This is a genomic window from Acinetobacter sp. AS23, from assembly GCF_023612055.1.
Classification (GTDB): domain Bacteria; phylum Pseudomonadota; class Gammaproteobacteria; order Pseudomonadales; family Moraxellaceae; genus Acinetobacter; species Acinetobacter oleivorans.
In genome coordinates, this window is the sequence record NZ_CP082274.1 from 2,249,187 (window position 1) to 2,364,529 (window position 115,343).

A 115,343-nucleotide genomic window follows, 5' to 3' on the forward strand; every position below is an offset into this window, starting at 1 on the left:
GTAAGATCAAGAAGGTATACATTTCTCAGCAAGTATATAATGCACTTGTTAGCGGTAGCTTAGTCATTGCTAAAGATCAAGATCAATACGCTTATTTGCCAAAAGCTTTAGCTGAAAAAATCGATCAAAAAATGCAAGGTTTCATTTTAATGAATAATGCCGAGAAGAATGAACAAGCCACTGATGAAGAAGATCCTTATGCAGCGTATGTTATTCCTGATGATTTAATGTGGTAATACATACAAGGGCCTTTATGATGCAAATCTAAAGGCCTTTTTTGATTTGGGTTAAAAGTATTAATTTAACAAATGTTCAAAATATTAAGAAAAAATACTTAAAGAATAAATTCCTTCACCACTTTATCTATTAATCCCGATATAATAAATCATAATTTTTTAAGTCCTCGCGACATTCTTGAAGATTTCTTCAGGTATCCAAATTTTACGTCATGTACTAATGAATGACGTACAACGTAATCAGTTCTGTGTATTTACACATACTCAAAAGATCGAAAACTAAGTGATATTGATCTGACTGACTTTCTTGTAAATTTAATTGCAAAGATTTAATTAAGTGGCTTTTGTCTTAAAGGTAGTAATTCATGCTGAAGTGGTTTGAAAAACTTGTAGATCCCTACCCAACAAAAGGTCTGGATGAACCTTTACCAACTCGTTTTTTTCCATTTATTTGGCAAGCGACGGAAGGCTTACGCCCTTACTTATTATTACTTATTCTTTTTACAGCAGGTGCTGCAAGCTTTGAAGCCTTACTTTTTTCAAAGATTGGACAACTCGTAGATTGGTTAAGTAAAAGTCATCCTGAAAGTTTTTTAAGTCAACATGCAACTGATCTATTGCTTTTAATTGGTGTTTTATTTGCCAATATCTTCTTCGTAAATATTCAATCTATTATTAAACACCAGATTTTATATAGTACTTTTCCAATGCGTTTGCGTTGGCGGTTTCATAATCTTTTATTGAAACAAAGCTTAGATTTTTTCCATAACGACTTTGCTGGAAGGCTTTCCGCAAAAGTTATGCAAACTGCTCTGGCAATCCGTGAATTCTGGATTATTTTGGGCGACATGTTGGCTTATGTCGCTATTTACTTTATTACGGTTAGCATTGTCCTTGGGGCTATTTCCCCTATTTTGTTAATACCACTTTTAGTTTGGTTAGCTTTATTTCTCTTAAGTGCATGGTTCTTTATTCCTCGTTTAAGTAAAGTTTCGCAGCAACAAGCTGATGCCAGAGCAGTGATGACCGGCCGCATAACTGATGCTTACACCAATATTCAAACTGTTAAGTTGTTTGCTCATGCGGGACGTGAGAGCCAATATGCCAAAGCATCAATGAAAGAGTTTATGACAACAGTCTATGCTCAGATGCGTTTAGGCACTCTTTTTGAAATAAGTATCAACATGCTATCAGCTGTTTTATTTATTGGCGTTATTGGCACTTCCGTTTGGCTATGGACTCAAGGTTTAGCAGCATTAGGTGTCATTGCCGCGACTACTGCCATGATTTTAAAGCTGAATAGTATGGCTGAATTTATGATGTGGCATATGTCCGCGTTATTTGAAAATGTCGGAACCATTCAAGATGGTATGCAAACATTAGGTAAAAAAATCAATATTCAAGACAAAGCCGATGCAAAAACTCTTGAAGTTGCCAAAGGTGAGATTGTTTTCAAAGATGTGAGTTTTGCTTATAACAATAAAAATGTAATTGATCACTTCAATTTACATATTAAAGCAGGCGAAAAGATTGGTATTGTTGGGCGTTCAGGTGCAGGTAAATCAACACTAATCCAACTACTTTTACATTTTTATCATCTTAAAGACGGTGAAATTTTAATTGATGGGCAAAATATTGAAAATGTGACTCAAGATAGTCTTAGAGCAAATATTGCCTTAGTAACCCAAGATACGTCTTTATTACATCGCTCAGTGGCTGAAAATATTAAATATGGCCGTCCAGATGCATCTGATGCCGAGATGGAGAATGCTGTAAATAAAGCAAAAGCAGCCGAATTTATACCTCAATTGGTTGATTTAAAAGGTCGTAATGGATACCACGCCCAAGTCGGTGAACGTGGTGTAAAACTTTCTGGTGGTCAAAGACAACGTATTGCTATCGCACGTGTATTCTTAAAAGATGCACCTATTCTCATTTTAGATGAAGCAACCAGTGCACTAGATTCAGAAGTTGAAGCAGCAATTCAATCCAGTTTAAATGACCTGATGGTTGATAAAACTGTTATTGCAATTGCACACCGATTATCTACTATTGCACAAATGGACCGTTTAATTGTTCTTGATGAAGGTCGAATTGCTGAGCAAGGAACACATGAAGAGTTAATTGCTCAAAATGGAATATATGCACAATTATGGAAACGCCAAACAGGCGGCTTCCTGTTTGAACAAAAAGTTTTACAGGGTCAAGATTAATGCTTTATTTAGAAGATTTGAAAATTGGTGATCGTTTCATTAGCCGTGAATATGAAATCACCTTAGATGAAATCAAAAAATTTGCAAATTCCTATGACCCTCAAACATTTCACACAGATGAAGAGCAAGCTAAGCATGACCCTATTTTTCAGGGGATTGCTGCCAGTGGTTGGCATACGTCAGCCATCACTATGCGTTTATGGACAGAATGCATGCCAATTCATGGCGGCCTCATAGGTTCCGAATCTAGCCTACGATGGCCACGCCCCACCCGACCTGGTGACAGAATTCATGTTGAAGCTGAAATTTCAGCTATCACACCATCCAAAACAAAATTAGATCGTGGTATTGTTAGTTACGTTACGCAAGCCTTAAATCAACACGGGGATGTTTTACTTATTTCAACAACAAAAATTGTTGTCTTTAAAAAAAATGTTTAAAAATGGTTGATATGATTGTCTAACAGTTTTTATAAACTCAGATTATATTTCATGACAAGATGTGTAAGAAATGCATGTGAAAAATTGATGAGAGCAATGGAACGCATATGAAAATTACCTCAGCTCGTCAAGATCAGGGTATTCCGGGTGTCTATGGCTTATTGCTACTAGATGTTGTTTCACGTTGGGGATACAACGACGAAACATTATTTGCTCCATTTCATCTTACCAGCGAGCAACTGGCTGACCCTGACTATCGTATTTCTACACCAGTAGCAAATGAACTAGTAAAACACGCTCTTAATTTAACTGGCGAAACTACGTTGGGTTACCATCTTGGTACTCAAATGCGTATTTCAATTCATGGCTTCATTGGCTATGCAATTATGACAGCCAAAGATATTACTGAAGCAATTGCTCTTGCGGCTCGCTTTATTCAGCTACGCTTACCCTTTTTACAATTATATTTTTCAACTTTTGGGCCTAAAGCAACCTTACAATTACAGTGTGATATTGAACTTGAACCTTTACGTACAGAAATCGTTTTAGGTTTAACCATTGGTATCATGAGCATGGCTAAAGCGATTACTGGTATTGAAGATTTAGCTGGTGATGTAGATTTAGATTTCCCAGAACCAGAAGGTTTTGACAAATATAGAAATAAGCTAAGCAGCACAATTCGCTTTAACCAACCTCATTTAATTTCAAGTTTTGATAAAAAATATTTAGGAATTAAATTGGTTAATGCTGACCCTATCGCAAGTCAAGTTGCTATTAATCAGTGCGAAGCTGAGCTATCCGCTTTAGGTGAACGCCGTCGTTTAGCAATGCGAGTTCGTGATATTTTAAGTAATTCTGAACAACATTATTTAAGCATCGAAAATGTAGCTGAATGTCTACATATGTCTGATCGAACGCTCAAACGTCAATTAGCAGCGGAAGGAACATCATTTTCAACGTTAGTTGATGAAGTACGTTATCGACATGCAACATCTTTACTTTCACGTACAGATTATAGTCTTGAACAAATTGCTGATGAACTTGGCTATTCGGATGTCGCAAATTTTAGCCGTGCTTTTAAACGCTGGAGCGGCCGCAGTCCGAGCAACTGGCGTAAAGACCCATACTTATAATTTTTAAAACTATTGGACACAAGCTTAAGGAGTTACCATGAATCATCCTTCAGAACTGAAGTATGCACGTACACATGAGTGGGTAAAGATTGAGGGTGATCTTGTTATTACAGGGATTACCGATCATGCACAAGATGAACTTGGCGATTTGGTTTACGTTGAAACTCCAGAAGTTGGGAGTAAAGTTACTGCTGGCGAACAAGCTGGTGTGGTTGAATCAGTAAAAACTGCTTCTGATATCCATGCTCCTGTTTCAGGCACTGTAGTAGAAGTAAATACTGACCTTGAAGATGATCCTGATTTTGTAAATGATGATCCATATGGTAAAGGTTGGATTTATAAAATCAAACCAGACAACATTGCAGATGTTGAAAAACTTTTAACAAATGCAGAATATGAAGCTGGCTTATAAAAGATAGCTAAAGCTTTTCATATTTAATAAAAACCAGTTTAGTCTTAAACTGGTTTTTCTTTATCTATTCAAATTCAGTTTTACGAATCGGTGACTTCTATGACAAAGCTTGTTGTATTCTCTGGCGCTGGCATGAGTGCCGAAAGTGGAATTAGCACTTTTCGTGACAGTAATGGTCTATGGGAAAATTACGACATCCAACAAGTTGCCACACCTGAAGCATGGCAAAAGAACCCTGCTCTAGTTCAACGCTTTTACAATGAACGACGTAAAAATATTTTAGAATCTCAACCCAATTCAGCTCATCAATATATTGCAAAGTTACAAGACTATTTTGACGTTCAGGTTATTACTCAAAACATTGATGATTTACATGAACGTGCCGGAAGTTCCAAAGTTTTACATTTGCATGGAAATATTCGTTTAGCAAAGAGTTCTGGCCCAAATGCACAATTTACAACTCAGTTTTATGACATTAACGGTTGGAAATTAGATTTAGAACATGACCTGTGTCCAAATGGTTATCCCCTTCGTCCACATGTTGTTTGGTTTGGTGAAGCTGTACCTGCTTATGAAGAAGCAATTAGAGTCGTGCAAAGTGCAGATATTTTTATTGTAATCGGCTCCACATTAAGCGTATATCCGGTTGCGGGTTTAGTGCATGAAATTGCAGCTCAATGTAAAGCTTACTATATAGATCCCCAAGCAGATCATGGACGTGTTCCTCAACAATACGAATTATTAAAGATGTCAGCGACTCAAGGAATGCATGAACTTTTTGAAAATTTAACCAATTAATTGCTATTTTTAAGGACTAAATAAATTTAATTTGAATAAAAATTACTATTTTTTAGATAAAATTTTTTAACATTGTTCTAATTTTGCTCAATAAAACTTTATCACTTAATCCCGTTGTAACTAAATTTAGAGTTATTTTTTTAAAAATATTTTTATTCTTCACAAAATCTTTAAAAAATAAATATTAAAAAATTATAAGTTAATGATTAATATTATAATTTTTCTATTAAAAAACCCACTTATTTTAACTTACACAAAGATACAAAAGTACAATATAAAAATAACAGAGCAAAAAAAATCTTTTGTGGTTGAATCTCAACCTCTTGAATGCCGTACAAGAAAACAGCGACCTGGATTAGGTTACAATCACGGATTATGGATATAAGGACACACATCCATCATGAGTTATTTTGATCCCACCCTCATCATGTTTATGGTGTACATCGTAGCAATGGTACTTATTGGCTTATTCGCCTACCGTGCTACAAGCGACTTCTCAGATTATATTCTCGGTGGTCGTAGTTTAGGCAGTTTCGTTACTGCGTTATCCGCAGGCGCATCAGACATGAGTGGTTGGCTACTCATGGGTTTACCAGGAGCAATTTATCTTTCTGGTCTATCTGAAGCGTGGATTGCAATTGGTCTTATTATCGGTGCTTGGCTTAACTGGCTACTGGTTGCTGGTCGATTACGCGTTCATACTGAAATTCAAAACAATGCATTAACTTTGCCAGATTATTTTACAAGCCGTTTTGATGACCAGAAAAAAGTACTTCGTATTTTCTCTGCCGTTATCATCTTGGTTTTCTTCGCTATTTACTGTGCTTCAGGCATGGTAGCGGGTGCCCGTTTATTTGAAAATCTATTCGGCATGTCTTACAACACAGCTATTTGGCTCAGTGCTATTGCAACCATCAGTTATGTTTGTATCGGTGGATTCTTAGCAATTAGCTGGACTGATACATTCCAAGCTGGATTGATGATTTTTGCCCTGATTTTGACACCAATCGTGACTTACCTTGCGATCGGGGACACAACTCATTTTGTTACTCTCATTGAAACTGCACGCCCGCATGCATTTAATCTCATCTCAGATTTTGGTGTGGTAGCAGTTTTATCCTCCATGGCATGGGGTCTTGGTTACTTTGGTCAACCACATATCCTTGTACGTTTCATGGCAGCTGACTCAGTAAAATCTATTCCTGCTGCTCGTCGTATTGGCATGACTTGGATGATCTTGTGTTTAGGTGGGGCTGTCGGTGCTGGTTTCTTCGGTATTGCTTATTTCGAGCAACATCCTGAATTAGCAGCAGTTGTAAGTAAGAACCCTGAAACTGTATTTATGGAATTGACTAAAATTTTATTCAATCCATGGATTGTGGGTATCATTTTGGCTGCAATTTTAGCTGCTGTTATGAGCACGCTAAGCTGTCAACTTTTAGTATGTTCAAGTGCTTTAACTGAAGATTTATACAAAGGTTTCCTTCGTAAAAATGCATCTCAAAAAGAACTTGTATGGGTTGGCCGTGTCATGGTTCTTGTTATTGCTGTTCTTGCAATTATTCTTGCAGGCAACCCTGATAGCAAGGTTCTTGGTCTTGTTGCTTATGCATGGGCTGGCTTCGGCGCAGCGTTTGGTCCGCTTATCATCTTGTCATTGTTCTGGAAACGTATGAATTTACAAGGTGCATTAGCTGGTATGATCGTTGGTGCAGTTGTGGTTATTGGTTGGAAAAATCTTTTCGCAAGCACAGGTGTTTACGAAATCATTCCGGGCTTTATCCTTGCATTTATCAGCATCATTGTAGTGAGTCTTTTAACTAAAGCGCCAAATACGACTGTAACTGGACGCTTTGAAGAAGCAGATAAACTCTACAAAGAAAGCGTATAAATCATTGAAATAAATAAAGGGGCTTTAGCCCCTTTATTTATTTTTGGTTTTAATTTTAATTTTTGAAGTATCTTTCACTACCTGCATTACTGGATAACTGCGAGTTTCTTTCACGCCCGGTAACTGCCATAGCACCTGACCCGCAATACGTCTAAATTCTTCCATACTGCCACTTCGTAATTTAATTAAAAAATCAAATCCTCCACTCACCATATGACATTCAACAATTTCCGGATAGTGAACCACGGCATCAATAAACTCATCTAAAACATTAGGTGTGGTTTTATCTAGTAATACTTCAACAAACACCAAAAAATTTGCATTTAATTTGACTGGATTTAATTTTGCTTCATAACCCAAAATGAAATCATCTTTTGTCAGCTTTTGAACTCGGGCCATCACAGCAGTTGGAGATAAATTCACAAGTTCGGCTAATTTACTGTTAGAAATACGCCCATCTGTTTGAAGAATATCCAAAATTTTTAAATCAGTGCGATCAAGGCTTAGTATCGGGCCATTCATCTGAATTTTCCTCTAAAAAATGGGCTAAATATAGTGAGTTATTCGGTGTTTCTTCTGTAATGATAAATTATCTAAACCTCTCTATTCAAGATCTTTGTACGAGAGTCGGTTGGCGGAAACAGATATGAACACAATGGATACTTTTCATCAAATGGATAAATCTCACCAAGGCTATATCACCGAATTCAACGATAAAAGTGAGTTTGAACAACGCATCAATACAGCTTGGAGACGTGCTGAACCAGAAGCTGTAGAAGAGCTATTACAAGCTGCTGCGGTATCTGATGATTTAGATCATAAAATTTATGACCTTGCTTTTAATCTTGCTAATAATTTACGTGAACGTAAAACCTCTTCGGGTAAAGCAGGTATTGTTCAAGGGTTATTACAAGAATTCTCTCTTTCTTCACAAGAAGGCGTGGCACTCATGTGTCTTGCTGAAGCTTTGCTTCGTATTCCAGACTCAGCAACACGTGATTTGCTTATTCGAGATAAGATCAATCAAGGTAACTGGAAAGAACACGTTGGCCAAAGCAGCTTAATGTTTGTAAATGCTGCGGCATGGGGCCTCATGTTAACTGGTAAGCTTATGGAAACTCCAAAGCAAACTAGTCTTTCAAGTGTACTTACTGGCCTTTTGGCACGCAGTGGGCGTGGCATTATTCGCAAAGCTGTTGACGTTGCAATGCGTATGATGGGTGAGCAGTTTGTAACTGGTGAAACCATTGAAGAAGCTGTAGACCATGCGAAAGTACTCGAAGACAAAGGTTTTCGCTATTCGTACGACATGTTGGGTGAAGCAGCATTAACCGAACATGATGCTGAACGTTACTTTAACGATTATACGCAAGCCATTCATGCAATTGGTAAAGCATCGAATGGTAAAGGCGTTTATGATGGCCCGGGTATTTCAATCAAGCTTTCTGCTTTACACCCTCGCTATCAACGTGCACAAATTGAACGTGTTCATCAAGAACTCTACGGCAAAGTATTTGAACTCGCTCTTTTAGCTAAAAATTACAATATTGGTTTAAATATTGATGCAGAAGAATCAGAACGTTTAGAAATTTCGCTTGAGTTACTTGAACGTCTTTGTTTCGAGCCAGAACTTGCAAACTGGAAAGGCATTGGCTTCGTTATTCAGGCTTATCAAAAACGCTGCTTCTTCGTGGTTGATTATATTATCGACCTTGCTAAACGCAGCCAAAAACGTCTCATGATCCGCCTTGTGAAAGGTGCGTATTGGGATAGCGAAATTAAGAAAGCGCAAATCGAAGGTATGGATGACTACCCTGTCTTCACGCGTAAAGTACATACAGATTTATCTTATATCGCTTGTGCTAAAAAATTACTTGCTGCGCCAGAGTTCATCTATCCTCAATTTGCAACTCATAATGCTCAAACATTGGCAACGATCTATCAGTTAGCTGATCCAAGCAAATATTATGCGGGTCAATATGAATTCCAATGCTTACATGGCATGGGTGAACCGCTTTATGAACAAGTTGTTGGTCCACGCGAGCAAAATAAATTAGGCGTGCCATGCCGTATTTATGCTCCTGTTGGTAACCATGAAACATTGTTAGCTTATTTAGTTCGTCGTTTACTTGAAAATGGCGCGAATACTTCATTCGTTAACCGTATTGCCGATAAAACACTTAAAGTTGAAGATCTTATCCAGTCTCCAATTTACGACATTCGTCATGCTGCTAAGCTTGAAGGTTCAGTTGGTTTAAAACACCCATCAATTCCATTACCTTTAGATATGTACGGATCACTCCGTAAAAACTCTAAAGGCTATGATTTAGCAAATGATGCTCCACTTGAAGCTTTAGATAGCACAGCTCAACAGCTCCGTAATCGTATTTGGCAAAGTCATCCATTATTGGCAAATAACGATTCATTAGAGCAAGGTCATTCTGTTGCAATTACAAACCCAGCACAAAATGATGAAATTGTTGGGCATGTGCAAGAAGCTGATCTTAAGCATGTTGAAATTGCATTGAATGCGGCTGAACAAACTCAATCTGAATGGTCAAATACGTCTAAAGAACAACGTGCTCAATATTTAAAACGTGCAGCAGACCTCATGGAAAGCCGCATTCAAGAATTGATGGTTTTGCTTTGCCGTGAAAGCGGTAAAACCTATGCCAATGCAATCGCAGAAGTTCGTGAAGCTGTAGATTTCTTACGTTACTACGCAACTCAAGTCGAGAATCTTCCTACAAATACAGTGATTGAACCTTTAGGTACAGTACTTTGTATTAGCCCATGGAACTTCCCTCTTGCAATTTTCTCTGGTCAAATTGCTGCCGCATTAATGAGTGGTAACTGCGTTATTGCTAAACCTGCTGAACAAACGCCATTAATCGCAGCTCAAGCCGTTCAGATTTTATGGGAAGCAGGTATTCCACATGGTGCTGTACAGCTACTTCCTGGCCGTGGTGAAACAGTGGGTGCTCAGCTTAGCCAAGATAGTCGTATCGATGGCATCATGTTTACTGGCTCGACTGAAGTTGCCAAAATTTTACAGAAAACTGTTGCGAAACGTTTATCTGATAATGGTCAATCTATTCCTCTCATTGCAGAGACTGGCGGTCAAAATGCAATGATTGTGGATTCATCAGCATTAACTGAACAAGTCGTACTTGATGTTGTAAGTTCTGCTTTTGATAGCGCGGGTCAACGTTGCTCGGCTTTACGTATTTTATGTGTGCAAGAAGACAGTGCTGCAAGCGTTATTAAAATGCTTAAAGGTGCAATGCAACAGTTGATCGTAGGTAACCCTGCAATTTTAAAAACTGACATTGGTCCTGTTATTGATGACGAAGCAAAGCAGACGATTGACCAGCACATCCAGAAAATGAAGTCTAAAGGCTACCCTGTACATCAGTTGATGTTCGGTGCAACAAGCCAGAATGAATTAGATAAAGGAACTTTTGTTGTACCAACGGCAATTGAGTTACCTAATCTTGATGATTTGCAACGTGAAGTGTTTGGTCCAGTTTTACACATCATTACCTATAAGTATGGTGAACTCGAACAACTCATCTCGCGTATTAATGCCAAAGGTTATGGTTTAACAATGGGTCTACATACCCGTATTGATGAAACCATTCAGACTGTTATTCAACATGCTGAAGTTGGTAACCTCTATATCAACCGTAATATTGTCGGTGCAGTTGTTGGTGTGCAACCATTCGGTGGTGAAGGTCTATCTGGTACAGGTCCAAAAGCTGGTGGTCCACTTTATATGTACCGCTTAATGCAGCACTGTTCAAACAAAGTATTGGCAACACCATTTGCCATGAAGAATGAGCAAACTGCTTTTGAAGGCTTTAACCGTGAGGTTTATCAGAGCTTACAAAATTGGGCGAAACAGCATTTACCGCAAGCAAATCGTGAGATTGAACCATTTGGTGTGGGTAAATTCTATGAGTTACAAGGCCCTACTGGGGAAAGTAACCAATATATTATTTTGCCGCGCCATCGTGTGCTTTCAATTGCAGACACTGAACAAAATCAATTGCATCAGTTGCTCGCAATTTTTGCAGTGGGTAGCCAAGCAGCAGTAATGCCAAATAGTCCATTATTGGCAAAATACAAACAAACTTTGCCAAAAGATGTACTTGCAGCAATTACTACGGTTAAAAATATTACATCAGATGATTTTGATGCAATTTTACATCATGGTAACCGTGAAGAAATCTTCTCATTACAGCAAGAAGTTGCTAAACGTTCTGGTGCAATTGTTGGTATTACGCACGTTGAGCCAAATGAAAATATTCCACTTGAACGTTTAGTGATTGAGCGTGCGATTAGTGTGAATACAGCTGCAGCTGGTGGTAACGCAAGCTTAATGACAATGACTGATTAATCCATCATTTTTCTAAAAAAGCCCAAATCTCAGTATTTGGGCTTTTTTATTTAATAAAGTAATCTATTCTTAAATATATAAATTTTATCAAATTGAGATTTTCATAATGGTCTTTTTAGAACCAGAACAATATCAACAAAGATGCGCTCAACTTTTTAATGCGTATAAAAAAGATATTTCCACACTTCTATCCTTTGCCAAAATTGAGCACATTGGTTCATCTGCAATACCTAATGCAATTTCAAAAGGTGATCTAGATATTTATGTTGAAGTTAAACCTGATCAATTTGAATTCGCAATAGCTCAGTTAAAAACACTTAATTTTATAGAGAAGCAAAATACACTAAGGACAGATGAGCTTTGTATGCTCGAATCACTCAATAACGATGATGTGGCATTTCAAATTGTAGTAACGGATTCAGTATTCACATTTTTCTTAACATTTAGAAATAAGCTTATGGATTCTCCAGCTCTAGTCAACGAATATAACCAATTAAAATTAGAGTGTAGCCATTTAGACCATGATCAATATAGAACAATAAAAGCAGATTTTATTAATCGCGTTTTGAAACATCCTTAATTTTAACGTTAGTCTTGCTTATTGATATCTAGCTAAAATTGGCTCCTGTAACCCCGTTTTTTTTGATACCATTCACTATTTGATTCTGTCTAAATTTTCTTTGTCTATGACCTCTTCTTATCATCAACAACTTCAAACTAAAATTGACCGCATTACTGCCCAATTTTCTGAATTTACTCCACCTACATTAGAAGTGTTTGAGTCACCTGAACAACATTTCCGTATGCGTGCTGAGTTTCGTATCTGGCATACAGAAAATGATATGTTCTATGCCATGTTTGAACGTAACGATGATGACAAGCAAAAAACAGTTGTGCGCATTGATGAGTTTCCTATTGCAGACCAAAGCATTAATAATTTAATGCCAAAACTTTTGGAAGAACTCAAAGCGGAACCCAAGCTTTCTAGCCGTATATTTGAAGCTGATTTCCTCGCTACACTTAGCGGCGAAATGTTAGTTACCTTAATTTACCATCGTAAACTAGATCAAGAGTGGGAACAGGCAGCTAAAGAGCTTGCTGAGAAGTTAGACATTAAAATTATGGGTCGCAGCCGTGGCCAGAAAATTATTATTGGCGATGATTTCGTCGTTGAAGAATTCGAACTTTTAAACCGTTCATTTAAATACAAACAAATTGAAAGTAGCTTTACTCAGCCAAATGCACAGGTTTGCAAAAAAATGCTGCAATGGGCATGTGATGCAGCAGAAGGGTCGAAAAAACACTTATTAGAGCTGTACTGTGGTAATGGTAACTTTACTCTTCCGCTTTCTTTAAAGTTTGAACGCGTTTTGGCAACAGAACTTGCAAAATCCTCTGTTTATGCTGCTCAATGGAATATTGAACAAAATCAGATTGATAATATTCAAGTAGCCCGTCTTTCAGCTGAAGAATTTACCCAAGCCTATCAAGGTGAGCGCGAATTCCGCCGTCTACAAGAAGCAAATATTGATATTCAAAGTTATGATTTTGATACCGTATTTGTTGATCCCCCACGTGCAGGAATTGATGATGAAACTTTGAAATTATTACAGGGTTTTGAACGTATTATTTATATTTCATGTAACCCAGATACACTGTATGAGAACTTAAAAATATTAGGTTTAACTCACCGTATTACTAAGTTTGCATTGTTCGATCAATTCCCTTATACGCATCATGTTGAGTCAGGTGTATTACTTGAGAAGATTTAAACAAAATCTTTCATTGTAAAGTTTAAAATAAGGAGGTTTTGTACCTCCTTATTTTTTAACACTTTATTAGCTAAGTATTTAAATTTTCAAAAAATATCAAGTCATCTATTCGTCATAATTTCGTTTAACTCGAGCATTCCTATCGAAAATTCTTGAGTTCAATTGGTGGATTTATCACTTATAGAGACTTGTATTTTATTTTAAATTGGCTATATTTCGAGCTATGTTAGGTTGTATATGAAGGCTCTATGAGTTTTTGGCAAAAGCTGTTCTTAGCAGATCAACAGCATAACGAGCATAAAAACCAAACTGCTTGTGTTGAAAATGACTGCTCATGTAAAACAAATGAACAACTTCTAAGTGCACTTGCACTAGCAACAGATGAAGATGTCATTAAGGGAATAAAAAAAGTTCTTATTTCCCGTGGTTATAGCCGAAAAGAGTTAAATGAACTCACTCAAAAACCATCTATTCACTAATAAAAAAGCCAGTCTTGTACTGGCTTTTTTATATTTCACTTTATTTGGCAATCTGTCTGATCAACCGAACCAACTATTGGCCCCATTTCAAATAATTGATCATTACGCTTGTTTTTTTGAATATATAAACTAGAAATAGAACCATCGAGATATAAAGCCTGCTCTACCTTAAGGTTTCTTTGAAAGAACTGAGCAAATCTATAGAAACTCAAGCTATTTTTCGATATTACAAAGTAGAGCTTATTATTTCGAATACCAACACCATTACGAATTTTATTCGACTGAGAGTCTGGTAAAAAAAGGGAGTTGATCTTCCCATCAATAACTAACATTGGGCCAGATTGTGTCGCATATTCAACGTTGAAATCGCGTCGACTATATTGCTGCGTTGTTAAAATAAAGGCCTGATTTTTATTCCAACCTAGTACACCATTCGGCTGTAAAAAGAAATTTCCCCATCCTTTATTTTCATTTAATGGCTGAATTACTTTAGCTTGCTCAACATACAGCCCTACTGGAGAAAATCCCGGATGAAACATCCCTGCATTCATTGCAAAAGAAAGACGCTCACATTGCTTTAAATTTTTCTGAATATTATTAAAGCTTTTGTAATACTGTTGATTAGTGGAATTCTTAAGAAAAAGACGTAACTGTTTTAAATTGCTAATTGCAATCACATCATATTGATCGCCTTCCGCCATTTTAACTTGCTGATGTTCTATGGCATAGACAGACTGAATCAAAAGACCATATATCATTAAGCACCACACCAACCATTTCATTTAGTACCACCAAGCATGACATTTTTCCTTCATATGAAATCTTTAAATTATATACAATAAAGACAAATAGATTGGGTATGAGCCAAACTCATTCATTCGACGTAATCAATACACTTACATTGCTGATATTGGTTATAATGGTTGGCAGCTTTTCAATAAAAGCCATTTACACTTTATTGGATCAGCGTAAGCATGCAGCAATCGAATAAACGCTACCCTCTAGGGGCTCATCTCATCGTAAAGCATCTCGGCTATAGCCATCATGGTATATATGCTGGGAGAGGTCGAGTTATCCATTATTCTGGCTTAGCGCATTTCATCAAAAAGCGTCCGATTGAGATCACATCAATAGATGCATTCTCGCATGGCAAAAAAATTCACGTTCGCTCTTATGACACGCCACGCTATAAAGGAAAAGCAGTCGTGCGTCGGATGCGTTCACGTATGCATGAAAACCACTATCATCTCATTATTAACAACTGCGAACATTTATGTAGTTGGGCCATTACTGGAATTGAAAGTAGTACTCAAGTTGAACGTATGATGCACCGATTAACGACGATTGGCTATGTAAGCTCAATCATGAGCTATATGAATGGTATGATGCTCACTGTTGCAACAACATGTTTTGCTCTTGTTCTTTATATTAAAAAGAAATTGCGTGATCAAGCAAAAATGAAGGTTCCTACTTACCAATTTCTCAGAGAAAAATCTGAAAAAAGGAATATTGATCCTTCAGTCCCTTTGGTATTTATAGATCCAGATAAAAAAGAACCAATCTAAATAAAAAAGCCCTCAAAGATGAGGGCTTTTTAGAAAACTTATAACTTATTTTTTAGCTGCATTAGCAACAGTTGCTTCAGTTGTAATGTTTACAGTGATTTTATCACCAACATTCGGCACATAGTTTCCTAGACCAAAATCAGAGCGCTTGAATGAAGTTGTAGCATTGAAACCAATCGCTGGAACTTTTGCCATTGGGTGTTCGCCTTGCTTATTTAAAACAGCATCAAGTACAACAGGCTTAGTTACACCTTTAACAGTTAAGTCACCAGTAATTTTAAAGTGTTTTTTGTCTTTTGTTTCAACTCTAGTACTTTTAAAAGTAATGTTTGGATATTTAGCCGCATTAAACCATGCTTCTTCTTGGAACTCTTTATCCAAAGCAGGAACGTTTGTATTTACGCTGCTTAAAGGAATAGTAACATTAACAGATGAGTTTGCTGGTTTAGCATTATCAACTTTAATTACACCTTGGATGTCCGAGAAGTTAGCGCTTGGAGTAGAAAAACCAAAGTGATTCCAAGAGAAAACAGTAGCTGTATGTGTTGGATCAATTTTGTAGTCGACTGGTGCAGCTAAAGTAACTGAACTAGCTAATGCTACTGCCAAACCGAAGCTTAATGTTTTAAGATGCATTTTTCGTATCCTTTATTGATATAGTCGTTAGTGTATACATCAAGTAATTTAATTCACTATTCTTTATAAAACGATATGTTTCATCCATGCAACAATAAAAGCGTTACAGTTATTATTTAAAAACAATATTATAAACTATAGGTACTATCGTACCGTGTCTGGACTCTTAAATTAATTCGTTTTTACTTCGATTTTTGATTAATAATAAGGTAAAACATGGCTAACACTGCTCAAGCACAAAGTACTTCCACTCCATATCGAGTAACTCTGACCGATCCTTCAGGTCACCAATGGTTTGCTGATGAACCAACTGATAAAGGTGGGCAAGATACTGCACCAAACCCAGTTCAAATCTTACTGTCTGCTTTAGGTGCTTGCACTACCATCACATTAGAGATGTATGCGAATCTTAAAGGTATTAAGATTGATCATGTTCAAGTGGACTTAGCATTAAACCCGAATGGTGAACCAGAGAAAGGCCAAAATAATATTGAACGCAAAATCACACTCAAAGGTGAATTCACGGAAGATCAACACAAGCGCTTATTAAAAGTTGCTGAAAACTGCCCTATCCATAAATTACTGACGTCTCAAATCAATATTCAAACCGAACTTAATATTTAAGCTTTCAAATATAAAAAAGCGCTCCTCATGGAGCGCTTTTTACACTACTTTAATATTTAAGCAGTTAATTCTTTTACCGCTGCAACAACAGCTTCAGTTGTAATACCAAAGAATTGGAACAAGTCTTTTGCTGGTGCAGATTCACCATAAGTTGTCATACCAATTACTTTGCCATCAAGACCAACAAACTTCCACCAGTAGTCAACATGAGCTGCTTCAACTGCAACACGTGCACGGATATGAGCTGGTAATACAGCTTCACGATATGCAGCGTCTTGTTTCATAAACTCTTCTGCACATGGCATAGAAACTACACGCACACCGTCAAGTTGAGCATAAGCTTCCATTGCTAAAGAAATTTCAGAACCAGTGGCAATAATGATTGCTTTCAATTCGCCTTTTTCTTGAGCAAGAACATAACCACCTTTTGCAACATTCTGAATTTGTTCTTCAGAACGTGCTTGGAATGGTAAGTTTTGACGAGAGAAAATAAGTGCTGTAGGGCCATCTTTACGCTCTAAAGCAGATTTCCACGCAGTAGCAGTTTCTACAGTATCAGCAGGACGCCATGTATTTAGATTCGGTGTACCACGTAAAGAAGCAATTTGTTCGATTGGTTGGTGAGTTGGACCATCTTCACCTAGACCAATTGAGTCGTGTGTATAAACATGAATTACGCGTTGTTTCATCAATGCAGACATACGTACTGCATTACGCGCATATTCCATAAACATTAAGAATGTTGCAACGTAAGGAACAAAACCACCATGCAATGCAACGCCATTCGCAATTGCAGTCATACCGAACTCACGTACGCCATAATATACGTAGTTACCAGCTGGGTTTTCTTGAATGCCTTGGCAACCTTTCCAAAGCGTTAAGTTAGAACCAGCTAAGTCAGCAGAACCACCTAGTAATTCAGGCAATAAAGGACCAAATGCTTGTAACGTGTTTTGGCTCGCTTTACGTGTTGCGATGGTTTCGCCTTTCGCATTTGTTTCACGAATGAATGCATCTGCTTGCGCTGCAAATTCTGCTGGTAAGTCACCACTAATACGACGAAGTAACTCAGCTGCTTCAGTTGGATATTTTGCTTGATATTGTGCAAATACCGCATTCCAAGCTGCTTCAGATTCAGTACCTTTTGCTTTCGCATCCCATGCAGCATATACATCAGCAGGAATAACGAATGCTTCTTCTTTCCAGCCTAATGCTTCACGAGTTAAAGTAATCTCATCTTTACCTAATGGCGCACCGTGACAATCTTCTTTACCTTGCTTATTTGGCGAACCTAAACCAATAATCGTTTTACACATAATGATTGTTGGTTTTTGAGTTTCAGCTTTTGCTTCGATTGTTGCTTGACGAATCGCATCAGCATCATGCCCATCAACACGAAGAACTTGCCAACCATAGGCTTTAAAACGCTCTTCTGTATCATCGCTGAACCAGCCTTCTACTTCACCATCAATTGAAATGCCATTGTCATCATAATAAGCAATCAATTTACCAAGCTGTAAAGTACCTGCTAAAGAACATACTTCGTGAGAAATACCTTCCATTAAACAGCCATCGCCCAAGAAACAATAAGTAAAGTGATCAACTACTTTTAAATCATCTTTATTGAACTGAGCAGCTAAAGTCTTTTCTGCCAATGCAAAACCAACAGCGTTTGCAATACCTTGGCCTAAAGGACCAGTCGTAGTTTCGATACCTGGTGCATAACCATATTCAGGGTGACCAGGAGTTTTTGAATGTAATTGACGGAACTGTTTTAAATCTTCAATTGAAAGATCATAACCTGTTAAATGAAGCAAAGCATATTGCAACATTGAACCATGGCCGTTTGATAAAACGAAACGGTCGCGGTTTGCCCATTGTGGGTTAGTTGGGTTGTGATTTAAAAACTCGCGCCAGACGACGTCAGCAATATCTGCCATCCCCATTGGAGCACCAGGATGCCCTGAGTTTGCCTGTTGCACAGCATCCATTGCCAATACACGAATTGCATTTGCAATACGACGTTCGTTTAAAGGGGTCGTCATAAGATCAGAATCCAATTTTAATAGATTGATGAAAAGAAGAAGATGAATAACAATTCAATGCCGCTATATTGTCTTAAAAAAAAGGCTGAGGGTAAACCCCAACATAGTATATTTCTTTATTTTTAACCGTTTCTTGGTTACACAAAAATCATTTGGACCTTTAAGTTATACAAAACAGTACTCATTTTCTTAAATACTGCTCCCCTATACGAACAGGCACTTCTATTAGACTTTGATATATAGATAAAATATTTTGAAATTTCTATCTAGGTCGATCATGTTTCTTTTCTTTAAAATCCCACTTAGAAGACATAATCTTTTTGTTAATTCATATGTCTAAAAAGTACTCTAATAACTTGTTATTAAAATACCAATACTTTAAATAAACATTCTTTATATCAATTTTACTAATACACTTATCAATTAAAACACAGTATAAATGAAACAAATTCATGCTTTTTGGTCAGTATGAACTGGTCCTTAAGCTCAAGTCGATGTAACATATTATGTCTTTTGAAATAACCAAGATAGGACTTTCATGCGCGAGTACGCTGTTTTTACCTCGGAATCTGTAAGCGAAGGTCATCCCGATAAAATGGCCGACCAAATTAGCGACGCTATTTTGGATGCAATCTTAAAAGAAGACCCATACGCACGTGTTGCATGTGAAACACTGGTAAAAACAGGCGCTGTTGTACTTGCTGGTGAAGTAACAACGACTGCTAATATTGATGTTGAAGCTGTTGTTCGTAATACTGTTAACGGTATTGGATACCACCACTCTGATCTTGGCTTTGATGGATCAACATGTGCTGTAATCAATATGATTGGTAAACAATCACCAGAGATTGCACAAGGTGTAGATCGCCAAAAACCTGAAGACCAAGGTGCCGGTGACCAAGGTTTAATGTTCGGTTATGCAAGCCGTGAAACAGATGTTTTAATGCCTGCTCCGATTTCTTATGCTCACCGTTTAATGGAACGTCAGGCTGAACTTCGTCGCTCAGGCACACTTCCATGGTTACGCCCAGATGCAAAAAGCCAAGTTACTTTTGCATATGAAAATGGCAAGCCTGTACGTCTAGATGCAGTTGTTTTGTCTACTCAACATGATCCTGAAATTACTCAAAGCCAGCTTAAAGAAGCTGTTATTGAAGAAATTATCAAGCCGATCATTCCTGCGGAAATGTTCCACGCTGCGACTAAATTCCACATTAATCCAACAGGTATGTTCGTTATTGGCGGCCCTGTAGGCGATTGTGGCTTAACAGGTCGTAAAATTATTGTTGATACATACGGTGGTATGGCTCGTCACGGCGGTGGCGCTTTCTCTGGTAAAGATCCATCTAAAGTTGACCGTTCTGCTGCATATGCAGGCCGTTATGTTGCAAAAAATATTGTAGCAGCTGGTCTTGCTGATAAATGTGAAATTCAGGTGAGTTACGCAATTGGTGTAGCAGAACCTACTTCAATTTCAATTAATACATTTGGTACAGCAAAAATTTCTGATGAGTTGATTATTCAACTTGTACGTGATCATTTCGATTTAAGACCGTTTGGTATTACTCGTATGCTGGATCTTATTCAGCCAATGTATAAACAAACTGCGGCTTATGGCCACTTTGGTCGCGAAGGATCAGATACTGCATTTACATGGGAAAAAACTGATAAAGTTGAAGCTCTTAAAGATGCTGCTGGCCTTTAATATAAAGTCATAAAAAAGCCCGCCAATGAGCGGGCTTTTTTTACAGTTCAAATTTCATAATATGTAGGGTTTATTCTTCTAGCAACCATCCTTGATGCCATATCATTTGTAGCTCTGATCAAAATTTATTGTCTTGTGGTTTTATCATCCTGATTTAATACATCAAGTAATGTTGACTGCGTCGGAGTATCTTGATGATTCTGGACATAAATATGGACAACTTTAAATACAACGACAACCGCTAGACAAGCCATCACACAAAACATCCACAAACCATACGGGCTTCGAATATGTTGCGAACCACAATATGGACATGATTTATCAGTTGATGCCACAACTTTGTCGCAACACGCACAATGGTATTGATATAGCATAGGTAACCCTCCTTCCCTCATTTCAACCGTTGTTTTTTTAATAGGTTTGCTGCATTTTTAATTTATACATCCTTTATATTTATCCTATGTGAAATGAAAAGATAATTCAATCTGAATGAACAATTGAGTCAATTAAAAAATATTATTAAAATACAGATAGATAAGTTAAATATTATTTTTTTGGCACTATTTTTCTTATTTTGATATTTTGCCAAATTTGCTAAAATAAGCGAATAATCTCACATTTTAGGCAAATGCATGTCTCATACACAGCTGATTAATAAAGGTGGCTTTCGCGAAAGAGCAAACCGAAGTCGAGGTTATCAACAATCTGAAAACAAGCAAACCGCTCTATCTTCAAATAAATATCAACCACAGCCAAAACCACAAGAAGAAACTAAATTAGAAATAGACGATAGTGATTCATCTACTTCGGTTTCTCAGAATCAATAATAATTTTAGAAATAAAAAAAGCTTAAACCCATGAGGTTTAAGCTTTTTCATAACATAATCACTTATTAATCTTTATTTTTATGCTCAATTGTTTTGTGGTTTGGCGTAACATCTCGCGCTTCGCCATCAATGACGTTTGAATCATGGTATTGGCCTTGACCAACACCTTGCTGATTCTGCATATCTTGCATTTGACGCATTAAATCAGCAAATGGATTTTGTCCCGAAGCATTACCGCCCATACCACCCATCATTTTATTCATCATGGCTTGTTGGCGTTTTGCAAGAGTTCTCATCGCTATGTTACGGAATGCGGTTTGAACGCCAGGAATCAAAATTAATACAGCCAAAACATCAGATACAAGACCTGGCAACATTAATAAGAAACCTGCAAAAGCGTAAGCAAGTTTTTTAGTTACAGTTGGGTCACTACCTAGCTGGCCTGTCATCTGCATTTGCTGTAATTGAGGCATAATACCAGCAGTACTTCTGCGAATAAGCCCCAAACCAATAAAAAAAGCAATAATGAACCAAAAGAACACGTACCATCCACTGATGAACTGTGCTACGCCAATCCATACGGCAATTTCAACAATCGCGCCCAGAACTACAATAAGAAGTAAATTCATGTAAAACTTTATCTATCTCAAAAAGAAAATTCATTGCAGTTTTATTTGACCTAACCCTATCTAAGTTTCATATAAGGATTAAGCATTTCTCTTAACTCTGATTGTTTTGTCTAATTTCTAAAAATTAACAATACCATCGGATCAATAAGAGTCTGCAATACTGGAGTACATTTGATTTTAACTCGATAAAAACAAACATGCTTTCTTATTAATGAGTGCTGTATCAGGTTTATCAAGTGCCACTTCAATCAGATTTTAAATTTTTTACTTTATTTGAGCGAAAAACTCTTCGGAAAAGGACGTATTTAGTCAATGAAGGTCTTATTTACTTAGCAAAGTTATGAGTATTCCTTTATTTCCGCTATACATATAGAGAACTTTAAAAGTTCCACAGACATGTAAACTTCCCTAAAGAGCTTACATTTTACCTATCTAAAGTCAGTTCTATTCAAGTTAAATTAATTAATAACACTTCACAAATTAAACTTAGTCAGAACTATGTATAAAAAAGTCCTTGTCGTTGCAATAGCTACTCTTTTTTTATCTGCCTGCTCTTCTAACACGGTAAAACAACATCAAATACATTCTATTTCTGCCAATAAAAATTCAGAAGAAATTAAATCTCTGTTTGATCAGGCACAGACCACGGGAGTTTTAGTGATTAAGCGTAGGCAGACCGAAGAAATTTATGGCAATGATATTAAAAGAGCATCAACAGAATATGTTCCCGCCTCTACCTTTAAAATGCTAAATGCTTTAATTGGACTTGAACATCATAAAGCAACGACAACTGAAGTATTTAAATGGGACGGGCAAAAGCGTTTATTTCCTGATTGGGAAAAGGACATGACTTTAGGCGATGCAATGAAAGCTTCTGCTATTCCAGTTTATCAAGAACTAGCGCGAAGAATTGGACTTGATCTTATGTCTAAAGAGGTAAAACGTATTGGTTTCGGTAATGCAGACATTGGTTCAAAAGTAGATAATTTTTGGCTTGTCGGCCCACTTAAAATTACTCCTGAGCAAGAAACCCAATTTGCTTATGAATTAGCTAATAAAACTCTTCCATTTAGTAAAAATGTACAAGAACAAGTCCAATCAATGGTGTTCATAGAAGAAAAAAATGGACGTAAAATTTATGCTAAAAGTGGTTGGGGATGGGATGTTGAACCACAAGTTGGCTGGTTAACTGGCTGGGTCGTTCAACCGCAAGGAGAAATTGTGGCATTCTCACTCAATTTAGAAATGAAAAAAGGAATTCCTAGTTCTATTCGAAAAGAAATTGCTTATAAAGGATTAGAACAACTCGGTGTTTTATAATTTAGGTTCTATAGCCCTGTTTTTATTTCATCATAAACTGGGCTATTTTCTTAAACTTGAGATTGAGCTTTATGATTTACCCATCAACTGGCTGCTGTGGTGTATTTAAATTTAACTGATAAAAAGCAGCATCCAACCATTGTCCAAACTTAAACCCGACTTGTTTAAAAGTACCTGCATGGATAAAGCCCATTTTTTCATGTAAACCAATGCTTGCCTGATTGGTCGCATCAATACAGCCTATCAATACATGTAGCTCAGCCTCTTGAGCACGCTTAATCAACTCTTGCATTAAAATTTTGCTTAGCCCACAACCACGATGCTCATGATGAATATAAATACTATGTTCAACAGTATATTTATAGGCAGGAAAAGCCCTGAAAGTTCCCCAGCTCGCAAAACCTAATAACTTGTTTGTTTCATCAATAATACCAATCACTGGAAAACCATTTTCTCGTTTCACTGAAAACCAGTTTTTCATCGATTCTTCAGAGCGCGGTAAATAGTCATATAGAGCGGTTGAATTGATAATTGCCTCATTCAGAATATCTAATATGGCCCCAGAATATTCTGTTTCATTACAATCAATTAAACGAAAATTAGAATTGAGGGAATAAGTCATAAAGATTCCTTAACGGCAGAAACAAGTTGATTAGAGACGACTAAAATATAGCGAGCGACTTGAGATGAATTATTGCTGTATATGACGGGCTGGTTGAGTTGCATTGCCAAGCAATCCCCTGTGCTTAAAGCATAAGAAGAATCACCTAATTGAATATCAATTTCTCCTTCAACTACCCAGAGTTGCTGTTGTACCACCTTGGAGGTTTCACTAATTTCATACGTAATTCGTGACTGAGGTGGGAATTCGATTTCAACGATTTGAAATGGAGATTTCCAATTTGGTGGTGAAATCTGACGGCGAATATAACCTGTTTCGGGATCTTTCCATTCTGATTGTTGAGTACGCCGAATTAGGGGTTGAGGTGATTGATTGTTTTGTGGGACATCAAATAGCTGAGTCAAAGGCACACCTAAACCATTTGCCAGCTTTTCAAGGACAACAGCTGTAGGACTCGCCTCACCTCGTTCAATTAACGAAATTGCAGAACGACTTACCTGACATCGAGTTGCAAGAATATCTAAGGTATATCCACGGGCTAAACGCAATTCACGGACTTGCTGCGCAATGCGTATATTAATATCTTCCATCTGCCGACAGACTTTAATTCCAAAATTATAGATAAGTATTCCATTAAAATAGAATTACATCAAATGATTTTAGAAAATATAATTTGGTTCAATAAAAACCGAAAAGTAACCATTCATCACAGCATTCTTTAAATTACTCATGCATAACCGTTTTGGCTATGTAACAATACTCACTGAACTATTTATATAAGTCTTCACATGGCATTGATTATTGGTATTGACCCAGGCTCACGCTTAACAGGTTATGGAATCATTGAAAAAGATGGTAGTAAACTACGTTTTGTTGATGCTGGTACAATCCGAACTGAAACTCAAGAAATGCCAGAACGCTTAAAACGCATTTTTGCTGGCGTTGAGCGAATTGTGAAATTTCATGGTCCAACTGAAGCTGCGGTTGAGCAGGTCTTTATGGCTCAAAACCCAGACTCTGCTTTAAAACTGGGACAAGCTCGTGGTGCTGCCATAGCCGCATTAGTTAATTTAGATTTACAAGTTGCAGAATATACTGCCCGTCAAATTAAACAGTCTGTCGTTGGTTATGGTGCAGCAGACAAAGAACAAGTACAAATGATGGTCATGCGGTTACTTAACTTGACGATTAAACCTCAATCCGATGCAGCTGATGCTCTTGCTGCCGCTATTTGCCATGCTCATGCATCGGGAAGTATGAGTAAACTTTCTGTCCTTAATGCCTTAGGTGGTATGGCGCGTGGACGAAGCCGCTCTAGTAGTCGTAGACGTTAAAACTTTCTTAGTTCACTACTTGAGTAATTGCTTCATTCATTTGATAAGCCTGTAAACCACGCATACCTTGTTTTGCAAGTTCATCACCTGCTTGAGCATGAAGGGTAACAATCTCATGTAATGCAATTGCTTTATGGAACTGAGCTTTTAGACTTGCAATCATTCCAGCTAACACATCACCCATTCCACCAGTTCCCATACCGGCATTACCTTCGGTACAAATATACAAGTTATCCTCTAAAATTAAGCTACCCGCTCCTTTAAGTACCCACTGACCCGCATATTTATGTTGCAAAGCATAAATTGCAGCAATTCGGTCATTTTCAATTTTCGCTGTAGAGGAACCAAGTAAGGTAGCAGCTTCTCCCGGATGAGGCGTCGCATAAACATGTGGACCCAATTTTTCAGGCTGCTTGGCAAGAAACCATAAAGCATCTGCATCTAAAACAGTTTCTAGGTGTGTAATTTGATTTAACAAATTAAACCATTGCTGATAAATTTGCTTTGCCCAATCGTCACGGCCTAGCCCCATTCCAAAACATACTGCATCAACTTGAGATAAAATCTCTCTAATATTTTCTTCATCTAAAGCATTAATATCACGGAGCATAATATTAGGTGCCCGCGACAAAATAGCTTGATGATGGTTGCGATGACAAATCACAGTCACTTTACCTGCCCCCGCATGAAAAGCAGCTTCAGCGGCCATAATAACAGCGCCACCCATTTGCTCATGCCCACCAATCACCAAGACATGACCATAGCTCCCTTTATGACCAAAAGCCAAACGTTTAGGAAGCTTAATATTTGTAGATGTCAAATAAGCTAATGGTTTCAGCTCTACATCTATTGGAATTAAATTAACTAAATGAACTTGCCCCACATATTCTTTACCTTGACCTGTAAATAATCCTGCCTTAAGACCTAAAACAGTAAAGGTATGATCAGCTCGTATTGCAAAAGGTAAAGCACAGCCTGTATTTGCGTGCAAACCACTTGGTATATCAATCGAAACTTTTAAACCAGATTGTTCATTAAATTGTTGAATAGCTTGTTGCCAATTAGTATTTAATTCACGATTTAAGCCTATGCCAAATAGAGCATCAATATGGCAATCGAATGTTCTTTTAATATCAAAATCTGAATGAATTTGAACTTTTTTTTCTATAGCAAATTGTGCTGCACAATGTAAATCGTTTGATTCACCCAATTGAGCCGCAAATATTTCAACGTGAAATCCAGCTTGCTTTAGATAACCTGCTATAAAGTAGCCATCACCTGCGTTATTGCCTTGCCCGCACCAAACAGCAATATTATTAATACTGCGATCTTTAAAAAGCTTGATGAACTGCTGAGCGATTGACCAAGCTGCTTGTTGCATTAAACCTAATGAGGAGTTTTGTGCAGCAAACCAACGCTGCTCCCATGCTCGAATATCATCGCTATGATAAACTACCGCCTGCATATTATTATCCTCTTGCATTTTGGTTTATGACATCTTCCGACACATCACGCATTGCAGTACAACAACTTGATCCTCATGAATTAAAAGCATGGATCAAAGCTCAAGCCTTAGACTTGGGTTTTGCTGATTGTGTCATTGCAAAACCAGATGCTCAAGAGCAAATGCCACGTTTTTTAGAATATCTAGAACGTGGTTATCATGCAGACATGACCTATTTAGAAGAAAATCTAGAAAAACGAGCCGACCCTACATTATTAGTTCCGGGCACAAGAAGTATTATTTGTGTTCGTATGAACTATCTTGTGGAATCTCCAAAACCTCGATATGTACCTTTCGAACCCAACTCTGCGATTATCGCCCGTTATGCACGTGGCCGTGATTACCATAAAGTCATGCGTGGCAGATTGAAAACTTTAGCAACACGAATTCGTGAGAAAGTCGGCGATTTTGAATCTCGCCCTTTTGCAGATTCCGCTCCTATTTTTGAGAAATCATTAGCTGAAAGTGCAGGAATGGGTTGGACAGGTAAGCATACTTTGCTCATTCATAAAAAGTCGGGTTCTTTTTTTGTATTAGGTGAGCTATTTACGTCACTCGATTTACCTTTCGACGAACCTGCAACAGCACATTGTGGTTCTTGTAGCGCTTGTATTGATATTTGCCCGACGCAAGCAATTGTCGAGCCTTATATGCTAGATGCAAGACGATGTATTGCTTACTTAACTATCGAATACAAAGGAATTATTGCTGAAGAATTACGTGCGGGTATTGGTAATCGAATTTTTGGTTGTGACGACTGCCAATTAATTTGTCCATGGAATAGTTTTGCCAAAACTGCGTCCATTAGAGATTTCAATCCTAGAAATGGATTAGACAATATTAGTCTACTGGATATCTGGCAGTGGGATGAAGCCACTTTTTTAGCCAATACAGAAGGTAGCCCTATCCGCCGGACAGGTTATCAATCATTTAAACGTAATATTGCTATCGGATTAGGAAATGCTCCTTATTCAAAAGAAATTGTAGATCAGCTACACAAAGGCAAAAATTTACATGACGAAATCGTCAATGTGCATATTGATTGGGCAATTGAACAGCAACTTAATCAACTTCAGCTATCAAATTAAAAAAATGATGTTTTTTGCCCTATAGCTTTAATACGAATTCTGTATGATTATGTGTAGTGAATTAATGCCATCATCATGGATATGACAATGACTCTACGTAATGATTGGAATCGTGAAGAAATCCAAGCTTTATATGAACAACCTTTTTTGGATTTAGTTTTCAAGGCTCAGCAAGTACATCGTGAGCACTTCACTGCCAATTCGATTCAGGTCAGTACCCTTTTATCTATTAAAACGGGTAAATGTCCTGAAGATTGCAAATACTGCTCACAATCCGCACATTACGAATCAAAATTAGAAGCAGAAAAACGTATCGCTGTAGAAAAAGTGATTAGCGAAGCAAAAGCTGCAAAAGATTCAGGTTCGTCTCGTTTTTGTATGGGTGCTGCTTGGCGTAACCCACATGAGCGCGATATGCCTTATGTATTAGAAATGGTACGTGAAGTAAAAGCTTTAGGTTTAGAGACATGCATGACTTTAGGCATGCTTAACCAATCTCAAGCAGAACGTCTACAAGTTGCTGGTTTAGATTATTACAATCACAACCTAGATACATCTCGTGAGTACTACTCTCACATCATTAGCACACGTACTTTTGATGATCGTTTAAATACCCTAGATTATGTTCGCCAAGCTGGTATGAAAGTTTGTAGTGGCGGTATTGTAGGTCTAGGTGAAAGCCGTGATGACCGTGTTGGTTTATTGCATGAACTAGCTACCTTGCCAATTCATCCTGAATCAGTACCAATTAATATGCTTGTTCCAATTGAAGGAACACCTTTAGCAGATGTTGAAAAGCTTGATGTAATTGAGTGGATCCGTACTATTGCCGTTGCACGTATTATTATGCCGCATAGCTATATTCGTTTATCTGCTGGTCGTGAGTCATTAAGTGATTCAGATCAAGCATTAGCATTTATGGCAGGTGCAAACTCATTATTCTCTGGTGATAAATTACTCACCACACCAAATGCTGGTGAAGGTAAAGACCAAGCGTTGTTTAATAAACTAGGCTTAACCGCAGAAAAACCAAAACCTACAGTTGCTGACTTATCAGTAAATGCAATGAGTGCATAACTTAATGCAGTAGAACAAAAAGCCCTGATTTTTCAGGGCTTTTTTATTTATACAGAAGTAACTAAAATTCCGTAAGTGGCATTAAGAAATGTCCCTACCCGAATAATGTCTTTTCCTGCTGCATGCGTTACAGACAGCTCTTGGCTCAATACATCAAAATTAAAAGAATCAAAAACATCTTGATGGTGTAAGAGCCAAGTCACTGTATCTGCTATCTTATCATCCGCAATATAAGTTAAGGCCTTAAAGTCTTTACTCATAAATAACTCTTAAAAATAAATTTTATGAATTTTATATGAGTTCACTCTACCTTAAAAGAAAATCTAAGCTGCTTTAGGATTCACTAAAGAGCGACCTGACAATAAGCTTGTTAAAGCTTGCGGTGAAAATTCCAAAGAAAGTACATGATTCTTGAGATTAACAGAATGCTTACTAATCAATGGAAGTAAACCATCTTCTGTTTCAAAGACGTATTCATCTGCAATATTTAAGATACCCTCAAGATTAGTTGTACTTGAAGCAAGATCATGACTAAAGATGTCATAAATCGTCTGTAGGTTAAACGTTGTCTGCTGCTCCGTTGGGTGCTTAATCAGATAATCCTTTAAAAATAAAACTAGTTTATGAGCAAAGAAAAAGTAATTTGGTTTATAGCTATACTTCATACTATTCATGGAACGGAACTCCAGATTATCTTTTATTGAATTACAACTAAAACAGTAGGAATTGAATCTTAAAAAATTCTTAAAAAATAAATTTATTCACAAGATAAATTAAAAAATAATTTATTATTAAAAAACATATAGTTATACAAATAAAATAAACATTTACTCTCAGAAATATTTTAAAGTTGGATTAATTTAATAAAATACAAATACTTAAATATTACGAGTTTTTTAATTTTATTTTAAAAATGAATCATAAAGTATTTTACCAACTGATAAAAAATATATTTCAAAAAAATTTATTTATAAAAACAAATGATCAAAATATATATAAATATAATGTTCTTCTTGTTTTTTGATTGAAAAGTGATATATTTCTTTCGCCTTACTTAAGCAGAATAAACTTGCTGAAAAGTAATGGATTTTATTTTAAAAGGCTATTCTGGGGATTTTATGAAAAAGTTTATTTTTATAGCAGCGGTTTCTCTCTTAAATATAACAAATGCACAAGCAGCAGATGGCACAATTACTATTAATGGTCTTGTCACGGATAATACTTGTACTATTGATACTGGAGATAAAAATCTAACAATTAATTTACCTACAGTTTCATCTCAAACTTTAAAAAATACAGGTGATGTGGCTGGTCGTACCCCATTTCAAATTAATTTAACGAACTGTGCCTCTGCTGGTAAAGTAGCCACTTATTTTGAACCGGGCGCTACCGTTGACTTTAATACTGGTCGTTTATTAAACCAAGCAACCTCGGGTGCGGCAACAAACGTGAATATCCAGTTGCTAGGCAGTAATAATGCTGTAATCCCAGTACTTGCTACAAGCACGAATAGCACGCAGACCAACTCGCAATGGGTAAATGTTTCAGCAGGTGGTGATGCTGACCTTAACTATTATGCTGAATATTATGCTACAGGTGCTTCTACTGCTGGTACGGTAACGTCGCAAGTCAAATACACGATTATTTATCAATAAAATTAAAACTGAAGCTTCTATTTCTAAATAGAAGCTATCTCCTATCTATTATTCATTATTGAGAATATGGCTCATGCTTTTTCGTGGTCGTAAGTTTTTTTGGGGATTAGTTTGCCTACAGGTAGCACTGACTACCACAGGTCATACTGAAATTGTTTTGCATGGAACTCGTGTCGTTTATCCTTCAAATGCACGTGAGATCACATTACAACTAAGCAATAACGGCACAGCTCCGTCTCTTGTTCAAGCTTGGATTGATGATGGAAATGCAAAATCAACTCCCGATGAAGCAAATGTGCCTTTCATTATTACTCCCCCGATTTCACGAGTAGAAGCAACTAAGGGCCAAACTTTAAGAATTACAGCTCTACCTAATTCGTCTCAATTAAGTCAGCAACAAGAATCAATTTTCTGGCTTAATGTTTTAGATATACCTCCTAAACCCGAAGGCAAAACTCAACAAGACCAAAGTACCCCAATTTCTAATAATTTTTTACAGCTCGCTGTTCGTTCGCGAATTAAATTCTTTTATCGTCCTATAGATCTAAAAGAAAATATTGAACAGCTAAGTGAAAAAGTTCAATGGAAAATAAATGATCAATATCTAGTAGTGAAGAATCCAACCCCCTTTTTCCTCACTATCACTTCCATTTTACAAGGAACTGAAGGCCATAAAGCAGACTTGTTACAACAAGGTTTAATGGTTACCCCTTTTTCTGAAGATAAAATAAAACTAAAGAATAAAAATGTAGCAGATATGAGCTTTGTATATATCAATGATTACGGCGGAAGAGTTGAGCATCCAATAAAGTTCTAACCTTACTATATTACTTAAAAAAACCTAAATACCTATCATGAATAGGCTCTAAAACTATGTCTAAATGGTTTATACCTTATATATGTTTAAAAAGCCCTTTTACTTGTTATGTGGCCTCAAGTATTGCGTTATTTATGCCTTTGGCAGCATATGCACAAAATAATGTTGATGTTTCAAGTTTCTCAAAAGCAGAATTTGATAGCAATTTTTTAGTAGGTAATGCACAAAAAATTGATATTGGTCGTTTCAAATATGGAAACCCCGTCTTAGCTGGCGAATATAGCTTAGATGTCTATATTAATGGTCAATGGTTGGGTAAACGACGCATGCGCTTTAATGCCAGCTCTCCTAACGTAAATGCCGAAACCTGTTTTACAGAAGCTATGTTACTAGAATATGGCGTAAAAGCTGATGTGCTTAGCCAACATTCTCATACATCCTCTCTTTCTTGTGATGCACTAGGTCATTGGATAGATAATGCTTTTTATTTATTTGATAGCTCTCGTTTAAGAATTGATATCTCTATCCCCCAAGTCACATTAGAAAAAAATGCACAGGGCTATATCGATCCACATCTTTGGGATCGAGGTATTAATGCAGCTTTTTTGACATATAACGCGACTGCTTATCAAATAGTTAACGAACAACATGAAAGTACATATGCTTTTATAGGGACTAATCTTGGAGCAAATTTAGCGAGTTGGCAATTTCGCCATAATGGACAATGGAAATGGCAAGACCATACTGATTTTCAATCTGATAATTCTTCTTATACTTCAACAAATACATATATACAAAAAGCATTTCCGAAAATTCATGGTGTTGTGACTTTAGGTGATTATTTTACTAATAGTGATTTTATCGATTCTTTACCATATCGCGGTGTAAATATTTCAAGTGATGACCGAATGCTTCCAAACAGTATGCTCGGTTATGCTCCCAGAGTGAGAGGTTATGCAAAAACCAATGCGAAAGTCGAGGTTAGGCAACAAGGCAACTTAATTTATCAAACAACAGTACCGCCCGGAAACTTTGAAATTAATGATCTTTACCCAACAGGATTTGGGGGGGAGCTACAAGTTTCGGTAATTGAATCTAATGGCGTAATTCAGAAATTCGCTATTCCCTATGCTTCTGTCGTCGAAATGCTACGCCCGCAAATGAGTCGATACTCTTTCACATTAGGACAGTTTCGAGATTCAAATCTAGGTCTAAATCCTTGGCTAATACAAGGTAAATATCAACGGGGAATTAATAATTACCTAACAACTTACACCGCACTTCAAGCAACGCAACAATATCTCTCACTCTTACTAGGTACGGCTTTTTCAACACCTATTGGAGCGATTTCTTTTAATGCTACCCAGTCAAAAACTGAGTTTGATCATCAACCTACAATGACTGGGCAAAGTTATCGCTTAAGCTACAGCAAGTTATTTTCACCAACAGATACTAATTTAACATTAGCGACTTATCGCTATTCAACTGAAAACTACCTCAAATTGCGTGATGCAATTTTAATTCAAGATTTACAAAAGCAAAATATTGATAGCTTTTCCGTAGGCAAACAAAAAAGTGAATTTCAGATTACTTTAAATCAGGTACTTCCAAAGCAATGGGGAAATTTTTACTTAGTCGGTTCATGGATAAATTATTGGAATCAACCCAAGACCAATAAACAGTTCCAATTAGGTTATAGCAATCAATTTAAAGATTTAACTTATAGTTTATCTGCAATGAGCAGCGAGATTGAAGAAGACGGCGCTCACACAGGACAAGATACCCAGTACCTTGCTTCTTTCTCTTTTCCTTTAGATTTTAAGAAAAATTCTCTGACTTTTAATAGTGTTATTGGTGATGACAGTCAGATTTTGAGCTTCAGTGGCTTTACAGGAAATCGCTTAAACTACGGCGCATCAATTTCTAATCAGGACCATGATCAAACCAACCTAAATATTAATGGTACCTATAAAACCAACTATACAACACTTGGTGCTTCATTCAGTCATGCAGATTCATACCAACAAGAAATGCTTAGCTTTAGTGGCAATGTGGTTGCACATTCTCAAGGAATTTTGTTTGGGCCAGATCAAGCCCAAACCATGGTGTTGGTCTATGCGCCGGATGCTACTGGAGCACAAGTCGATAATACACCTGGGCTAAGTATTAACAAAAATGGATATGCCGTTATTCCCTATGTTACGCCTTACCGTATGAATGACATTAGTCTTGACCCACAAGGCATGTCTACCCAAGTTGAACTTGCTGAAAGTAGTTTACGGATTGCGCCCTATGCAGGCTCAATCACTAAAGTCCAATTCTCAACAAAAAAAGGTAATGCACTTTTTATTAGTACAACAACATTAGATGGTTCACATCTACCTTTTGCCGCACAGGTATATAACCAGAATAACGAAGTAATAGGCATTGTCGCACAAGGCAGTCGCATTTATTTACGAACACCCTTAACCCATGATCGTTTATATGTGAAATGGGGAAATACGAGTACTGAAAAATGCGAAATTGAATACGATATAGCGGATCAAATAAAGCATAACAACCAACCAATTATTATGACAAAGGCAGTCTGTAAATGAATAATATTTTAAAAAAAATTGGATTTTTGGCAGTGAGTCTATTTGCTTATAGCCATACAAATGCAAATTGCAATTTAAGTAAAGGATTTACTACCGTCGATATTCCAATGACGATAGGTAAAATCGTGGTAAAACCAAACGATCCAATAGGAACGATCTTACAAAAGAATACTTTTACAATATCTCCTAATAATTCTACTGCAACTTGTAATCGTGCGAGTGATCAAATTATTGCAGCTCTCCCCTTAAATTATCCAATTAGCCCAATAGGCAATAATGTTTATGCCACCAATATTCCAGGTATTGGTATTCGACTTTATCGCGAAGCTGCCGATGCTTCAGATTTTTCAGGATATTATCCTTATAGACGTACATTAACACCTAATCAAACCTATACACTTTCCCCAGGGTATTTTGTTATGGAAGTTATTAAAACAGCCATGACAACTGGTTCTGGCGCACTAGTTGCAGGCCGTTATAGTACCTATTACGTATCAGGGCAACAGAACCGCCCATTTTTAACCACTACTGTATTAAGTAATGCCCCTATTCTTATTGCGTCTTCATCTTGTGAAATTCAAAATGGTGTAGATTCACCAGTTCAACTTCCAACCGTGATGAAATCAGGCTTTAGAGCGATTGGGTCAACCCAAGGAGAACAGAATTTTAATCTATCGATCTTATGTAATGGTGGCGAAAACAACTCTGGTATCGCTACGAGCAATACGATCAGCTTAAGTTTTGATTATAATTCTGATACCTCCAATAATCAGGTGATTAACAACAGTGCTGCGAATGCAATAAAAGCTAACGGCGTCGGTGTTGAACTGTTATGGAATATGAATGGGGCAAATAAGCCGATTCAAAAAGCAACCAAACTCAATATAGGTAGCGTGAGCTCCAACCAAACTGTTGAATATGATATTCCTTTAACTGCCCGTTATTATCAGACCGCCACTAATGTGACCGCAGGTGAGGTTAAAGCTACAGCGACGGTGACGATTCAATATGATTAACTATTCTCTATAAAATTACTAAAAACAAATAAGCTTAACGCTACCGAGGGAACACAAAGGCTATTTTTTAAAACTTTGTAGTTCTATTAAAAAATCACATAAAAAAATGCTCATAAGCAAAAATAGCAAATGAGCATTAGTGATAACCACTTAACCTGAAATACAAATTGTGGGAAATAGATCACAATTTGCATGACTATAATTTCAAAAAATAGCTTAAAGATCAAGTCTTTTTTTTAACAAAGATTCTAATAGCCAACATAACATATTGTTTTAAATAAATTAAAAAAATAAATTTAATTCATGAGCACTATTTTATAGTGTTTCTAAAGAATTATCATTCTATTAATTAATAAAAACTTAATTTTAAGAAAAATTAAAATTCACTCATCAAGCCAAATAAAACAAAAATTCTTTTATTTTCATAATTTTATATCAAAAACCATAAAAATTAAAATTTTACTGAATTACATAATTTATAATAAAAAAAACATAAAAAAATTTAGAATTCCCCTTCAATTGCAAATAATATCTTTAGACTTTTTATCAGAACGTAACATGCTCATTTTTTGGAAAATATTATGTATCTTATTACTAAGTCTAGGCGCTACAAGTATAGGTTTTGCGATTAGTAACATCGATTTTTTTCTTTTTTTTATAGGTTTCCTTTTATTAATCTGCTTTATCTTAGCTTTAAAGCAAGCACGTGAAGATGCTGGTTTCTTTCCCGATGATTAAAATACTATGAATTTCTAGGATATAGCATCAATAGTAAAATCATGATTGAATGCACCATAGAGTCTATAGGGATGGTTGTAATCAAAATATGTCAAAAAGTTCTTCAGATGCTGGAATTTTTTTGTGGATGACTTATCAGACTATGCAAAAGATGGGCTTAGATGCAGCATCTATTTTTGCAAGTGTAAATTTACCCAATCAGCCTCCCGATAAAAATATTCGTAGAGATAATTCGACTCAACAAAGGTTTTGGACAGCGGCTGAAGAAATAAGTGAAGACCCTGATATTGGCTTGCATGTAGGTAGTCAAATGCCACCATTCAGGGGATTAGTAATTGAATATCTATTTTTGAGTAGCTCAACTTTTGGAGAAGGTTTACAGCGTACCCTAAGATATCAAGCCATACTTACAGATGTATTTGACCTAGAATTAACAATTAAGGAAGATCAAGCAATACTGTCTGGTTTTAAGCATCCCGTAAGACATTATCTTGAATGTGCCATAGGTATTTTTCTTAATTTTTTTAAATATATTACAAATAAAGAGTTTAGACCTACTCAAATTATCTTGCCCCATCAAGAAGGGGCATCAGCAGAAATATATGAGGAAATATGGAATTGCTCCGTGATTTTAGGGCAAATGGAAGGTTCTATTATTTTTCCTAGCGTACTTTTAAATAAAGCTTCACCAGCTGCTGAACCAGAATTATTAAGAATTCATGAAACGCTTGCAGAACAACAGTTACTGACTTTAGAAAAGCATCAACTCGTTTATGCTATTGAGCGTTTGCTTAGCAATGGATTACTTGAATCTGGGCATTTTGATCAAAAATTTATTGCTGAACAATTAAATCGTACCCCTCGTACCCTTCGAGCAGATTTACAAGCAATTAATATAAATTATGAGAAAATTTTAAATCAGCATCGGGAAAACTAGCCAGACGTTTACTTGCTCACACACAAGAAACCATTGATCAAATAGTTTATCTAACTGGTTTTTCTGAACCCTCTGCTTTTACGCGAGCTTTTAAACGTTGGACTGGTGAGACTCCTAGTGCTTATCGCCAGCGTAAACAAAATAGTTAAATTGATTCTAATGACACTTATCTAGCTGCCTGCTAAGTCAAAGGGATAAAACATTCTTCTTTTACAATCATTTTAAATTGTAATTAAGAAGTTCCCAATATGCTTGGTTTTCCTGTAGGTGTTTTTGTTGCTAATGGTCTTGAATGGTACTTTCATAAAGTCTGGTTACACGAATATCCAAGTCAGTATCGTAATAGCCCATTTTTCACTCACATCGCTCATCCTAAACGCGCTCGCTTAAATGGTTTTCAAGATGACGGTTATGCTGAATCAATGTTTAAAAATGCTGAAATTTATAATGAAAAAACAGCATTAATTGGATTAGCTGGAGCTGCTACAATTTTTTTGCCTGTCGCTCCATTTTTTACAGCTGGGCTCTATTATGGTTTATGGAATTATTGGCGTGTACATTCAAAAGCACATTTAGATTCAGAATATGCAAAAAAACGTATTCCTTGGCACTATGATCATCACATGACAAGTAATCAAAATGCTAATTGGTGCGTTACTAAACCTTGGTTTGACTATATTATGGGAACTAGAGTCACTACCGAAGTGTCTCAAACCGAGACCAATCCACTTGGTATTAAATTACCAAAGTTTTTAGAAAAACCAATTAATTTTACTGCTAGACGTATACTCACCAAATCCTATGCCAAAATTGATTTAAATTCTGTTCAGGATCAATCTAATTTACGCAACGGAATAGAAGTCAGTTTAACCTAAATATATCAAAATAAAAAAGCTGCGGACTCCAGCAGCTTTTTATATAAATCGATAGTTAACAGCTTAAACTTTAAAGGGTTCGAAGCAGCTCACAAGAAAATCCATTACTACTCTTATTGCTGGACTATGCCGTAAATCTTCATGTGTAACTAACCAAATTTCAGCACTCATCGGATGGTCATCTTGTAATCGAACTAAATTGCTAAGAGCACCTAAAAAATCTGGTAAGACCGCTAACCCCACTTCTCCACATGCAGCTCTCCACTGTAACTCAGGATGGTTGGTCACCATAATGGGTTCTTTATGATTTAATCTTTCTTTTAATTTTTGCTGTTTTTGACCATGTACTCCCCCTACTTCTACACTAATCCATTCATAATTTTCAGGAGCCGTTGAAGCCAAATAATTTGGACCGGCATATATTCCAAAGGGTATTTCCCCTACTTTACGAGCTACTAAATTTTCATCTTTAGGACGGCCAAATCTTACCGCAATATCAGCCTCACTATGCTGTAAAGAAACATAATGGACATCACCGAGCACGCGCAATTTTAATTGAGGATAATGACGATAAAATCTGCCTAGATGAGGCATGATGAGATGTGCCGCAGTTAAAGGGGGCATACTAACAGAAACACTTCCCATCACTTCTTGCTGACCAGCCTGAGTTAAACGTTCAATAGAAAAAGTTTCTTCCATCATACGAGCAACCACTTGCGCAAGACGTTCACCATCAGGAGTTAGGATGTAAGTACGTGGTCTACGATCAACTAATTTAAGTTTTAAGTTTTGTTCTAGCTGGGCAATTCTTCTAGATACAGTTGCATGATCTACTCCCAATTTTCGGGCAGCCGCTGACAGTGACTTTTCTTCTGTAAAAACTGAAAAGTAATGTAAATTTTCCCAATCAATCATTGTGCAAATTTTCACATTAGAAGTGTATTAATATGGAATTGTACACCTTTATGTAATTGCCGAGAATAAAACCTTTCTTGATGGGAGCCTGTCCATGAACAGAACGGTGGCTTATGCCTATGCTGGTGTTGTCTTAACAATGTTTTTTTGGGGATCAGCATTTAATGCAATGTCTTATATCATTCAACATATGCCTCCGCTATCTGCTGCATCTGAACGGTTTTCAATTGCAAGCCTAGGCTTACTTCTGATCTTTTCAATAACAGGCCAATTAAGATGGGCAGCTTTAAGCCAGAATTTAGTTATCTACCTTGTGATTGGGGTAATTGGAATTGCAGGATTCAACATAGGCTGTTTTTACGGCTTAAAAACGACATCTGCCGTGAACGGTGCTTTAATTATGGCAACTACACCGTTAATGACTCTATTAATGACAATCATGCTAGATGGTGAAAAACTTACCACTAGTAAATTTTTAGGCGTTTTATTCGGTTTAAGTGGCGTGTTACTTGTGATTAGTCAGGGCCATATAACAACTTTACTTCACCTCAAAATAGACATTGGAGATCTATTTATATTATTGGGTGCATTTGGATTTTGTTTCGCAAATGTACTATCTCGTCGTTATGTAAAAAATGCTACTCCGCTAGAAACAACGACTTTTTCTATGATGTTTGGAGCAATAACACTTGGTTTGTTGAGTGTGATATTTGAAAATCCTCTTTCAGCCATTGCATCTGCACCCCTAAATGCACATTTAGCCATGGGATATGTGGTTATCTGCTCTACCATGATTGCTTATTTATTCTGGTTTAATGGCATACAAAAGTTAGGTGCTGGTCGCGCTTCGGTATTTTTTAACTTTGTACCAGTGTTCAGTATGATAATTGCTTTGCTTGCTGGGCAAACCCTTAATATCTGGCAGTTGGTAGGAACAGGTTTGGTGATGCTTGGTGTAATGAGTAGCGGAGGTTTTTTAAAAATTAAAAGTACTCCACTTATGGCAAAACATTGTACAAAATAAGAAATATGCTGCTACATTAAAATTCTATTATTAATATGTAACAGCATTTTCAAATATAAAATACAAAATCACCTCCCGACAATCTCTTTAAGTTCCTATATTTTCGAAAATATTTTTTACATTTTTGAAGTTTTATACAAAAGCTCATCTTAATTATTCCGTTGTAACAAATACTGTATGTTTCTTTAAAACTTAATAAAAAATTGCCATATATAGTTTTAAAACAACCAAAGGAGATATTAAAATGAAGCTGGATTTTACAACTATTGAAAAGCAAGCCAAATTGCTACAAGAAGAACAAGAAAAGATCGAGCAACGAGATCATGAATTTCAAGTTGCTTTAGATAAACACCGGGAATCCCTAAAGAGTTTATTTAAAGATCTTTTCTCTGACCGAGAAGTTAAGACAGAAAATGGAGGCCACTTTTGTGTAAATTTTGGTGATTTCAAAATTTCTTTGTTGATTGAAACTGCTAAATTTGAAAATGGTGTTCCTGTAAAATTAAATTCGGTAAATCCTGTTATTATTAAATGCAAGAAAGATAAGCCCATTGCAAAAGCCCAGTTTACTGATGCAACACAATATCTAGATAACCATTTAGAAACTCCAAATTATCAATATTATTTTAAGCAAGAAGATAAAACCCAACTCGTGCAATTTTCTGAACTTCCTACTTATTTCCAAATCGTTTTAGATGCAAACGCATAAAGTTGAGCCCTCTGTAGAGGGCTTTTTATATATTATTTTTCAATTATTTAACTTTTTAAAAAATAAAATTAATCAAATATATTTTCTATTTATCTATGAATTATTTAAGCCACATTTAGCTTTTACAGCCTCAAAAACTGTTTGATTATTTTTCAAATTACTTGTATATACATGTTTGTATTTGTTTGTACAAATACTGACTTAATAAAAATAGAGTGGACTCTTAAAGGACAAGGAGAGTGTAATGGACTCATCGGCTGAGAAACCCAATAGTAGTTTTATTGAAAACCGAAGTATTGACTTTATTCCAGAAAATGAAAGACATGGCGGAGTATTTGCTCAATTCACCCTCTGGTTTGGTGCTAATTTACAAATCACAGCCATTGTGACGGGTGCGCTAGCAGTTGTATTAGGTGGGGATGTTTTTTGGTCCATTATTGGTTTATTCGTGGGACAATGTTTTGGTGCTGCCGTTATGGCGCTACATGCCGCCCAAGGTCCTAAACTTGGCCTTCCTCAAATGATTTCAAGCCGTGTGCAATTTGGGGTATATGGTGCTTGTATTCCAATCATACTTGTTTGCCTCATGTATATTGGCTTTACCGCAACTGGAGAGGTATTAGCTGGTAAAGCAATTGCACATCTAGCACATGTCAGCAATACAACTGGTATCTTAATTTACGCATGTTTAATCATTATATTTGCAACGATTGGATATCGTTTAATTCATTTGGTAGGCAAAGTAGCCAGTATTATTGGTTTAATCGCTTTTGTGATTATCTTGACTCAAATTTTAGCACTTTCTGATTTATCAGAACTCTTAGCAGTACGTCATTTCAGTTGGTCTTCATTTTTGTTAGCAGTTTCACTTTCTGCTTCTTGGCAAATTTCTTTTGGGCCTTATGTTGCAGACTACTCCCGTTATCTTCCAACTAAAACGTCTTCATCTCGTGTATTTTGGGCCGTTGGTTTAGGTTCTCTATTGGGTTCACAAATTTCCATGAGCCTAGGTGTTTTGATTGCTCAAGTCGCAAACGGCAATTTTGTCGGAAATGAAGTTCAATATGTTGTGGGTATGAACCCAATTGCCGTCGTCGTGATCTTTTTATATTTTAGTATCGCTTTTGGCAAAGTTACTCTGACCACCTTAAATGCTTACGGTAGTTTTATGTGCATTGCTACGGTTTGGAATAGTTTCAAATCGACAAATCAAATCTCAAAAATAACAAGATTACTCATTGTCCTTGCTATGGTTGTGATTTCGACTTTCATTGCTATTATAGGTGAACATACTTTTTTAAGTGCTTTTAAAGCATTTATTTTGTTTTTACTTACCTTCTTTATTCCATGGAGTGCTATTAATCTGGTTGATTACTACTTTATCTCTAAAGAAGAATGTGATGTAGATGCGCTCTATGATCCAAATGGCAAGTATGGCCGTTGGAATCGAATTGGTATCACCTGCTACTTTCTCGGTATTTTGATCCAACTGCCTTTTATTGATAGTAAATTTTATACGGGACAAATTGCTGCAATGTTAGGAGGGATCGACTTATCATGGCTGGTAGGACTTATTTCTACAGCGGTGATTTATTATATTTTCGCCAAGAAAGCTCAACTTAAGTTTTCAAAGCAGTTAGTCATTGATCAAATCAAATAATTAAACTAGAGATAAGCTATCAAAGTCACACACCTTGATAGCTTATTAAGCTGATTTAGTGACTATTCTTTCAATGCTTTAGCTTGTGCCGAAACAGGCAATCCAAATAACTTATCAAAGCTCCAATTAAATATAAAAGTATAGATAGGAATAATGATAATAAAAGCCACATCTAACCAAAAAGCAGCAATCAGAGAAATATCCATCCACCATGCAATAAGAGGAATCAAAAATAGGACTAAAGTCAGCTGGAAACCAATAGCATGTGCAACTCTACGCTTAACTGTACGAACATTACTGCTTTGTCTAGCCTCCCACTTCTCATATAAAATATTGTAGATAAAATTCCAAGTTACAGCGATGGTCGTAATCATGACAGAGAGTGGTCCTGTATGTTCAACACTATCACCTGCCAAAATCGCTAAACCTACTGATGAAATAATCATTCCGATAACTTCATAAGAAGAAACATAGACTATTCTTCGCTTTACACCTTGCATAATAGGCAAACTCTAACTAATTCTTTATATTTTAATTTCAGTCAAAATCATATATAAAGTTAATAGCTTTCAGTTTTACTGATATCAAAATGAATTTTAACAGCGAAAATATTGAACTTTTTATTACTGTACTAGATACAGGATCTTTCTCTGCGGCCGCCCGTAAACTAAATCGAGTACCTTCAGCAGTCAGTATGGCAGTTGCTAATCTAGAAGCAGAATTGGGTTACACTTTATTTGAACGTACTCCACGCAAGGTCATTCCTACACCTACCGCATTAGCTTTGGAACCTCAAGCACGAATTATTTCCGAACAACTTAGGCTATTTAGTACTCATGCCCATGAACTTTCTTTAGGACTAGAGAGTAAATTACGTATTGGTGTGGTCTCAGACGTAAATACAAAACTATTATTTTTTTCAATAAAGAAGTTAGCTGATAAATTCCCCTTACTAAATATAGAGGTTATTACTGCACCTCAAGATGACATTCTTAATTTACTTTATAGGGAAGAAATTAGTCTTTGCTTAGCTGGTTCAGACCTCAATATAAAAATGCGTGAGAATCTGCAATTAGTAATGACTGAAACAGTCGTTGCTACTATCTCGTCTAGTCATACTCTTCTACAAGAAAAAACAAAGCATTTTTCTATTGAAGAGTTAATCAATATTAGACAAATTGTAGTGGCGAGTAGCGACCATGAAATGACTGATTCTCGATCAATTATTGGTGCGATGTACTGGAAAACGAATAGTCTACAAACAGCAATTAATATGGTTGAAGCAGGACTCGGTTGGGGAAACTTCCCATTATCATTAGTACAAGAAAAAATTGCTCAAGGTCATTTAGTTCTTTTAGATTTTAAAAATACTAAAAATCATTTACCTCTATCCATTTACTTAATTTGGCTTCAAGACCGCCCCTTATCTAAAGCGGCTCGAGAACTCATTCAGATTATTCAAGAAAACTTATAATTTCTTATACTGTAGCTCTCTGAGCACACATGATCTTTCTATAGTTTTATTTCTAATTATATACTTACTTTTAAAATTCAGATTATTGCTCTTTCCTATTTTCTATATATTACAAAAAGCAAGAAGCCTACTTTAAAAAGCAGGCTTCTTGCTGTATTTCAGGACTAAGCAATAGTTTTTTATTTTGGGAAAATACATTTGTACTTTATTAAAACCCAGCATTTTAGTCAAGAATAAATTCAATAAAATACAATCATTTGTATCGAGCGTGAAAGTAGTCACACTTTAAGTTTTGTATAGAAAACACATGAGAAAAAGAAAGAAGTTTCAATTAAAAATTTCCAATTCTCCCACTGAAAAGTTCTAATTTTTTAATAAAATCAGATAAAGGTCTTAATTTTAAGGAGGCTCACTCTGCTCCCTTATTTTTTGTATTTCCTCGTTAAAGCTTATGGATTTTTTCCCTATGCTCTAAACAAAATTAATTTCATAAATATTATCTTTGTATTATTAGTTTTTTGAAAATTAATTAGAATTTTAGATTCACCTTACTCAAAAAATTAATTACTTTCATTAGATTTATTACAGTAACTATTAGACTGCAAAGAATAACCCTCATTAAAATGATATAAAGTTGACTATGATAAGAGTACATCATTCTATAAATAGGATTTTATAAAGTTATACGTTTTCTAAATATTTAGCGTAGATAAATATTTCTTAAATTAAGTTTATTTAGAATATTCTATAGTCGTTATTGAACAAATATTTATAAATTCTATGTAAGACATAAATGTATAAATTATGTGTGTAATTTTTTTGAAAAACCAATTTGGTCACATTTTAAGCAATATTCAATCAACCTGAAATTTGATTATTTTTCAAACAAAAGATGTTTTAAAAGAATTAACTATTCGAACTGATAATTAACTAAAACCCAATCACTATAAACTTCTGACTGGCATAAGTTCTAATTGATCGATAAATAACTAAGTTCACTTTACTCATGAAGTGCTCATACGCTAGAATCACTCTCGCTCGTAATATTTAACCAAAATAACACAATATTTTTTGGGTCTTGTATGCGCCTAGTTTAGAAAATGACTTGTGTTTGATTAAAAAATTGATTAGTATTGCACGCACTGAAAGGCCTTGAGATTTAAAGCTTTTCTGACTTATAGGGCCTATAGCTCAGTTGGTTAGAGCAGCGGACTCATAATCCGTTGGTCCCGTGTTCAAGTCACGGTGGGCCCACCAAATACAAAACCTCATAAACTAAAAAGTTTATGAGGTTTTTTAATGCTTATCTAAATAGAATTCGTTTTACCGTTATAAACAATATTCAAAATTTAATTATCAAAATGTAAATTTTATTTTATCTTAAAATTTTAACTGCTTTAAAATACGTTTTTTCTAAACTCAATACTTCTATTTCTTCTATTAAGCTAAGATTTTCTTCCGCATAAGCTCTGTATGTTCTAATTGAGCATCCCAAAATTTTTCCCATAAATCACAATACTCTAAGCACAATTTTTCAATATAGTTATAATCTTCTTCTGTACAAGCTTGCATTAAGACATACCATAAGTCTTCTTCATGATCATCGTCTGCGGCTTCGGCACTTTCATCTTCAGAAATACCATGTACATGATAATAACCACCACCCTCTACCTCTAAACCTACAGCTTTAGTCGCTTTACGTAACGGTGGGCTATAAAGAATTACCTCTTCTTCTGCGACTGCTAATAAGGCTGAAACAGCTTTATAGTCATCATAAGTATTTTCTAAAAACACTCTAACTTGATTTGCAATTTCAGTCGGCTGATAAGTCAGACGATCTTGTTCTGTAATACCAAAATCATTTAATACGTCTTCAAATAAAGGATAGTGAGCATATTCAGGATTTCCCTGATAATAACCATCTTTGTCTAAACCTGGACGAAATCCAAACTCATCAAAAATATTTAGGCTTAAAAGAAAGCGCGGAAACATTTTCGCACCGGCATGCAATCTTGGCTCTAGTTGTTTAGTTTGAAATTGGGCCATGAGCAATGCATCAGTAAAAGTTTGTACAATTGCATGGCGATATTCTAAATGTATTTTTTTTAAATTTTCTTTATTAATTTCTCCGTTATTTAAAATATCAATTGCAGGATGGTGTGACACCGCATGTTTAGCAATTTTTTCTCTTAATTGGGTCAAAAAGTCTGAATTTTTTTCCCATAGTTCAGTAGAAATGCTTTGCTTCATCCCTGCGAGTGCTTTCTTTCTAGGATTATTAAAATTCTCAAATTTCTTAGGCATATCTACTCTCATTAAACTTATTGAAGCCTGATCGATTTTTACATATTTTATTATAAAAACAATGACTTAAATTAATATTTAAATATGTTCCTTTCTCAATCCATATTAGAATTAAAATCGTACGAAATCAAATAGAAAATTAAAAAAAACTTATGTTAATGATTATCATTATCAAAATATCAACTTGAATCCAATCCCTTTTTTTATTATGATCATTGATATTAAAATTTTAATTTTTTCGATTAAGTTATAATTAGTTCTAACTATATGGAATAGTAATGTCAAAAAAAGAAGATATTATAAATACTGCTTTAAATTTATTTAATCAGATTGGCTACAATGCAACTGGTGTTGACCGTATTATTGCTGAATCTAATGTTGCAAAGATGACCTTTTATAAATATTTTCCTTCAAAAGAAAATTTAATTATGGAGTGTTTGCAACATAGAAACTTAAATATTCAAAATTCAATTAATGAACAATTAAATTTATGTCAAGATGCTAACCCGCTTGAGAAAATTCGTATTATTTTTAATTGGTATATTGAATGGATTAATAGCGAAACATTTAATGGTTGCTTATTTAAAAAAGCATTTATTGAAGTATCTAAACAATATACTTCAATTCGTGAACCATTTTACGAGTATACAAAGTGGTTAACTCATTTACTACAAGACCAGCTCACTCAATTAGGTATAGAAAACCCTACTCCCCTTACTCATATTATTATTTCTATTATTGATGGGATGATTATTGATGGAACAACAGATAAAAAACTAATTAACGCTGAAAAAATTTGGCAGTATATTGAGTTTTTAATTAATGAAGAAATACCTCAACAGGTTTCTTAATTTTAAAATTATCTAAGTTTATTATGTTTAAAGAAAAATAAAAAAGAACTTTTTAAATCTTCAAGCTTAGATAATCTTCATTTTTAATTGACTACTTTAGCTTTCATAATTTTTCTAGGCTTTTTTACAAACTCATATTAGAATCCTGCAAATTTATCACCTTGCACTGATCTATGAAAAAATTTCTAGCTAACTCTATCTTTAAAGCTGCTGGTTGGACCTATAATGTAGATCCCGAAATTATTGAAAAAAAACAAGTTATTATTGGATTTGAACATACTTCAAATCTAGATGCAGTGCTCTCTATTGCTCTCTTCCAAATTTTAGACATTAAGATTCATACTTTAATAAAGAAAGAACTCTTTAAGGGTCCCCTTAAGCCAGTTTTAGAAAAACTTGGTGGCATTCCAGTTGACCGCAAAGCGAGTAAAGATATTGTTTCTCAAATGGTTGAACAATTTCAAACTCATGAAACTTTTAATTTGGTGATTGCTCCTGAAGCTACTCGTGCGAAAGATGGCTCAGAACGTAAACCTATCCGTACAGGTTTTTGGCATATAGCAAAAGCAGCGAATGTTCCAATTGTGCTTATGTATGCCAACGCTCGAAGCAAACAAGGCGGGATTCTAGGCAAAATTTACCCAACAGACTTACAAAAAGATTTGGAAACGATTAAAGAGCTATATGCGCAATTTGACATAGATGTCAAAATTAACTAGATCAAATTGGATTTGATTCGGCCTGATCTCACTCATTAGGCCTTAAGGTTATTATTCTTATTCAATTGGCTAACAAAACGCAGGGCAACAGTTTTCAACAAAACCAAGCCTATGCTAATATTCCAGCACTTTTGCATTTTCTTTTTTTGGAGTTCACGTCCATGGCGGGTCATTCTAAATGGGCCAATATTAAGCATCGTAAAGCGAAACAAGATGCAAGTCGCGGTAAAGTTTTTACTAAATATATTCGTGAAATTGTGACTGCTGCCAAACTTGGTGGTGGAGATGCTGCTAGTAACCCTCGTTTGCGTGCAGTAGTTGAAAAAGCACTTTCAGTTAATATGACACGTGACACCATCAACCGTGCAATCCAACGTGGTGCCGGTGGTGAAGATAATGATGATTTAAAAGAAGTAACTTACGAAGGTTATGGTGTTGGCGGTGTTGCTGTTCTTGTTGAGACAATGACAGATAACTTAAACCGTACAGTACCAGATGTACGTCACTGTTTTAGTAAAACAAATGGTAACCTAGGAACTGCGGGTTCTGTAGCTTATCTATTTACTAAACGTGGTGAAATTACTTTTGAAGATGTTTCTTTAGAAGACAAAATCATGGAAATTGCTTTAGAAGCTGGCGCTGAAGATATTGAAGTTTCAGAAGATGAAATTTTAGTAATCACTTCACCAGAAACTTTTGGTGAAGTTCAAGATGCTCTAACTGCTGCTGGTTTAAAATCTGACAACGCAGAAGTTGTTATGAGTCCATCAACTAAAGCTGAAATTACTGATGTCGACCAAGCAAAACAAATTCTTAAAATGATTGATATGTTTGAAGATCTTGATGATGTACAAAACGTTTATACAAACGTTGAGTTCACAGATGAAGTTTTGGCTCAGCTTGATGCCTAAATCAAACATTTGAATTGAAAAAACGCACCATTTGGTGCGTTTTTTTATAGTTTATTGAGTAAGTTATAGCAGTTAAAAACATTATATTTTTTAATCACAAAGCTCGAATGCAGCGCAACAACATTATCAATTTTTCCAATACGTCTTAATAAAATTTCACTGTAGTCATCCATGTTACGTGCTACAAGTTCTAAAATAAAATCGGCACTTTGCCCTGTCACAAGAAATGCATTGGTCACTTCTGGAATTGCTTCTATTTCAGAAAGAAACTTATCAAATGTTTCGGTGTCATGCTTACTCAGTGACACTTGCAATAAAATGTGTAGGGTAAATCCAAGTTTACTAAAATTAATTTCCCTTTTGAGCTGCCCCATAACGTTGGCTTCAATCAGATGCTTAATCCGGCGATGTACAGAACTGACTGACAGATTGATCCGTTCTGAAAGTTCATTCAAATTTAAGTCTTCATGAGACAAAATTTCTAGAATTTGTTTATCAAAACGATCTAACTCCATTGTTATCTCCAGCCAGAATTTTACAGTAAGGACAGTATACCCTATACAACTCCCCTGCATTTAAAATACAAAGGTTTAAAAATAGCTAAAACGTTTATTCCTTTTACATATTTTATTGAAGACGTGCATTTTAACCGTGCAAATAATGGAGCATATGGCGCATTTTAGAAAGTCAATTTCATGCTCTCATTTATTTTTTTCAATATAATATCTTACTCGCCCCATTATTTGAATATAAGCCAATGATAATCATAGAAATTTGACTATTTTTCTAAATTCTTAAAGTTGGCATTATTATTGTTATGTATTTGCAGGAAAATTTTTTATCCATGTCGGGGAGTTCCTGTGAATAAGATCAAAACACTCGTGCTAGCAATGAGTTCTTTAGGCGCAATTAGCGTGACGATGCCTGTGCATGCCGCTACAGATGCTGAAGTTAACGCCTTACGTGATGAAGTAAAGGAGTTAAAACAACTCGTCCAGAAACTATCTGATCAGCAAAAAACAGCTTTGTCGGTTAGTGCTCCTGCAACAATTCCCGTAGCACCAGCTACACCTCCTGTATCAAAACCAGGTTGGATGGCGATGGCGGATGGGCAAACCCAAGTTAAGCTTTATGGTAGTGTCCGCGCAGATGCAACCTATGACTTTAAAGGTTCAAATGGCAGCATTTCAAATGGCGCTAACTATCCATTAAATAAAGATGATCCTAAACAAGACTCACTTAATGTATCTGCCGCAACTTCAAGAATTGGTCTAGACATTACTCGACCTACTCAGTACGGAGATTTAACCGGCAAAATTGAAGCCGATTTCATGGGCGGAAATGGCGATAATGGTAATGGTACCTTCCGTGTTCGCCATGCTTATATGTCTTTAGGAAAATGGTTAGCTGGTCAAACGACCTCACCATTTGTAAATACCGATACATCACCAGAAACGGTAGATTTTAATGGTGCCATTGGTACAGGTACTACACGTACAGTACAGGTTAGGTACACTCAGCCAATTAATGCACAACAGAAAATATTAGTTGCCTTAGAAGGCGGTGATGTTGAAAAAGCTGGTAATGCTGCCGGTGGAAGCCGTTTTGCTGCTTTAACAGCACGATATGATTTCAAAACTACAGATAATAAAGGCCTATTACAGTTACATGGTCTTGCCCATGAAAACCGCGTGGCTCCCAAAGATAGTACTTCTGAAGAAAAATTTGGTTGGGGTGTCGGCGTTGGTGGTAAATATGATTTAACGCCTCAAGATAGCTTGGTTGCTAATTACTATCATGTTAAAGGAGATGGCCGCTATTTACTTTATAGCAACTCAGCTTATGCCTATGACACAACGACTCAGGATATTAATTTAGGTGAATTTGATAGTGCCGTTATTGGCTATCAACGGAAATGGAGCCCTATCCTCCGCTCTACTTTTGCAATAGGCGGTATTCAATACAAAGATGATAGCATCTATGCAAATAGCAATTTAACCAGCACTAGCTATAACAAAGAAATTTATAATGCCTTGGTCAATTTAATCTGGAATCCGGTTAAAAATATTGATTTAGGTGCAGAATATACATATGGCCAACGAGAAACTTTCGCAGGCGATAAGGGTGATTACTCTCGCGTCAATTTATTAGCAAAATATAGTTTCTAAAATTGGAAATAAAAAAAGAGCCTTTTAAAAGGCTCTTTTTTTATTAATTGTATTAGTGCATGGCTTGAATTTTTTCTAAGAAGAGCTTCGCGCGCTCGTGGCGAGCATCTAAATTATCAAAGAATTCATGCGTTGGACAGTCTTCTAAAATCTTACCTTCATCCATAAAAATTAGACGGTTAGATACTCTTTTAGCAAAACCCATTTCATGTGTAACACACATCATGGTCATGCCCTCATGTGCAAGTTGCACCATCACTTCAAGTACTTCCCCGACCATTTCTGGATCGAGTGCAGAAGTTGGTTCATCAAACAACATACAGATTGGGTCCATGGACAAGCCACGAGCAATCGCTACACGTTGCTGCTGACCACCAGACAATTGGCCCGGAAACTTATCTTTGTGCGCAAGTAAACCTACACGCTCTAAATATTTCAGACCTTTTTCACGAGCATCGGCAACTGAACGCTTTAACACTTTAACTTGAGCAATGGTTAGATTTTCCAAAACAGTCATGTGCGGAAAAAGCTCAAAGTGTTGAAAGACCATTCCTACTCGTGAACGGAATTTAGCAAGATCCGTTTTTGGATCTTTCAGAGAAACTCCATCAACAATAATATCGCCTTGTTGAAATGGCTCTAACGCATTTACTGTTTTAATGAGTGTTGATTTTCCTGAACCAGACGGTCCGCAAACAACAACGACATCACCTTTTTCAATACTCGTCGTGCAATCTGTTAAAACCTGAAAATCACCATACCATTTAGAGATATGTTGGATGTCTATCATTGGCATTTAAAATCTCCAATTAGCGAATGATGGCAATTTTTTGCTGTAAGCGTTTGACTAATTGCGACAGCACAAACGAACTACAGAAGTAAACTACAGCGACGATTAAATAGAATGTTGCTTTGGTTTCAGGACCATATGTATTAGCCAATGTATCTGCACGACCTAAAAAGTCTGGTGCACTAATCACATAAACTAATGAGATATCCTGAAATAAAATAATTGTTTGAGTTAACAATACTGGGAGCATGTTACGAAAGGCTTGAGGTAAAACCACGTAGCGCATTGATTGACCATAGGTAAAACCTAGCGCATAGCCTGCATTGACCTGCCCTCTTGAAATAGACTGAATTCCGGAACGTACAATTTCCGAGAAAAATGCAGCTTCAAAAATAGCAAAAGTCACAACACTTGAAAACAATGGTCCCCAATACGTATCAGATTGAAACTCAAATATTTTCGGTAACAAGAAGTAGAAAATAAAGATCACCTGAATCAGTGGAATACCACGAAACAGATCGACATAAAATTTTGCGAAATTACTTGCGATGGCATTGTTTGATAAACGCATCATTGCCAATGGGGTTCCGATTAGGATACCGCCCATCATCGCCAATACAGTCACGGTCAGGGTAAAAATGAAACCTTCTTTGAGTGCCGCGATCACGTCAGGGTTATGTAATAAAGAAAAATCCATAATTACTTCCCTCCTGAGCCTAAGCCAGGCACAGCCATTCTTTTCTCAATCCATGCCATGATAAATTTAATACTATAAGTAATAATTAAATAAACAGGTGTAGAGAGAATAAGAATAATGATGTCCTGAGAAGTTTCTTCCCGCATGGTTTTTGTATAAGCGAAGAAGTTCAAAACACTCAAAGCATATAAAACAGCCGAGTTCTTGAAAACGTTCATTGCTTCAGAAGTAATCGTTGGCCACACTGTACGATATGCAACAGGTAAAATGACATAACGATAGCTTTGTGCAGTAGTAAAACCCATTGCAGAAGCTGCAAACTTTTGTCCACGAGAAACAGTATTAATACCGGCACGTATGTGTTCAGATACACGCGCAGCAGTGTAGAGACCTAATGCAAAAACACCAATAACCGCAGGTTGCTGATTTAAAATATTTTTCCACCATCCACCAGCAACAACGTCCCCACTGCCTGCACTTAAGCTGTCCGGTAAAAATTCCGGAAAAACAAATGCCCAGAAGAATAGCTGTACAATAAGTGGAATATTACGGAAGATTTCAACGTAACAATTGCCAATAAATGCGAGAGGTTTGTTAGGTAATGTACGAATTACCCCTAGGAGAGAACCTAATAAAAATGCGATAAGAAAGGCTATAACAGCTGTCCAAACCATAGTAAAGACGCCTGAACCTAACATTTGTAACCATGTGGGCGCTTCAGCATGAGCATTGTAGCTTGTACTACCAATTGCTCTACAGACTGATTCTGCCCATGCGGCTTTATCGACACCATATTCATTAGACTCCGCACAGAATATAGTCCAGTTTAGCGAGCCGACTGACATGTTTGCCCCTTAAATGAATATCTTTAGGAAAATAGACCGCTTAAGCAAGTGAGTCTCACTTGCTTAAGTAAATTTAGGACAAAAAGATCTTGTTAGATCCCTGCATCTGTTGGGTGAGCTTTTAGTTTTTTATAAGATGAACTTTGTGGCATGTTCAAATTTGTATTTTTTGGTGGAATTGGCGATAAGAACCACTTCTTATATAAAGCGTCCATTTGACCAGTTTTCCATAGATTATTTACAGTACGGTCTGCAATCGCTTTAAATTTTGGATCATCTTTAGCAAGCATAATACCGTAAGGTTCAGATGAAAGTACTGGCCCTACAATTGCAAATGCCTTAGGTGTAGAAGATTTAGCAACCAAACCAGCTAAAATATTATCATCCATAACAAATGCGGCAGCACGGCCAGATGCCATCATGGCAAAAGAGTCTGCATGATCTTTACCATAAATATTTTGGACATTAATTGACTGACCCTTTTCATTCATCTTAATGTATTTATCAGATGTTGTGCCTTGAGTTGTTACAACTGCCTTGCCGTTTAAATCTGCCAAACTCTTAATGCCAGAGTTGGCTTTAACTGCCATACGTACTTCTGTTGCATAATAGTTAGTTGAGAAACCCACTTGTTCTTGGCGTTGCTTAGAGTTTGTGGTCGTACCACATTCCATATCGATATTACCTGCTAAAAGTTCAGGAATACGTGTTGATGAAGTTACTGCCTTGTATTCAACTTTTAGCCCCGGCATTTTCAATTCTTTTTTAATGTCATTTGCAAACTGGTTACAGATATCGACTGCATAACCTACTGGTTTACCTGCAACAACATATGAAATTGGGTCAGAAGATTCTCGGTGGCCAATAACGATTTTTCCGCTGCTTTTAATTTTAGCTAATGTATCTGCTGCCTGAATTTGAGAAGTAGCACCAACCGTACAAAGCATAAATGTTGAAATAATGAGAGAGGTTGCAGAACGTTTCATAAGAACTCCTTGATGATCATTCCCTCTATTTATCTATAGAATCATTCATATAGAGCAATAGAGTGATTTATTATTAAATTGCAATTATCGCGCCAACTTTTCCAAGTAGGACACATCCATTTGCTTCACTTATTTTATTCAGTCTGTTTTGCAGAGTTAATACCTTTAAAACTGCTAACATGTTTCTACTTTAATCTATGTTTTAATCTTCTGTCTATTATTAAGCTCATCTATTTACACTTAAATGTGGCAATTATTGATTACAATGTAAACACATGCACAATAAAGTGGCTTAACTTCAGCTAAAAACTGTTTTTAGAAAAATTGGATTTTGCAAAAAATTATAAAAATTAAAATTATTAAGTATTTAGAAGAAGTTTGAATAATGAGCTAAATAAAGAAGTTGCAGGAGTAAAATAATATATGCAAATGATTTAATAAAAATCATTTAGAAAATTGATAGTAATATTTAAGTTAATGACTAAACTTAGAAATATTACAAAAAAGCCCTGAGAAAAATCAGGGCTTTTTATAAAGTTTAAATTCCTCGCCAATCTACGCGTGCGTTTCTTTCAGTTTGATATATTCTTAAAACATATTGGCCTAGAGGTAAATCAAGCAAATATTTTTGATAGTTGCTCCATTCCTCAGAAACCTCTTCTGCTTCTTCACGCTCCCATGGCGTACCCTTCACCTCTAACAATGGTGCAAGCATCGAACACACAGAAATATCAGCAAGGCTTAAGCGATCACCCACCATGTAGCGTGCTTGATTTTCTATGAGATAACGGTTTAATTCATTTATGAGTTCGTCCATCTGCTCTTTGGACTGACCCACCAACTCCTCTTCAAGTTTATAGTTCTTCTTTACGAGTGTTTTGAGAAAAGGTTTCGATATTTTTTCAAACTGACGTAAATAGCCTTGTTCACCCATCATAATTTCTAAAGCATGGTCTCCTTGTGCCAACGTATGAGCTAGAGCCCAACGGCGCACATGTATACCCAGCTCATCAGCTAAACTATCAATTTTAAGAGTTTGTTGTCTAAGTTGCTCATCACGACGCAAAAGCGCATGTTCTGGGTAAGTATCATCCAGATAAAGTGCAATCTTGGTTGATTCAGCAATCCATTGATGGTCATCTTTCAAAATTGGCAATAAATTTTGGCCTGTTTTGAGTTGTGCAAAAGCACGATGAAACCCTGGAATTAAGTTATGAGCCACATAATCAAGTTCTTTATGGTCTAACAACCAGCGAGCTTTTTCACAATAATGGGACAAAGGAAACTGATACAAAACCCGCATAAAATCTCCACGTTTATTTTTATTTGACTATTTGTACAAAAATGGTCGATGGTAAGTAGATACTTTAGAAGCTATTTTTATTTAAAACAATGGATATTGTGCTCATTTTTTGCTGACAGTTAGGTCTATTTTTTTATATCTTTTTTTACCGTACTTATTGCTCTTTTTCATATTAAAACTAATTTTATTATCAATTTTTCACATAAAAACGATAATTTATTGATTTATAAATACTTTTAATATCTCTATTTCTCCATTAAAAATCAAAAAAAATGCTTTGCACTTTATTTCATAAGCTGAGCATAAGTCCTCGTTTAGTGGAAAAATATTTCTTTTGTAAGGTAATGACAGCAATACAAGGTGTCATTATGTCTAATTCTCTATCTAAAACGACGGCATACGTCCAAATCATTCAAAATGATCAACAAGCTATTAATGCTGCTTATCAAGTGGCTGATTATGCTTTAGAGGGTCGTAATACACGTGATCAACAACGCTTACTACCGCATGAGCAAATCGAAAGCTTTAGCCAAAAAGGCTTAGGCGGAATTCGAATTTCGAAAAAATATGGCGGAGCTTTTGTTTCCAATAAAACTTTAGCTCAAGTTTTCCGTATTTTAAGTAAAGGTGATGCGAACGTTGGTCAGATTCCACAAAATCAGATTAGCCTTTTAAACCTGATCGAAATTATGGGCACAGAACAACAAAAACAATTTATCTTTTCAGAAATATTGGCAGGCAAACGTCTTGCTAACGGTGGACCAGAACGTAATACACATGACTCAAAAACTTTAAAAACTACACTTACCATTGAAAACGGCAAATATATTTTAAACGGCGAAAAGTTTTATTCCACAGGTACAAGTTTTGCGCATTGGCTCGCAATTAAAGCGGTTCATCCTGAAGGTCATGTAGTTTTAGTCATTGTGAATCGAGAAGCTCAAGGTATTGAAGTCATTAATGACTGGAATGGATTTGGTCAGCGTACTACAGCGAGTGGTACAGTTAAATTAAATCACGTTGAAGTTAATCCAGAACTCATTTTTGATGAACGCCTATTAACTAAAGCCCCTACTTATCGTGGTGCTTATTCTCAGTTATTACAAGTTGCCATTGATGTGGGGATTGCAGAAGCCGCTTTTGACGATACTTTATCGACTATTCATAAAGCACGTCCAATTATTGATGCAAATGTTGAAAAAGCCAGCTTTGAACATTACACCCTGCAAGAAGTAGGTAAGTTAAATATTTTGCTCGATGCTGCAATTTTACTGCTTGATGACGCTGCTGAATATTTAGATGAACTCGACCAACTTCAAACTGTGACTGATGAACAAGTAGCTAAAGCTTCAATTTTGGTCGCAGAAGCGAAAGTCTATGCCAATGATGCGGCTCTACAAATCTCTGAAAAATTGCTGGAACTAGGCGGTAGCCGTTCAAGCTTAAGCCAACACAATTTAGATCAACATTGGCGAAATGCCCGTGTACATACCTTACACGACCCTGTTCGTTGGAAATTACATGCCATTGGCAATTATTACCTTAATGGTCATTTCCCTGCCCGCCATGCCTGGATTTAAGGAGAAATTGTCATGACTTCATATCAATCGGTTCAAACGAAACAAACCTCGGCATCTGGCCAAGCACATATTATTCAAAATGATGCAGAAGCTTTAGAAATTGCAAAACAGTTTGCTGAGCAATTTAAAAAAACCGCAGTTGAGCGAGACTCTAAACGAATTTTACCGTATACCGAAATCGATGCCTTGAGCCAATCTGGTCTTTGGGCAATTACAGTGCCAAAGCAATATGGTGGTGCCGAAGTTTCAAGTCATACAGTTGCTAAAGTGATTGCACTTTTAAGTGGTGCAGATGGTTCAATCGGACAAATTCCACAAAACCATTTTTACGCTTTAGAAGTCTTGCGCAATACAGGTACAGAAGCTCAAAAACAACGTTTATATAGCGAAGTTTTAAATGGCACTCGCTTTGGTAATGCACTTGCTGAGTTTAAAACTAAAACTTCAACCCATAAACAAACCAACATTCGTCCTCACGAAAATGGGTATTTGATTCAGGGTGAAAAGTTTTACTGCACAGGAAGTTTATTTGCTCATCGTATTCCAACCTTAGTTTTAGATGATGCAGGCCGAGAGTATTTAGCCTTTGTAAAAAGTGGTTCGCAAGGATTGAAACTTGTTGATGACTGGTCTGGCTTTGGTCAGAAAACCACAGGCAGCGGCACAGTTAAATTTGATCAGGTTTTTGTCGATGCAGATGATGTTATTCCTTTTGATACTGCATTTTTACAACCAACCTTAGTGGGCCCTTTTGCTCAAATTATGCATGCATCAATTGAGGTAGGCATTGCACGTGGAGCCTTTGAAGAAAGCTTGCAAAGAGTGCATCAAGCCCGCCCATGGATTGATTCAAATGTAGAAACGGCAAATCAAGATCCTTTAACGATTTATGAATTAGGACGCATTGCCGTAGATGTACGGGCAAGTGAAGTGTTATTAAAACAAGCTGCTCAATCAATTGATGCCGCAAAAATTGAAACCACACCTGAAAGCATTGCAAAAGCTTCAATTGATGTTGCCAAAGTACGTGCTCATAGTAGCGATACCGCACTAAAAGCATCGTCTAAGCTGATTGAACTTGCTGGTAGTCGTGGTAGTCAATCACAAGATGGTCTAGACCGCTTCTGGCGCAATGCACGTGTGCATACGTTGCATGATGCTGCACGATGGAAATATTACTTTATTGGGAACTATGTACTTAACGGTGTTCTACCACCTCGTCGGGGGACATTGTAATGGCAGATTTTACAGCGAAAGAAATTTTACTCAATGCTTTTGATATGAACTGTGTTGGTCATATCAATCATGGCTTATGGACACATCCACGTGATGAATCACACCGCTTTAATGAACTGAGCTATTGGACAGAACAAGCCAAAACTCTAGAAAGTGGTTTATTTGATGGTTTGTTTATTGCGGACATTACAGGTGTCTATGACGTCTATCAAAATGGTATTGATCTGACTTTAAAAGAGTCAATTCAGCTTCCGAGCCATGACCCATCTACACTCATTTCTGCTATGGCGGCAGTCACTCAAAACTTAAGTTTTGGGGTCACTGTGAACTTAAGCTATGAGCATCCATATCAATTTGCCCGCCGCTTTGCGAGCCTCGACCATTTAACTCAAGGTCGTATTGGCTGGAATATCGTTACGGGTTATCTAGATAGTGCGGAACGCTTAATTGGTCAAAAAGGTTTAAAAGACCACGATGCTCGCTATGAACAAGCCGAAGAATTTTTAGAACTTTGCTACAAGTATTGGGAAGGTTCATGGGAAAACGACGCCGTTAAAAAAGATAAAGTACAGCGTGTTTTTACAGATCCATCTAAAGTTCACACCATTCACCATCAGGGAAAATATTACCAAAGTGAAGGTGTGTTTCAGGTGTCTCCTTCTGTGCAACGCACCCCAACACTGTTTCAAGCAGGTGCTTCACCAAAAGGCATGCAGTTTGCGACTCGCCATGCTGAATGTGTATTTATTGGAGGCGACAAACCCGAAAAAATACGCGAACAAGTGAAAAAGATTCGTGCTCTTGCAGAACAGCAAGGCCGTTCAGCGGATGACATTAAAGTCTTTGTTGGCATAACCGTTGTTGTTGCCGAAACACATGATCTCGCTGTACAGAAACTTAATGAATATCGTCAGTATGCAAGTCCTGAAGCAGGCCTCGCGCATTATGCAAGTTCAACTGGTATCGACTTAAGTAAATTTGCCGACGATGAAGCGATTCCTTACCAAAAAAGTAACAGTATTGTTTCGATTACCGAAAAGTTTAAAGAGCAACAAATCACAAAAAATGACTTAAAAGCTCAGCATGTTCTAGGTGGTCGTTATCCTCTCATCGTGGGTAGTGGCGAAGAAGTTGCTGAATACTTAATTCATCTTTTAGATGAGACAGATATTGATGGCTTTAATTTGACACGTACTGTTGCACCTGAATCTCACCATGACTTTATTCGCTTGGTCATTCCTGAGCTACAACAACGTGGTCGCTATAAAACTACATATAAAACGGGTTCACTGCGGAACAAAATCTTTAATCGGGGTGATCAATTACCAAAACAACACCCTGTTCAAGCGTTTCGATGTAGTCCCTATAACAACAGCAAAAACCTAACAACAATTGAAGAAATAACCGCTTAAATTTGGAGATAGACATGGCTCAAACAGCCTCAAAAAAATGGCTAGGCGTAGGCTTAGTCGTTGTAGTCCTTTTTGTTGCTTTATTCTTTTGGAATAAACACCGTCAAAGTGGCTCAAATGAACTTGTGATTGGTATTAGTCCACCATTTGCAAAAACTTTACAAGCTGCTGCCGATGAAGCAAAGCAACAAGGTTTAAATGTGAAACTGGTTGAGTTTTCTGACTGGAACACACCAAATATTACCTTAAATCATGGGGATATTGATGCGAACTTTTTCCAGCATCAACCTTTCTTAGACAATGCAATTAAAGAAACTGGCTTTAAATTAAAAGCATTTGCAGTAGGTGCAGCATCACATGTGGGACTTTATTCAAAGAAATATAAAAGCCTTGATGAATTGCCACAAAACGCACGTGTAGTCATTCCAAATGATCCAGTGAACCAAGGTCGTGCCCTACTACTTTTACAGCAAGCTAAATTAATTACGCTTAAAGATTCAAACAATCATTTATCTGCACTTAAAGATGTTGTTTCAAACCCTAAAAACTTGCAATTCATTGAAGTTGAAGGACCACAAACTGCTCGTGCAATTGATGATGTTGACTTGGCTTTTGGCTACCCACACTACTTGCGCTTAGCAAAAACAGCTGATCCAGATAGTGCTCTTTTACTTGATGACAATACCAATAAACGTTATGCAATTTTGTTTGTAGTACGTGACGACTATCAGGATAAAGGCGACAAATTGAAAAAATTTGTTGAGATCTATCAAAACTCGCCAAAAGTTAAAGCTGTGTTAGATGCTGAGATTGGGCCAAAACTTTGGTTCCCTGGCTGGAAGTAATAACGGAAAGATTATGGCGATTCAGTTCAAACAGCATAAGCCTTGGTTACTCGGAATTACGATTGTTATCGTAGTTCTGTGCCTTGTCGGTTACCGTTATATTAAAAATAAACAAGCCGATGATGTTTTAACGATTGGCATTAGCCCACCGTATGCTGAGTTATTACAAAGCGTTGCCAATGAAGTAGAAAAGCAAGGTGTTCATGTCAAACTCGTTGAATTTTCTGACTGGCGAGCACCAAATGTTGCCGTACAAAACGGTGATATTGATGCAAACTTTTTCCAGCAAAGCGTATTTCTACGTAATGCTGTTAAAGAAACGGGCTATGACTTACATGCATTTGCCGTGGGCTCAGGAAGTCATGTAGGTTTATATTCAAAAAAATATAAATCACTTAAAGACTTACCTTCAAATGCACGTGTTGCTATTCCAAACGATCCCGTCAATTTAGCTCGCGCTTTAATTTTATTGCACCGTGCAGGTTTAATTCAGCTTAAAGACATTAACAATGAACTTTCAACCACTCAAGACATTATTGCTAATCCTAAACAGCTAAGCTTTGTTGAGGTTGAAGGCCCTCAAACCGCACATGCATATAACGATGTCGATTTAATTTTCGGCTTCCCTCACTACTTAAAAATGGCAAAGGTAACCGACCCACATAGCGCATTATTTTTAGATCCAATCGATAAAAAATATGCAATTTTGTTTGTGACCCGTCGCGATTACCAAGATAAAAACCAAAAACTTGCAACCTTTGTTAAAGCATTCCAGAACTCAAAACAAGCACAAGATATTCTGGATAAAGACTTTGGCCAAGGTATGTGGTTTCAAGGCTGGAAATAAGGAGAATGACAATGGTGAGTTTTGGATCACAAGTTGATTTTTCTCTACCCCATATCAAAATTCGTGGTTTAAATAAGTTTTACCAATCGCAGGGTCAAAAGCTGCATGCTTTAAAAGAGATTAACCTTGATATTCCTCAAGGTAAGATTTTAGGCATTATTGGTAAAAGTGGTGCGGGAAAATCTTCCCTACTCCGCACTTTAAATGGCTTAGAACAAGTGAATACAGGCAGTATTCATATTCATCAACAAAACATTGCTGAATTGAGTCATGTCGAGCTTATTCAAACTCGCCAACGTATTGGAATGATTTTCCAACATTTCAATTTGATGTCTGCAAAAACGGTCTGGGAAAATGTGGCATTGCCCTTAAAAGTTTCCAATTACAACAAAGCAGATATCGATCAACGTGTAAATGAAGTTCTAGCACTCGTAGGCCTTGCGGATAAGTCTGGTCATTATCCATCACAACTTTCAGGCGGACAAAAGCAACGTGTCGGTATTGCACGTGCACTTGTTCACCACCCTGAAATTTTACTGTGTGATGAAGCAACCTCTGCACTTGACCCAGAAAGTACCGCTACTATTTTGGCTTTACTTAAAAAGATTAATCAGGAACTCGGTCTAACGATTGTACTCATCACTCACGAAATGCAGGTCATTCGAGAAATTTGTGATCAAGTCGTGGTGATTGACCAAGGTGAAATTGTCGAGGCTGGACAAGTTTGGTCCGTATTTTCACGACCAGAGCAACAAATTACTCAAGAATTGTTAAACCTTGAGCAGATCACTCTGCCTTTTGAAATCAGTCCACTCCCCGATGAAGATTCGACTCATATTATTGTAAAACTGAAATATGAGGCTGAAGCGCATCAAGTACCCGATATACAAGAGCTACTTGCTAGATTTAAAGCACCCGTCAATTTATATCAAAGCCAGGTCGATACCATTCAAGGGCACATTATTGGTTCTCTTTTAGTCGGTATTCCTAACGTAGAAATTGATCTTTCATCTATACGACAAGATGCATCAACTGCAATTGCACAATTTGAGGTACTTGGCTATGCACGACCAGCTCATTGATTTATTAATTACTGGAACTGTAGACACCTTACTCATGGTAGGTGCATCTGCGTTTATTGCTTTTTTAATTGGCTTACCGATTGCTGTTGTTTTAGTCAGCACTTCTGAGCATGGCATTCATCCGTCACAAAAGATTAATCAGGCTTTGGGTTGGGTTATCAACATTACTCGTTCTGTGCCCTTTCTAATTTTAATGGTCGCTCTGATTCCACTTACTCGCTGGATTGTGGGTACAAGTTATGGCGTTTGGGCAGCCGTTGTTCCATTGACGATTGCGGCGATTCCCTTCTTTGCCCGTATTGCAGAAGTCAGCTTACGTGAAGTCGATCAAGGCTTAATTGAAGCTGCACAAGCCATGGGTTGTAACCGTAAACAAATTATTTGGCATGTACTTTTACCCGAGGCTTTACCGGGTATTGTGGCAGGCTTTACCGTGACTATTGTGACTATGATTAACTCCTCTGCGATTGCTGGTGCTATTGGTGCAGGTGGCCTAGGAGACATCGCATATCGTTATGGTTATCAACGTTTTGATATGCAAATTATGTTGGCTGTAATTTTTGTGCTCATTGTTTTAGTCATGTTAGTACAAGCAACTGGCGATGCATTAGCCCAGCAACTTGATAAACGTAAAGTTTAAAAGCAATACAACCCTGCTCTAGCCATGACTTTGTCATGGCTTTCATGTAAAATCAGCGACAATTTTTAATTTACACATTTGTGAGTGGTTTTCATGGGTTTTAATTGCGGTATTGTTGGTCTGCCAAACGTAGGGAAATCTACCCTTTTCAATGCATTAACGAAAGCAGCGATTGCAGCGGAAAACTTCCCTTTCTGTACCATTGAACCAAACACAGGTATTGTTCCTGTACCAGATCCGCGTTTAGACAAACTTGCTGCGATTGTTAAACCACAGCGTATTTTGCCAACTACAATGGAATTTGTGGACATTGCAGGTCTTGTTGCTGGTGCATCAAAAGGTGAAGGCTTAGGTAACCAATTCCTTGCTAACATCCGTGAAACTGATGCAATCGCTCATGTTGTACGTTGTTTCGAAGACGAAAACGTAATTCACGTAAATGGTAAAATTGATCCATTAGACGACATCGCAACTATTAATACTGAACTTGCGCTTGCCGATCTTGAAACTGTTGCTAAAGCAATTTTACGTTTAACTAAAGTTGCTAAAGGCGGTGACAAAGAAGCTGTAGCAACTAAAGCAGTTTTAGAAAAAATCCAACCTTTACTTGACGAAGGTAAACCAGCTCGCGCGGCTGATTTGTCTGATGACGAACGTAAATTAGTTCGTGGTTTTGGTTTAATGACTTTAAAACCAACTATGTATATTGCAAACGTTGCTGAAGATGGTTTTGAAAATAACCCGCATTTAGATGCAGTAAAAAAACTAGCTGCGGAAGAAAACGCAATTGTTGTTCCTCTTTGCAACCAGATCGAAGCTGAAATTTCATTATTAGAAGATGAAGATCGTGCTGAGTTTTTAGAAGCAATGGGCATGGAAGAACCAGGCTTAAATGTGGTTATTCGTGCAGGTTATGCACTTTTAGGTTTACAGACTTATTTCACTGCTGGTGTACAAGAAGTCCGTGCATGGACTGTAAAAGTTGGCGCAACCGCTCCTCAAGCAGCTGGTGTGATTCATACTGACTTCGAAAAAGGCTTTATCCGTGCTGAAGTTGTTGCATATGACGACTTCGTACAATACAACGGTGAAAACGGCGCTAAAGAAGCTGGTAAATGGCGTTTAGAAGGTAAAACTTACGTTGTTCAAGACGGCGATGTAATGCACTTCCGTTTTAACGTATAAGTTAAAACTCAAAAAAAGCCCCATCATATTGGGGCTTTTTTTATGTTTAATGACTTAAATCCATCGCCTCTCGTTTACTGCGCGCCTCTTGTAAAATACGCGCATGCAAAGGCTTTCTAAAACCTAGCATAAATATAAATTCTGCCAATACAAATAAAGGCCCTATCGCAAGTCCTATTACATCATCAACAAAAGCTGGTTTTTTCTTTTCGAAATAATGCCCAACAAACTGAAAGACCCAACCCACCACAAAGAATCCAATACTTGCTGCTAACCATTGCCCCAAAGATAACTGGGCAATTTGGCTCGCCAGTGGATACACAGCGACTAAAAGAATCAGCATGAGTAAACCAAAAACTTTATCTAAAATGAAATAATAGATCGTACTAACTGCAATCAACACTATAGCTAAAGTCAGTTTAAAACTGCCAATATCGACTCCAGCTCTCGCAGTTAAACATAAAATTGAAAACACAATGAGCGGAATACCGATAAAATGCGTCAAAATATTTTTATGATTTAAGTGGTAAGCCGCATATTTGCTAAGCTGTTGCTCCAAATTTGACATGAGTTGTTCCCTATTCATCTATCTATAGTCATACTGTACAAATAAGGAAAATTTAAAGTTGTCAGCTATTTGACAAAGTAATGATTTTTTCATGGATGGGCTGATATTGGATCTTATTTATATTAATCGACTAAGAGAAAATACCTGGTTTAGTTTGCTTCCAGAAGCATTCCAAAACTTTATTCTAGAGCATGGTAAGCAAAGAACCTTTGAAAAAAATAATTATGTGTTCCGTGCCCAAGATGTGTTTGATGGCATTTATACTGTGCTTGAAGGCTCAATTAGCTTAGGTTATGTCGATGTAAATGGTAATGAAGCTCTTTCCGCAATTGCTGAGCCAATTATGTGGTTTGGTGAAATATCGCTGATTGACCATGAACCGCGCTCACACGATGCAATTGCTTTGAAAAAAAGTACCGTTCTGCATATTCCTGCAAAACCATTAAATGAATTACTCAAAGACAATCCATATTACTGGTATTACTTTGCTCGTTTAACCAGCCAAAAACTCAGGTACGTTTTCTTAGAACAGATTGCTATCCAAACACGCAGTATTTCTCAAAGGCTTGCTCAACGTCTTCTATTCATTTTAGAAGGATATGGGAATCATATTCTTATTCAAGATCATCACATCCATATTTCTCAAGAACAATTGGCAAATATGCTGACCACATCTAGACAGACGATCAACCATGAGCTGAGCCTGCTCGAAAAACAGAAAATCATCAAAATTGCTTTTAGAAAAATTGAGATTCTAGATATTGAGAAATTGAAAGTAGTTGCTCAAGCCCATTCCTAATCTTTGCACAACCAGCTATATGACAAAAACTTAAAACCAAATTAAAAAAATAGATAACGCTGCAAAACAACACATTGTTCAAACTCTATTTCACAAAATAAATGTTTTAAAGCAGATATTTTCATTTTACACTCAAGCTGAGCAATAATACTCAACAAGGCGCTGATTAACATGAAAAAATTATCAACAATTCTTACAGCTGGCGTATTGGCTATGTTAAGTGTTTCGGCATTTGCATGTCCAAAAGGAACTCAATTACAAGGTGGTACAGGGCCGAATCATAAAGGCGGAAAATGTGTTGCTGCACACGGCAAAGCAACTGCTAAAAAAGAAGCAGTAAAAGCAAAACAAGATGTTAAAAAAGATATGACTGAACAAAAGCATGAAGCAATGATGAAATCTACGCATGCTCAACATGAATCACAGCAAATGACTCATCAAATGAAACAAGATGCAGTGAAAACAGCAAACACAGCTAAAGCTGCGACAAAGCCGTAATTAACATTCACTCATTATCGTTTTAAAAGCAAAAAAGCGAGATTGATCATCTCGCTTTTTATATTTATAAGTTTTTATTTTGGAGATGTATTTCCAAGATTTGGCGTATTGATCGCATCCTTACATTGCGCTTTATCTCGCTCATAATCTGCTTGTTTCTTAGCAACTGAATCATTATTTTCAAGTGTTTCACGTGCCCATACATCTAGACTCGTTAAAGCTTTACGACAAAGTGCATATTTCCCTTCTGTCACCGAATCAGTCATTTTCACATTAATGCGCCAGTCCGTACTCAATTGACGTAAAGGTTTACGAACTTTGTCATCGATTTGGCTCAACTGCTTTTCATAAACCAAATGCTCAACCGTATTAATCAATGTCCATGCTTTTTGAGCATAAACAGTTGCGTCATTGGTTAGTTTAGGTGCAGGCTTAATTTCTACTTTTTTTTCTGCCTTATGATTACCATTGTCACAGCCCTGCAATGTAAAAATACCTGCACTCAACATGGCGATATAAACTAAACGAATCTTTGCGTTGAACATAGCAAACTGCCGATTAAACATTTCGGCACTATGCTATTAAATTCGGCTACAATACTCAATCTTTCAAGTATTTTTATCATTTGGTTTATTGCCAAGGTGTATTGTGTCCGAACAACAATTGATGCCTGCCCAAACGGCAACTTTTTGGCAAGGCGCCAAAGATAGCCAAGCTATCGTACTCACCTATTTACCTGTTTCTTTTGCCTTTGGCGTTTCTGCATCTCAGTTTGGCTTTACACCATGGGAAGCTTTTTTTCTATCTTGTTCAATGTATGCCGGAGCCAGCCAGTTCTTAGTTGTCGCACTTTTAGCAAGTGGTTCTTCTATCTGGTTAACTGCATTAACAGTCATTGCACTTGATATTCGCCATGTACTTTATGGACCAGCTTTATATAACCTGATTCCAAACAAATTAAATCTTAAGAAAACGGCGGTGTGGGCTTGGGGCTTAACCGATGAAGTTTTTGCAAGTGGAATGATTCAACTGTCTCAACGTCGTCAGCAATGGTCTGAGTCTTGGATGTTAGGCTTGAGTCTATTTAGTTGGATGGCTTGGGCAACTGGCTCATTGTTAGGCGGATTATTTGCAGATCAGGTCTCTCATCTTCCCAAGTTTTTACAAGCAGCTTTAGACTTCTTACTACCGGCTTTATTCTTAAGTTTTTTATTAGCAGCATTTGAGCGAAAACATAGCCTTGTAGTTGCTGTATCTTTGGTTGTTTCAGCGTTGTCCTGTTATTGGATTAACCTCTCTGCGGCTATTTTTATTGGTATTCTTTCAGGTATTTTAGCCGGCTTGTTTAAACATTATGTGCTGAAACAACAAGAAGAGGTCGAAGTTTAAAATGAATCTAGAGATTATTCTGGTTGGTATCATTGTTGGTATTGCCAATTTCGCCTCACGTTTTGGACCATTCTTTGTTATACAAAAGCTACAAGGTACACAGCAAAGACGTGGTTCAGTCTGGCTAAAAATTGCTTTGGGAAGCATTGGTATATCTGCAATTAGCGCCATGCTTATTGTTGCCACTCTTCCACCACTTCTTGAGAATCCAGATAAAAGCTTAGCCATGCTTATCGGTTTTCTAGTGCTAGCAGGTCTATATTTTAAATTTAAGAAAATTGTTCCGGCAACGTTAACTGCCGCAATTGTTTATGGCCTAATCTATACTTATTTACCTTTATAAATAGATAAACTGATCTTCCTTATATAAAATAAAACCTAGCCAGAAGCCTTTAAGATTGAAACTTCTGGCGTAAAAATCTAATTTTTGAATTGATTAAAAAGATAATCTTGCCTACTTAATAGAGATAAAAATGTCACAAGTTAAAATTTACGCAAATGAACAAACGATTATGCAGTATCGAGAATTGCTTTCTCATGCAATCCATCAAGCGCTCATTGAAGAGTTGAAATATCCTATCGAGAAAAGATTTCAGCGTTTTATCAGTCTTAAGCCTGGAAATTTTATCTATCCTTCTGACCGCAGCCAGCACTACATTATTATCGAACTATCAATGTTTGCAGGACGTAGCGCAGCCACGAAGAAACAACTCATTCAAACTTTATTTCGAAATATTGAAGAACAATGCAAAATAGCTCCGCAAGATATTGAAATTACGATTTTTGAAACCCCTAAAGAAAATTGGGGTATCCGCGGCAAAAATGCAGATGAGTTACTTTTAAACTATCAAGTTAATATCTAAAAAGTCACATCTTAATTGTCCGACAAAATTAATTTTTTTATGTGTGATAAAGCTTAACTCCCTCATAAGTTCTGCTATGCTTAAAAAAATAATTTTGTCAGGATGATTCGCATGAGCGTGACACTCGGTACCCCCCTTCAATCTTCTGCATTTAAAGTTTTATTGTTAGGTTCAGGAGAGCTTGGCAAAGAAGTTGTAATTTCTTTACAACGCCTTGGTGTTGAAGTACATGCAGCCGACCGTTATGATCATGCGCCAGCCATGCAAGTTGCACATTTTTCTTATGTGTTAAATATGGCTAATCCAACTGAGTTAAAACAGCTCATTGAGAAAATTAAACCGAATTTAATTGTTCCAGAAATTGAAGCCATTGCTACAGAAGTTTTGCTTGAAATTGAAGCGAGTCAAACTGCAACTGTTATTCCTTCTGCTAAAGCTGTAAACCTAACCATGAACCGTGAAGGCATTCGTCGTCTTGCGGCTGAAGAACTTGGTTTACCTACCTCTGCTTACCGCTTTGCTGACTCACTAGAAAGCTTCCGCGCTGCTTCTGATGACATTGGTTATCCAAATTTTGTAAAACCAGTAATGTCATCTTCCGGTAAAGGTCAGTCTCGTGTAAAAAGTTTCGATGAAGTCGATGCTGCTTGGGAATATGCGATGCAAGGTGGTCGTGTTAACCAAGGTACGGTCATCATTGAATCTCAAATTGATTTTGATTTTGAAATTACATTACTTACCGTTCGTGCTAAAAATCCTGAAACTGGTGAAATTGAGACTCACTACTGCGATCCAATCGGTCACCGTCAAGATGCTGGTGATTATGTAGAAAGCTGGCAGCCTCAACTAATGACTGTGGCTGCACTTGAAGAAGCAAAACGTATTGCAAATAAAGTGACAACAGCACTGGGTGGTTGTGGTATTTTTGGTGTAGAGCTGTTTATTAAAGGTGACAAGGTCTGGTTTAGTGAAGTTTCACCTCGCCCACATGATACTGGTCTAGTTACTCTAGCGTCACAATTTCAAAGCGAATTTGAACTGCATGCTCGTGCAATTTTAGGGTTGCCAGTAAATACAGCTCGCCATAGTGTTGCTGCGAGTGCAGTTATTTATGCTGGGGTCGATGCCAACAATTTAAGCTACAGCGGCTTAAATACGGCATTAGCTAATCCAAATACCGATTTACGTTTGTTTGGGAAACCGGAAGGTTTCAAACGTCGTCGTATGGGTGTTGCAACTGCTCGTGCAGAAAATACTGACCTTGCTCGTACTTTAGCGAAAGAAACCGCTGATCAAGTAAGCGTAAAAACCAACTCTTAATATTTACTTTTTGGTAGACCCATTTTCATGATCAATACATCGCCATTGCTGAACTACGTTACAAGCCATCATGATATTAAAGCCATTAATCAATGGCGAACGGATGTAGAAAAGCAATTGCAGGATTCATATGAAAATGGGCAATCTATTCGGGAAGTCATTAAAGCGCGCTCAGACCTAGTTGATGAAGCACTGATCTTTTTGTGGAAACATGCCGAACTTGATCAGACAGGGCTAGGTCTTTTTGCTGTGGGTGGTTATGGGCGCCGTGAAATGTTGCCCTATTCCGACGTTGATATCATGATTTTATCGGAACATGAAATTAACGAAGAAAATGAAAAACGCATTTCTACATTCATTTCCTCTTTATGGGATGTTGGCAATTTCAAGCCTGGTATTAGCGTTCGCACCATTCAAAGTTGTGTTGAACAAGCAGCTACCGATTTAACTGTTGCAACTACACTCATCGAAGCTCGTTTAATTACCGGTAATAGTCAACTTGCAAAATGGCCGCGTCGTATTGTTTCACAAACGTGGACAGACAAAACATTTTTTGATGCAAAAATGGCTGAACAAGCTAAGCGTTACCACCAACACAACAACACTGAAAGCAATTTAGAACCCGACATTAAAAATGCGCCTGGTGGCATTCGTGATATTAACCAGATTGGTTGGATTGCTAAGCGTCATTTCCGCGTAAACCGCATCTATGACTTAGTTCATTTAGGCTTTATTTCAGAATTCGAATTAAACGTTTTAGAAGAAGCTGAGAGTTTTCTTTGGGAAATTCGTCACCATTTACATCGTTTAGCGAAGCGTGATGAAAACCGTCTTCTGTTCGATCATCAAAGAGAAATTGCGGCTCAATTTGGTTACGCCCGTCAAGAAGGTCAGCCTGTAAACTACGGTGTCGAGCAGTTCATGAAACGCTATTACCGTACAGCTCAACAGGTTTCAACACTCAATGAAATGTTATTGGCCTATTTTAGCGAATCAGTTATTACTCCACGTTTACCAAATTACGAACGTAAAATTGAAGTCGTTAATGACCACTTTAAGATTGTCGACAATAAACTTGCCGTACAGCACCACAAAATCTTCGCAGAACATCCAAGTGCTATTTTAGAACTATTCTATATTTTGGCTAATCGACCAGATATTGAAGGTATTCGCGCTCGTACTTTACGCTTACTTATTCTTGCTGCAAAACGTATTAACCAAAATTTTCGAGATAATCCTGAGCATCAAGCCCTATTTATGTCGATTATTCGCTCTCCTTATCGTTTATACGATACTTTGGTAGCGATGAAACGATATGGTGTTTTAGGAAACTATATTCCTGCATTTGGTCAAATTATGGGCCTTATGCAATATGATCTATTCCATATCTATACAGTCGATGCACACACATTATTATTACTGCGCAATTTAAACCGTTTTAAAGAACCAGAATTTGCTAAAGAGTTCCCTGTTGTAAGCTCCGTTTTCCAACGTCTTGCACGTCAAGATATTGTGTTTATTGCTGCATTATTCCATGACATTGCCAAAGGCCGCGGTGGAGACCATAGTGAACTTGGTGCAGAAGATGCGATTGAATTTGGACGTGCGCACGGCTTTACAGAGCGTGAATGTAAATTAATTGCATGGCTCATTCACAACCATTTGCTTATGTCGCTAACTGCTCAGAAAAAGGATATTTCCGATCCGGATGTTGTTAAAGATTTTGCTGAAAAACTTGGCGATATGGAACATCTTGATTATCTATATACTTTAACAGTTGCAGATATTAATGCGACAAATCCAAAACTGTGGAACACATGGCGTGCTTCGCTTATGCGTCAACTTTATACACATGCCCGTGATGTCATTCGTACAGGTTTAAGCCGTCCTGTTGACTATCAAATGCTAATTGAAGACACCAAATTTGCAGCAAGTGAATTACTGGTGAATAACTTCTCATTGGCAGACGTTGAAAAAGTATGGCAAGAACTGGGCGATGAATACTTCATTAAAGAATCGGCAGATGAAATTGCATGGCACACTCAAGCAATTTTGAAACACGGCGATAACCCAGAGCCATTAGTACTATTACGTGCTCACCGTAAAGCTGCGCAAGATGCCGTGCAAATCTTTATATATACACGTGACCAACCGAACCTTTTTGCAACGACTGTGGCAGTTTTAGACCGCATGAACTTAGACGTTCAGGATGCAAAAATTATCACAGCAAGTACCGCGTTTAGCTTAGACACCTATGTTGTTCTCGATCGCTTTGGTACATTGCTAACCGATCCTGAACGCGAAGAAACAGTTAAAACCGCATTAGTGAAGGCGCTTAGTCAGCCAGACCAATATCCGGGCCTTATGCAACGCCGCATTCCACGTCAGCTACGTCACTTCGATATTGAAAATACAGTTGACGTTACATTGAATGAAGCGTTACAGCAAAATATGGTTGAAATTTCAACACTCGATCACCCCGGACTACTTGCACGTGTAGGTGGCTTATTTATGATGCAAGGTTTAGACATCCATTCAGCTAGAATTGCAACTTTAGGTGAACGTGCAGAAGATATTTTCTTTGTCACGAAAAAAGATGGAAAACCGTTAAATAACGAAGAGGTTAAACTCTTCTCGGAAAAGCTTAAAGCTGCATTAGATGAAGCATCTAATCAAATTTGTCAGCACTGAAACTCAACTACTTGGTAACTGTTTAATGAACTCTAGCTTGTCGTTATTGCACCCATATCCATTTGAAAAGTTAAACCAACTTTTTAAGGATACTACCCCTGCTAACCTTCCCTTGATTCCTCTATCAATTGGCGAACCAAAGCACCCAGCACCAGAGTTTGTTAAACAGGCAATTATTGACAACTTCAATCACCTCTCAACTTATCCAAATAGCAAAGGCTTACCTGAGCTTCGCCAAAGTATTGCAGACTGGCTCACTAAGCGTTTTAAACTTAACAGTATTAGTGCTGAAAACCACATTTTGCCAGTGTCTGGTACGCGTGAAGGGATTTTCTCATTTGTTCAGGCGCTCATTAACCGTGAAGACGCACCGTATGTGGTAATGCCGAATCCGTTTTATCAAATTTACGAAGGCGCAGCTCTACTTGCGGGCGCAAAACCTTATTTCATCAATTGCACCGAAGAAAATGGTTACTTAGGTGATTTTGATGCTGTACCCGCAGAAGTCTGGGAAAAAACTGCCCTTCTTTTTGTATGTACGCCGGGCAACCCAACTGGCACTGTGCTTTCTAAAGAACAATTCAAAAAGCTAATCGCGTTATCTGATCAATATAATTTTGTTATTGCTTCTGACGAATGCTATTCAGAACTTTGGTTCGAGCAAGCACCTACAGGTTTATTAGAAGTTTGTGCAGAACTTGGTCGTGATGACTATAAAAACTGTGTCGTATTTCATTCACTTTCTAAACGCTCAAACTTACCGGGTTTACGCTCAGGTTTTGTAGCGGGTGATGCAGAATTATTAAAACCATATTTGCAGTATCGTACCTATCATGGTGCAGCAATGCCTGTTCAACATCAACTTGCATCAATTGCGGCATGGAATGATGAAAACCATGTTGAAGAAAACCGTAAGCAATATCGTGCAAAGTTTGATTTATTCCAAAACGAACTAGGTCACTTATTACCTCTGCAAAAGCCAGATGCAGGTTTCTATTATTGGTTAAAAGTCGATAACGATGAAAGTTTTGCCAAGATGCTAATGGAAAAAGCCCATATTAAAGTTTTACCGGGTCGTTATTTATCTCGCGACACAGATCAAGGTAACCCTGGGGAAAATCATGTACGTATGGCTTTAGTCGCCGATTTAGCGCAATGTGAAGAAGTGGTTAAGCGCTTAAAAGCAATTCTTTAAGCGTACATAAGTTGTATAGCCTTCACGATTATTTAGCATGAAGGCTATACAACCCACATTAACTATAAGCAATGAGTAAGATTGCAAAACATATAAAAGCCAGACTAGAACAATAATATAAGCCTATCGCTGAACGTTTAATCTGTTCTAGAACTCGATTTTGAAGCAATAGCCGAACCAACAGTAAGTTCCAACCAAGTACGACTCCAGTCATCCACGTACTCATCAGCAATTTTTGAACTAAACTAAATTGATGCTGAATAAGCAACATCAAGCTACTATAAAACATAATATTTTTGGGATTAAGTAGACTAGATTGTATTCCCAACATTAAGCTCTTAACTTTATCCTGATGTTGATACTCTTGATCAATCAAATCATTTTTTTCAGTAGCAAAAGTTAAGGTGCCAGCGCGAGCAGCCTTAAAACAAAGATAACTCAAATAAACCAAATACCCCGCCCCAAGCCATTTAAGTACTAAAAGAATGGTCGTACTCAAATTTCCAAGTAACATAAATCCGAACATACATGCCATTAAGATTAAGGCATTACCAAACGTAATTCCTGCAATGACGCCGTAGGTGTAACGCGAACCCTTTTGCAAAAGACTGGTGAGAATAAGAAAAAAATCAGGTCCCGGAGATAGCAACGCTAAAAAGTGGGTAAAGGCAATAACTAAAAAAACTTCCATAACGATTTCATCTTTAAAACTGTATGGAATAGCTTAAAAATAGAGAAAAATAATTTATTGTAAATTATTGCGCGGCTGCGAGTTGAAACTGACGAGGAGTGATTCCAGTATGCGCTTTGAAGGCTTTATGAAAATGGCTCTGATCACTAAAGCCTAAATTTACTGCCAACTCCACAAGCGAAATCCCTTGTTTTAATTGAGCTCTGGCTTGATTTATCTTTAAATTAATTTGAAATGCATGGGGTGTTAAGCCAACATTGGCTTTAAATAGACGAATAATTGCATATCGACTAAGACCTACCTGCTGTGCAAGCTCTTCTAGAGAAATAAATCGTTCTGATGATTTAATAATATGAATTAAGGCCAAGAAGTCCTCATACAAATATTGAGTTTTCTGTATTTCTTCTAATATAAAATGAGGGAGTAACAACTGAGTAAGGCAATAGATAAGCGACTGTTCTTTTTCAAGAATCAATTTTTCAGAATCAAATAAAGTTTCATTCATACCAGAAAAAGCCTGATATAAAGACTCATCTTTAATAATGAGAGGTCTATGCTGGGGTAAATTTAAATCAAAGCCCTCTTTTTGAAATTCAGCGTACCATTGATTAAGCCAAGATATATCCAGATGCAACATCTGGTAACTCCAAGCCTGATCAGGTAATGGATTACAAGAATGTTCTATGTGGGCAGGTACAATGACTAAGGTACCAGCAGAAATCTTTTGTGCTGTACCAAATGAACTTTGAAAAACGCTATTCCCTTCATCTATAGCTCCAATAGAAAATGTTGGATGACTATGAGACTTATAACATGTTCGACTAAAACAAGATCGTCTGGCTTCAACATAAGGCATTCGCCCATCTTGCCAAAACTCAAATGCTTGAGGAATAGCGTTCATTGAATTCATTAACTTGCTAATGCTTTTTCAATATCAGCTTCTAATGCTTCTGGTTTAGTCGTAGGCGCATAGCGATTAAGCACTGCACCATCTTTCCCTACCAAAAATTTAGTAAAGTTCCATTTAATCGTGCTGCTTCCTAAAATGCCTTTAGCTTCACGTGTCAAATATCTAAAAATCACGTGAGCTTCTGGTCCTTTTACATCTACTTTCGCAAACATCGGGAATTTCACCCCATAGTTACGCTGGCAGAATGTACCGATTTCTTTATTGCTACCCGGATCTTGCCCACCAAACTGGTTGCAGGGAAACCCTAAAACTTCCAAGCCTTGATCTTTATATTTCTCATAAAGTTTTTCAAGGCCAGCAAATTGTGGTGTAAAACCACATTTACTTGCAGTATTTACAATTAGTAAAACTTTACCTTTGTAATCAGCTAATTGCTTAACTTCACCCTCTAACAGTTCAGCTTCAAACTGATAAATATTACTCATGGATAGGTTTCCTCATCATTTTTTTCTTGTGATTTAAGTTGTAATGATGCCGAGTTTACACAATAGCGCAAACCAGTCGGCTGTGGTCCATCTTCAAAAACATGCCCTAAATGGGCTTCGCAATCATGACAAACAATTTCTGTTCTGACCATACCATGCGATAAATCGTCATGTTCTTCAATTGCAGTTGGCTCAATCGGTTTAAAGAAGCTAGGCCAACCACAACCACTGTCATATTTAGTATCTGAGGAGAACAATTCTGCACCGCAGCAACGGCAGACATAGGTACCATGTTGCTTAGTATTCCAGTATTGCCCCGTAAATGCAGGTTCAGTGCCCTTTTGTCGTGTGATCCGATACTCTTCTGGTGATAACTCTCTTTGCCATTCCCGGTCTGTTTTATTGACTTTTCCCATGACATGCACCTTTATTCTGAAGTAAACATTTCTGATGATTGAGTTTTATATTTACGCCATTCCTCGCAAAAACACTAGTCTCTGAACGTAAAATTTGTTGGAATTTAATCACCTAAGCAATAGAAAGCAAAAAGTAAGCAAAATTCAAAATTAAAAGTAAGCAAATTTATGTTTTATTTTCTTCCAAGGAAGCAAAGATGGTGCTATTCTTGTTCGGCACGGTTGTATAGGACAAAACATGTCTCAGAAAAAAAGTGTGCTTTTCCAGCAACTATTACCAGTTATCAAACAGTATCAGCAATCGGGCTTTACCCATGAAAAAATTGTTGAATTACTAAAAGATCAACACGATCTGAATTTGGTAACAGTTAAAACATTTAAAAGTTATTTATACCGATATGCAAAAGTGAATCCAGCTATGTCTAAAAATACTGCTATCCTCCAATCCATGCCAACTTCTCGAGAAATAAAGAAATCATCGAAGCTTGAGCATGTTTGTTATGACATTCGTGGACCAGTATTACGAGCCGCCAATGAAATGGAAGAGCAAGGACATAAAATCATCAAGCTCAATATCGGCAACCCTGCTCCATTTGGTTTTGAAGCCCCACAAGAAATTATTAATGACGTTGCTTTAAACCTACCAAATGCGATTGGTTATGTTGACTCAAAAGGTATCTTTCCAGCACGTAAAGCTATCTGCCAATATTACCAACAAAAAGGCATCCTAAATATGCACGTGAATGACGTGTATATCGGTAATGGTGTGTCTGAACTTATTGTAATGGCGATGCAAGGCTTGCTTGATGATGGCGACGAAATGTTGATTCCAATGCCGGATTATCCGCTTTGGACAGCAGCTGTTAATCTTTCAGGGGGTACAGCAATTCACTATAAATGTGATGAAGAAAATAGCTGGTATCCAGATATTGCTGACATTGAAAGCAAGATTACATCGAATACTCGCGGTATTGTCATCATTAACCCGAACAACCCTACTGGTTCAGTTTATCCACGTCATATTCTTGAACAAATTGTAGTGCTTGCAAAAAAATATGATCTAATTTTATTTGCTGATGAAATTTACGACAAAATTATTTATGACGGTATTGAACATGTTTCAGTAGCATCATTAGCTGGCGACCAGCTTTGCGTATCTTTTAATGGTCTATCAAAAGCTTATCGCATTGCAGGTTTCCGTTCAGGCTGGATGGCAATTACCGGAGATAAAAGCCGCGCTGCTGACTATATCGAAGGTTTAGATATGTTGGCATCAATGCGTCTATGTGCAAACGTTCAGGCTCAATATGCGATTCAAACTGCTTTAGGCGGTTACCAATCAATTAATGACCTGATTCGTCCGGGTGGCCGTTTGTACGAACAGCGTAATATTGCTTGGGAAATGCTAAATGAGATTCCTGGTGTAAGCTGCGTAAAACCAGATGGAGCAATGTACTGCTTCCCTCGCCTCGATCCAAACATCTATCCAATCGAAGATGACGAAAAATTAATGCTTGATTTGCTACGTGCAGAAAAAGTGCTATTGGTCCAAGGTACGGGCTTTAATTGGCCAACTCCAGATCATTTCCGTGTGGTTTTCTTACCAGCTGAAAATGAATTGCGAGAAGCAATCACTCGTTTAGGCCGTTTCTTAGCCAATCGTCGTTAAAAAAATGCATATCAAAAAAGGCATCTTAAATTAGATGCCTTTTTTGATAATTTTATTTGACTAATTTAAAAAAAGAATAATTACAAACTCTTCCGCACTTCCACTTACATTTAAATAACTATTTGAATTTAAGCAATTTTAATTAAAAATTTAATTCATTTAATCTTTAAAATCTGTTTAACAATTCATTTCTATATTTTTTACCATACGTTTAAATTTGTGCGTAATTTCACATTTCCCGCAATCTTCATTATGCAAAAATTGCATGGATCAATATTTTTTTGCATTTCACACTGCTTCAAAATCGAGCAACAATCCCTTCCCATAACAACATCACCATATTCGATTCGGTTAAAACAGATTCAGATATCTAGGAAGATAAAATCGGTAGAACGACCGGACTGAACTAACAAGGAAAGCTTTCAATCATTCAAATCCCATCAAAGAATGATTGAATCAAATGGATAGAGGTTCATATGAAGCAAAAGAAATTGCTCAAATATATTGTTATTGCTATTTTACTTGGCGTACTGACAGGCTGGATTTGTCACCACTTTTTTAATGAAGGTGACCAACTCAAACAAATCGCTTCTTATTTTAGCATCGGCACAGACATCTTTTTACGCCTCATCAAAATGATTATTGCTCCATTGGTATTTGCCACAATTGTTTCAGGCATTGTATCAATGGGGAAATCTACATCGATTGGTAGTATCACACTTAAGTCAATGACTTGGTTTATTACTGCTTCGTTTGTATCGCTTGCCATCGGCATGGGTTTAGCAAACTTTTTCCAACCGGGGGCAGCTCTAGATTTAGCACTACCAACAGCTCAACAACTTAGTGGCGCTTCTCTCCCAGAAACTACTGGCTTTACACTGCAATCATTCTTAAGCCATGTGTTCCCACGCAGCATTGCAGAAGCAATGGCAAATAACGATATTTTACAAGTACTTGTTTTCGCTATTTTCTTTGGCTCAGCACTCGCTTTTGTAAATCAAGGCAACGAAAAAGATTCAGTTATTGTTCGTTTGACTGAAGAACTTAGCAAGATCATGTTCCGTATCACCGATTACGTCATGATGTTTGCACCTTTTGCAGTATTTGCTGCAATTGCTTCAGCAATTACAGTACAAGGTTTAGGCTTAATTGTTGACTACGGTATTTTAATCGCTGAGTTCTATTTCGGTCTTCTGTTACTTTGGATCATTTTGTTCTCTGTTGGTGCAATCGTACTTAAAAAAGATATCTTCCGCTTAGGCAAATTAATTCGCGAACCTGTAACTCTTGCTTTTGCAACAGCTTCAAGTGAGTCTGCCTACCCTAAAGTAATGGATGCACTCAATAAATTTGGTGTACCTAAAAAAGTGACTAGCTTTGTATTACCGTTGGGTTATTCATTTAACCTAGATGGTTCAATGATGTACACCACGTTTGCAGTATTGTTTATTGCTCAAGCTTACAACATCGATCTTAGCTTCACTCAACAAATCTTAATTCTGTTAACTCTGATGGTGACAAGTAAAGGTATTGCAGGTGTATCACGAGCTTCAATTGTGGTTATTTCAGCAACACTCACCATGTTCCATTTACCTGAAGCCGGCATTCTCTTATTGCTTGGTATCGATCAGTTCCTTGATATGGGTCGTACTGCAACAAACGTAGTAGGTAACAGTATTGCTACCGCAGTTGTTGCTAAGCTTGAAGGCGAAAAAGTAGCAGATACTGAAGAGCTACCAGAGCCTGTATTAATTAAATCAACTCAAGAACAAACGCCCGCTTAAGTTTCTCTTTTCTCCCACTCTCCCAACTTAAGAGCAATTTTATATGACCTTATAAAATTGCTCTTCTTTTTATTCTAAAATTAAACAATAAAAATTTATGTGTATTTCCATATTAAATAATGAACCCAATAATGTATTTTTACGGCTATTAAATTTTCTTAAAACAAACCTTAAAAAGAGAATAAAATTCACCCAAACAGAATTTATATTCTTAGAAATAAACATCAATTGATTAATTTTTAATTCATTTCATTACCACTTAATTATATTAAACGATTGAAATTATTATTTAGTTTATCTATCAAAAAATTTATATAATTTTATTTACAAACAATATGATATACAATCAATGATATATAAATACCAAATGGTAAAGAAAAAGCATATCACGCCCATTATTTTTAAATTTTATAATAATGAGAAAATCATTTGTATCATTTATATTAAAAACAAAAAAATTGAGATAAATTAGAAAAACTTAATAGATTTTTTATTTTATTCATGATATTTATTAACGCTAAATAAAGGCAATGACTAAGCAATTGTTGATAAAACAAAATGCTATTCAGGGATGCTTCTTATTCAAACAAGTTACGAATATGTTTTACATGGTATGTATTTTGCTTAGGAAAAGCAGGCGTATTCGGCAAACTTCTACTTCGTCACTTCATAAGGATATTTTCGATGTTGACTAAAACTGTTAAATCTTTAGGTTTAGCGATGGGCTTATTGGCCTGCTCTCTCCCACTTTACGCAAAAAATAATGTAGTTGTTGTAGCCACTGGCGGTACTATCGCGGGTGCTGGCGCAAGCTCAGCAAACAGTGCAACCTACACTGCTGCAAAAGTTCCAGTTGATGCCTTAATTAATGCTGTTCCACAAATCAAAGATTTGGCGAATGTCACTGGTATTCAAGCATTACAGGTCGCTTCTGAAAGTATTACTGACAAGGAATTATTACAAATTGCTCGTCAAGTAAATGAGCTGGTAAAAAAACCATCTGTTAATGGTGTCGTGATTACTCACGGTACAGACACTTTAGAAGAAACAGCATTTTTCTTAAATCTTGTTGTTCACACTGATAAACCGATTGTTATTGTTGGTTCAATGCGTCCTTCAACTGCTCTTTCAGCAGATGGACCACTTAACCTTTATAGCGCAGTTGCTTTAGCAGCTTCTGATGATGCAAAAAATAAAGGCGTTATGGTTCTTATGAACGACTCTATTTTTGCAGCGCGTGATGTCACTAAAGGTATTAACATTCATACAAATGCTTTTGTTAGCCAATGGGGCGCTTTAGGTACATTAGTTGAAGGCAAGCCATACTGGTTCAGACAATCTGTAAAACGTTTTACAAATGCTTCAGAATTTAATATCGAAAATATTAAAGGTGATGCACTTCCTCTAGTACAAATCGTTTACGGTTCAGACTCTATGCTTCCTGATGCTTATGAAGCATATGCAAAAGCTGGTGCTAAAGCGATTATCCATGCTGGCACAGGTAACGGTTCTGTTGCAAACTATATCGTTCCAACTTTACAAAAACTTCATGATAAAGACGGTATTCAAATTATCCGTTCATCACGTGTACCACAAGGTTTCGTATTACGTAATGCTGAACAACCTGATGATAAATATGGTTGGGTAGCTGCTCATGACTTAAACCCACAAAAAGCACGGCTTCTTGCTGCATTAGCTCTTACTAAGACTAATGACGCTAAAGAAATTCAACGTATGTTCTGGCAGTACTAAGTTTTTCAACCAGCTCAAACCTTGGTGTTTGAGCTGGTCATATTTTATAAAAATAATGTCTTTTATATTAAAACTGTACAATAGATGTTCAACTCATTCTTCTTAAATAATAAAATCCTTAACAGTTTGCCAAAATATTAACCATTTCCTTTTAACTTTGCGTGTTAAACTATGCTTCGGTCGCATTAAGGATTGGTTTATGCAGTTTGTTCATCTAGGTATTTATACAGAATTTTCGATTACAGAGTCGATAGTTCGCATACCTGACTTGGTCAATGCTGCGGTTAAAGACCAAATGCCTGCGTTGGCATTAACTGACCTCTCTAACCTCCATGCGGCGGTAAAGTTTTATAATTCTTGTTTAAAAAAAGGCATTAAGCCTCTTTTAGGCAGTACGATTCGCCTTGATGATGCTCAACACCGTGCAACTTTACTTGCAATGAGTGATGTTGGGTGGAAAAGTCTTACCGAAATCGTTTCACGCGGTTTTATTGAAGGACAACAGCTCAGTATTCCATGTGTCAAAAAAGAATGGGTACTTGAACAGCATCAAGATATTATCGTTTTACTTGGCCAGCATAGTGATGTTGGTCAGATGCTTTGTTCATCTAACCCGCAAAAAGCAGCTCCCCTTTTAGAAGCATGGCTCGAAAAGTTTGGTAACCGTGTTTATCTTGCTTTAACACGTACCGACCGTCCTGGTGAAGAAGACTTTATTCAAGAAGCAGCTAAACTTGCTGCACAATATAATGTTGGTGTAGCTGCACATAATGATGTGCACTTTGTAGAAAAGGAAGATTTCGAAGCGCACGAAGCGCGTGTTTGTATCGCTGATGGTTATGTACTAGCAGATAATCGCCGTCCACGTATATATAGTCCTGAGCAGCACTTTAAAACCTCAGATGAAATGATCGAATTGTTTTCCGATATTCCTAGTGCTATCGAGAACACCTATCATATTGCTAAACGCTGTAACGTTAAACTGCAACTCGGCACTTACTTTTTACCTGACTATCCAATTCCAGATGGTTTTACCATCGACACTTATTTTGAACATTTATCTAAAGTAGGTTTAGAAGAACGCTTAAATTATCTTTACCCTGTTGAAAAACGTGGTGAAGATTGGACAGAGATTCGTAAGCCTTACGATGAACGAATTGATTATGAAGTCGGTATTATCCTGAAGATGGGTTTCCCTGGCTACTTCCTCATCGTCATGGACTTCATTCAATGGGCAAAAAATAATGGTGTTCCTGTTGGGCCAGGTCGTGGTTCAGGTGCAGGTTCATTAGTCGCATATAGCTTAAAAATTACAGACCTTGACCCACTTCGTTACGATCTACTTTTCGAACGTTTCTTGAACCCAGAACGTGTATCGATGCCTGACTTTGACGTCGATTTCTGTATTGCTGGACGTGACCGCGTTATTGATTACGTATCGCGTACTTATGGTCGTGAAGCCGTTTCACAAATTGCAACTTTCGGAACCATGGCAGCAAAAGGTGCAATCCGTGACGTTGCACGTGTATTGGGTAAATCTTACGGTTTAGCTGACCGTATTTCAAAAATGGTACCTACCAAACCGCTCGGTGTGGATTTAGCTACCGCTATTGATATGGAACCCCAGCTTAAAGATATTGTGACCAACCCATCTAACCCAGATAACGACGATGCAAGCGAAATCTGGGAAATGGCATTAAAATTAGAAGGTGTAACCCGAAATACTGGTAAACATGCCGGAGGTGTAGTCATTGCACCAGGTAAAATTACCGATTTCTCGGCTGTACTTTGTGATGCAGATGGAACAAACCGCGTTGCTCAATATGATAAAGACGATGTAGAAGCAGCGGGTCTAGTCAAGTTCGACTTCTTGGGTTTACGTAACTTAACCGTTATTGAAGACGCGATTCAGAATATTAATAAAAACCGCGACAGTAATGATCAACTCAATATCTTGCATGTTCCTCTAGACGACGCTAAAGCTTATTCCGTCTTTGCCGATGCAAATACGACAGCGGTATTCCAGTTTGAATCCGTCGGCATGAAACGGATGCTTAAAGAAGCACGTCCAAGCAAATTTGAAGAAATTATTGCGTTCGTATCCTTGTATCGTCCGGGTCCAATGGACCTGATTCCTGACTTTATTCACCGTATGCATGGTGGAGATTTTGAATATCTCCATCCTCTTTTAGAAGGTGTATTAGAACCAACTTACGGGATTATGGTTTATCAGGAACAGGTGATGCAGACTGCACAGATCTGTGCAGGTTATACATTAGGTGGCGCAGACTTACTACGCCGTGCAATGGGTAAAAAGAAACCTGAGGAAATGGTCAAACAGCGCCAAATCTTCTTAGAAGGTGCTGCTGAAAAAGGGATTGACGAAAGCACAGCAAACCATATCTTTGACTATATGGAAAAGTTTGCAGGCTATGGTTTCAACAAATCTCACGCGGCTGCTTATGCCCTAGTTGCCTACCATACTGCATGGTTAAAAGCCCATTATCCTGCTGAGTTTATGGCAGCCGTAATGACATCGGAAATGCAAAACACGGACAGTGTTGTATTTTTGATTGATGACTGTCGAAACAATAATCTTGAAGTCTTACCACCATCAGTCAACATGTCGACTTATCATTTCCATGCAAGTAACGATAAAACGATTGTTTATGGTTTAGGTGCAATTAAGGGTGTCGGCGAACAAGCAATGCAGTCAGTTATTGACTCTCGTCGACAATTTGGTCCTTATACAGATCTATTCGATTTTTGCCATCGCATTGATTTGAAGAAAATCAATAAGCGTACTCTTGAAGCTTTAATTCGCGCGGGTGCACTCGATTGCTTAGGAATTGAACGTGCAAGCTTAATGGCACAATTGCCTGAAGCTGTTCAAGCCGCTGAACAAGCTCGCAGTAACCGTGAAAGCGGAATTATGGATTTATTTGGTGAGGTTGAAGAAGTTCAACGCAAGCCAGCTAAACCAGTAAAACCATGGAGTGACGAAGTTCGTCTCAAAGGCGAAAAAGACACGCTTGGTTTATATTTAACCGGTCATCCAATTGATGTTTACCGACAGGAACTCAAAGCTTTTATTCCTGTAAAACTAAATGAAATTACTGCGACGCGTCGTGGTGTTACGACAGTTTATGCAGGTTTGGTCATTGATGTCGCAAACTTCCCGAACCGTGTGGTTATTGTACTGGATGATGGTACGGCACGTATTGAAGTCAGCTGTAACCATGAGCGCTTCCAACGTTTTAAAGATATTGTGCAAGTTGAACGTGTTGTAGTTTTCGAAGGCGAAATCTATGAGCGAGAAGGCTTTGATCGTCCAATGGGACGTTTAACCAAGGCTTTCACGTTAAATGAAATAAGACAAAAACGTGCTAACAGTATTCAAATCAAATTAACAGAAGAGTTCATGCAGCCAACACTGGCAAAAGATCTGCAAAACATGATCTTGCCATTTTGCAATGTAGATATGCATCAACATATCACTCTACAGTTACAGATTGATCAACCCTATGCTCAAGCCGAACTTCAGTTTGGACCGCAATGGAAAGTCGCTCCTCTAGATGAATTACTTGCTAAACTCAGAGATTATTTTGGTAAAGATAATATTTATATTGAATATCAAGTAAAGTCGAAAGCAGCTAAAGCAGCAGACCCTGTTCGTCCACATGCTGTTGCCCCTCCTCCTGCGGGTATGTCTATGGATGATGCATTGGATTTATACCAAAGCGAAGTTTCTCAATATTCGTAATTTCTGGAAATCTTATGAGTTCGTTTGACCACACCACCGTGTCAAAACAATTAGCACAAGTGCGTATTGTCATGGTAAATACGACTTTGCCTGCCAATATTGGTAGTGCTTTACGTGCCATGAAAACAATGGGACTAATTAAATTAGTTCTAGTAGCACCAAAAACATACCCTCATCCAGATATACAAGCACTTGCCGCAGGTGCCCAAGATTTATTTGAACATCTTGAGATTGTAGATACCTTAGAAGATGCGATTAAAGACTGTCATTTAGTATTTGGAACAAGTGCACGTAGCCGCACCATTCCTTGGCCTTTACTTGATGTGAGACCTGCGGCTAAAGAAGCTATTAAGGCCACCACTCAAGGACAACAAATCGCTATTGTTTTTGGCCGTGAAGACCGTGGCTTAACAAATGAAGAATTAGCACTGGCAAATTATCATTTAACCATTCCTGTCAATCCAGACTATGGCGTGTTGAATGTTGCGCAAGCGATTCAAGTTGTATGTTACGAACTTCGCATGTCTGCTCTCGAGCAAGAGCAAGTCGATCAGAATGTAGATGAAATGCCATTAGTGCAAGGCCAAAGCATGCAATGGGATGAACCTTTGGTGACTCAGCAACAAATGGAAGAGTTTTATCCTCATCTAGAAAAAATGCTGACTGAAATCGAATTTTTAGATCCAAAAAATCCACGTTTATTACCTTTACGCTTGCGTCGTTTATTTGGTCGTATACAATTAGATCGTATGGAATATCATTTACTTCGCGGTATTTTTAGTCGCGTACAAGCTTTAACAAGTGGTAAATGGAAAAAAGCATTATCTGACAAGGAGGATCAACCCAATGCTTAAGCAGCTTAAAGAAGATATAAAAGCTGTATTTGCGCGAGATCCTGCTGCCCGCAATACACTAGAAGTTCTTACGACTTACCCAGGTATTCATGCAATTATGATGCATCGTGTTGCGCATGAATTATGGCAAAAAGACTGTAAAGGTGCAGCTCGCCTACTTTCTTCATTTAGCCGTTTTGCAACTGGAATTGAAATTCATCCTGGCGCTAAAATCGGTAAGCGTTTTTTTATTGATCATGGCATGGGTGTTGTGATTGGTGAAACTGCTGAAATTGGTGATGATGTTACGCTTTATCATGGGGTTACCTTAGGTGGTACCACATGGAAAACTGGTAAACGCCATCCAACTTTAGAAGACGGTGTTGTTGTTGGTGCTGGTGCGAAAATCTTGGGTCCATTTACTGTAGGTAAAGGTGCCAAAGTCGGTTCGAATGCTGTAGTGACCAAAGCTGTTCCTGCTGGAGTGACTGCTGTAGGAAACCCTGCTCGCTATATCTATAAAGATGCCAACAAAACTAAAGATAAAGATGAAGAACGTCGCCGCGATTATGCACAAAGTATTGGTTTTGCCCCATATGCGACAACTGCTGATCAGTCAGACCCTATTTTAGAAGGCATGCGTGTTTTACTTGATCGTATTCAACACAATGAAACGCGTATGAATAATTTATGTCAGCGTTTATCAGAGCTAGATCCTAGCTTCGAAAAAGAAAGTCAAGATGAACAACCTTTTAGTGATGAAGAGCTAAAAATTCTTGAAGAAGTGCGTCGTGAATGTGGTGCACAAAACAAGATATCAAAAACGTAATATTCTTGATTCATAATGTAACACGCTTACCCTTGCATGTCGGTTTAGCTTTTTCTAGACTTGTCACTACCAAATCTGACTTTACTAAAATGAACGGAAGATCCTATGAATTTTAAGCCTTTGGCATATATCATCCTTGCGACCTCAAGTTTAACAGCTTGTACAATGGCACCTGTAAAACAACAAAAAATTGAGCCTTTTGTTTTCAAGGAACCAGAACTTACTCCTCCTTTTTATGCGTTAAATCCTTTTAACTACGATCAACCGCCAGCATTTGAAGTTGCCTTAAAAGACGCTGCTGCACAGCCAGTAACCAAAATGGTCGTTAATCGTCAAGATGACCCAACTAAACAGCTTACTCTCGATGTCAATAAACTGATTGTTCCGACTGTAAATAATTCACAGCGTTCAATGAAATACGCAGTTTTAGCTGGTGAAAATGAAATTGATGTTACAAGTATTGATGACTTTTTACAGTTAGTAGAAGGCAAAGCTCGTCACTACCCACCTCGCTTTACTGATCGCCAAGAACGTAAAGGCTTCGAAAGTAAACTTAAAGAAGTAACACAACAACTTGATACACTTGCTGCAAACCCAAATGCATCATTTGATATTTTGCTTCGTGCTTTCAAAGCAAGCGTTCTTGCACGTAATCTTGATTTAGGTACCGTTCATACCACTAGATCTTTAGAATATGCTCAAAGACTTCTAAAAATTAGCCCAGATGATGCAGAAACGAACTTCTGGTTTGGTTTCGGTTTATCTGAAGGTGGTGGTCAACGTGAAGCTATTCCTTACTTAGATAAAGCCATTAAAGGTAATGTTCAAGAAGCGTATTTAGCTGCTGCAAACAACTATATTGCAATGGAGCAAAAGAAAAATGCGATTCAGACACTTAAAAATTATAAAGTGAAATATCCAGATGAATCGGAAATTGCTGATCGTTTAATTCAAGAAATTGAAAAACAAGGTCGTTGGAATGTATGGCAAGTTTTGACTAACCCTGCAATGTCTGCAACTACAACACCAAGTGCAACACCTAAAAAATAAGCTTAAATAGTTAAAAAAAGGGCCGTTTTGACAGCCCTTTTTTTTATTTGATCATTTGAAAAATATTTTAAAATTTGTATGATCTACCTACCATTGAGCCACTAAATTTTGACCATAATGTTTTCAATAAAAAGAAGCAAAACAGTATTGACGGTCATGCTACTCGGTTCAATTCTGAGTGGTTGTCAGGTCGTTAATGTTAAACAGCAAGCTTTGAATGTGACTATTGCAAATGAACGTAATAGTATTCTTACGCAAGATAAACTCAGCGAAGCAAGTCTGAATGTTTTATCAATGTCTGGTCAGGAAGCTAAAGTCTGCACTGAAACCCCTGATAACTGTGTAAATCAACTCAAAAAACTTCCTCAAATTTTAGATGAACAGTTTTTATCAGCTGCAAGTGAAATGTATCTGGCAAAAGCAATGGCTTTGTCAGATTCCTCGGATTGTAAAATTAGTAGGTTTACTAAACACAAGTCCGAAGAAGAACAAACCAATATTCAGAATAAATATGATGATTGCTTAGACCAACAATTAAATTTACTCGATAAAAGTATTCGTTATAGCTACGCCTATCTATTTTCAACAAAACGTAAGCCTACCGACCGTATTTTTGATAATAGACAAGTTCAGATTCGGGACTTTTACAATCAAGCCATAGCAAAAATGGTGAGCGTTTATGATTTACGCTATCCAAAAAAAGATGTCGTAGAACCTCAAATACATATTGGTAAGAGTGTCTATTCGATTGATTTTGAATTTCACCAGCAACTTGCTGGACAAAAATTAGAAAAGTTAATTTCTAGTTATAACTTAAATTTTTCAGGGTTAAGAACCATTAACCGCCGCGATGGTTTTGGCTCTGAATTTGTAGCGGTTTTTCCTAGCTCAGGAAAAGAAGATATTAATGAATATATTCTAGACCCGCTTAAATACAATTATAAAAATGGTGTTAACCCCAATATCCATCATGCACGTTATTTGGCTGCAACGATTGTCGCTGAACCAAAACATGCGACCACTGTTGAAGAAATTATTAATAATTCTGAATTCGTGATTCGCGTTTACGACCCTTATCGCACCGATAATATTAATGTCGCTGGTAAGCAATATCCTCTAGCAGCCAACTTTTCTGCACCTTATGGCCTATGGCTGGCCGAAAATAACTTAGGTGTGGCAGCTTATTTAAGCCTAATTGATCGTGACCAGCACTTGACCATGCCACATCTCTACATGCTTGAACCCTACAACCCCAATAAGAAAATTATTGTGTTGGTTCATGGGCTAGCAAGTAGCCCTGAGGCATGGATTGCTTTGACCAATGATGTTATGGGTGACACGGTTTTAAGAGATAACTATCAAGTTTGGCAAGTTTTTTATTCAACCAATATGCCGATTTTGGAAAGCCGTTTCCAAACTTATGCCCTTCTTAAGCAAGCTTTTGGTTCGTTGAACCCTAGTGACCCTGCTGTACATGATGCTGTTCTTGTGGGCCATAGTATGGGGGGTATTATTAGCCGCTTACTGGTCAGTGATGGTGATATTACCAAGCCTGCTTTAGATTTGATGACAATTCGCCAGCAAAACCGCTTTAAGAAACATCCAATGGTTACTGAGCGATTGCAAATGCATTCAATCAATAATTTTGATCGTGCAATTTTCTTGGCTTCTCCTCATCGAGGTACAGATTATGCAGATCGATGGTTTACGTTAGCTGCACGTAAAATTATTCGTTTACCGGGTGCATTTTTGTCGGCTGTAGCGACTTCTCTCACCACTGAAAATTTAGATGTTAAAGATTTTTTGAGTAATATTGATAATGGTTTGATTCAAAATGGTCCAAGTGATTTGAGTCATCAATCTAAATTTATGGAACTTACAGAAAATATTAATCCGCACCAAGGGTTAGTCTTCCACTCTATTATGGGCAATATTACCAAAAGTGATGATCCAAATGTGATTACCGACGGTATCGTTCCCTATAAGAGCGCTCACCTAGAAGGTGCAAAATCTGAGAAAGTTCTTCCGGGTGGACACTCTATTCAGTTAACACCTCAAGCTGTACTAGAGCTACGTCGTATTCTACGAGAGCATTTAGTTGAACACGGTTTATATAAACCATAAAAATAAAAAAGAGCCAAAGGTTGTCCTTTGGCTCTTTTGTTTTGAAATTAAATTTTATTGCCCAGAACGGATGATGTAATCAAACGCAGAGAGTGATGCTTTAGCACCTTCACCTGTGGCAATAATGATTTGTTTGTAAGGTACGGTTGTACAGTCACCCGCAGCAAATACACCTTTGACATTGGTTTCATTGCGGTCATTCACAATGATCTCGCCACGGTTGGTTAACTCAACTTCACTGTCTTTTAAGAAGTCAGTGTTTGGTAATAAACCAATCTGTACAAAGATCCCTGCAAGCTCTACAACATGCTCTTCATCAGTGGCACGGTCTTTATATTTAAGACCAGTCACTTGTGAGCCATCACCTAACACTTCTGTGCTTAACGCATTCATAATCACAGTTGTGTTTGGCAAGCTATGCAGTTTGTTTTGCAACACTTGGTCAGCACGAAGTTTTGTATCGAACTCAACCAAAGTCACATGCTCAACAATCCCCGCAAGGTCAATCGCAGCTTCAACACCTGAGTTACCACCACCAATCACGGCAACACGTTTGCCTTTGAACAATGGACCATCACAGTGTGGACAGTACGCGACACCACGGGTACGGTATTCTTGCTCACCCGGTACATTCATTTCTCTCCAACGTGCACCTGTTGAAAGGATCACAGTTTTCGATTCAAGTTTTGCACCGTTTTCAAGTTCAACTTCAACCAGACCATTGATCGTTTGGTTTGCACCTGTGATTTTGCTGACACGTTGCAGGTTCATGATATCAACATCGTATTCACGAACATGTGCTTCCATCTCGGCAGCAAACTTAGGACCTTGAGTCTTTTGCACAGATGTGAAGTTTTCAATGTCCATGGTGTCCATCACCTGACCACCGAAACGTTCAGCTACGATACCTGTGTTAATACCTTTACGTGCTGCATAGATTGCTGCTGTTGCACCCGCAGGTCCACCACCAATCACCAATACATCAAAAGCATCTTTGGCATTGAGTGCTGCTGCATCTTTTTCAGCTGAGTTGGTGTCAAGTTTTGCCACAATCTCTTCAAGGGTCATACGACCTTGACCAATGTGTTCATTGTCTTGGAACACCATTGGTACAGCCATGATTTTGCGTTGTTCAACTTCGTCTTGGAAGAATGAACCATCAATCATGGTTGCTGTTGTATTCGGGTTATAAATCGCGATCAGGTTAAGCGCCTGTACCACATCCGGACAGTTATGACAGCTGAGTGATACAAACACATCAAAGTTAGCTTTGAGGTTTAAACCTTTAATCTGGTTGAGCACTTCATCAGAAACCTTCGGTGCATAACCAGACACCTGTAACAATGCCAAGATCAAAGATGTAAACTCATGACCCATTGGTAAGCCTGCAAAGAACACACGAGGTTGTTCACCTGCTTTAGCCACACCAAAGCTTGGACGACGTGTATTGTTGCCATCAAAACGGGCAGTCACTTTGTCAGAAAGCTCAGCGATTTCTGTCACTAACTCTTTAATTTGAGCAGCTTTATCTGATTCATCTAAAGCAGCAACTAATTCGATTGGACTTTCTAAACGTTCTAAGTAAGCTTTTAATTGAGTTTTAATGTTTTGATCTAACATCTGTTTTTACTCCAATGCATCCAAATTCTTTCAATAGATGCATAGTACGTTAAAACACAAAATAGGTGAAACAGTATGTTTTTATAGATTTAATCGGTTTTTTAGATTTAATTGTTATTTACTTCATCAAAAAAAGCCAACCTGAACTCATCCAGCGCAGGTCGGCAAACTGGTTCAACTAGAGTAAGACCACACCAAATACCGCCCCAGCAATCAAGACATGTAAAGGATGAACCTTTTTAATTAAAGATAATAAAGTCGCAATGACTACCATAATAATGAGTAACGTATTTATTGCCGCTGCCTCAGAAATAATCCAAGCACTGGCAAGTACAGTTCCCACAGTGACAGGTTGTAAAGCAAGCTGTAAAACACGTCTCCATTTTTTATCTTTAAATTTTGACCAGCCTCTCATCACAAATACAGTAATAAGAGATGAAGGTAAAAATTTAGCGGTAGACGTTACAAGTAGACCTGACAACCCTGCTACATGCCATCCCACCAACGGTACAATCATCATATTTGGACCGGGTGCAGCTTGAGCCATGGCGAATAATGCACTAAATTCTTGTGCTGTCATCCAGTGATGAATATCAACGACTTGACGTTGCATTTCAGGCAAAATTGTATTGCCGCCACCAAATGCAATAAGAGACAATTGAGTAAAAATGATGGCTAAAGTAAGTAGAACTGCACCCATTACACACGTCTCCAAATAATAGTTGAATAAAGTGCCAACAAAATCAGCATGGTCAAAAGCAAGGAGATTTTTAGAAAAGCAATGCTAAGAATTGCTGCCACAACAACACACATCGCTATTGGGTTACGTAATAATGGTTTCAACATTTTTAAGCCGGTTGCCACCAGAAGCCCTGCTGCTGCTGCTCCCAACCCTTCAAAAAGATGCTTAACCATTAAATTGTCTTGGAACTGCTCATAGACATAATGTAAAAGTACAACAATTATCGTAGGCGCAAGGATCAACCCAATCAGTGAACTCACCGCGCCACGGACACCGCGAAACTCCATGCCAATAGCAACAGATAAATTAATGATATTGCCGCCCGGTAAAAATTGACACAGACCCAGTAACTCAGTGAATTTTTCAGGACTTAGCCACTGTCGTTGCTCTACAACGACTTTACGAGCTAAAGGCAATACGCCACCAAATCCGATTAAACCTAATGTTAAAAAACCTAAAAACAGTTCTGTGCAAGTCGGTACGGTCTCCTTCTGCACAGCAATCTCAACATGGTTCATTTTCGTTACTTTTCACTTTATCTGACCAAGATAGAATGCTACTTTTATGATATATCTACAAATGCTTTTATTTTCACTAACCATACCCTAAAGGTATTCCTATGCTAGATTTACATAAGCTTCATGCCTTTGTCGTGGTGGTAGAAGAAAGAAATATTACGCATGCCGCAAACCGATTATTTATTCAACAACCGCCTCTAACGCGTTTACTCAAAAAACTTGAAGAAGAACTCGGTGCACAGTTACTTATTCGCCAGCCTCGTGGCATTGAACCCACAGAAGCGGGTTTAGCCTTATTTAAAGAAGCACAGCTTTTATTAGAACATGCCAGACATATTCCAAAATTAGTCCAAGATGTTAGCCAAGGTAAAACAGGACAACTCAATATTGGTTTTACAAGTTCTGCAGGTTTGCATCCGCTCATTTCACTCGTATTGCGGTCATATCGAGAAATATATCCAAAGGTACTAACCAAACTTGAAGAAGCAGGCAGCCAAAAACAATTAGATCGATTAATCTCAGAGAAACTTGATATCGCTTTTTTAAGAGCACCCATCAGCCGTGATATTGGGCTAAAGCATCTTCATATATTAGATGAGCCAATGGTAGTGGCATTACCTATGGGCCACCCACTTACACAAAAAGAAAAAATTAGCTCAAATGACTTATCAGATGAAAATTTTGTTTTATACCGTCGTTCTTCAGGACAAGGTTTATATGACAATATTTTATATAGTTGCTATCAAGCAGGTTTTAGTCCACGCATTATTCAAGAAGCGCCTCGACCTACTGCAACGTTAAATTTAGTCGCTGCTGGAATTGGTATAACGATTGTGCCAGCCTCAATGCATAACTTTTGGGAACATGAAATTGTATATCGCGAGTTTGATGACTCTATAAAAATGAATGCTCCTATTTACTTGATTACACGTGAAAATGAAAATTCAGCGAAAGTTTCAAACTTTATTGAACTATTGCAAAAACTTTTGCCCACAATGGCCTGAGTGTAAAAGCTAGACCATAAAAAGTGCTCTAATGTGAGCACTTTTTATTATCATCAATCTACTATTTTTGATTGATTCGTTTAGATAATTCTTCTGCAGATTCTTTACGTTCCGAATAGCGATCTGTCAGATATTGTTTTTGTCCACGTGTTAATAAAGTGAATTTATAGAGTTCCTCCATTACATCGACAATTCGGTCATAGTAAGAGGACGGTTTCATACTTCCATCTTCTTCAAACTCTAAAAAAGCTTTAGCAACTGAAGACTGATTTGGGATGGTAATCATGCGCATCCAACGCCCTAAAATACGCATTTGATTGACCGCATTAAACGACTGCGAACCACCACTAACTTGCATAACAGCTAATGTTTTACCTTGTGTTGCACGAATTGCTCCACCAGCTAGGGGAATCCAATCAATCTGAGCTTTTAAAATCGAACTCATTGCACCATGACGTTCTGGTGAACACCACACCATACCTTCTGCCCAAGCCAAAAGCTCATGCAACTCTTGCACTTTCGGATGATCTGTTTCTGCATCCTCTGGTAAAGGTAAACCTTTAGGATGAAAAAGTTTGACCTCCGCACCTAAATATTCAAGAATTCGCCCAGCCGTCAACACAGCAAAACGGCTATAAGAACGCTCACGATTAGAACCATATAGCAATAGAATGCGTGGTGGATGTTCAAGTTGCTGTGCTTGCACTTGTTCAAAGGTAGGCTTATCTAAAAGATTTAATGCCACATTGGATAAATCATTGTTAAGACTGTTCATGTGAGAAATACTTTTTCTTGAGCCAAAGAGAAACTGAAACGAGTGAAATTAAAACCGGAACTTCAACCAATGGTCCTATCACTGTGGTAAATGCTACAGGTGACGCTAAACCAAATGTTGCAATCGCAACCGCTAAAGCTAACTCAAAGTTGTTGCCCGCAGCGGTAAAGGAAATGGCTGTGGTACGTGGATAGTTATTCCCCATACGTTTACTCATAAAGAAGCTAATGAAGAACATCACCCCAAAGTAAATCGTCAGTGGGATTGCAATACGTAATACATCTAAAGGTAAGCTCACCACATCGCCACCTTTTAGGCTAAACATCGCCACAATGGTAAAAAGTAAAGCAATTAAACTAATCGGGCTGATTTTTGGTAAAAATTTAGTTTGATACCATTCCAAACCTTTCGACTTGACTAAAATCAAACGCGTCAAGAACCCCATTAAGAATGGAATACCTAAGTACACCAAAACCGCATGTGTAATAGTCCAAAAATTCACATCAATGACTTGCCCTGCCACGCCAAAATACGGCGGCAAAAAGGTTAAGAATAACCATGCATAAGTGCTAAAGAACAGAATTTGGAAAATGCTGTTAAAAGCAACCAACGCTGCGACATATTGGTTATCGCCACAAGCCAAGCCATTCCAGACCAATACCATTGCAATACAACGTGCCAAGCCAATCAAAATAAGGCCAGTCATATACTCTGGATAGCTATGTAAGAAAAAAATCGCAAGGATAAACATTAAAACTGGAGCAATAATCCAGTTCTGTACCAACGATAAAGTTAAGGTTTTCTTATCTTTAAATACTTCTGGTAACGCAGCATAATCTACCTTTGCTAAAGGCGGATACATCATTAAAATTAAGCCGATTGCGATTGGAATATTAACGTTATCCACACTCATCTGATTCAAAGAAACCGAGGCCTGAGGGAAAAAAACACCTATTGCCACACCTAAACTCATAGCAATAAAAATCCATAGCGTTAGGTTCCGGTCTAAAAAAGAAAGCTTTTGCTTAGTCATCTCGACTCTCTTACTCAATATTAGAGATTTTATTAATCTCAGCAATTAAATGTGAGCGATTTAAATGTGCCACATCTAAAGCAAACAAGGCATCTAAACGACGATTAATATGATTCACTGTATCTTGAAAAGCTTTGAGTTTTTCTTCTTTTGGCAAATCAAGATGTGATGGGTCACTCAGTCCCCAATGTGCTTTGATTGCGCCACCTAAATAAAGTGGACAAGCTTCTTGAGCAGCAGCATCACAAACTGTAATCACAACATCCGGTTGATATTGTTCACAGTCATCAATAGTTTTACTCCATAAGCCTTCTGTTGAAAGATCTAAATTTTCAAGCGTTTCGAGCGTGAGTGGATGTACCTGCCCTGATGGTTTACTCCCAGCGCTATAAGCTTTCCAACCTTTTGGTGCACGACTGTTAAATAAAACTTCTGACAAAATGCTACGGCAACTGTTTCCAGTGCATAAAAATAAAAATTTCATGTTTTTACTCACAATAAGTAGAAATTGACGAAAACTGTGAAGATGATTGATTCACTAAACTTTCATCTTGGTTTCCTATAATTTTCAAAACTTCAACGGCCCAACTTGGTAAATCAGGGTTGACACTGTAATACACCCATTGTCCTTGCCGCGTGTCTAGTAAAATACCGTGGGTACGCAGTAAAGCTAAATGTCTGGAAATTTTAGGTTGGCTCAAATCCAGTTGTTCAGTTAGCTCACAGACACAAATATTTTGTTTATTTAGAACTAATTTAAGAATGTTTAACCGAGTTTGATCAGATAGACATTTAAAGAAATCGACTTGATTGATCATATCTTCAACAGAATATATTCGTTATTGCAAATATACGGATATCCATATATAAATGCAATATCTTAATTCGACCCTGAATTTCCCATGACTGAGCTAGTGAAGATTTACCATAACCCTGCTTGCGGAACCTCACGTAATACCTTGGCGCTTATTCGTCATGCAGGAATTGAACCTATCGTTATTGAATATTTACAAACACCACCAAGTAAAGATGAATTGATTCAACTCATTAAGGATTCAAACCTAACTGTACGTAAAGCAATTCGTAAAAATGTTGATCCCTATAAAGATTTAGAGATAGAACAAGCCGATTGGACCGATGATCAGTTAATTGATTTTATGGTTCAGTACCCAATTTTAATTAATCGCCCATTCGTGGTTACACTAAAAGGCACACGACTTTGCCGCCCTTCTGAAGTGGTGCTCGACATTTTAGATTCACAAAACTTAGGCTATTTTGCAAAAGAAGATGGCGAAGTGATTATTGACGAACAGGGCCGTCGTATAAAGTAATTGAAGATATTTATTAATATAAAAAGCTAAATGGCATTGAACCATTTAGCTTTTTTGAATGAAACGGATTAAAAATAGGATTTGATAAAAGGAAGCAGTTGCTCTCCTATTACCATGCCTAATAAACCGACTAATGCAACAAGAGGTGGAGCTGGTGACTTAACATTTAAAACGTAATATAAGACACCAACGAGCAACCCTACAGCCAAAGATAACAAGTACATTTTCATCGTACATACCTTAGGGAAGCAAGCCATTTAATGAGGCAGGTTCCCATACTGTTTTATTTAAAATGCAAAACAAGAACACCCAAGTGCACCCCAGAATGATTTTTTATCCTTATCATTTACAGGAACATCAAGCATCCAAGAGTGGCTATGCCCATGCATGCCACAACTGCTAGCACATTCACACAATGCACTTTGTGACTGTAATGATTGATTCGAAGGCGCATTACGATTTTCGGATAAACGCCACTGACCACCAAAGCGTTTTACTGGCGACCATGTTGGAGATGCTGGCGGTAATGGAGGATCGTCTTGCTTAAACTCAGCCCCTGCATATACCACTTTTCCGCCTAAAACAGTGAGTACAGACTCAATCCATTGGATATCTTCTGCTTCCACTTTGAAGTAGTCATCGGACAATACGACTAGATCAGCAAGTTCCCCTGCTGTGAGTGAACCTTTAACATCTTTTTCACCTGAGAACCAAGCCGAACCTTTAGTCCAGAGTTTGAGTGCAGTCTGACGGTCTAATAGATTTTTTTCATCATAGAGTGGTAAACCACCGACTGTTTTACCCGTACTTAGCCAATACAAACATACCCAAGGGTTATAAGAGGCAACACGAGTCGCATCTGTTCCCGCACCCACAGGAACACCAAGTTCTAACATTTTCTTAACTGGTGGCGTTGCTTGAGCAGCCTCGGCACCATAGCGTTTCACGAAAATCTCACCTTGATATGCCATACGGTGTTGAATGGCGATACCACCACCCAACGCACCAATACGTTCGATATTACGCTCAGATACAGTTTCGGCATGGTCAATAATAAATCGTGTTGCAAATGGCTGTTTTGAATTGACGCGCTCAAATACATTGAGCAAACGATTAATACTTTCATCATAGGTTGCATGAATACGGAATGGCCATTTCTTTTCGGCCAAGTGCTCTACAATGGCTTCGAGTTCGCCTTCCATTTTTTCCGGTAAATCCGGACGTGGCTCATAGAAATCTTCGAAGTCACCTGCCGACCAAGTCAGGTTCTCACCTGCTCCATTCATTCTAAATAATTCATCACCATCACCCGGAAATGTCATTTCTGTCCAACGGCGATAATCATCAAGCTCTTGGCCTGCCTTCTGAGCAAATAAGTTGTAAGCGATTCGCACTGTCATCTGATTTTGATCGTGCAATTGCTTAATCACATCATAATCTTCAGGATAGTTTTGACCACCACCACCCGCATCAATTGCTGAAGTAATGCCTAATCGGTTCAACTCACGCATGAAATGACGAGTTGAATTGACTTGGTCTTCAACTGGCAATTTCGGCGCTTTACCTAAGGTCGAATATAAAATCATAGCGGATGGAGTTGCGAGCAATAGACCAGTTGGTTCACCCTTTTCATCTCGTACAATCTTGCCTCCGGGTGGATCTGGAGTGTCTTTGTTAAAGCCCAATACATCAAGCGCAGCTCGGTTCAACAAGGCACTGGCGTATAAATGTAAAACAAATACGGGAGTATCTGGTGCAGCTTTATTAATTTCTTCTAAAGTCGGTAACCGCTTTTCGGCAAACTGGAACTCAGTCCAACCACCGACTACACGGACCCATTGTGGAGCTGGCGTATTATCTGCTTGCTCTTTAAGTAAGCGTAGTGCATCCGCAACGGATGGCACACCTTCCCAGCGCAGTTCCATATTGTAATTTAGGCCACCACGAATAATATGCAGATGACTGTCATTTAGACCCGGTATAACGCGACGGCCATTTAAATCTACGACTTTGCTTGTTGGTGTTGCGAGCTTCATAATCTCATCATTTGTACCCGTACGTACGACTTTACCGTCTGCAATCGCAATTGCTTGTACTTCGGGATTCTGAGGATCTAGTGTTGTGATTTTACCGTTTATGAGTATGAGGTTTATTTCGGTCATTCTGAACTCCATTCTTGTGAATTATCGTTCTAAAAAATAAAGGCATATCTGTATTAATATCACTTAAATATTGAATACTAGACATGCCTTTACCTAAATCAGTACTGTTTTATTTTGCAGGAACTGGTGCAAGTACTTCGTGTTTTGATGTTGTACGTTCAGGCGCCTTATGTACCATCGTATAAGCATAATCAACGCCCATACCATAAGCACCAGAATGCTCGCGTACAATTGCCATAACTGCATCATACGTATCACGATGTGCCCAATCACGTTGCCATTCGAGTAAGACTTGTTGCCAAGTTACTGGAACAACACCTGCTTGAATCATACGTTGCATGGCATAGTCATGTGCTTCTTTTGATGTACCACCAGAAGCATCTGCAACCATATAAATTTCATAATCGCCTTCAAGCATGGCGCCAAAAGCAAAGGTGTTATTGCACACTTCAGTCCATAAGCCTGAAACAATCACTTTTTTACGATTATTTTTTGCAAGCGAATCACGTACTTTTTGGTCATCCCATGAATTCATTGAAGTACGTTCTAGTAATGGAGCATCTGGAAATACATCTAAAAGTTCTGGATAGGTATGACCAGAGAAGCTTTCAGTTTCAACCGTGGTAATGGTGACAGGAATATTGAATGTTTTAGCTGCTTTTGCTAATCCTACCGTATTATTCTTTAATACTTGGCGGTCTATTGACTGTACCCCAAAAGCCATTTGTGGCTGATGATCAATAAAAATAACCTGACAATTTGTTGGTGAAAGTTGTTCTAAAAGTGACTTATTCATGGGTAAACTCCATTATTCCTTATGAGTAATGCATTAAAATTGCTTACTGGTCATTATCAAAACAGATAAAAATGTAAAAGCATAGACAGCAAATCAGCACGAATCTGTATGCTGTACGAATACAATAAAATCAATGATTGCTTTTTAATTTTTATAGTTTAATCATTGATATATATTTTTTTAACTTTTGCTTATCCATGGATCGATTAGACTGTATTTCCACTTTTGTAAGTGTCGTAGAACATGGGAATTTTAGTAGCGCAGCCAGAGCACTCGACATCTCACGTGATTTAGTGGCCAAACGTGTTTGCTACCTCGAAAATGACCTGAAAACCACACTGTTAACCCGAACCACAAGACAGATGAACCTCACCTCTTGTGGAGAAAAGTTTTATCAGCATAGTAAAGTCATTTTAAGTGAGTTTGAATGGGCTGCCTACGAAATTAGCTATAATCAGCAGTACCCAGAAGGCGAACTCAAGCTCAATACACCAATGTCTTTTAGCAATATTTTTCTTCAAAATATTATTTCAGACTTTATTGAGAAATATCCTAGCATCAAAATTGATCTATTCATGACTGATCAACTACTAGACATGAATAATAATAAATTTGATTTAACCATTCGCGTAGATGGCTCTCCTCCAAACTTAGCAAATAGTAAAATTTTAAATACCTATCAGCGGTATCTATATGCAACACCTGAGTATTTTAATCAGCATGGATTACCAGACTCATTAGAAGAACTTAAAGAACATAAATTTCTGATTTATTATCAAGATAGCCGACATAAAAAACTGATTTTCCAAAAAGATCAAAAAGAAGTGTCCTTTAATTGTTTCCCTGTGATGACCTGTAATAATGGTGAATTATTATTAGATATGTGTTTAAAAGATCACGGTATCGTTTTTCTTCCAGAGTTTATTGCAGAGCCTTACTACAAAGAAGGTAAATTACAGAAATGTTTGGAGGACTACACCAGTCAGCCGCTTCACTTATATGTGACATGGCCAAATCGTAAAATTTTGTCGAAGAAAGTAAAACTATTTATTGATTTTTTAACGCATCAAATCATTCCTATAAAATAACCATCTGGGCCTTTTCCATAGGAAATGGCCCATTATTTTTTAGTTAGTTTGAATGGTTTCAATTTTCTTATTTTTAAATAAATTTAATAAATTTTGCTCTGCTGTTGCTGTGCTGTCTTCTTCAACAAATGTCGTAGCGTAGTGTTCTAAATGCTCTTCCATCAATTGAGTTGCTCGCTTTTCATCGCCTTGCTCAATGGCATTTAAAATTGCACGATGTTCATCTGCCGAACAATTATTATGTTTGGGAATTTCATATAACCCAATTAATAACGAAGTCCTTGCAATAAGCGTCTGCAAATAACTGGTCATAATCGTATTTTGATTTGCTTCAATCAGCTTTAAATGAAATTGCCCTGATAGCTTAATCCACTCGGCCCAATTGCCAGCTAAACGCTCATGAGACTCTTGATCGACTAAACCTCGAAGCTCACGAAAATCTAGGCTATGTGACTTTTGAGCTAGCTTTTTTACAGTGGCGATTTCAAGCATGCTGCGTGCTTCAAAGACCTCTTTTGTTTCATGAGCACTATGTTTTGCGATGAGTGCTCCACGATTGGGCTGAATTTCGATGACCTTATCATGTGCAAGTTTGACGAAAACACGTCTTAACACTCCTCGCGTTACACCGAATGCTTCACACAAAGGTGCTTCAACTAAACGTGCGCCAGGGGCAAGTTGTCGATTTAAAATAGCATCTACAATAGCGTTATATATATGGTCATCAATTTCATCATTGCTCATTTCTACGGCTTTTTTTGGTGCATTCGATGGCATTGATTTTTCCATTTTTTATTAATGCTCCCTCTTTTTAAAACTTTATCTAATGACAATAGTGTAAGTTTAACTTAAGCATTTTGGAATATTGCTCTCATTCCCACAACAAATATACTGAACCGAATAATTCAATATTAGATCTCTAAATATCCACTTATACACCTAAATTTACTTACTTTTTATAAAAAATTAAGCACTTCTCATTTTATAAAACTGTCTCTTCATATCCAAAATTCACACCAGTTTAAATAACTCATAAGCGCTACTTCCTAAATTTGGCATAACTTTTGCTCAATTAAGATTGTGCACAATTTAAATATCATATTGTACACAATTTTAATTTCATTCTTTTAGACAGAAAAACAATGCTGCTGAAAGTGCCTCCATCTTAAGGAAGTGAGTGTTCAAGATGAATAATACCGAAGCAATAATTAAACCTTCTTATGATGCAAAACTGACAAATCAAGATTTAGCTCCTTTAAAAAAGCAAACATGGGGCGCTTATAATATTTTTGCCTTCTGGATGTCTGATGTTCATAGTGTCGGCGGTTATGTCATGGCTGGAAGCCTTTTTGCACTCGGGCTCAATAGCTGGCAGGTACTTTTATCTTTACTCATCGGCATTGCCATAGTTCAGTTTTTTACAAACCTGATTGCCAAGTCTAGCCAACAAACGGGTACGCCCTATCCTGTTATTTGCCGCGCAACCTTCGGTGTACTTGGTGCAAATATTCCTGCTGTTATTCGTGGTCTTATTGCTGTCGCATGGTATGGCATTCAAACCTATTTAGCCTCAAGTGCCTTTTTATTGGTCATTTTAAAGTTCTTTCCAGAATGGTCGGTGTATGCCGATGTTTCAACTTATGGCTTTCTTGGGCTTTCCTATCTAGGTTGGGTTGGCTTCATGCTGCTTTGGCTACTGCAAGCGATTGTTTTTTGGTCTGGCATGGACAGTATTCGTAAGTTTATTGACTGGGCAGGTCCGGCTGTCTACGTTGTAATGTTTGCGATGGCAGTATGGCTCATCTGGAAAGCTGGCTGGCAGAATATTGATTTAAACTTGAGCGGTGTTCAATACGACGGTTTTGCGGTTGTACCAGTCATGATTGGTGCTATTGCGCTTGTTGTTTCATATTTTTCAGGGCCTATGCTGAACTTTGGTGACTTCTCTCGTTATGGCAAAAGTTTTAATGCCATTAAAATGGGTAACTTTCTTGGACTACCGATTAATTTCTTAGGCTTTTCTTTACTTACCGTGGTTTGTATTGCAGCAACGCTACCTGTTTACGGCAAACTCATTACCGACCCAGTAGAGATGGTTGGCAAATTGGATAACACTTTTGTAGTCATTTTAGGCAGCTTGACCTTAATGATTGCGACCATCGGGATTAATATTGTCGCTAACTTTGTTTCGCCTGCCTTTGATTTTTCGAATGTTTCACCGAGCAAAATTAGCTGGCGCATGGGTGGAATGATTGCAGCAGTAGGTTCAATTTTCATCACCCCATGGAATCTGTTTAATAATCCTCAAGTGATTCACTACACCATTGATATTTTAGGTGCATTTATCGGCCCACTTTTTGGCGTGCTTCTAGCCGACTTTTACCTCGTTAAAAAACAAAAAATTATGGTGGATGATTTATATACCTTAGACCCTAAGGGTTTGTATTGGTACAAAAATGGTTATAACCGTTCTGCCTTCTATGCCTTAATTCCAGCTTCATTAATTCCTGTTTTATGCGTGCTTTTACCACAATTATCTGCGCTGGCTAATTTCACTTGGTTTATTGGTATGGGATTTGGTTTCGTGATCTACCGATTTCTTAACCAACCGCTTACTCATGCTAAATCGGCAATGACGAAGGTAAAAGTACAATGAAAATTAAAATTATTAACCCCAATACCACTCAAAGCATGACAGACAAAATTGCTGCATCAGCAAAGATAGTCGCAGATTCTGGTACTCAAATTATTGCAGTGAGTCCTCAAATGGGCCCTGCAACGATTGAAAGTTATTATGATGAAGTATTAAGTGCAGTAGGTGTGCTGGAGGAAATCCGACAAGGTGAACAGCTAAATGTAGATGCCTATATTATTGCCTGTTTTGGTGATCCTGCGCTTTATGCTGCCCGTGAAATTACTTCAGCGCCTGTGATTGGGATTGCCGAAGCAGCTATGCGAACTGCAAGTTATGTCAGTAATGGTTTTAGTGTCGTCACAACCTTACAACGCACAGTGAATATGAGTTGGCATCTGGCTCATCGTTATGGGGTTACGCCATTTTGCAAAAATGTTCGAGCTTGTGACATTGCAGTTGAAGAGTTAGAGCTTCCTGACTCAGATGCTTATCGAACCATACGAGATGAGTGCAAAAAAGCACTAGTAGAAGATAAAAGCGATGCGATTGTTTTGGGCTGTGCAGGTATGAGTGATTTGTGCCAAAAGCTACAAAACGAGTTGGGCGTGATTGTTATTGATGGCGTTGCAGCAGCAGTTAAACAAGCTGAAATGTTAGTCCAGTTAAATTTAAAAACCAGCAAAGTTGGTGATTGGGCCTCACCTCCTGTAAAGAGTTACACAGGCATATTGTCAGGATTTGGAGCACATTAGAAATAAATTACTGTTTCAATTCCAACTCAAAACGCTGCGTTGGAATTGAAACGGCTGAAAACCAAAGAATTAAACTTCAGCTAACTCTGGCTGTTGTTCATTTTTATAAAATGGCACATCACCGTTAATAGTTGCACGGTGCATGATGCGATGAGCATCGCCATAATCAAATAATGCTTTATGTTGTGTGCAACGGTTATCCCAAATCGCGATATCACCATCTTGCCACTTCCAACGCAAATGAAATTGCTCTTGGGTCGCATGTTCAAACAAGAAATCAAGTAATTGCTCACTTTCTTGTTCAGGTAACTCATTAATTCGAGTGGTAAAGCCCTCACTTACAAACAACAAAGGTTCACCTGTAACCGGATGGGTACGCACCACTGGGTGAATCACTGGCGGGTTACGCTTAAAGGTTTGTAAAAGCTTTTCACGCTCTTCTTCATTATGAGCAAAACGCTCAAGTGGAAAAGACTTACGAATATCGTGTGTTGCAGTTAAGCCACGCAATTTTTGCTGTAACTCAAGCGAAAGCCCTTTAAAAGCTGCTGTGTTGCTCGACCACAGGGTGTCACCGCCGACAGGTGGAATTTTAATGGCTTGCAACACACAACCTAAAGGTGGATTTTTACTAAAAGTCACATCTGTGTGCCAAAGTTCATTGTCACGCAAATCTTGTTTCCAGCTATCGAGCACCATCACTTCAGGTACATCTTCAATTGAAGGATAAATCGGGTGCACGTGTAAGGTGCCAAAACTGCGTGCCAAGTCTGCTTGTGCTTGCGGTGCTAATTGTTGCTTTCGAAAAAAAATAACCTGATGATCAAGCAAAGCCTGCTGGATTTGTTGCGTTGTCTGTTCATTTAACGCATTCAAATCAATATCGTGAATAATTGCGCCAATGGTAGGCTTGATCACTTCAATATTTAAGTTTGCTACTACTGTATTCATCTTCTTTACTACAACTGCTGACCATACCAAGGAGAAAACTGTTTTTGTAACCAACGTAAAAACAGCTCAAAACTAACTGCGACAATCGCAATCACAATAATGCCCAGAATCACCGTATCGGTAATTAAGAACTGTGCTGCCGATTGCACCATAAAACCAATACCACGGTCGGCTGCAACCAATTCTGCTGCAACTAATGTTGACCAACCCACCCCAAGACCAATACGAATACCGGTAATAATATGAGGTAAAGCCGTTGGTAAAATGACATGCCAAAATACTTGTGCCTGACTTGCTCCTAGCGACAGTGCAGCACGTTCACGATTAAGCTGATGGCTTAACACACCATGCGCACTACTAATGATGACCGGCGCCAAAATCGAGAAGAAAATCAAAAGTACTTTTGTGGTTTCACCAATACCGAACCAAATTACGAGTAAAGGTAAATAAGCTAACGGCGGAATTGGACGTAATAATTCAACCAAAGGATCTAGAACAGCGCGAACCCATTTGTTCAGGCCCATCCATAAACCTAGTGGTACACCAATTACAACAGCAGCAATCAATGCTAAAAACACACGCGAGATACTAGCGGCCAAATGTTGCCACAAAGTAGCCTTCATAAAGCCTTCTTGGCTAACCGATATAAATTTTTGCCAGACTGCCTGTGGGCTCGGTAAAAACAGTTCAGGTACGACATGCAAAGCAGTAATGAGGAACCAGAGTGCAACCACACTTCCCACACTAGTTATGCTAACTGCCAAAGTGCGATGCTTCTCAAAAAAAGACGATAGAAATGAAGCATTTTCTGTTTGCACATCTGGCTTAAGTTTTAGCCCTGCTTTGTCATATTCATAGACGTTATCTTTAGTACTCATGTGGTTAACGCCTCCTTACCGCTTTGTTTTTGTGCCCTTAAACTTTCAAATAGCTGTTCTCTGAGCTGAATAAATTGAGGATCCGATTTAATTGAGCGAATAGACTCGCCCTGACGATATCGATTAGCAAAATCAAGATGTAGAGTTTCTACAATTTTGCCTGGATGCGCTGTCATCAGAACTAACTGATTGCTGAGCAATAATGCTTCTTCAATATCATGAGTAATTAAAAAGAAGCTTTTATTTTGTTGAATCCATAAATCGAGCACTAACTGCTGCATGTTTTCACGTGTAAAAGCGTCTAATGCAGCAAAAGGTTCATCTAACAAAATAAACGGCGCATGACTAATCAAAGCTCTGGCAATACCAACACGTTGTTTCATACCACCGGAAAGTTCCCAAATATTGGCTTTTTCAACGTGACTTAAACCTACAATTTTTAAAATTGCGTTCACTTGTGCTTCGATATCTGCGCGCTTTAAACCTTTTAACTGCAAAGCGAAGCCAACATTATCTGCAACATTCAACCAAGGAAGGAGTGCATGATCCTGAAACACGACAGCGCGGGTTACATCTGGTCCATTTACCACTTCATGATTTACAAGCACATCACCTGAACTCGGCTTTTGAAACCCTGCCAAGATATTAAGCAAAGTTGTTTTGCCACAACCTGACTCGCCTAAAATCACGGTTAAAGAACCTTCTTCAATGGTTAGGTTAATGTCTTGTAAAACTGGCTTTTGCTGTTTAGGAAAAGTCAGATGAATATGTTTGGCTTCTAGTACACTCATGACAACTCCTTAAGGCTGCAAAAATGAAGAATTCACGTTGCCTTTATAATCGGCTTTAAGTTGATCGACCTTGCCCTGACCTTTTAAGAACTTCGCTGTGTCAAAAATATTTTGCGCAAATTCACCATCTAACGTTTGTTTTTGCTGAGCGTGGTCTAGGTAAATATTTCCACTTAATAAAAGCGGGATATCTTTTGGATCAGAACCTGTGAGCTGCGCAATTTTCTGCACGTTATCGGCATCTTTAACGTAAGCGGCTGGATCTTGATTATATTTTTCAAGCTGCTCAAGCGTAGTTTTAACAAAAACTTTTAAGAAATCAGGATTTTTCTCTGCAAAATCTTTACGCACAACCCATAAGTCATAAGTTGGAGCGCCCCATTCACCCACTTGTTTTGAGTCAGTTAAAACCGTACCAGATGCTTTGGCTTTACTTAAAGCAGGTTCCCACACATATGCTGCATCAATATCACCACGTTCCCAAGCAGCTGAAATTTCAGGTGGACGCAAGTTAATAATTTTTACTTTGTCTTCTGGAATGTTCCAATGTTTAAGTGCAGACAAAAGGCTGTAATGCGTGGTTGAAACAAACGGTACAGCAATGGTTTTGCCAATTAAATCTTGAGGAGTTTTAATGCCTGATTTATTACTTACCACTAATGCTTCAGATCCACCAAGTTTTGATGTAATTAAGAAGACTTCAATCGGTAAATCACGGCTTGCCGCGGCAGCAAGTGGACTTGAGCCAATATTGCCAAGTACGACATCACCTGAAGCAAGTGCATTGACAACATCTGAACCCGCATCAAATTTTTTCCATTGAATATTACGTTGGCTATGTTTTTCATATTCCCCATTGGCCTGGGCAACTTTGCTTGGGTCCACCCCTGTTTGGTAGGCAATGATCACAGGTTTACTGTCGCGAACTGAAGCACTTGTATTATTGTCTTTTTTATTTTGCCATACGATAAATGCAACAATTGCTACAACCACAATTGCCGTGATAATCAACGGTTTGGTCTTTGTGCTCATAATTTCATGATCTTTCAATAATATAAGCTCATGGTATGCAGCTGGCTTTATAATGAAAAATAAAAAAATATGAGTTGCTTATCTATTTTTGATAAATAACTTTTTCATATAAGTTTTTATCTTTTGGTAAAAAGCAAATATCAACTAAACTTACAGATTAGCCATAAAATTAAAATACTTATATATCAATAAATAAAAAAGATATTCAAAAAACACATGATGAGAAAAAACTGACACATCTACTCTAATTATTTTATCCTACTCATTTCGTCATTTTTATTTTTTGCTTATCGCATCCAGAGTTTTGCATCTAATTAATTTTCATTCTTTTATATAAAGTTCAGATTTTATTATATTTTTATCTTAAAACTTCTGCAAATATTAAGATTTGAACAAATCTTTTTCTGGTTTATACATGACGCAAATTTAATTTTTATTTTTAAGAGGAGAAAAATTCTTTTGTTTAAACATTCTCAATTTCTGAAAAAAACATTAATTACAGCGTCTTTAATTACACTCAGCCTCTCAAGTCATGCAGCCCTTACCTTTGGTAATGCTGAAGAAGGTCAACTTAAAGTGAGTGGTACTGTTAGAGCTAAATATGTTTATGACTTTGACTCTGATCCCACTACCAGTAAATTTTCCTTTAATGACGCGGTCTTATGGCTAGATTACAACTCCCCGAAATGGATTGGCCGCCTAGATTATCGGGTTTATGAATATTACGGGCGTTTAGGCGATGCCAATTGGCTTACCGATGCGTGGTTGGGTTATAAACTTAATGACAACAGTAAAATTATTGCTGGCTTAAACCCAGTTCCTTTTGGCTTGGGTCGCTTTTGGGGAAATACTTATTATTTAGGCATTGCCAATAGTGCAGGTTGGGAAGATGTACATAACCTTGGGGTGAAATATGATTTTAATGATGGAATTAATGAAGCACAACTCGCCTTTTATCCTACCGATGGTGGCACCTATAGAGGTAAAAGCAAAGATTCGAGTCGATTTAGTATCAACCCCGTCAATGCAGATGACTCTGTACCACAAGGCACCAATACTAAAGAAAAGAACTCCATTGTTGTTCGCGGTGCTCATACCTTTAAAAATGTCTTAGGCCAAGAAAATTTCTCTACCCAACTGGGCGCCTCTGCATGGTACTCCACCATTGAAAATAAACGTTCAGGACAAGATGGGGATCGCCAAGTCTATTCAGTTTTTAGCAATACCAATTACAATCAATGGAATTTACAGCTTTTAGCTGGTTATCAAGACATTGATAATGCCGACACTGAATATAAAGACCACCTAACTTTGGGCGGTTTCGATTATTCATTCAACTCTGCAACCAAAGGTCAGATTTACTCAGCCGAACTGAGCTATTTATTTCCTCAGCAGTTTGGCCCAATTACCTCTGTTCGCCCGTACTTAAACTATAGTTCTTATCGAAAAGAGCAAGATGGCTTTAAAGACTCCACCCGTTTTATTCCCGGCATTGCCTTTAACTATCAAAAACTGACAGTACAAGCCGAGTTGCTGGTGGGTAAACACGATCCATATCTAGGAGACAGTGAAGGCCTTGCAGCTGGCGGAAGCAATGATAAATGGAATAAAAAAGCGTTTGTAATTTTTGCTTATTACTTCTAACTCCAAAAATAAAGGCCAACAGATGTTGGCCTTTATTTTATTTAGATATCTAATTTTACTCTAGTCGATTACTGGTGAATTATTGAGAGGAAGTTCTGCTTTATCTTCATCAATCACATCGACATCTTGGGCGGTAGGCTCAAACTTAATCAGTAGCCCAATCACAATTAAAGGAATAAACGCAAAGATAGAAATAATGAGGTATACATCGGTTTTATATCCCGCCATCCAGATCGGTAAAACAAACAAAGCAATTGCTTGAGCTACACCCGTTACTGCACGGTTAAAGCCAACACCAACGCCACGAATCGAAGCCGGATAAGCCATAGTTGGATAAACCATCATTTGTGCCCCAGGCCCAAAGCCTTCGGCAAAAAGCCATAAACCTAGCATTCCAATTGCGGTGTAGAGTAGAAAGCTATTACCGGGTTCACCAATTAATGCCAAAGCAATGAGGGCTATAAACTGGAGTAAAAAGCCTGTAAGCAACACATGTCGAGATTTAAATCTGCTAGCAACAAATACGCCCAACAGCCCGCCAGTGAATGCAAACAATAAATTAAGCCCGAGTGTGGTGGTAATGGTCGTCAAGACATCGGTATGGAAGAAACGCGTTAAAATAGAAGGTAAAAAGAAGGCAATGGTCGTGTACTGAAATGCCACCGAAATGTGAATCACAATTGCCACAATCGTTCTTGGCAAATAGGTTTTATTAAATAAAACTGCAAAACCCTCACGCTTTTTCTTTTCAGCAGCTCTTTCTACTTTTTCAACTGTAGCAATTGCATTAATTGCATAGGATTCTTGTAGAACTTTAGCTGCCCCCTTTAAATCGCCTTGGTTTGCAAGCCAGATTGGTGATTCAGTTAAATATTTACCGCGAATAAAAATAATGAGTAACGCTGGCACTGCTCCGAAAATTAAAGATGCTCGCCATAACCAGTTGCTATGCTCAGGGGGTAAAAGAAAATAAAGCGCCAAAACCAGACCAAAACATACCGAAGAAGCGGCATACCACATTGGGCACCATGCGGCTAAACGCGCTGCCTTATTGCTACTACCGTTAAACTTGGAAAACTCAGATAAGTATGACATTGCGACAGGCAAATCAATACCAACACTAATTCCCATAATAAATCGGGCTAAAATCAAAACCCAAACATTTGGTGCAAAGCCTGCGACAATTGCCGCAATGACAAACAGCACCATGTCCGCCATGAAGACTCGATAACGGCCGATTTTATCTGTCAGCCAACCACCAATCAGGTTACCCACAATGGTTCCGCAGACAATTGCTGAAGCCACCACCCCAGTCATCACAGGGCTTAAAGAAAATTCTGAGATGACTTGCTCAATACCAAACGACAGCGTTGTTAAATCATAGGCATCAATAAACACCCCTATTAGTGCCAACCAAATAACTTTATTCGATTTACCCTTCCCTGCAAATTTGGAAATTAATTGTGAAACATCATCTGGAGATTTAATTTCATAACGATGGTTATGATCGAGTTCTTGTGTGCTCACTTAATAATTCCTAAACTTTAATAACAGGAACAAAATAATGATTATTCACATAATACAAAAACAAAATAATCTGATGTTTTAATCTCAATTATAGAATTATCTTTTCATTATTAACTCAGCAGTAAAACCGATATAAAAAGACAAAATAAAAGCTGGTATTTAACCAGCTATTTATTTAACGGCTTCCTAAAATATTAACTCGCCTCAGCAAGTTTTAACTCTTTTAGATTACGATATTTTGCACCGCGGTGATTTTCAGGCAAATATGGCCCAGCACCAAATAATTTTTCTCTTAATGTTCCTTGTGCATAAGAGGTTTGATATACCCCTCGTTTTTGCAACTCCGGAACAATAAACTCAACCACATCGGCAAAAGTTTGATGTGCCAAAATATAGGCAAGGTTAAAGCCATCAATATCGGTATCTTCAACCCATTGCTGTAGAGCATCTGAAACTTTTTCTGCCGAACCCACTAACACAGGCCCATTACCACCTAAGCTGTTCCAGTTTGCAATTTCCTCAATGGTCCAAACACGTTCTGGATCTGCATTTACATAAGAATCTAATAAAGATTGAATCGCGTTGGTTTGAATATATTCAACTTTATCGGTCGGTTGATATTGTGAAAAATCGACACCAGACCAGCCAGACAGCAATGTTAAAGCGCCATCGTAGCTTCCATAGCTTTGATATTCTTTAAACTTAGCCTGTGCTTTTGCATCAGTTTCATCAGTGACTATCGACAAGAGTGCATAAATTTTAACTGAGTACGGGTCGCGGCCTTCCTGAGCCAATTTCTGGCGAATGCCTTGTACCACTTTTTTAGTGGCAATTTTAGACGGCGCTGCTATGAATACACACTCGGCATTTTGACTAGCAAACTTCTGCCCGCGTGATGACGCACCTGCTTGGTAAAGTACAGGCGTCCGCTGTGGTGATGGTTCACAAATATGGATGCCCGGTACAGTAAAGTATTTACCTTCGTGCTGAATTGGATGCACTTTTTTATGGTCAGCAAAGATACCGCTTTCACGGTCACGAAGTACCGAACCTTCTTCCCAAGACCCTTCCCAAAGTTTGTAAAGGACTTCTAAGTATTCATCAGCAATATCATAACGATTGTCATGATTAACCTGAGTTTTTAGGCCCAAGTTTTTCGAACCACTTTCCAAATAAGACGTCACGATATTCCATCCAACTCGTCCTTTGGTTAAATGGTCTAGCGTACTAATACGTCTAGCAAAAGGATAAGGATGTTCAAAAGAAATAGAGGTCGTGACACCAAAGCCCAAGTGCTTTGTGACTGCTGCCATCGCTGGCACAATCTGTAGCGGATCATTGACTGGAACTTGTACTGCACCTGTTAAGGCATGTTCAGCACTTTGATGATAAACGTCATAAATACCAAGCACATCTGCAATAAAAATACCGTCAAAAAAACCACGCTCAAGAATTTGTGCTAAATCTGTCCAATATTCTAAATCTTTATATTCAACAGATCGATCTTGAGGATGTCGCCATAATCCAGGAGATTGGTGGGCAATACAATTCATTTCAAAAGCATTAAAACTAATTTTCTTAGTCATAAAATATCAGCCAGCATTTTATTTAATTTTTATACTAAAGCAATTTTTATGTTTTCTTTATAATATATACCCCAAACAAAATATGATTTTATTCTAATAGTTTTTTATAATTTATTTAAAAAAATATAAATAACATTAAGCCGCCAAAAATAGCAGCTTAATATCTAAAACTATAATTTATTGTTTAGCAACATTTCCTATTCGCCATTGATACGGTGGTAATGTGCCGTTTACACTAAAATCACCGACAATTCGATTTTTAAATACTCTCGGGTTATGTGAAGATAAAGTTCGTACATTACGCCAGTATCGATCTAGACCTAAATCTTTGTCTGTTGCAGAAGCACCTAAAGCGTCAAATAAAATCGTAGAAGCATTTAAAATCAAATCGGTAATAACCGTTTGAGATTGTGCACTTTCAAGCTCAGCAAGTGCATTTTGCTCTTCTTCAAGCTGCTCATTATTTTGAAATGCAGCCAAGTAAGCACGTTGTAAGCTTTGTGCGACTTTTTCAACAATTGCCCCTGCACTGTAAGCTGCACCACGGATTTGCCCTACTACTTGTAAAATTTGCGGATCCTGTTTTACAAATTGAGCATTCGCATGCGTATAGTTTCGGGTACGTTTAGCAACAGCTTGAGAAACATCATAGGTTGCAGCACGCCCTAGACCTGTAATGATTGCCAGTTGGACCAGTTGATAGTAAGCCGCTGAATATTTAAAACGGTCATCATCAGGTAAAATTTCAGTTTCATCGACCAATACGTCATGGAAATATGCTGTACCACTTGCAGTGAGTTGCTGACCAAAGCCATTCCAGTCATCAACAATTTCAACACCTTCATCTTCACGGCGAACAACGACCGAGCCAGATTCACCCTTTAAATCTGTTACACCAACATCCACCCAGTCTGCATATAGGCTACCTGTGGTGTAATATTTTTTACCTTTAACGTGAATTTTTCCTTCACTGTCTCGATATAAATGTGTTTCGAACTGATCAATTGACTCTTTCCCGCCTTCAGACCATGCACTGCCGACTGTTTCGCCATTGGCAATTCGGCTAAGCCAACGCTGTTGAAACGCTTTGTCTTTACTTACCAAGACATCTTCAGTGAAACCAAAGTGCACACGTAAAGCTTGCGGTAAGTTTGAGTCAGCTTCTGCAAGTTCAATGAGTAATGCAAATAATTCAGGAATGGTTGCATCAAAGCCACCATGAGCTTTTGGAAGTCTTAGCCGTGTAAAACCAACATCTTTAAGCCACTGAAGTTGTTCATAGGGCAAAATATGCTGTTGCTCACGGATTAAAGCCCCTTCTTTAATACGCGCAAAAGTCGGTCTAAAATTTTTTGCCAATTCATCATAACGTTCTGAAGGCCCTTCACCCCACACGCGAGAAATAATTGAGGCCTGACTAAGTGCTGCATGTGTTAGTGAACCGAGATGATGCTCAAAATTTAAATTTGTCATGTAAGTAAAACCAATATTGCTTTGCTTTTACCATAAAATATTTATTTCACATGAAAACGATTATTTTTTTATAACTGTATTCATTCTTTATATAAGAACCCAAACACAAAGATAAAAATCTCATCTCCCAAGCCCTAAGATAGTTCTTTTTGTCTAATGCTCTGCTGGCTTTGTAGAAGTGTTTGTATATATTCTGAATAGACAGATAACTTTTCAAAAATATGTTCTGAATAAAACATATCATCAATTAAATGTGTCATTTGCCCAGCAGTAAAGGTGTCGCATAAACCCACCAGCGCTGCGTTCATTTGAGCAAACTTTGCGCATAATTTGACATAAGTTTCATCTTTATTTTTGAATAATAATTTCCGCATTTCTAAGCCATTTAGGTTTTTTAAGTCATCATCTTTTGTGGTTTTAATCCAATAAATTTTGATCTTTAAAAATTGCTCCAGTGCTTTTAAATGCTCGTCATCTACGTCTAAACTCGTAATTAAAAAAACTGTAGAGAGATCACTTCGGCACAGTGCCTTGATTAGGCTTAAATAAATAAACTCAACCTCATTAAGCTCTGCAAGCTCCAAATCTATATAAATTTTTAGACTTTCTAAAACGTCATCTACTTTAAAGAGTACTTTCTTCTCAGCTTGGTAATATTTATTAAGAATAGAAAGCACAGGCGCAGTTGCAGGCGTTGTATAAATAGCGGCCTTGTTTAAGTTAGCAAAAATAAATGGTGAAAATAGATAGGCCACACTACTTTGCTGTGCCTCAATATGAGATTGAATTAAATATACTGTTTCAGATTTAGAAAAGTCTCTGAGTACTTTCGCTCTTAATAAAGTAGCTTCAAAATTAACGTAGGTTTGCTCTAATTGAGCCAATATAGATACAGGAATAGGCTGATTTTTAATAATTTTATGCAGGACATTGAGTTGAGAAGTAATAAACATTTTTTAACATCCAAGCTATTTTAGAAGAGCTACACTTAAATCAGGTCTTTAATAACCTACGTAACAACCAGACCTCACGCAAAACAACAAAGGAATAAAAGAGAAGAAACTATTCTGCGCTTATTACCCAAAGTCGCATTCACTTTGTTTTGGAAAGTGATTTTGGCCATTCGTAAATCTTGTTCATTTATTTTGGACTTTTGAAGAATGGATACATAGCTACAGATATTTGAAAAAAAACTATAGCACACCGCATGAGTGCTTCAGACTGTTATAGTTTTATAAAAAATTTCTGTATCTACATATACAAAAATAGTAAGTGCATGATTAAGGAAACTTCTTAAGGTAGGTAGTTTTCATGAGACGATCTATTGCATATCGCCAGATATTTCATCAATGTTTCAATGCAACATGCATTTTTACAAATGCAACATCAAGCATAAACTTTGTTAACAGACTGAGAACAATCAATCAGTCTATTCTCTTGAAATATCAAGCAATTATATTGCTTAACCCTGTTGGCATTTTACTTGCTAAGAACATTTATCACAGATGCAAGTTTAATCGTCAGAATACTTTGTTGCCTGAAAATAAGTATTTAACTCATTTAACCATCATCAGCTAGTTCACAGGGGGAAAGTTTATGAGCCTCGGTCTAACCGCTCTAGAATTAGCGCGAATACAATTTGCTTTTACAGTATCCTTCCATATTATTTTTCCAGCCACTTCCATCGGTCTTGCCTGCTTTTTGGCAGTGTTAGAGTGGAAATGGTTAAGAACCCAAAACCCGATTTATAAAGATCTATTTAAATACTGGATTAAGATCTTTGCCGTTGCCTTTGGTATGGGTGTGGTC

Annotated in this window: 109 protein-coding genes, 1 tRNA gene and 1 pseudogene (2 of these 111 cut by a window edge); 66 read left to right on the forward strand and 45 right to left on the reverse strand. The window is 37.5% G+C overall.

All coding sequences use genetic code 11. The features are described 5' to 3' along the window. The 7 genes from K6I41_RS10505 to putP all read left to right on the forward strand — a co-directional run. Nucleotides 1-236: the 3' portion of a DUF2058 domain-containing protein gene (locus K6I41_RS10505; RefSeq protein WP_005304667.1), read on the forward strand. It extends 301 nt beyond the left edge of the window; the window shows 236 of its 537 coding nt (coding positions 302-537); its start codon lies beyond the left edge, outside the window; it ends in the stop codon at nucleotides 234-236. A 365-nt stretch (nucleotides 237-601) separates the two neighbouring features. Continuing rightward, nucleotides 602-2,449, forward strand: coding sequence for an ABC transporter ATP-binding protein (locus tag K6I41_RS10510; RefSeq protein ID WP_013198100.1), 1,848 nt, complete (start codon nucleotides 602-604; stop codon nucleotides 2,447-2,449). Then, nucleotides 2,449-2,889: a MaoC family dehydratase gene (locus K6I41_RS10515; protein ID WP_004792778.1), complete on the forward strand. Its 441-nt coding sequence runs from the start codon at nucleotides 2,449-2,451 to the stop codon at nucleotides 2,887-2,889. The genes K6I41_RS10510 and K6I41_RS10515 overlap by 1 nt, the downstream gene beginning before the upstream one ends. 107 nt (nucleotides 2,890-2,996) lie before the next feature. Further along, nucleotides 2,997-4,022: an AraC family transcriptional regulator gene (locus tag K6I41_RS10520; RefSeq protein ID WP_004792780.1), complete on the forward strand. Its 1,026-nt coding sequence runs from the start codon at nucleotides 2,997-2,999 to the stop codon at nucleotides 4,020-4,022. 37 nt (nucleotides 4,023-4,059) lie between these two features. Next, nucleotides 4,060-4,434, forward strand: coding sequence for a glycine cleavage system protein GcvH (gene gcvH / locus K6I41_RS10525; RefSeq protein WP_005069578.1), 375 nt, complete (start codon nucleotides 4,060-4,062; stop codon nucleotides 4,432-4,434). A gap of 90 nt (nucleotides 4,435-4,524) precedes the next feature. Next, the gene (locus tag K6I41_RS10530) at nucleotides 4,525-5,232 is read left to right on the forward strand and encodes an SIR2 family NAD-dependent protein deacylase (protein WP_199942183.1); all 708 of its coding nucleotides are present in this window, start codon (nucleotides 4,525-4,527) and stop codon (nucleotides 5,230-5,232) included. 400 nt (nucleotides 5,233-5,632) lie between these two features. After that, a complete protein-coding gene (putP, locus tag K6I41_RS10535) occupies nucleotides 5,633-7,123 on the forward strand; it encodes a sodium/proline symporter PutP (protein WP_005304658.1) in 1,491 nt (496 codons plus the stop codon). A 33-nt stretch (nucleotides 7,124-7,156) separates the two neighbouring features. On the opposite strand, the gene K6I41_RS10540 is transcribed toward putP, so the two are convergent. Further along, a complete protein-coding gene (locus K6I41_RS10540; RefSeq protein ID WP_005304655.1) occupies nucleotides 7,157-7,645 on the reverse strand; it encodes an Lrp/AsnC ligand binding domain-containing protein in 489 nt (162 codons plus the stop codon). 124 nt (nucleotides 7,646-7,769) lie between these two features. Here K6I41_RS10540 and putA point away from each other — a divergent pair, with 124 nt between their 5' ends. From putA to K6I41_RS10560, 4 genes are all read left to right on the forward strand, one after another. After that, entirely contained in the window at nucleotides 7,770-11,522 is a 3,753-nt protein-coding gene (gene putA, locus K6I41_RS10545) for a trifunctional transcriptional regulator/proline dehydrogenase/L-glutamate gamma-semialdehyde dehydrogenase (RefSeq protein WP_250374254.1), read from the forward strand. A gap of 106 nt (nucleotides 11,523-11,628) precedes the next feature. Continuing rightward, nucleotides 11,629-12,102 carry a GrpB family protein gene (locus tag K6I41_RS10550; RefSeq protein ID WP_250374255.1) on the forward strand — a complete coding sequence of 158 codons (474 nt, stop codon included), beginning with the start codon at nucleotides 11,629-11,631 and terminating at the stop codon, nucleotides 12,100-12,102. A 106-nt stretch (nucleotides 12,103-12,208) separates the two neighbouring features. Continuing rightward, nucleotides 12,209-13,294, forward strand: a complete 1,086-nt coding sequence (gene trmA, locus K6I41_RS10555; protein WP_250374256.1) for a tRNA (uridine(54)-C5)-methyltransferase TrmA — start codon at nucleotides 12,209-12,211, stop codon at nucleotides 13,292-13,294. 248 nt (nucleotides 13,295-13,542) lie between these two features. Then, the gene (locus tag K6I41_RS10560) at nucleotides 13,543-13,773 is read left to right on the forward strand and encodes a hypothetical protein (RefSeq protein ID WP_003651412.1); all 231 of its coding nucleotides are present in this window, start codon (nucleotides 13,543-13,545) and stop codon (nucleotides 13,771-13,773) included. 35 nt (nucleotides 13,774-13,808) lie between these two features. Here the strand turns inward: K6I41_RS10560 and K6I41_RS10565 are convergent, their stop codons facing one another. Next, complete coding sequence (locus tag K6I41_RS10565; protein WP_250374257.1) at nucleotides 13,809-14,555, reverse strand: phosphodiester glycosidase family protein; 747 nt, start codon at nucleotides 14,553-14,555, stop codon at nucleotides 13,809-13,811. A gap of 192 nt (nucleotides 14,556-14,747) precedes the next feature. On the opposite strand from K6I41_RS10565, the gene K6I41_RS10570 reads away from it, so the two are divergent. After that, nucleotides 14,748-15,338: a lecithin retinol acyltransferase family protein gene (locus tag K6I41_RS10570; RefSeq protein WP_013198108.1), complete on the forward strand. Its 591-nt coding sequence runs from the start codon at nucleotides 14,748-14,750 to the stop codon at nucleotides 15,336-15,338. Nucleotides 15,339-15,383: 45 nt separating this feature from the next. On the opposite strand, the gene K6I41_RS10575 is transcribed toward K6I41_RS10570, so the two are convergent. Further along, nucleotides 15,384-15,974, reverse strand: coding sequence for a YceI family protein (locus K6I41_RS10575; protein ID WP_192835956.1), 591 nt, complete (start codon nucleotides 15,972-15,974; stop codon nucleotides 15,384-15,386). Nucleotides 15,975-16,190: 216 nt separating this feature from the next. Here K6I41_RS10575 and K6I41_RS10580 point away from each other — a divergent pair, with 216 nt between their 5' ends. After that, a complete protein-coding gene (locus K6I41_RS10580; RefSeq protein WP_107880108.1) occupies nucleotides 16,191-16,598 on the forward strand; it encodes an OsmC family protein in 408 nt (135 codons plus the stop codon). Nucleotides 16,599-16,654: 56 nt separating this feature from the next. Here K6I41_RS10580 and tkt read toward each other — a convergent pair whose 3' ends face one another. Then, the gene (gene tkt / locus K6I41_RS10585) at nucleotides 16,655-18,643 is read right to left on the reverse strand and encodes a transketolase (protein WP_174745205.1); all 1,989 of its coding nucleotides are present in this window, start codon (nucleotides 18,641-18,643) and stop codon (nucleotides 16,655-16,657) included. Nucleotides 18,644-19,181: 538 nt separating this feature from the next. Between tkt and metK the strand changes: the two genes are divergently transcribed. Continuing rightward, complete coding sequence (gene metK, locus K6I41_RS10590) at nucleotides 19,182-20,348, forward strand: methionine adenosyltransferase (protein WP_250374258.1); 1,167 nt, start codon at nucleotides 19,182-19,184, stop codon at nucleotides 20,346-20,348. Nucleotides 20,349-20,473: 125 nt separating this feature from the next. On the opposite strand, the gene K6I41_RS10595 is transcribed toward metK, so the two are convergent. Then, nucleotides 20,474-20,722 (reverse strand): hypothetical protein, encoded by a 249-nt coding sequence (locus tag K6I41_RS10595; protein ID WP_005304620.1) that lies wholly within the window; start codon nucleotides 20,720-20,722, stop codon nucleotides 20,474-20,476. A gap of 258 nt (nucleotides 20,723-20,980) precedes the next feature. Here K6I41_RS10595 and K6I41_RS10600 point away from each other — a divergent pair, with 258 nt between their 5' ends. After that, entirely contained in the window at nucleotides 20,981-21,175 is a 195-nt protein-coding gene (locus K6I41_RS10600) for a hypothetical protein (protein ID WP_005304619.1), read from the forward strand. Between the two features lie 65 nt (nucleotides 21,176-21,240). Here the strand turns inward: K6I41_RS10600 and K6I41_RS10605 are convergent, their stop codons facing one another. Then, a complete protein-coding gene (locus tag K6I41_RS10605; RefSeq protein WP_250374259.1) occupies nucleotides 21,241-21,804 on the reverse strand; it encodes an FxsA family protein in 564 nt (187 codons plus the stop codon). Between the two features lie 498 nt (nucleotides 21,805-22,302). On the opposite strand from K6I41_RS10605, the gene blaOXA reads away from it, so the two are divergent. Beyond that, nucleotides 22,303-23,124: an OXA-213 family carbapenem-hydrolyzing class D beta-lactamase gene (gene blaOXA / locus K6I41_RS10610; RefSeq protein ID WP_250374260.1), complete on the forward strand. Its 822-nt coding sequence runs from the start codon at nucleotides 22,303-22,305 to the stop codon at nucleotides 23,122-23,124. Nucleotides 23,125-23,200: 76 nt separating this feature from the next. Here blaOXA and K6I41_RS10615 read toward each other — a convergent pair whose 3' ends face one another. Both K6I41_RS10615 and K6I41_RS10620 read right to left on the reverse strand, forming a co-directional pair. Further along, nucleotides 23,201-23,746 (reverse strand): GNAT family N-acetyltransferase, encoded by a 546-nt coding sequence (locus K6I41_RS10615; RefSeq protein WP_151987937.1) that lies wholly within the window; start codon nucleotides 23,744-23,746, stop codon nucleotides 23,201-23,203. Further along, nucleotides 23,743-24,336: a helix-turn-helix domain-containing protein gene (locus K6I41_RS10620; protein WP_005304615.1), complete on the reverse strand. Its 594-nt coding sequence runs from the start codon at nucleotides 24,334-24,336 to the stop codon at nucleotides 23,743-23,745. The genes K6I41_RS10615 and K6I41_RS10620 overlap by 4 nt, the downstream gene beginning before the upstream one ends. 198 nt (nucleotides 24,337-24,534) lie before the next feature. Between K6I41_RS10620 and ruvC the strand changes: the two genes are divergently transcribed. Beyond that, the gene (gene ruvC / locus K6I41_RS10625; protein ID WP_002121356.1) at nucleotides 24,535-25,080 is read left to right on the forward strand and encodes a crossover junction endodeoxyribonuclease RuvC; all 546 of its coding nucleotides are present in this window, start codon (nucleotides 24,535-24,537) and stop codon (nucleotides 25,078-25,080) included. A gap of 7 nt (nucleotides 25,081-25,087) precedes the next feature. On the opposite strand, the gene K6I41_RS10630 is transcribed toward ruvC, so the two are convergent. Beyond that, nucleotides 25,088-26,545, reverse strand: a complete 1,458-nt coding sequence (locus K6I41_RS10630) for an NAD(P)H-hydrate dehydratase (protein ID WP_151823108.1) — start codon at nucleotides 26,543-26,545, stop codon at nucleotides 25,088-25,090. A gap of 26 nt (nucleotides 26,546-26,571) precedes the next feature. On the opposite strand from K6I41_RS10630, the gene queG reads away from it, so the two are divergent. Together queG and bioB are read left to right on the forward strand one after the other, a co-directional pair. Next, nucleotides 26,572-27,672 (forward strand): tRNA epoxyqueuosine(34) reductase QueG, encoded by a 1,101-nt coding sequence (gene queG, locus K6I41_RS10635; RefSeq protein WP_250375779.1) that lies wholly within the window; start codon nucleotides 26,572-26,574, stop codon nucleotides 27,670-27,672. An 87-nt stretch (nucleotides 27,673-27,759) separates the two neighbouring features. Continuing rightward, nucleotides 27,760-28,749 carry a biotin synthase BioB gene (bioB, locus tag K6I41_RS10640; protein ID WP_004792815.1) on the forward strand — a complete coding sequence of 330 codons (990 nt, stop codon included), beginning with the start codon at nucleotides 27,760-27,762 and terminating at the stop codon, nucleotides 28,747-28,749. Between the two features lie 47 nt (nucleotides 28,750-28,796). Here the strand turns inward: bioB and K6I41_RS10645 are convergent, their stop codons facing one another. Continuing rightward, on the reverse strand, nucleotides 28,797-29,009 hold the full coding sequence (locus tag K6I41_RS10645; RefSeq protein WP_005304605.1) for a hypothetical protein: 213 nt from the start codon (nucleotides 29,007-29,009) through the stop codon (nucleotides 28,797-28,799). Between the two features lie 63 nt (nucleotides 29,010-29,072). Beyond that, entirely contained in the window at nucleotides 29,073-29,423 is a 351-nt protein-coding gene (locus K6I41_RS10650) for a hypothetical protein (protein WP_004792817.1), read from the reverse strand. Nucleotides 29,424-29,867: 444 nt separating this feature from the next. Between K6I41_RS10650 and K6I41_RS10655 the strand changes: the two genes are divergently transcribed. From K6I41_RS10655 to K6I41_RS10685, 7 genes and pseudogenes are all read left to right on the forward strand, one after another. After that, the gene (locus tag K6I41_RS10655; protein ID WP_437119016.1) at nucleotides 29,868-30,404 is read left to right on the forward strand and encodes a fimbrial protein; all 537 of its coding nucleotides are present in this window, start codon (nucleotides 29,868-29,870) and stop codon (nucleotides 30,402-30,404) included. A gap of 73 nt (nucleotides 30,405-30,477) precedes the next feature. Continuing rightward, the gene (locus K6I41_RS10660) at nucleotides 30,478-31,221 is read left to right on the forward strand and encodes a fimbrial biogenesis chaperone (protein ID WP_250374261.1); all 744 of its coding nucleotides are present in this window, start codon (nucleotides 30,478-30,480) and stop codon (nucleotides 31,219-31,221) included. Between the two features lie 56 nt (nucleotides 31,222-31,277). Further along, nucleotides 31,278-33,818, forward strand: coding sequence for a fimbria/pilus outer membrane usher protein (locus K6I41_RS10665; protein WP_502800615.1), 2,541 nt, complete (start codon nucleotides 31,278-31,280; stop codon nucleotides 33,816-33,818). Further along, nucleotides 33,815-34,834, forward strand: a complete 1,020-nt coding sequence (locus tag K6I41_RS10670) for a fimbrial protein (protein WP_250374262.1) — start codon at nucleotides 33,815-33,817, stop codon at nucleotides 34,832-34,834. The genes K6I41_RS10665 and K6I41_RS10670 overlap by 4 nt, the downstream gene beginning before the upstream one ends. A 558-nt stretch (nucleotides 34,835-35,392) precedes the next feature. Continuing rightward, a complete protein-coding gene (locus tag K6I41_RS10675; RefSeq protein ID WP_250374263.1) occupies nucleotides 35,393-35,572 on the forward strand; it encodes a hypothetical protein in 180 nt (59 codons plus the stop codon). Nucleotides 35,573-35,660: 88 nt separating this feature from the next. Beyond that, nucleotides 35,661-36,658 (forward strand): annotated as a pseudogene (locus K6I41_RS10680) (AraC family transcriptional regulator). A 99-nt stretch (nucleotides 36,659-36,757) separates the two neighbouring features. Next, nucleotides 36,758-37,384, forward strand: coding sequence for a sterol desaturase family protein (locus tag K6I41_RS10685; protein ID WP_250374264.1), 627 nt, complete (start codon nucleotides 36,758-36,760; stop codon nucleotides 37,382-37,384). A 63-nt stretch (nucleotides 37,385-37,447) separates the two neighbouring features. Here K6I41_RS10685 and K6I41_RS10690 read toward each other — a convergent pair whose 3' ends face one another. Next, entirely contained in the window at nucleotides 37,448-38,299 is an 852-nt protein-coding gene (locus tag K6I41_RS10690) for a LysR family transcriptional regulator (RefSeq protein ID WP_151987920.1), read from the reverse strand. Nucleotides 38,300-38,393: 94 nt separating this feature from the next. Between K6I41_RS10690 and K6I41_RS10695 the strand changes: the two genes are divergently transcribed. The 3 genes from K6I41_RS10695 (at nucleotide 38,394) to K6I41_RS10705 (ending at nucleotide 41,692) form a co-directional block, all read left to right on the forward strand. After that, nucleotides 38,394-39,323: a DMT family transporter gene (locus K6I41_RS10695; RefSeq protein ID WP_216070572.1), complete on the forward strand. Its 930-nt coding sequence runs from the start codon at nucleotides 38,394-38,396 to the stop codon at nucleotides 39,321-39,323. Nucleotides 39,324-39,567: 244 nt separating this feature from the next. Next, the gene (locus tag K6I41_RS10700) at nucleotides 39,568-40,032 is read left to right on the forward strand and encodes a hypothetical protein (RefSeq protein WP_144730686.1); all 465 of its coding nucleotides are present in this window, start codon (nucleotides 39,568-39,570) and stop codon (nucleotides 40,030-40,032) included. 244 nt (nucleotides 40,033-40,276) lie between these two features. Continuing rightward, nucleotides 40,277-41,692, forward strand: a complete 1,416-nt coding sequence (locus tag K6I41_RS10705) for a purine-cytosine permease family protein (protein ID WP_250374265.1) — start codon at nucleotides 40,277-40,279, stop codon at nucleotides 41,690-41,692. A gap of 62 nt (nucleotides 41,693-41,754) precedes the next feature. On the opposite strand, the gene K6I41_RS10710 is transcribed toward K6I41_RS10705, so the two are convergent. Then, entirely contained in the window at nucleotides 41,755-42,192 is a 438-nt protein-coding gene (locus K6I41_RS10710) for a PACE efflux transporter (RefSeq protein ID WP_250374266.1), read from the reverse strand. An 89-nt stretch (nucleotides 42,193-42,281) separates the two neighbouring features. Between K6I41_RS10710 and K6I41_RS10715 the strand changes: the two genes are divergently transcribed. Both K6I41_RS10715 and K6I41_RS10720 read left to right on the forward strand, forming a co-directional pair. Beyond that, on the forward strand, nucleotides 42,282-43,166 hold the full coding sequence (locus K6I41_RS10715; RefSeq protein WP_250374267.1) for a LysR family transcriptional regulator: 885 nt from the start codon (nucleotides 42,282-42,284) through the stop codon (nucleotides 43,164-43,166). A gap of 1,180 nt (nucleotides 43,167-44,346) precedes the next feature. Further along, nucleotides 44,347-44,423 (forward strand) — tRNA-Ile (locus K6I41_RS10720). A gap of 183 nt (nucleotides 44,424-44,606) precedes the next feature. Here K6I41_RS10720 and K6I41_RS10725 read toward each other — a convergent pair. Further along, nucleotides 44,607-45,470 (reverse strand): iron-containing redox enzyme family protein, encoded by an 864-nt coding sequence (locus K6I41_RS10725; protein ID WP_250374268.1) that lies wholly within the window; start codon nucleotides 45,468-45,470, stop codon nucleotides 44,607-44,609. A gap of 278 nt (nucleotides 45,471-45,748) precedes the next feature. Here K6I41_RS10725 and K6I41_RS10730 point away from each other — a divergent pair, with 278 nt between their 5' ends. The 3 genes from K6I41_RS10730 to K6I41_RS10740 all read left to right on the forward strand — a co-directional run bounded on the left by K6I41_RS10730 (nucleotide 45,749) and on the right by K6I41_RS10740 (nucleotide 47,951). Next, the gene (locus tag K6I41_RS10730; RefSeq protein WP_250374269.1) at nucleotides 45,749-46,321 is read left to right on the forward strand and encodes a TetR/AcrR family transcriptional regulator; all 573 of its coding nucleotides are present in this window, start codon (nucleotides 45,749-45,751) and stop codon (nucleotides 46,319-46,321) included. A 173-nt stretch (nucleotides 46,322-46,494) separates the two neighbouring features. After that, entirely contained in the window at nucleotides 46,495-47,040 is a 546-nt protein-coding gene (locus K6I41_RS10735; RefSeq protein ID WP_250374270.1) for a 1-acyl-sn-glycerol-3-phosphate acyltransferase, read from the forward strand. A gap of 161 nt (nucleotides 47,041-47,201) precedes the next feature. Further along, nucleotides 47,202-47,951 (forward strand): YebC/PmpR family DNA-binding transcriptional regulator, encoded by a 750-nt coding sequence (locus K6I41_RS10740; RefSeq protein WP_005304550.1) that lies wholly within the window; start codon nucleotides 47,202-47,204, stop codon nucleotides 47,949-47,951. A 44-nt stretch (nucleotides 47,952-47,995) separates the two neighbouring features. Here K6I41_RS10740 and K6I41_RS10745 read toward each other — a convergent pair whose 3' ends face one another. Beyond that, complete coding sequence (locus K6I41_RS10745) at nucleotides 47,996-48,466, reverse strand: Lrp/AsnC family transcriptional regulator (RefSeq protein WP_004642558.1); 471 nt, start codon at nucleotides 48,464-48,466, stop codon at nucleotides 47,996-47,998. 345 nt (nucleotides 48,467-48,811) lie between these two features. Here K6I41_RS10745 and K6I41_RS10750 point away from each other — a divergent pair, with 345 nt between their 5' ends. Then, the gene (locus tag K6I41_RS10750) at nucleotides 48,812-50,119 is read left to right on the forward strand and encodes a DcaP family trimeric outer membrane transporter (RefSeq protein WP_250374271.1); all 1,308 of its coding nucleotides are present in this window, start codon (nucleotides 48,812-48,814) and stop codon (nucleotides 50,117-50,119) included. Between the two features lie 52 nt (nucleotides 50,120-50,171). Here the strand turns inward: K6I41_RS10750 and K6I41_RS10755 are convergent, their stop codons facing one another. From K6I41_RS10755 to K6I41_RS10775, 5 genes are all read right to left on the reverse strand, one after another. Further along, the gene (locus tag K6I41_RS10755) at nucleotides 50,172-50,915 is read right to left on the reverse strand and encodes an amino acid ABC transporter ATP-binding protein (RefSeq protein ID WP_004792844.1); all 744 of its coding nucleotides are present in this window, start codon (nucleotides 50,913-50,915) and stop codon (nucleotides 50,172-50,174) included. Nucleotides 50,916-50,928: 13 nt separating this feature from the next. Further along, the gene (locus K6I41_RS10760; RefSeq protein ID WP_005304545.1) at nucleotides 50,929-51,606 is read right to left on the reverse strand and encodes an amino acid ABC transporter permease; all 678 of its coding nucleotides are present in this window, start codon (nucleotides 51,604-51,606) and stop codon (nucleotides 50,929-50,931) included. Between the two features lie 2 nt (nucleotides 51,607-51,608). Then, nucleotides 51,609-52,451 carry an amino acid ABC transporter permease gene (locus K6I41_RS10765; protein WP_005304542.1) on the reverse strand — a complete coding sequence of 281 codons (843 nt, stop codon included), beginning with the start codon at nucleotides 52,449-52,451 and terminating at the stop codon, nucleotides 51,609-51,611. A gap of 92 nt (nucleotides 52,452-52,543) precedes the next feature. Further along, the gene (locus K6I41_RS10770) at nucleotides 52,544-53,437 is read right to left on the reverse strand and encodes an amino acid ABC transporter substrate-binding protein (RefSeq protein ID WP_005304540.1); all 894 of its coding nucleotides are present in this window, start codon (nucleotides 53,435-53,437) and stop codon (nucleotides 52,544-52,546) included. Nucleotides 53,438-53,975: 538 nt separating this feature from the next. After that, the gene (locus K6I41_RS10775) at nucleotides 53,976-54,740 is read right to left on the reverse strand and encodes a glutathione S-transferase family protein (protein WP_049836482.1); all 765 of its coding nucleotides are present in this window, start codon (nucleotides 54,738-54,740) and stop codon (nucleotides 53,976-53,978) included. A 344-nt stretch (nucleotides 54,741-55,084) separates the two neighbouring features. Between K6I41_RS10775 and K6I41_RS10780 the strand changes: the two genes are divergently transcribed. The 8 genes from K6I41_RS10780 to ychF all read left to right on the forward strand — a co-directional run bounded on the left by K6I41_RS10780 (nucleotide 55,085) and on the right by ychF (nucleotide 63,567). Next, complete coding sequence (locus K6I41_RS10780; RefSeq protein ID WP_250374272.1) at nucleotides 55,085-56,320, forward strand: SfnB family sulfur acquisition oxidoreductase; 1,236 nt, start codon at nucleotides 55,085-55,087, stop codon at nucleotides 56,318-56,320. Between the two features lie 12 nt (nucleotides 56,321-56,332). Continuing rightward, nucleotides 56,333-57,556 carry an SfnB family sulfur acquisition oxidoreductase gene (locus K6I41_RS10785; RefSeq protein ID WP_250374273.1) on the forward strand — a complete coding sequence of 408 codons (1,224 nt, stop codon included), beginning with the start codon at nucleotides 56,333-56,335 and terminating at the stop codon, nucleotides 57,554-57,556. Continuing rightward, nucleotides 57,556-58,968, forward strand: coding sequence for an LLM class flavin-dependent oxidoreductase (locus K6I41_RS10790; RefSeq protein WP_250374274.1), 1,413 nt, complete (start codon nucleotides 57,556-57,558; stop codon nucleotides 58,966-58,968). Before K6I41_RS10785 ends, K6I41_RS10790 begins: the two co-directional genes overlap by 1 nt. 14 nt (nucleotides 58,969-58,982) lie before the next feature. Next, nucleotides 58,983-59,813 carry a MetQ/NlpA family ABC transporter substrate-binding protein gene (locus K6I41_RS10795; RefSeq protein WP_005304526.1) on the forward strand — a complete coding sequence of 277 codons (831 nt, stop codon included), beginning with the start codon at nucleotides 58,983-58,985 and terminating at the stop codon, nucleotides 59,811-59,813. A gap of 13 nt (nucleotides 59,814-59,826) precedes the next feature. Continuing rightward, nucleotides 59,827-60,660, forward strand: coding sequence for a MetQ/NlpA family ABC transporter substrate-binding protein (locus K6I41_RS10800; protein WP_250374275.1), 834 nt, complete (start codon nucleotides 59,827-59,829; stop codon nucleotides 60,658-60,660). 5 nt (nucleotides 60,661-60,665) lie between these two features. Next, nucleotides 60,666-61,742 carry a methionine ABC transporter ATP-binding protein gene (locus K6I41_RS10805; protein ID WP_250374276.1) on the forward strand — a complete coding sequence of 359 codons (1,077 nt, stop codon included), beginning with the start codon at nucleotides 60,666-60,668 and terminating at the stop codon, nucleotides 61,740-61,742. After that, nucleotides 61,723-62,382 (forward strand): methionine ABC transporter permease, encoded by a 660-nt coding sequence (locus tag K6I41_RS10810; RefSeq protein ID WP_004792864.1) that lies wholly within the window; start codon nucleotides 61,723-61,725, stop codon nucleotides 62,380-62,382. The genes K6I41_RS10805 and K6I41_RS10810 overlap by 20 nt, the downstream gene beginning before the upstream one ends. Nucleotides 62,383-62,475: 93 nt before the next feature. After that, nucleotides 62,476-63,567 (forward strand): redox-regulated ATPase YchF, encoded by a 1,092-nt coding sequence (gene ychF, locus K6I41_RS10815; RefSeq protein WP_004642544.1) that lies wholly within the window; start codon nucleotides 62,476-62,478, stop codon nucleotides 63,565-63,567. 46 nt (nucleotides 63,568-63,613) lie between these two features. On the opposite strand, the gene K6I41_RS10820 is transcribed toward ychF, so the two are convergent. After that, nucleotides 63,614-64,135 (reverse strand): Mpo1 family 2-hydroxy fatty acid dioxygenase, encoded by a 522-nt coding sequence (locus K6I41_RS10820; RefSeq protein WP_250374277.1) that lies wholly within the window; start codon nucleotides 64,133-64,135, stop codon nucleotides 63,614-63,616. A 91-nt stretch (nucleotides 64,136-64,226) separates the two neighbouring features. Between K6I41_RS10820 and K6I41_RS10825 the strand changes: the two genes are divergently transcribed. After that, nucleotides 64,227-64,934 (forward strand): Crp/Fnr family transcriptional regulator, encoded by a 708-nt coding sequence (locus tag K6I41_RS10825; protein ID WP_144730715.1) that lies wholly within the window; start codon nucleotides 64,227-64,229, stop codon nucleotides 64,932-64,934. 171 nt (nucleotides 64,935-65,105) lie between these two features. Next, entirely contained in the window at nucleotides 65,106-65,432 is a 327-nt protein-coding gene (locus K6I41_RS10830) for a hypothetical protein (protein ID WP_004792870.1), read from the forward strand. A 74-nt stretch (nucleotides 65,433-65,506) separates the two neighbouring features. On the opposite strand, the gene K6I41_RS10835 is transcribed toward K6I41_RS10830, so the two are convergent. Further along, nucleotides 65,507-65,977, reverse strand: a complete 471-nt coding sequence (locus K6I41_RS10835; protein WP_250374278.1) for a hypothetical protein — start codon at nucleotides 65,975-65,977, stop codon at nucleotides 65,507-65,509. 121 nt (nucleotides 65,978-66,098) lie between these two features. On the opposite strand from K6I41_RS10835, the gene K6I41_RS10840 reads away from it, so the two are divergent. The 6 genes from K6I41_RS10840 (at nucleotide 66,099) to dapC (ending at nucleotide 72,890) form a co-directional block, all read left to right on the forward strand. Next, a complete protein-coding gene (locus K6I41_RS10840) occupies nucleotides 66,099-66,821 on the forward strand; it encodes an AzlC family ABC transporter permease (RefSeq protein ID WP_081402146.1) in 723 nt (240 codons plus the stop codon). 1 nt (nucleotide 66,822) lies between these two features. After that, entirely contained in the window at nucleotides 66,823-67,164 is a 342-nt protein-coding gene (gene ygaH / locus K6I41_RS10845) for an L-valine transporter subunit YgaH (protein WP_151767955.1), read from the forward strand. A gap of 130 nt (nucleotides 67,165-67,294) precedes the next feature. Beyond that, nucleotides 67,295-67,684, forward strand: coding sequence for a tautomerase family protein (locus K6I41_RS10850; RefSeq protein ID WP_107880131.1), 390 nt, complete (start codon nucleotides 67,295-67,297; stop codon nucleotides 67,682-67,684). A 102-nt stretch (nucleotides 67,685-67,786) separates the two neighbouring features. Then, on the forward strand, nucleotides 67,787-69,004 hold the full coding sequence (gene purT / locus K6I41_RS10855; protein ID WP_250374279.1) for a formate-dependent phosphoribosylglycinamide formyltransferase: 1,218 nt from the start codon (nucleotides 67,787-67,789) through the stop codon (nucleotides 69,002-69,004). A 27-nt stretch (nucleotides 69,005-69,031) separates the two neighbouring features. Further along, nucleotides 69,032-71,695, forward strand: coding sequence for a [protein-PII] uridylyltransferase (gene glnD, locus K6I41_RS10860; RefSeq protein ID WP_005304499.1), 2,664 nt, complete (start codon nucleotides 69,032-69,034; stop codon nucleotides 71,693-71,695). Between the two features lie 25 nt (nucleotides 71,696-71,720). Then, entirely contained in the window at nucleotides 71,721-72,890 is a 1,170-nt protein-coding gene (gene dapC / locus K6I41_RS10865; protein WP_250375781.1) for a succinyldiaminopimelate transaminase, read from the forward strand. 58 nt (nucleotides 72,891-72,948) lie between these two features. On the opposite strand, the gene K6I41_RS10870 is transcribed toward dapC, so the two are convergent. The 4 genes from K6I41_RS10870 to msrB form a co-directional block, all read right to left on the reverse strand. Next, nucleotides 72,949-73,581 (reverse strand): LysE family translocator, encoded by a 633-nt coding sequence (locus tag K6I41_RS10870; protein WP_250374280.1) that lies wholly within the window; start codon nucleotides 73,579-73,581, stop codon nucleotides 72,949-72,951. A gap of 64 nt (nucleotides 73,582-73,645) precedes the next feature. Further along, the gene (locus tag K6I41_RS10875) at nucleotides 73,646-74,491 is read right to left on the reverse strand and encodes an AraC family transcriptional regulator (protein ID WP_250374281.1); all 846 of its coding nucleotides are present in this window, start codon (nucleotides 74,489-74,491) and stop codon (nucleotides 73,646-73,648) included. Then, entirely contained in the window at nucleotides 74,491-74,976 is a 486-nt protein-coding gene (locus K6I41_RS10880) for a glutathione peroxidase (protein WP_005304488.1), read from the reverse strand. Before K6I41_RS10880 ends, K6I41_RS10875 begins: the two co-directional genes overlap by 1 nt. Further along, on the reverse strand, nucleotides 74,973-75,392 hold the full coding sequence (gene msrB / locus K6I41_RS10885; protein WP_004792889.1) for a peptide-methionine (R)-S-oxide reductase MsrB: 420 nt from the start codon (nucleotides 75,390-75,392) through the stop codon (nucleotides 74,973-74,975). Before msrB ends, K6I41_RS10880 begins: the two co-directional genes overlap by 4 nt. A 238-nt stretch (nucleotides 75,393-75,630) precedes the next feature. On the opposite strand from msrB, the gene K6I41_RS10890 reads away from it, so the two are divergent. From K6I41_RS10890 to K6I41_RS10925, 8 genes are all read left to right on the forward strand, one after another. Next, entirely contained in the window at nucleotides 75,631-77,061 is a 1,431-nt protein-coding gene (locus K6I41_RS10890; RefSeq protein WP_004792890.1) for a pyridoxal phosphate-dependent aminotransferase, read from the forward strand. 476 nt (nucleotides 77,062-77,537) lie between these two features. Beyond that, nucleotides 77,538-78,845, forward strand: a complete 1,308-nt coding sequence (locus tag K6I41_RS10895) for a dicarboxylate/amino acid:cation symporter (RefSeq protein WP_013198151.1) — start codon at nucleotides 77,538-77,540, stop codon at nucleotides 78,843-78,845. A 684-nt stretch (nucleotides 78,846-79,529) separates the two neighbouring features. Beyond that, complete coding sequence (locus K6I41_RS10900; protein WP_013198152.1) at nucleotides 79,530-80,597, forward strand: type II asparaginase; 1,068 nt, start codon at nucleotides 79,530-79,532, stop codon at nucleotides 80,595-80,597. A 199-nt stretch (nucleotides 80,598-80,796) separates the two neighbouring features. Beyond that, nucleotides 80,797-84,360 (forward strand): DNA polymerase III subunit alpha, encoded by a 3,564-nt coding sequence (gene dnaE, locus K6I41_RS10905; RefSeq protein WP_250374282.1) that lies wholly within the window; start codon nucleotides 80,797-80,799, stop codon nucleotides 84,358-84,360. A gap of 14 nt (nucleotides 84,361-84,374) precedes the next feature. Beyond that, a complete protein-coding gene (locus K6I41_RS10910; RefSeq protein ID WP_250374283.1) occupies nucleotides 84,375-85,214 on the forward strand; it encodes an RNA methyltransferase in 840 nt (279 codons plus the stop codon). Then, complete coding sequence (gene cysE, locus K6I41_RS10915; protein WP_049836467.1) at nucleotides 85,207-86,022, forward strand: serine O-acetyltransferase; 816 nt, start codon at nucleotides 85,207-85,209, stop codon at nucleotides 86,020-86,022. The genes K6I41_RS10910 and cysE overlap by 8 nt, the downstream gene beginning before the upstream one ends. Nucleotides 86,023-86,127: 105 nt before the next feature. Next, nucleotides 86,128-87,072 carry an ABUW_2363 family tetratricopeptide repeat lipoprotein gene (locus tag K6I41_RS10920; protein WP_005304468.1) on the forward strand — a complete coding sequence of 315 codons (945 nt, stop codon included), beginning with the start codon at nucleotides 86,128-86,130 and terminating at the stop codon, nucleotides 87,070-87,072. A gap of 117 nt (nucleotides 87,073-87,189) precedes the next feature. Beyond that, nucleotides 87,190-89,196: an esterase/lipase family protein gene (locus tag K6I41_RS10925; protein ID WP_250374284.1), complete on the forward strand. Its 2,007-nt coding sequence runs from the start codon at nucleotides 87,190-87,192 to the stop codon at nucleotides 89,194-89,196. A gap of 54 nt (nucleotides 89,197-89,250) precedes the next feature. Here the strand turns inward: K6I41_RS10925 and ahpF are convergent, their stop codons facing one another. The 3 genes from ahpF to K6I41_RS10940 form a co-directional block, all read right to left on the reverse strand. Next, complete coding sequence (ahpF, locus tag K6I41_RS10930) at nucleotides 89,251-90,816, reverse strand: alkyl hydroperoxide reductase subunit F (RefSeq protein WP_013198477.1); 1,566 nt, start codon at nucleotides 90,814-90,816, stop codon at nucleotides 89,251-89,253. A gap of 178 nt (nucleotides 90,817-90,994) precedes the next feature. Continuing rightward, complete coding sequence (locus tag K6I41_RS10935; RefSeq protein ID WP_000501457.1) at nucleotides 90,995-91,516, reverse strand: chromate transporter; 522 nt, start codon at nucleotides 91,514-91,516, stop codon at nucleotides 90,995-90,997. After that, on the reverse strand, nucleotides 91,516-92,076 hold the full coding sequence (locus tag K6I41_RS10940) for a chromate transporter (RefSeq protein WP_250374285.1): 561 nt from the start codon (nucleotides 92,074-92,076) through the stop codon (nucleotides 91,516-91,518). Before K6I41_RS10940 ends, K6I41_RS10935 begins: the two co-directional genes overlap by 1 nt. A 101-nt stretch (nucleotides 92,077-92,177) precedes the next feature. Here K6I41_RS10940 and K6I41_RS10945 point away from each other — a divergent pair, with 101 nt between their 5' ends. Further along, nucleotides 92,178-93,080 (forward strand): LysR family transcriptional regulator, encoded by a 903-nt coding sequence (locus K6I41_RS10945; protein ID WP_250374286.1) that lies wholly within the window; start codon nucleotides 92,178-92,180, stop codon nucleotides 93,078-93,080. Between the two features lie 61 nt (nucleotides 93,081-93,141). Here the strand turns inward: K6I41_RS10945 and arsH are convergent, their stop codons facing one another. The 4 genes from arsH to K6I41_RS10965 are packed head-to-tail and all read right to left on the reverse strand — an operon-like array spanning nucleotide 93,142 to nucleotide 95,706. Beyond that, a complete protein-coding gene (gene arsH, locus K6I41_RS10950; protein WP_151767240.1) occupies nucleotides 93,142-93,855 on the reverse strand; it encodes an arsenical resistance protein ArsH in 714 nt (237 codons plus the stop codon). Next, on the reverse strand, nucleotides 93,842-94,888 hold the full coding sequence (gene arsB, locus K6I41_RS10955) for an ACR3 family arsenite efflux transporter (protein ID WP_250374287.1): 1,047 nt from the start codon (nucleotides 94,886-94,888) through the stop codon (nucleotides 93,842-93,844). Before arsB ends, arsH begins: the two co-directional genes overlap by 14 nt. A 10-nt stretch (nucleotides 94,889-94,898) precedes the next feature. Continuing rightward, nucleotides 94,899-95,372: an arsenate reductase ArsC gene (locus K6I41_RS10960; protein ID WP_250374288.1), complete on the reverse strand. Its 474-nt coding sequence runs from the start codon at nucleotides 95,370-95,372 to the stop codon at nucleotides 94,899-94,901. Between the two features lie 4 nt (nucleotides 95,373-95,376). After that, nucleotides 95,377-95,706, reverse strand: a complete 330-nt coding sequence (locus K6I41_RS10965; RefSeq protein WP_250374289.1) for a metalloregulator ArsR/SmtB family transcription factor — start codon at nucleotides 95,704-95,706, stop codon at nucleotides 95,377-95,379. Between the two features lie 84 nt (nucleotides 95,707-95,790). On the opposite strand from K6I41_RS10965, the gene arsC reads away from it, so the two are divergent. After that, a complete protein-coding gene (arsC, locus tag K6I41_RS10970) occupies nucleotides 95,791-96,219 on the forward strand; it encodes an arsenate reductase (glutaredoxin) (protein WP_250374290.1) in 429 nt (142 codons plus the stop codon). 68 nt (nucleotides 96,220-96,287) lie between these two features. On the opposite strand, the gene K6I41_RS10975 is transcribed toward arsC, so the two are convergent. The 3 genes from K6I41_RS10975 to K6I41_RS10985 form a co-directional block, all read right to left on the reverse strand. Then, the gene (locus tag K6I41_RS10975) at nucleotides 96,288-96,449 is read right to left on the reverse strand and encodes a DUF1427 family protein (RefSeq protein WP_000784879.1); all 162 of its coding nucleotides are present in this window, start codon (nucleotides 96,447-96,449) and stop codon (nucleotides 96,288-96,290) included. Nucleotides 96,450-96,506: 57 nt separating this feature from the next. Continuing rightward, nucleotides 96,507-98,381 carry an amidohydrolase gene (locus K6I41_RS10980; RefSeq protein WP_250374291.1) on the reverse strand — a complete coding sequence of 625 codons (1,875 nt, stop codon included), beginning with the start codon at nucleotides 98,379-98,381 and terminating at the stop codon, nucleotides 96,507-96,509. Nucleotides 98,382-98,490: 109 nt separating this feature from the next. After that, the gene (locus tag K6I41_RS10985) at nucleotides 98,491-99,177 is read right to left on the reverse strand and encodes a hydrolase (RefSeq protein WP_001043290.1); all 687 of its coding nucleotides are present in this window, start codon (nucleotides 99,175-99,177) and stop codon (nucleotides 98,491-98,493) included. A gap of 197 nt (nucleotides 99,178-99,374) precedes the next feature. On the opposite strand from K6I41_RS10985, the gene K6I41_RS10990 reads away from it, so the two are divergent. Next, nucleotides 99,375-100,265 (forward strand): LysR family transcriptional regulator, encoded by an 891-nt coding sequence (locus K6I41_RS10990; protein WP_005304435.1) that lies wholly within the window; start codon nucleotides 99,375-99,377, stop codon nucleotides 100,263-100,265. A gap of 39 nt (nucleotides 100,266-100,304) precedes the next feature. Here the strand turns inward: K6I41_RS10990 and K6I41_RS10995 are convergent, their stop codons facing one another. Then, nucleotides 100,305-101,054 carry a GntR family transcriptional regulator gene (locus K6I41_RS10995; protein ID WP_151987879.1) on the reverse strand — a complete coding sequence of 250 codons (750 nt, stop codon included), beginning with the start codon at nucleotides 101,052-101,054 and terminating at the stop codon, nucleotides 100,305-100,307. Between the two features lie 397 nt (nucleotides 101,055-101,451). Between K6I41_RS10995 and K6I41_RS11000 the strand changes: the two genes are divergently transcribed. Continuing rightward, nucleotides 101,452-102,921 carry an NCS1 family nucleobase:cation symporter-1 gene (locus K6I41_RS11000; RefSeq protein ID WP_250374292.1) on the forward strand — a complete coding sequence of 490 codons (1,470 nt, stop codon included), beginning with the start codon at nucleotides 101,452-101,454 and terminating at the stop codon, nucleotides 102,919-102,921. Beyond that, nucleotides 102,918-103,652 (forward strand): aspartate/glutamate racemase family protein, encoded by a 735-nt coding sequence (locus K6I41_RS11005; protein WP_250374293.1) that lies wholly within the window; start codon nucleotides 102,918-102,920, stop codon nucleotides 103,650-103,652. The genes K6I41_RS11000 and K6I41_RS11005 overlap by 4 nt, the downstream gene beginning before the upstream one ends. A gap of 69 nt (nucleotides 103,653-103,721) precedes the next feature. Here K6I41_RS11005 and tauD read toward each other — a convergent pair whose 3' ends face one another. The 4 genes from tauD to tauA are packed head-to-tail and all read right to left on the reverse strand — an operon-like array spanning nucleotide 103,722 to nucleotide 107,322. Then, nucleotides 103,722-104,603, reverse strand: a complete 882-nt coding sequence (gene tauD, locus K6I41_RS11010) for a taurine dioxygenase (RefSeq protein WP_250374294.1) — start codon at nucleotides 104,601-104,603, stop codon at nucleotides 103,722-103,724. Between the two features lie 8 nt (nucleotides 104,604-104,611). After that, a complete protein-coding gene (gene tauC / locus K6I41_RS11015) occupies nucleotides 104,612-105,481 on the reverse strand; it encodes a taurine ABC transporter permease TauC (RefSeq protein WP_199942229.1) in 870 nt (289 codons plus the stop codon). After that, nucleotides 105,478-106,272, reverse strand: a complete 795-nt coding sequence (locus K6I41_RS11020; protein WP_086497183.1) for a taurine ABC transporter ATP-binding protein — start codon at nucleotides 106,270-106,272, stop codon at nucleotides 105,478-105,480. Before K6I41_RS11020 ends, tauC begins: the two co-directional genes overlap by 4 nt. Before the next feature lie 9 nt (nucleotides 106,273-106,281). After that, nucleotides 106,282-107,322, reverse strand: a complete 1,041-nt coding sequence (gene tauA, locus K6I41_RS11025; RefSeq protein WP_250374295.1) for a taurine ABC transporter substrate-binding protein — start codon at nucleotides 107,320-107,322, stop codon at nucleotides 106,282-106,284. Nucleotides 107,323-107,763: 441 nt separating this feature from the next. Here tauA and K6I41_RS11030 point away from each other — a divergent pair, with 441 nt between their 5' ends. After that, a complete protein-coding gene (locus K6I41_RS11030) occupies nucleotides 107,764-108,948 on the forward strand; it encodes a hypothetical protein (RefSeq protein ID WP_250374296.1) in 1,185 nt (394 codons plus the stop codon). 60 nt (nucleotides 108,949-109,008) lie between these two features. Here K6I41_RS11030 and K6I41_RS11035 read toward each other — a convergent pair whose 3' ends face one another. The 4 genes from K6I41_RS11035 to K6I41_RS11050 all read right to left on the reverse strand — a co-directional run bounded on the left by K6I41_RS11035 (nucleotide 109,009) and on the right by K6I41_RS11050 (nucleotide 114,487). Beyond that, entirely contained in the window at nucleotides 109,009-110,475 is a 1,467-nt protein-coding gene (locus tag K6I41_RS11035) for an MFS transporter (protein ID WP_250374297.1), read from the reverse strand. A gap of 194 nt (nucleotides 110,476-110,669) precedes the next feature. Continuing rightward, complete coding sequence (locus K6I41_RS11040; protein ID WP_151987865.1) at nucleotides 110,670-112,061, reverse strand: LLM class flavin-dependent oxidoreductase; 1,392 nt, start codon at nucleotides 112,059-112,061, stop codon at nucleotides 110,670-110,672. A gap of 177 nt (nucleotides 112,062-112,238) precedes the next feature. After that, entirely contained in the window at nucleotides 112,239-113,534 is a 1,296-nt protein-coding gene (locus tag K6I41_RS11045) for an acyl-CoA dehydrogenase family protein (RefSeq protein ID WP_250374298.1), read from the reverse strand. Between the two features lie 134 nt (nucleotides 113,535-113,668). Continuing rightward, nucleotides 113,669-114,487 (reverse strand): hypothetical protein, encoded by an 819-nt coding sequence (locus tag K6I41_RS11050; RefSeq protein ID WP_250374299.1) that lies wholly within the window; start codon nucleotides 114,485-114,487, stop codon nucleotides 113,669-113,671. A gap of 643 nt (nucleotides 114,488-115,130) precedes the next feature. On the opposite strand from K6I41_RS11050, the gene K6I41_RS11055 reads away from it, so the two are divergent. Beyond that, on the forward strand, nucleotides 115,131-115,343 hold the beginning of the coding sequence (locus K6I41_RS11055) for a cytochrome ubiquinol oxidase subunit I (RefSeq protein WP_005304395.1). It continues 1,233 nt past the right edge of the window; 213 of the gene's 1,446 nt are visible here — the first part of the coding sequence; its start codon is at nucleotides 115,131-115,133; its stop codon lies beyond the right edge, outside the window.

What these genes read in the sequence shown, in the direction of transcription:
- K6I41_RS10510 (WP_013198100.1), top strand. Translation starts at nt 602, where the DNA reads ATGCTGAAGTGGTTTGAAAAACTTGTAGATCCCTACCCAACAAAAGGT.
- K6I41_RS10515 (WP_004792778.1), top strand. Translation starts at nt 2,449, where the DNA reads ATGCTTTATTTAGAAGATTTGAAAATTGGTGATCGTTTCATTAGCCGT.
- K6I41_RS10520 (WP_004792780.1), top strand. Translation starts at nt 2,997, where the DNA reads ATGAAAATTACCTCAGCTCGTCAAGATCAGGGTATTCCGGGTGTCTAT.
- gcvH (WP_005069578.1), top strand. Translation starts at nt 4,060, where the DNA reads ATGAATCATCCTTCAGAACTGAAGTATGCACGTACACATGAGTGGGTA.
- putP (WP_005304658.1), top strand. Translation starts at nt 5,633, where the DNA reads ATGAGTTATTTTGATCCCACCCTCATCATGTTTATGGTGTACATCGTA.
- K6I41_RS10540 (WP_005304655.1), bottom strand. Translation starts at nt 7,645, where the DNA reads ATGAATGGCCCGATACTAAGCCTTGATCGCACTGATTTAAAAATTTTG.
- putA (WP_250374254.1), top strand. Translation starts at nt 7,770, where the DNA reads ATGAACACAATGGATACTTTTCATCAAATGGATAAATCTCACCAAGGC.
- K6I41_RS10550 (WP_250374255.1), top strand. Translation starts at nt 11,629, where the DNA reads ATGGTCTTTTTAGAACCAGAACAATATCAACAAAGATGCGCTCAACTT.
- trmA (WP_250374256.1), top strand. Translation starts at nt 12,209, where the DNA reads ATGACCTCTTCTTATCATCAACAACTTCAAACTAAAATTGACCGCATT.
- K6I41_RS10560 (WP_003651412.1), top strand. Translation starts at nt 13,543, where the DNA reads ATGAGTTTTTGGCAAAAGCTGTTCTTAGCAGATCAACAGCATAACGAG.
- K6I41_RS10565 (WP_250374257.1), bottom strand. Translation starts at nt 14,555, where the DNA reads ATGAAATGGTTGGTGTGGTGCTTAATGATATATGGTCTTTTGATTCAG.
- K6I41_RS10570 (WP_013198108.1), top strand. Translation starts at nt 14,748, where the DNA reads ATGCAGCAATCGAATAAACGCTACCCTCTAGGGGCTCATCTCATCGTA.
- K6I41_RS10575 (WP_192835956.1), bottom strand. Translation starts at nt 15,974, where the DNA reads ATGCATCTTAAAACATTAAGCTTCGGTTTGGCAGTAGCATTAGCTAGT.
- K6I41_RS10580 (WP_107880108.1), top strand. Translation starts at nt 16,191, where the DNA reads ATGGCTAACACTGCTCAAGCACAAAGTACTTCCACTCCATATCGAGTA.
- tkt (WP_174745205.1), bottom strand. Translation starts at nt 18,643, where the DNA reads ATGACGACCCCTTTAAACGAACGTCGTATTGCAAATGCAATTCGTGTA.
- metK (WP_250374258.1), top strand. Translation starts at nt 19,182, where the DNA reads ATGCGCGAGTACGCTGTTTTTACCTCGGAATCTGTAAGCGAAGGTCAT.
- K6I41_RS10595 (WP_005304620.1), bottom strand. Translation starts at nt 20,722, where the DNA reads ATGCTATATCAATACCATTGTGCGTGTTGCGACAAAGTTGTGGCATCA.
- K6I41_RS10600 (WP_005304619.1), top strand. Translation starts at nt 20,981, where the DNA reads ATGTCTCATACACAGCTGATTAATAAAGGTGGCTTTCGCGAAAGAGCA.
- K6I41_RS10605 (WP_250374259.1), bottom strand. Translation starts at nt 21,804, where the DNA reads ATGAATTTACTTCTTATTGTAGTTCTGGGCGCGATTGTTGAAATTGCC.
- blaOXA (WP_250374260.1), top strand. Translation starts at nt 22,303, where the DNA reads ATGTATAAAAAAGTCCTTGTCGTTGCAATAGCTACTCTTTTTTTATCT.
- K6I41_RS10615 (WP_151987937.1), bottom strand. Translation starts at nt 23,746, where the DNA reads ATGACTTATTCCCTCAATTCTAATTTTCGTTTAATTGATTGTAATGAA.
- K6I41_RS10620 (WP_005304615.1), bottom strand. Translation starts at nt 24,336, where the DNA reads ATGGAAGATATTAATATACGCATTGCGCAGCAAGTCCGTGAATTGCGT.
- ruvC (WP_002121356.1), top strand. Translation starts at nt 24,535, where the DNA reads ATGGCATTGATTATTGGTATTGACCCAGGCTCACGCTTAACAGGTTAT.
- K6I41_RS10630 (WP_151823108.1), bottom strand. Translation starts at nt 26,545, where the DNA reads ATGCAGGCGGTAGTTTATCATAGCGATGATATTCGAGCATGGGAGCAG.
- queG (WP_250375779.1), top strand. Translation starts at nt 26,572, where the DNA reads ATGACATCTTCCGACACATCACGCATTGCAGTACAACAACTTGATCCT.
- bioB (WP_004792815.1), top strand. Translation starts at nt 27,760, where the DNA reads ATGACTCTACGTAATGATTGGAATCGTGAAGAAATCCAAGCTTTATAT.
- K6I41_RS10645 (WP_005304605.1), bottom strand. Translation starts at nt 29,009, where the DNA reads ATGAGTAAAGACTTTAAGGCCTTAACTTATATTGCGGATGATAAGATA.
- K6I41_RS10650 (WP_004792817.1), bottom strand. Translation starts at nt 29,423, where the DNA reads ATGAATAGTATGAAGTATAGCTATAAACCAAATTACTTTTTCTTTGCT.
- K6I41_RS10655 (WP_437119016.1), top strand. Translation starts at nt 29,868, where the DNA reads ATGAAAAAGTTTATTTTTATAGCAGCGGTTTCTCTCTTAAATATAACA.
- K6I41_RS10660 (WP_250374261.1), top strand. Translation starts at nt 30,478, where the DNA reads ATGCTTTTTCGTGGTCGTAAGTTTTTTTGGGGATTAGTTTGCCTACAG.
- K6I41_RS10665 (WP_502800615.1), top strand. Translation starts at nt 31,278, where the DNA reads ATGTCTAAATGGTTTATACCTTATATATGTTTAAAAAGCCCTTTTACT.
- K6I41_RS10670 (WP_250374262.1), top strand. Translation starts at nt 33,815, where the DNA reads ATGAATAATATTTTAAAAAAAATTGGATTTTTGGCAGTGAGTCTATTT.
- K6I41_RS10675 (WP_250374263.1), top strand. Translation starts at nt 35,393, where the DNA reads ATGCTCATTTTTTGGAAAATATTATGTATCTTATTACTAAGTCTAGGC.
- K6I41_RS10685 (WP_250374264.1), top strand. Translation starts at nt 36,758, where the DNA reads ATGCTTGGTTTTCCTGTAGGTGTTTTTGTTGCTAATGGTCTTGAATGG.
- K6I41_RS10690 (WP_151987920.1), bottom strand. Translation starts at nt 38,299, where the DNA reads ATGATTGATTGGGAAAATTTACATTACTTTTCAGTTTTTACAGAAGAA.
- K6I41_RS10695 (WP_216070572.1), top strand. Translation starts at nt 38,394, where the DNA reads ATGAACAGAACGGTGGCTTATGCCTATGCTGGTGTTGTCTTAACAATG.
- K6I41_RS10700 (WP_144730686.1), top strand. Translation starts at nt 39,568, where the DNA reads ATGAAGCTGGATTTTACAACTATTGAAAAGCAAGCCAAATTGCTACAA.
- K6I41_RS10705 (WP_250374265.1), top strand. Translation starts at nt 40,277, where the DNA reads ATGGACTCATCGGCTGAGAAACCCAATAGTAGTTTTATTGAAAACCGA.
- K6I41_RS10710 (WP_250374266.1), bottom strand. Translation starts at nt 42,192, where the DNA reads ATGCAAGGTGTAAAGCGAAGAATAGTCTATGTTTCTTCTTATGAAGTT.
- K6I41_RS10715 (WP_250374267.1), top strand. Translation starts at nt 42,282, where the DNA reads ATGAATTTTAACAGCGAAAATATTGAACTTTTTATTACTGTACTAGAT.
- K6I41_RS10725 (WP_250374268.1), bottom strand. Translation starts at nt 45,470, where the DNA reads ATGCCTAAGAAATTTGAGAATTTTAATAATCCTAGAAAGAAAGCACTC.
- K6I41_RS10730 (WP_250374269.1), top strand. Translation starts at nt 45,749, where the DNA reads ATGTCAAAAAAAGAAGATATTATAAATACTGCTTTAAATTTATTTAAT.
- K6I41_RS10735 (WP_250374270.1), top strand. Translation starts at nt 46,495, where the DNA reads ATGAAAAAATTTCTAGCTAACTCTATCTTTAAAGCTGCTGGTTGGACC.
- K6I41_RS10740 (WP_005304550.1), top strand. Translation starts at nt 47,202, where the DNA reads ATGGCGGGTCATTCTAAATGGGCCAATATTAAGCATCGTAAAGCGAAA.
- K6I41_RS10745 (WP_004642558.1), bottom strand. Translation starts at nt 48,466, where the DNA reads ATGGAGTTAGATCGTTTTGATAAACAAATTCTAGAAATTTTGTCTCAT.
- K6I41_RS10755 (WP_004792844.1), bottom strand. Translation starts at nt 50,915, where the DNA reads ATGCCAATGATAGACATCCAACATATCTCTAAATGGTATGGTGATTTT.
- K6I41_RS10760 (WP_005304545.1), bottom strand. Translation starts at nt 51,606, where the DNA reads ATGGATTTTTCTTTATTACATAACCCTGACGTGATCGCGGCACTCAAA.
- K6I41_RS10765 (WP_005304542.1), bottom strand. Translation starts at nt 52,451, where the DNA reads ATGTCAGTCGGCTCGCTAAACTGGACTATATTCTGTGCGGAGTCTAAT.
- K6I41_RS10770 (WP_005304540.1), bottom strand. Translation starts at nt 53,437, where the DNA reads ATGAAACGTTCTGCAACCTCTCTCATTATTTCAACATTTATGCTTTGT.
- K6I41_RS10775 (WP_049836482.1), bottom strand. Translation starts at nt 54,740, where the DNA reads ATGCGGGTTTTGTATCAGTTTCCTTTGTCCCATTATTGTGAAAAAGCT.
- K6I41_RS10780 (WP_250374272.1), top strand. Translation starts at nt 55,085, where the DNA reads ATGACAGCAATACAAGGTGTCATTATGTCTAATTCTCTATCTAAAACG.
- K6I41_RS10785 (WP_250374273.1), top strand. Translation starts at nt 56,333, where the DNA reads ATGACTTCATATCAATCGGTTCAAACGAAACAAACCTCGGCATCTGGC.
- K6I41_RS10790 (WP_250374274.1), top strand. Translation starts at nt 57,556, where the DNA reads ATGGCAGATTTTACAGCGAAAGAAATTTTACTCAATGCTTTTGATATG.
- K6I41_RS10795 (WP_005304526.1), top strand. Translation starts at nt 58,983, where the DNA reads ATGGCTCAAACAGCCTCAAAAAAATGGCTAGGCGTAGGCTTAGTCGTT.
- K6I41_RS10800 (WP_250374275.1), top strand. Translation starts at nt 59,827, where the DNA reads ATGGCGATTCAGTTCAAACAGCATAAGCCTTGGTTACTCGGAATTACG.
- K6I41_RS10805 (WP_250374276.1), top strand. Translation starts at nt 60,666, where the DNA reads ATGACAATGGTGAGTTTTGGATCACAAGTTGATTTTTCTCTACCCCAT.
- K6I41_RS10810 (WP_004792864.1), top strand. Translation starts at nt 61,723, where the DNA reads ATGCACGACCAGCTCATTGATTTATTAATTACTGGAACTGTAGACACC.
- ychF (WP_004642544.1), top strand. Translation starts at nt 62,476, where the DNA reads ATGGGTTTTAATTGCGGTATTGTTGGTCTGCCAAACGTAGGGAAATCT.
- K6I41_RS10820 (WP_250374277.1), bottom strand. Translation starts at nt 64,135, where the DNA reads ATGTCAAATTTGGAGCAACAGCTTAGCAAATATGCGGCTTACCACTTA.
- K6I41_RS10825 (WP_144730715.1), top strand. Translation starts at nt 64,227, where the DNA reads ATGGATGGGCTGATATTGGATCTTATTTATATTAATCGACTAAGAGAA.
- K6I41_RS10830 (WP_004792870.1), top strand. Translation starts at nt 65,106, where the DNA reads ATGAAAAAATTATCAACAATTCTTACAGCTGGCGTATTGGCTATGTTA.
- K6I41_RS10835 (WP_250374278.1), bottom strand. Translation starts at nt 65,977, where the DNA reads ATGTTCAACGCAAAGATTCGTTTAGTTTATATCGCCATGTTGAGTGCA.
- K6I41_RS10840 (WP_081402146.1), top strand. Translation starts at nt 66,099, where the DNA reads ATGCCTGCCCAAACGGCAACTTTTTGGCAAGGCGCCAAAGATAGCCAA.
- ygaH (WP_151767955.1), top strand. Translation starts at nt 66,823, where the DNA reads ATGAATCTAGAGATTATTCTGGTTGGTATCATTGTTGGTATTGCCAAT.
- K6I41_RS10850 (WP_107880131.1), top strand. Translation starts at nt 67,295, where the DNA reads ATGTCACAAGTTAAAATTTACGCAAATGAACAAACGATTATGCAGTAT.
- purT (WP_250374279.1), top strand. Translation starts at nt 67,787, where the DNA reads ATGATTCGCATGAGCGTGACACTCGGTACCCCCCTTCAATCTTCTGCA.
- glnD (WP_005304499.1), top strand. Translation starts at nt 69,032, where the DNA reads ATGATCAATACATCGCCATTGCTGAACTACGTTACAAGCCATCATGAT.
- dapC (WP_250375781.1), top strand. Translation starts at nt 71,721, where the DNA reads ATGAACTCTAGCTTGTCGTTATTGCACCCATATCCATTTGAAAAGTTA.
- K6I41_RS10870 (WP_250374280.1), bottom strand. Translation starts at nt 73,581, where the DNA reads ATGGAAGTTTTTTTAGTTATTGCCTTTACCCACTTTTTAGCGTTGCTA.
- K6I41_RS10875 (WP_250374281.1), bottom strand. Translation starts at nt 74,491, where the DNA reads ATGAATTCAATGAACGCTATTCCTCAAGCATTTGAGTTTTGGCAAGAT.
- K6I41_RS10880 (WP_005304488.1), bottom strand. Translation starts at nt 74,976, where the DNA reads ATGAGTAATATTTATCAGTTTGAAGCTGAACTGTTAGAGGGTGAAGTT.
- msrB (WP_004792889.1), bottom strand. Translation starts at nt 75,392, where the DNA reads ATGGGAAAAGTCAATAAAACAGACCGGGAATGGCAAAGAGAGTTATCA.
- K6I41_RS10890 (WP_004792890.1), top strand. Translation starts at nt 75,631, where the DNA reads ATGTCTCAGAAAAAAAGTGTGCTTTTCCAGCAACTATTACCAGTTATC.
- K6I41_RS10895 (WP_013198151.1), top strand. Translation starts at nt 77,538, where the DNA reads ATGAAGCAAAAGAAATTGCTCAAATATATTGTTATTGCTATTTTACTT.
- K6I41_RS10900 (WP_013198152.1), top strand. Translation starts at nt 79,530, where the DNA reads ATGTTGACTAAAACTGTTAAATCTTTAGGTTTAGCGATGGGCTTATTG.
- dnaE (WP_250374282.1), top strand. Translation starts at nt 80,797, where the DNA reads ATGCAGTTTGTTCATCTAGGTATTTATACAGAATTTTCGATTACAGAG.
- K6I41_RS10910 (WP_250374283.1), top strand. Translation starts at nt 84,375, where the DNA reads ATGAGTTCGTTTGACCACACCACCGTGTCAAAACAATTAGCACAAGTG.
- cysE (WP_049836467.1), top strand. Translation starts at nt 85,207, where the DNA reads ATGCTTAAGCAGCTTAAAGAAGATATAAAAGCTGTATTTGCGCGAGAT.
- K6I41_RS10920 (WP_005304468.1), top strand. Translation starts at nt 86,128, where the DNA reads ATGAATTTTAAGCCTTTGGCATATATCATCCTTGCGACCTCAAGTTTA.
- K6I41_RS10925 (WP_250374284.1), top strand. Translation starts at nt 87,190, where the DNA reads ATGTTTTCAATAAAAAGAAGCAAAACAGTATTGACGGTCATGCTACTC.
- ahpF (WP_013198477.1), bottom strand. Translation starts at nt 90,816, where the DNA reads ATGTTAGATCAAAACATTAAAACTCAATTAAAAGCTTACTTAGAACGT.
- K6I41_RS10935 (WP_000501457.1), bottom strand. Translation starts at nt 91,516, where the DNA reads ATGGGTGCAGTTCTACTTACTTTAGCCATCATTTTTACTCAATTGTCT.
- K6I41_RS10940 (WP_250374285.1), bottom strand. Translation starts at nt 92,076, where the DNA reads ATGAACCATGTTGAGATTGCTGTGCAGAAGGAGACCGTACCGACTTGC.
- K6I41_RS10945 (WP_250374286.1), top strand. Translation starts at nt 92,178, where the DNA reads ATGCTAGATTTACATAAGCTTCATGCCTTTGTCGTGGTGGTAGAAGAA.
- arsH (WP_151767240.1), bottom strand. Translation starts at nt 93,855, where the DNA reads ATGAACAGTCTTAACAATGATTTATCCAATGTGGCATTAAATCTTTTA.
- arsB (WP_250374287.1), bottom strand. Translation starts at nt 94,888, where the DNA reads ATGACTAAGCAAAAGCTTTCTTTTTTAGACCGGAACCTAACGCTATGG.
- K6I41_RS10960 (WP_250374288.1), bottom strand. Translation starts at nt 95,372, where the DNA reads ATGAAATTTTTATTTTTATGCACTGGAAACAGTTGCCGTAGCATTTTG.
- K6I41_RS10965 (WP_250374289.1), bottom strand. Translation starts at nt 95,706, where the DNA reads ATGATCAATCAAGTCGATTTCTTTAAATGTCTATCTGATCAAACTCGG.
- arsC (WP_250374290.1), top strand. Translation starts at nt 95,791, where the DNA reads ATGACTGAGCTAGTGAAGATTTACCATAACCCTGCTTGCGGAACCTCA.
- K6I41_RS10975 (WP_000784879.1), bottom strand. Translation starts at nt 96,449, where the DNA reads ATGAAAATGTACTTGTTATCTTTGGCTGTAGGGTTGCTCGTTGGTGTC.
- K6I41_RS10980 (WP_250374291.1), bottom strand. Translation starts at nt 98,381, where the DNA reads ATGACCGAAATAAACCTCATACTCATAAACGGTAAAATCACAACACTA.
- K6I41_RS10985 (WP_001043290.1), bottom strand. Translation starts at nt 99,177, where the DNA reads ATGAATAAGTCACTTTTAGAACAACTTTCACCAACAAATTGTCAGGTT.
- K6I41_RS10990 (WP_005304435.1), top strand. Translation starts at nt 99,375, where the DNA reads ATGGATCGATTAGACTGTATTTCCACTTTTGTAAGTGTCGTAGAACAT.
- K6I41_RS10995 (WP_151987879.1), bottom strand. Translation starts at nt 101,054, where the DNA reads ATGGAAAAATCAATGCCATCGAATGCACCAAAAAAAGCCGTAGAAATG.
- K6I41_RS11000 (WP_250374292.1), top strand. Translation starts at nt 101,452, where the DNA reads ATGAATAATACCGAAGCAATAATTAAACCTTCTTATGATGCAAAACTG.
- K6I41_RS11005 (WP_250374293.1), top strand. Translation starts at nt 102,918, where the DNA reads ATGAAAATTAAAATTATTAACCCCAATACCACTCAAAGCATGACAGAC.
- tauD (WP_250374294.1), bottom strand. Translation starts at nt 104,603, where the DNA reads ATGAATACAGTAGTAGCAAACTTAAATATTGAAGTGATCAAGCCTACC.
- tauC (WP_199942229.1), bottom strand. Translation starts at nt 105,481, where the DNA reads ATGAGTACTAAAGATAACGTCTATGAATATGACAAAGCAGGGCTAAAA.
- K6I41_RS11020 (WP_086497183.1), bottom strand. Translation starts at nt 106,272, where the DNA reads ATGAGTGTACTAGAAGCCAAACATATTCATCTGACTTTTCCTAAACAG.
- K6I41_RS11040 (WP_151987865.1), bottom strand. Translation starts at nt 112,061, where the DNA reads ATGACTAAGAAAATTAGTTTTAATGCTTTTGAAATGAATTGTATTGCC.
- K6I41_RS11045 (WP_250374298.1), bottom strand. Translation starts at nt 113,534, where the DNA reads ATGACAAATTTAAATTTTGAGCATCATCTCGGTTCACTAACACATGCA.
- K6I41_RS11050 (WP_250374299.1), bottom strand. Translation starts at nt 114,487, where the DNA reads ATGTTTATTACTTCTCAACTCAATGTCCTGCATAAAATTATTAAAAAT.